Here is a 115343-nt window from a genome sequence, read left to right as displayed (position 1 = left end):
CGGATCAGGTAGTAGAGCCCGAACATCCCCGCCCGGTTCTGCTCCGGGCAAAGATCCATGATGAGCGACTTGCGCGTGGGGTCGCCGAACTCCTTCAAGCCCCGCACCACGAACGCCACCACCAGCCATTCAAACGAGTGGCAGTAGAAGAGCACCAGCGGGAATATCGTGAAGAAGACGAATGTGATGAGCACGTAGCGCTTCTTGGCACCGCGATCGGCCAGGCGAGCGACAGGTATATAGATGAGCATCGCCACCACCATTTCGATGGTGGTCAGAAGGCCGAACTGCACCGCCGTCACCGGCGCCGCGATGGTCTTCATGCACCACACCACCACGAACGCGTAGGGAATCTGCTCGCAGAAGCGGATGAGGATGTCGCTCACCAGCAGGCGCTTCATGGCGGGGTTCATGAGGCGGTAGAGTTTGCGCGGGTCGCGCTCGGCTGGCGACGCAAGGGCCCCGGCCGTACCCGGCGAATCATCCGCGATGAGGCGCTGTTGCAGGAACAGCGCCACCACCGCCATGGCCATTGCGGCCACGAACGCCAACCGCACGCCGTCGCGCTCGCCCCACAGCGCAATGAACACGCCGCCCAGCAGCGGGCCGATGGCCTTGGGGACCCGTCGCACCAGCGAGAGCATGCTCACACCCATGGTGCGCTTGTGCTGGGGCAGCACCTTGTACAGAAGACTGATGGTGGCGGGAAGAGAAAGCGCCGACCAGGAGAGGAACAACACCGCGCCCGCCAGCACCGCCTGCCACGCCGGAATCAGAATGACCAGCGCGAAGCCCGCAATGGCCACCAGGTTGAAGACCAGCAGCGCGCGCTTGACGCCCATGCGATCCGCCAGGTAACCGCCGGGAAACGAGTAGAGCGCGGAGAGCAGGTTGTCCATGGCCTGCAGGAGGCCGATGGCCATGGCCCCGCCGCCGAGTGCCAGGATGTAGATGGGCAGGAAGCGCTCGGCCATGTTCTCGCCCATGCCGACGAGCACCACCATGGCGAGCACACCCACGGTGCTCCGCCGCAGGGCGAGAAAAGAGACGATGCGGTGGGTGCGGGAGGCCATGGCGCGGCCAATTGTAACCGCGCCGCAGAAAAGATGGGATGGACTATCGGGCCGGGGTCGCTAGTCTTCGAGCTCGGCGGAAACGTCCAGCGCGCTGGCGCCCTGGATGCGGACGTGGCGGCGCAGGATCTCCCACTGGCGGCGGATGCCTACCTCGAGATCCTCCACCGACACCTTCGACTTGGTGAAGCGTCCCTGCCCCTTGATGAAGGCGCGCAGCGCTTCCACCGAGAAGGAGGGCTCCACGTTGATGGTGTACTCGTCGCCGTCAACGATCTCCACCACCGGATACAGCCCCGACTCCACCGCCTGGCGGATCAATTCGATACCGTCGGCCGGTTCGGACTTCCAGCCCGTGGGACACGGGGAGAGGATGTGCAGAAAGCGGAAACCGCGCGCGTCCAGCGCGTGACGGAACTTGCGCATCATGTCCTCGGTGTGCGCGATGGATACCGACGCGGTGTAGGGAACGCGGTGCGCTGCCATGATGGACAGAATGTCCTTCTTGGCGTGGTGTTTGCCGCCCGGCGTGGTGGTGGTGGATGCACCCACCGGCGTGGCCGAGGAACGCTGGCCGCCGGTGTTGCCGTAGATCTCGTTGTCGTAGCAGACGTAGAGGATGTCCTCGTCGCGCTCCGCTGCCGCACTCACCGTGGCCATGCCGATGTCGTAGGTGCCGCCATCACCGGCAAAGCACATCACTCGCGTCTTCTCGCCGTTGAGTTCGGCCACGCGCGCCAGCCCGCTTGCAACCGCCGCGGCGCCCGCAAACGTCGACGCCACCACCGGGGCACCGTAGGCGCTGTACGGGAAGGAGCCCGCGGTGACGATGCCGCAGCAGGCGGGAATCACCATCTGCACGGGACGGTCGGCGATGGCGCGGCTGATCATGTTGAGCGTGATCGACATGCCGCAGCCGCCGCAGTTGGTGTTGCCAGCGCGCAGCAACGGCTCGCAGCGATCGGCCTCGGTCTGTGCAACGCCTCCCAGCACCGGTTCGTTCTTCATCACTCACCCGCCTCCATGAATATCGGGTCGCCGCTGGTTTCGCGCGTGGTGACATCGTTGATGATCCACGTGATGTGCTCCGGTCGGATGTCACCGCCACCCAGCCCCACCAGGTAGTTCTGGATCAGCGCCTGCGGATCCGCGAGGGAGCGGATCTCACCCCACAGAATGCCGCCCAGCCCCGGGGACAGGTTGCGGTCGATCACGGCGACGCGCGTGCGGCCGCGCAGCGCGGTCGTCAGGGCATCCTCCGGCAGCGGGCGGTGCATGCGCACGCGCAGCCCCCCCGCCTTGATTCCGCGCGCGCGCGCGTCATCCACTGCCGCGCGAACCGTGCTCGCGGTGGTACCCATGCTGACCAGCACGACATCCGCGTCGTCCATCTGGTAGGGAACGATGGCGTCGGGGGGGCGGCGCCCGAACACCCGCTCGAACTCGTCCTGCACGTCCGCGTACGCGGCGTGCACCTGCTTCATGACTTCGATGTGTTGCTGCTTGTGCATCTCGGTCTGGTGCGGGAAGTCGAGCCCGCCCACCAGCCGCGGCTTGTCCTCTACCCGGAAGGGCAGGTCCAGCGTCGGGAGGAACTCGTCCACCTTTTCCTGCTCGACGATGTCGGTCATCATCATGGTGTGCGAGAGCACGAAGGCATCCTGGCACACCATCACCGGGAGGTACACGCGCGCATCCTCCGCGAGGCGGAAGGCGAGCAACGTGGTGTCGAACACCTCCTGGTTGTCCTCGCAGTAGAACTGAATCCAACCCGCGTCGCGCAGCATCATGGTGTCGCCGTGGTCCACCCAGATGTTCCACGGGGGACCCAACGTGCGATTGACCGCCATCATCACGATGGGCAGCCGAAAAAAGCCGGCCGCGAACACGTTTTCCGCCATGTAGGCGAGCCCGTTGGACGACGACGCGGTGAAGGTGCGCGCGCCCGACAGCGCTCCGCCGATGCAAACACCCATCGCACTGTGTTCGCTCTCCACGCGCACCACGGACCCTTTTTCGATGGTCGCGGCGCACAGCCGCTCGATGCACTCGGTCTGCGGGGTGATGGGATACACGCCGCTGCAGAATCCGCGCCCGTTGCGGTTGGCGCGCGCGGCCAGGATGGTGGCCTCGGCCGAGGCGTGGTTGGCACTGATCAGTTGCATGCTCATTGTGGGAACATCTCCATCGCGCCGCGCGGGCACTCGGCCACGCAGATGCCGCAGCCCTTGCAGTACTCCAGGTCGATGTCGTACCCACCGCCGTCCCTGGCAACCACGCGGTCGATGATGCCCTCGGGGCAGTACACCAGGCACGTGTCGCAGCGGGTGCAATGGCCGCACGAGAAGCAGCGTTCGGCTTCGCGCGGGTCGGGAATGCCGTGGTTGGTTTCGTTGAACGTCTTGATACGCGTGGGCACCGGCTCGTGACGCTCCACCGCCGCGGGTCGGGGCGCGAAGTACTCCAGGCGGATGCTCTCGAGCGGAACCGCCTGCACCTTGTTGGGCCGCACGAAGAGCTTCACCTCTTCGCCGAGGCTGGCGAGCGCGCGGCCCGCCGCGCGGCGGCCGTCGCCGATGGCGTGCGCGACTGTGCCCTCACTGGTGGCGTAGTCGCCGGACACGTAGATGTTGGTGGGCTGTCCGTCCCGGTGCACGCGGCCGTCGGTGATGGTTGCGTCAGCCGGAAGCAGTCCTTTGTCGGCGGACTGTCCCAGTGCCAGCAGCACGTGGTCGCATTCCATCAGCGCCGTGCGGTTGCTCACCACGGGACGGCGGCGTCCGCTCTCGTCGGGCGGACCCATCTCCACCTCGGCCAGTTCGAGGGCATTCACGCGGCCGTTGCCGTGCACGGCCGTGGGCGCGCGCTGGAAACGGAACACGACGCCCTCGTGCTCGCTCTCCTCGATTTCCTCCAGGATGGCGGGCATCTCACTGCGCGTGCGGCGGTAGGCCACGGTGACGCGGTTTGCACCCGAGCGGAGCGCGCTGCGCGCGCAGTCCATGGCCGTGTTGCCACCACCCAGCACCACCACGTGGCCGGACACCGCTTCGCCGCCGTCCATGTTGACGCGATGCAGGAAGCGGGTACCGTCTTCCACGCCGTCCAGGGTGACGCCGGGCACGTCGAGTTTTGCCGGCCGGCCGAAACCGGCCGCCAGGATCACGGCGTCGTATTGCCCGCCGAGCGCGAGGATGGAATCGCGGTCGAGAAACACGCCGGTGTGTGCCTCGACGCCGAGCGCCATGATGGCGTCGATCTCGCGGTCGAGGACCTCGCGGGGCAGACGGTAGGTGGGGATCCCGGTGCGAAGCACGCCGCCGAGTTCCTTTTCGCCCTCGTAGATGGTGACCTTGTGACCGCCACGCGCCAGGTCGTACGCGGCGGACAGGCCCGCCGGGCCGCTGCCGATGATGGCGATGCGGCGCTGTTCCTTCGGGGGGAGTTCCTTCTTCTGCACCAGTGGCGCACGGTCGCCGATCCAGCGCTCGAGCGCGCGGATGTTCACCGCACCGTCGTAGTTGGCGCGGCTGCAGCCCACCATGCACGGCGCGGGGCATACGCGCCCGCACACCGACGCGAGCGGCTGGGTGCGTCCCAGCACCTTCGCCGCGGCTTCTTCGCCCTCGTTCATCAAAGTCTGCACGAAGGTGACCACGTCGTTGCCGGCCGGGCAGAAGGCGTTGCAGGGCGCAAAGTGCTCCACGTAGCGCGGCAGTTGCGTGCGCCAGCTGCCGGTCTTCAGGCCGGTGGGCGCGCTCTGCTTGTGCTCGGTGAGCGGCATGACCGGTGTGCCGTGCTTGAACGACGCTGCTTCGGTTGGCGGCGCCGTGCTCGCCGAACGGGCCGCCTGGCCCGTGGGGGTATCTGCGACGAGCACGGCGTCGAACGCCTCTCTTGCCGCGGGGAGGTTGCCATGCAGATGAAGGTCACGATACGCAAACTCGAGCGCGTCGTAGGGCAGCCCCACGATCTTGCAGTACGCGCCCGCGATGGTCGTGTTGACGATGACCACCGACCGGGTTCCGATGCCGTGCTTGCGCGCAATGCTGGTGGCGTCCACGGTGGCCACCTTGAATCCACCGAAGCGCTCGGTGAACGCCGAGGGCGGTTCCGGTGTGTTCATCAGGAGGAGGCCGCCGGGCGCGAGGCCGGACACGACATCGTCGCTGAGCAAGGTCGGGTCGAGAATCAGGAGGTGGTCGGGATGATAGACCTTGTTGCGGTTGGAAATCGGTTCGTCGCTGACGCGTGTGTAGGCGCGAACCGGGGCGCCGGAACGCTCGCCGGCGTAATCACCGAAAGTCTGGACGCTCTTTCCAAGGCGGGCGTAGATGGCGGCAAGTATCTTGGCGCACGTCACACCACCCTGTCCGCCCCGCCCGTGAAGCCGGATTTCAAGTGTCATAACGAATGCGGCCCTCCGATGCCGTGCTTCTCAAGGGAGTATAGCTATTTAAGAGTGTGTTGTCTTGTATTTTATTTAACTGTAATATTTATAATGCATTAGCGTGAATATCGACCTTGGGGCCCCGGACACCGACGGGGGGTGATATAGTGGTAGCCGTGAAACGATCGAAGGAAGCAGTGGTGGCCTCCATCGGCGAGGCCCAGCGCCAGTTGGAGACAGCCCTGGCCACGCTGGAGCACATGCCGGTGCTGAGCCCCGACGCCATCGCCTATACCGCGCACGCCCTGGACAACTACCTCACCGTGGCCGGCGGCACCATCGAACTGCTCGCGCGGGCGCTCAAGGACAACCGTGACCCCGACGTGGTGCGCTGGCTGGAGGGCCTCAAGCGCATGACCGAGTCCATGAGCCACAGCATCAACCAGCTCATGGGCACCACGGCGCACACCGACTTCGACCTGCGCCGCGAGCGCATGGATATGGCGCAACTGGTGGGACGGTGCTGCAGCTTCTACGAGCGCGTCGCCGCCCGCAAGCAGATCCGGATGATCTTCGAAGCACCCGCGGAATTGCCCGATGCGGCCGGAGATCGCGTGGCGGTTGCGTCGGTGATGGACAACCTGCTCTCGAATGCGGTCAAGTTTTCCCCGCCGGGAAGCACGGTAACGGTGTCGCTGCGCTATGAGCCGCCCGGTATCGTGTGCGGCGTGCGCGACCAGGGGCCTGGCATTACCGACGAAGACCGCAGGCGGCTGTTTCAGCGCGGCGCAACCCTCTCCGCGAAGCCGACGGCGGGAGAGCCGACCAGCGGCTACGGGCTGGCGGTTGCGAAGGACCTGGTCACCCGCCAGGAGGGCGAGATCTGGTGCCAGAGCGAACCGGGCCGGGGCGCGGAGTTCCTCTTCAAGCTGCCGATTTTCCGTTAGCTGCGCATCGCGCCGCGCTCGGGAATTGATGCAATTGCATCATGGACCCTCACGCGCGATGCACGCATACTGCTTAGTGGCAAGTGTCCTAGCGAAGTGGCCGACATCGCCTTCAGACGTCCCCTTCTCGGACGTCTGGCGATCAAAGCGGCCAACAGAATGACGGCACCGGTAACGAAGCCACCCTACGTCCCACCGGTGTCGTCTTTCTTTTCTCGCATAATCCCGCTTCAGCGCTGAATCACAAACTTGTGCGTGGCCGTCTGACCCGCCGCGCGCACGCGCACGATGTACACGCCGCTCGCGAGCCGGCGGCCGTCGTCGTCGCGGCCGTCGAAGTCGATGGTATTCCAGCCCGCGTTGAGGCCGTCCACGCGCCGAGCCGCCACCCGCCGCCCGGCCACGTCGAAGACGTCAACGTTGGCGGTCCCGGCAACCGGCAGACCGACGCGCAGCGCGGTGCTGGCGCCGAACGGATTGGGGACGTTGGCGCCCAGGGTGAGGCGTGAGAGCGCGGGCGGGGTGATGCCCGACGCCACCGGTGCGCTGGACGCGGCCGTGACGACCTCGGATTCCCAGAATACATTCAGATTCGAGGTGAGCGCACGCACGCGCCAGTCATACGGCGTGTTGTCCTCGGGCGTCGTGAGGAGCAGGCTGTAACTCGGCGAGTAGCGCGCCGGCTGCGACCCGGCCGGCACCCACGACCCGGTTCCCGCGGGCGCCCGGTACACGGTGTAGGAGGTGATGCGCGTGTTGGGGCGCGCGTCGAGCTGGCTGGCGTTCCACTGCACGAGCACGGCGCCGCCCTGGTCCTGGGGGTTGTCCGCCGCCACCACACCGTCCGGCTCCGGCCGTCCGGGCTCGCCGTGTGTGAGTTCCACGCGTTGCACGACGCCGCCCACGCCGGGTGCGCACGCGAAGACGTGGTTGCCGTCCACCAGGCCCACGCCGGTGGCGGAGACGGAACTCACCACCTGGCTCACCACTGTCTTGTCCGCGCCCCACACCGAGGTGCCGTACTGGTTGAAACGTTGCATGCGCAACTCCACCTTGCCCGCCACCGAGACCTTGGCGGCAAACAGCGAGCCACCGCTTTCGTCGAGCACGACGTCGAAGAACGACGCAGCCGAGATCATGCGCACCCCGCCCGCCGGCCACACACCACCGCCGTTAATATTGATGCGCTGGGCGTAGGTTCCTCCGCCCGGGACGCGAATGTCCCGCCACGCCACCAGCCAGGTGGGGTTGCTGGTTTCGCGCAGGACGCGTGGTACCCGCTGGTTCCCGGACACGGGTGCGATTCCGACTCCGTTCGTGGCCCACATGCGGTTGCCGGAGGCGTCGATGCGTTGGGCGTAGATGTTCAGGTACGGGTTGCGTCCGTCGCTCCATACCGCGACGAAGCCGCCGGTGCCATCGGGCGCAATGTCCGGGTCTTCCTTCAGCACCGGATAGTCGTTCACGACCACACCGTTCGGTCCCCACAACGCGTTGCCGTTCGCATCCACGCGCTGCGCGTGCCAGTCGTCGATGCCGTCGTTCGCGTCCTGGTACTTCCACATCACGATGTATCCGCCCATGGCGTCGCCGATGGCGCGGAGGTCCGGGGTGAACTGGTTGACGGTGGTGGCGGCCACCGGGTGCCCGCTCTGCGGGTACAGGGGTGCGCCGGCCGGCCCGATGCGCTGGAAGCCGATGAAGGACGCGAACTGGAAAAACGCCACCGCGCCGCCGTCCCCCGTTGCAACCAGGGCCGGCCCCGCGCAGCACGCGTCGTACATCTTGATGCCGTTGGCCCACAGCTTCTGACCGCCGGCGCTCACCCGCTGGGCGTAGCCGTCGTTGTTGGTGATGGTGTATCCCACGATGACGCCGCCAGCACCGTCGGCGACCACGTCCGAGATGTACTTGCCGTAGTCCGCCGTACCCACCACGGCGCCGGCCCACGCGGGCGTTCCGTCGCCGTTGATGCGTTGCACGATGACTGCGTCGCCCGGGTTGTTTCCCACCAGGAAGGCGCCACCGTTTCCATCCGGCACCACGAACGGCATGAGGTCATCGCCGCTGCCCAGCGGATGCGCGCCGTAGAGGGGCCAGTCGGCGGAGGCCGATGCGGCGTTGAGCGAAATCAGTGCGATGAGGATCAAGATCGATCGTTTCATGCGTGTCACCTTGTTCCCGTCAGCGTTGCAGGACGATCTTGCGGACCCGGCTTTCGGATCCGGCCGTCACGCGCCAGAAGTAGACGCCGCTGGGGAGCGGCCGCCCGTTGTCGCCGCGGCCGTCGAAGCTGATTTCGTTCCACCCCGCGTCGAACTGCGCCACGCGCTGCAGTGAGACGCGCTGCCCGGCCACGTCGAACACCTCGATGGTGGCGGCGCTACGCCCGGGCAGCCCCACGCTGAAACGCGTCGATGCATTGAACGGATTGGGCGTGTTGGGGCGCACCGTCAAGGCACCGATGGCCGGCGTATTTATGCCGGTGGGGGTGGCGGTCATGGCCTCGTTGCTCGGTACACTCTCGTTGTCGTGCACATCGCGCGCGACCACCACATAGTAGAGCGCGCTGAGCGGCACGCCGGTATCGGTGAAGGTCAGGTTGGTGGTGGACCCCACGAAGTTGAGCGGGTCCACGGCCACACCGGGCAGGTCCGAACGATAGATCGCGTAGTCCTCCAGGTCCGGCTCGTTCTGTCCCGATGGCGACCACTGCAGGTCCACATTGCTGCCGTCGCGCACGGCGGTCAGCGACAGCGGCGCCGCGGGCGCGAGATCGTCGGTGGAGCTGCCGGTGACCACGTCGGACTCCCAGAAGACGAAGGCATTGGTTGTGTGCGCAAGCACCTGGAAGTAGTGCAGCGCGGGATCGCCCGCGGTGGCATCCTGACGCGTGGGGGCATTGGCCGAGTAGGAAGGCCACTGAAACGCGGTGGTGTTTCCCACCCATTCCCAGTAGTAGGTGCCCGCGGGAGTGGTTTCAATGTAGCGCGCAACACCTTGAAAGTCCGCCGCTACATCTCCCCGGGACTTCACGCGCGCGTTATCGAACCCGGCCGGCACCTGCCACGCCGCACCGGCTGGGACGAAGTCGGTGGCGCGCCACAGTGAGTAGTAGGTGACGAGGTTCATGGGGATGTTGTCGCGGTCGCTCGCGTCCCAGTCCACCTGCACAAAGCCGCCCTCGTCTCCCGGAACATCGGTCACGCCGGCAAGGAGCGCGTCCGGCGCACCGTACGCGCCGGTGAGCGAGTGGAAGCGTTGTGCGGAGACGTCGCCGTCGTCCCACAGGGAAATCATGCCCGCCCCGTCGGCCACCAGCAGCGCTCTGACCGTCCGCAACGAGGGCGTCAGGGACACGGGGACACCGTTGGTGGCCCAGGAGGGCTGGGCCGTCTGGATGTCCACGCGCTGTGCAAACAACTGCGGAAAGCCGCCGTTGCGCGTGTCGCTCCACGTGGCCACCACGCCGCCGATGCCATCCAACGCCACCAGCGGCGTATTCTGGCTGCCGGTTGTCGCGGCGAGCACGATGCCGTTCGGTACCCACACGATGTCGCCCGCGGCGGTGAAACGCTGCGCGTGTACGTCGGCATCCGCGGTCGGGCCGCTGTCCCACACGACGAACGCACCCCCGGCACCATCTCCGGCGACCGCGGGTGCATTCAGCGCCGAGATCGGGATGCCCGTCGTCTGCCACTGCGGAACGCCGCCGGCGGAAGCGCGCTGCACCCCGGCACCGCCACCCGTCTTCCATCCCACGATCATGCCGCCGGTGCCGTCGCGGTCGACATTGAGCGTGGGCAGGGTGGCGCTCACCGTACCACCGCTCAACGGAGTGCCGTTCAGCATCCACAACTGACTGCCGCCGGCATTCACGTGACCACCGTAGATGCGCCAGGTGCCGTCGCGATTGTCACCCCAGGCCAGCACGACGCCGCCGGCGTCGTCGCTGGCCAGGCGCGGGTTGTACTGGTAGTTCGCCTCGGCCGATACCACCACGCCGTTGGTCGTCCACAGGTCGTTGCCGCCGGAATCGATACGCTGCATGTAGATGTCGGTGGAACCGCCGAAGCCGAAGTTCCAGGTGATGAACGCACCGCCGGCGCCGTCGGAAAGAATCTGGTTGCCGGCGTGGTACCCGGGCGCGGTGCAGACGGCGTTGCCGTCCGGCGTCCACAGCGGTGTTCCACTTGCGTCCACGCGGCGCGCGTATATGTGGCTGTCGATGATACGCAGGTCGTCCCAGGTGACGATGGCGCCGCCCGCGCCATCCGGCGCCACGTGCGGCCTGGACTGGTTGCCGGTCGCGCCGCACACCAGAACGCCATCCGGCGTCCACAACGCGTTGCCGTTGCGGTCGAGGTGCTGGATGTAGATGTCGGCATCGACACCGCGCGCATCCTGCCAGACGATGAAGGCGCCGCCGGACCCGTCGGAAACCGCGTGCGACGCCGACTGGTCACCGGCAAGGGCGACCACCGGGATGCCGTTGGCAAGCCAACCCGCGTTGCCCGCGGAGGGAATCAGAAGGAGGGCGCAGATGAGCGCGGCGTGGGTCCACCGCGAACGGCGATTCGACATGGGACACCTCCGTGCAGCCGGGAACGGGTTTCTACGGAGGGACGGGGACCGTGGTGAGGCGGTCCGCGACGCGAGCCGATTGAATACCCCGTAATTGTAACTCAATACGTCAGTTGCGTCAATGGGCCCGTGAACAGTCTTGCCCCTCACCACTATGTGCGCCGTTTCGACCCGCGGGGGATCAAAAAAGGACCCGCTAAGTCTATTTCGGACAAAACTATCCGAAAAATAGATTGCCCGCGGGTAACTATTAACCTAAACTGCAGACGGCGGAATATCTCCGCCCATGCCGACAGGCATACACAGCAATAGAGAAGGATTCGCATATGCCGCAGGCCACGCAGCGGCGCGCGAAGGGGCGCGCCACAGGAGAGAAACACCCCGCCAACCAGGCCGACCGGCCCGTCACACCAAAGGGAACCCGGCCCCTGCGTTGTCTCGACGGCAATGACGCCGCCGCGCATGTTGCGTATCGCGCGAGCGAGGTCATTGCCATCTATCCCATCACGCCGTCATCCACCATGGGTGAACTGGCCGACGAATGGGCATCGCGCGAGATCCCCAACGTGTTCGGCGGCATCCCCCGCGTAATCCAGATGCAGAGCGAGGGCGGTGCGGCGGGAGCCGTGCACGGTGCCCTGCAGGCAGGCGCGCTGACCACCACCTTCACCGCCAGCCAGGGCCTGCTGCTCATGATCCCCAACATGTACAAGATCGCCGGCGAGCTCACGTGCACCGTGTTCCACATTGCCGCGCGATCGGTGGCCACCCACGCCCTCTCCATCTTTGGCGATCACAGCGACGTGATGGCGGCGCGGCAGACGGGCTTTGCCATGCTGTTCTCGGCCAATGTACAGGAAGTGATGGACCTGGCGCTGGTGGCGCACGCGGCCACGCTGGAATCGCGCGTGCCATTCCTGCATGCGTTCGACGGGTTCCGTACCTCGCACGAGATCCAGAAGGTCGACGTGCTCTCCGACGATGACATCCGCGCCCTGCTTTCGCCCGTGGCAATCCATGCCCATCGCGGACGGGCGCTCTCGCCGGATCACCCCGTGATCCGCGGCACCGCGCACAATCCGGACACGTTCTTCCAGGCGCGCGAGGCGGCCAATCCTTTCTACGCCGCCGTGCCGGAGGCGGTGCAGCGCGCGATGGACGCGCTGGCCGCGCGCACCGGACGCCCCTACCACCTGTTCGACTATGTGGGTGCGCCCGACGCGGATCGCGTGGTCATCGCCATGGGTTCAGGGGTAGAGACCATCGGGGAAACCGTGGAGCACCTGGCTGCAACGGGCGAGAAGGTGGGTGCCATCAAGGTGCGCCTGTTCAGGCCCTTCTCCGCCGCGCATCTGATGGGCGCGTTGCCCGCCACCGTGAAAACCATCGCCGTGCTGGACCGCACCAAGGAACCGGGGGGTGCGGGTGAACCGCTGTATCAGGATGTCATAACCGCGGTGTGCGAGGATACGCAGTCGCAGTCTCCACACTTCAAGCATCAGCCGCGCGTGGTGGGCGGGCGCTATGGACTCTCCTCCAAGGAGTTCACGCCCGCCATGGTGAAGGCGGTGCTCGACAATCTGGCGCAGAAGCAGCCCAGGAACCACTTCACCGTTGGCATCAGCGACGATGTCAGTCACACCAGCCTCGAATGGGACCCATCGTTCTGGATCGAGCCGCAGGGTGTGGTGCGCGCGGTGTTCTGGGGACTCGGTTCCGACGGCACCGTCGGCGCCAACAAGAACTCCATCAAGATCATCGGCGAGGAAACCGACCGCTTCGTGCAGGGGTACTTCGTCTACGACTCCAAGAAGGCGGGTGCGCGCACGGTGTCGCACCTGCGCTTCGGGCCCAACCCCATCCGCAGTCCGTATCTCATCGAGAAGGCGGACTTCGTGGCCGTGCACCAGTATGGTTTCCTGGATCGCTACGACGTGCTGGATCTGGCGCGTGACGGTGCCGTGCTGCTGCTCAACGCGCCGTACCCGACCGAACAGGTGTGGGAGCACATTCCGGAACAGGTGCGCAGGGAGATCATCGAGAAGAAGCTCAAGGTGTACGCCATCGACGCCTATGCGCTTGCGCGTGAGAACAACATGGGCGTGCGCATCAACACCATCATGCAGACGGCGTTCTTTGCGCTCTCCGGCGTGCTGGAACGCGACGACGCGATTGCGCGCATCAAGGACGCCATCACCAAGACCTACGGCAAGCGCGGCGAAGCAGTGGTGCGCGCCAACCACGCCATGGTGGACGCCTCCATTGCGCACCTGCACGAACTGAAGGTGCCGGCCGGGGCGCCCGCGCCCGCCGGTGGTACCCGGCGAAGCGCGGAGGGTTTCGTGCAGCGCCTGCTCGCGGGCGACGGGGACTCGTTGCCGGTGAGCGCGTTCCCGGCCGATGGGACCTACCCCACCGGGACCACCGCCATCGAGAAGCGCAACATCGCGCTGGAGGTGCCGGTGTGGGAGCCCGACCTGTGCATCCAGTGCGGCAAGTGCGTCATGGTGTGCCCGCATTCGGTGATCCGCGGCAAGGTGGCGCCGGAAGCCGCGTACGCCGGGGCGCCGCAGGGCTTCCAGCATGAAGCCGCGCGCTGGCGTGAACTCTCCGGACAGCACTACACGCTGCAGGTGTCCGCGGACGACTGCACCGGCTGCCGGCTCTGCGTGGAGATATGCCCCGCGCGCGACAAGAGCAACGTGGCGCGCAAGGCCATCAACATGCACCCGCGCGAATCCATCGGCGCCGATCATACGGCGCACTGGGACTTCTTCCTTGCGCTGCCCGAGGTGTTCAGCGCCGGAAGTGCGGAGGCTCAGAGCCTGGGCTACTCCAAGGTCAAGGACGTACAACTCAAGACCCCGCTGTTCGAGTTTTCGAGCGCGTGCGCCGGTTGCGGCGAGACCCCGTATCTGCGCCTGATGACGCAGCTCTTCGGGGATCGCGTGCTGGTGGCCAACGCCACTGGATGCTCGTCCATCTACGGCGGCAACCTGCCCACCACGCCCTGGACCGCCAACGGCGACGGGCGCGGGCCCGCGTGGAGCAACTCGCTGTTCGAAGACAACGCCGAGTTCGGCCTGGGGATGCGGGAGGCGCTCGACGCGCAGCAGGCGCTGGCGCAATCGCTGCTGCGCGCGCACCGCGGCGACGTGGCCCCCGAGCTGGCCGGCGCCATCCTCGAGGCCGAGCAGGTCAACGAGGACGCGATTGCGGCACAGCGCCACCGCGTGGCCGAACTCAAGGCGCAGTTGCGCCCCCTGGGTACTGCGTGGTCAAAAGACCTGCTCGCGGTGGCGGACGCGCTGGTGCGCAAGAGCGTATGGATCGTGGGTGGTGACGGCTGGGCGTATGACATCGGCTTCGGCGGGCTGGACCACGTGCTCGCCGGCGGGCGCAACGTGAACCTGCTGGTGCTCGACACCGAGGTGTACTCGAACACCGGCGGCCAGTCATCCAAGGCAACACCCATGGGTGCGGTGGCGAAGTTCGCCAGCGGTGGCAAGGCCACCCCCAAGAAGGACATCGGTGCCATCGCTATGTCGTACGGCCACGTGTACGTGGCGCAGATCGCCATGGGCGCGTCCGACCAGCAGACGCTGCGCGCGCTGGTGGAGGCGGAGAGCTACCCGGGGCCGTCGCTCATCATTGCATACAGCCACTGCATCGCCCACGGCATCGACATGGCCAACGGGCTCACCCAGCAGAAGCTGGCCAGCGAGAGCGGCTACTGGCCGCTGTACCGCTTCGATCCGCGGCTGGCGGCGCAGGGCAGGAACCCGCTGCAACTGGACAGCGCGCCGCCCAAGATCAAGCTGAAGGACTACATCTACAATGAGAGCCGCTACCGCATGTTGCTGCGCTCCAACCCGGAGCACGCCGCACTCCTGCTGAAGGGCGCGCAGGCGAACGTGGACGAGCGATGGAAACGTCTGCAGCGCGCCGCCTTCAACAAACCCGGCACTGATGAAACCCCGGAGGCCGCAAAATGATCGATCTCACCACGCACTGGCTCGGTCTGGAACTCAAGAACCCGCTGGTCCATTCGGCCTCCCCGCTTTCCAATTCGCTCGAATCCATGAAAGAGCTGGAAGACGCGGGGGTGTCGGCCATCGTGATGTACTCGCTGTTCGAGGAGCAGATCCAGCACGAGAGCCACGAGATCGACCACTACCTCAACACCGGTGCGCACAGTTTCACCGAGGCGTCGTCGTACTTTCCGGAGATGTCGTCTTATCGTGTCGGTCCGGACGAATACCTGGAGAAGATCCACCGCGCCCGCCGCGAACTCGACATCCCCATCATCGGCAGCCTCAACGGCGTTTCGCGCGGCGGCTGGGTTGAGTACGCGCGCCTCATGCAGGATGCGGGCGCGCACGCCATCGAATTGAACATCTACATGATTGCCACCGACCCGGCCATGGGCGGCGGCGAGGTTGAGCAGATGGTGATCGATACGGTGAAGGCGGTGCGCGCCGAGGTCACCGTACCCCTCGCGGTCAAGGTGGGGCCGTTCTTCAGCGCCATGGCCAACATGGCGCGCCGGCTGGAAGGGGCGGGCGCCGACGGCCTGGTGCTGTTCAATCGCTTCTATCAGCCCGATTTCGACCTGGAGGCGCTGGCGGTGACACCACACCTGGTGCTTTCCAACTCCAATGAGCTGCGACTTCCGCTTCGCTGGGTGGCCATTCTGTATGGTAGGGTGGAATTGGATCTGGGGATCACGAGCGGCGTACATACCGCCGAAGACGTGATCAAGGGCGTCATGGCCGGCGCCAATGTCACCATGGTGACATCGGCGCTGCTGCGCAACGGCGTGGGCGCCGCCCGCGACCTGCTGGTGGAGACGGCGCAGTGGATGGAAGACCACGCGTACGAATCCGTCCGCCAGATGCGGGGTAGCATGAGCCAGAAGAACTGCGCGGAACCGGCCGCCTTTGAGCGCGCCAACTACATGCGCATGCTTCATTCTTGGCGCCCTGATCCAACGGGAAAGTTGACCGGGTAACTTACGGAAAGGATGCTCGACGTATGGCCGCACCCCTCACGAGCAGCGTGATCGACACATGGAAGACGAGGTTCCGGGGCGACCTCATTCAGCCCGGAGATCCACAGTACAACGACGCGCGCAGCATCTGGAACGGCATGATCGACCGGCGTCCCGCGCTGATCGCCCGCTGCGTCGGGATCCACGACGTCATCCTGGCCATCAACCTGGCCCGCGAACACGGCGCGCCGGTGGCGGTGAAGGGCGGCGGCCACAATGTGGCCGGCAACGCGGTGTGCGATGGCGGCGTGGTGATCGACCTCACTCCCATGCGCTGGGTGCACGTGGATGTAAAGAAGAAGACCGCACGCGTGGGCGCGGGATGCCTGTTCGGCGACCTCGACCACGAGACGCAGCGCTACGGCCTGGCGGTTCCGGGGGGTATCGTCTCCCACACCGGGGTGTCGGGCCTGACCCTGGGTGGCGGTTTCGGCTGGATCTCGCGCAAGTACGGCCTCACGGTCGACAACCTGCTCTCGGCGGAAGTGGTGCTGGCCGACGGCAGCGCGGTGACCGCGAGCGCAAAGGAAAACCCCGACCTGTTCTGGGCCATTCGCGGGGGCGGGGGAAACTTCGGCGTGGTGACGTCGTTCCTGTTCAAATGCGCGCGCGTGGGTCCGGAAGTGTTCACCGGACTGCTGGTGCACCCCATGGACACCGCCCGGGAATACCTGCAGTTCCACCGCGACTACCTGGCCACGCTTCCCGACGAAACCACGGTTTGGGCGGTGCTGCGCCGCGCGCCGGCGCTTCCGTTCCTGCCCGCCAAGGTGCACGGCCGGCTGGTGGTGGTGGTGCCCTTCGTCCACCTCGGGAGTCAGGCTGCGGGCAAGCGCCTGCTCAAGGACCTGCGCTGGAAGGAAACCGCCTACGGAGAACACGCGGGCATGACGCCGTGGGTGGAATGGCAGGCCGCCTTCGACGCGCTCAACGCACACGGTGCGCGCAATTACTGGAAGTCGCACCACATCGAGGATCTTGCGGACGGGTGCATCGACGTGGTCCTGGAACAGATGCAGCGCGCCCCCACGCCCAGTTGCGAGGTGCTGCTGACGCATATGGGCGGGGCGCCGTCGCGCGTGCCCGCCGCGGCCACCCCGTACGCGTTCCGCACGCCCAGGTTCATCATGAACGTGCACGGACGCTGGGCCGATGCAAGCGATGACGCCAAGTGCACGAGCTGGGCGCGTGACATCTGGGAGGTCACCAAGCCTTTCGCGCATGGCGTGTATGTGAATTTCATCAGCGACGAGGGTGAGGCGCGGGTACGCGATGCGTACCCGAAGGACGTGTGGGACAAGCTGGTGAAGTTGAAGAGAAAGTACGATCCAGAAAACTTCTTCAGAATGAATCAGAACATCCGGCCGCAATAGGAGCCAGTATCATGACTAAGCGATCGACCAGCGCACGGACGCGGACGCACAACTTTCCGCACGGCGCCGATCTTCTGCACAACCCACTGCTCAACAAGGGCACGGCGTTCACCGAAGAGGAGCGCGACGCGCTCGGCCTGCACGGCCTGTTGCCGCCCCGGCCCACCACCATGGATGAGCAGGTCATCCGGGTGACGTCCAACTACCGCGAAAAGCCCAACGATCTCGAGCGCCACATCTTTCTTGCCAGCCTGCTCGATCGCAACGAGACCCTGTTCTACCGCGTGGTCGTGGACAACATGGAGGAATTGATGCCCATCATCTACACGCCCATCGTGGGGCTGGCGTGCCAGAAGTACGGGCATATCTTCCGCCGGGCGCGCGGGCTGTACGTGGGTATCGAGGACCACGGGCGCGTGCGTGACGTGCTCGCCAACTGGCCGCAGGCCGATGTGCGTGCCATCGTGGTTACCGACGGCGAGCGCATCCTGGGACTGGGCGACCTGGGCGCCAACGGCATGGGCATTCCCATCGGCAAGCTTTCACTGTATACCGCGTGCGCGGGCGTGCACCCGGCGCTGACGCTGCCGGTGACGCTGGACGTGGGCACCGAGAACACCAGCCTGCTGGAAGACGCGCTGTACATGGGCCTGCGCCGGCGGCGCGTGCGGGGAGCGGATTACGATGCCCTCGTCGAGGAATTCGTGACCGCCGCCAACGAACGCTGGCCAGGGGTGCTGATCCAGTTCGAGGATTTCGGCAACCAGAACGCCTTCAGGATACTGGAGAAGTACCGTGACCGCGTGTGCACGTTCAATGACGACATCCAGGGCACGTCGGCGGTGACGCTGGCCGGCATCTACTCGGCGCTGCGCATCAACAAGGGTGAGCTGAAGAAACAGCGGTTCCTCTTCCTGGGTGCCGGCGAGGCGGGCGTGGGTATCGCGGACCTCATCGTGTCGGCGCTGGTGGATCAGGGAGTGCCGCAGGACGAGGCGCGCAGGCAGTGCTGGCTGGTGGACTCCAAGGGGTTGGTGGTGAAGAGCCGCAACGACCTGGTATCGCACAAGCTCCCCTACGCGCACGATGCCACCGGCGCACCGGACTTGCTGAGCGCGATTCGCGCGCTCAAGCCCACCGCGCTCATCGGTGTGAGCGGACGGGCGGCGACGTTCACGCGCGACGTGCTGGAGGCCATGGCCGCGCTCAACGAGCGCCCCATCATCTTCGCGCTGTCCAATCCGACCGCCAACTCGGAGTGCACGGCGGAAGAGGCCTACCGTTGGACGGGCGGGCGCGCGCTGTTCGCGAGCGGCAGTCCGTTCCGACCGGTGCTGATGAACGGCAACCATTTCGTCCCCGGGCAGGCCAACAACGCCTACGTGTTCCCGGGGATCGCTCTGGGTATCATCGCCAGCCGCACGTCACGGGTGACCAACGAGATGTTCGCGGTGGCGGCGCGTACGCTGGCGAAACAGGTCTCGGATCAGGCGCTTGCCGACGGACTGCTCTTCCCGCCACTGTCGGCGATCCGCGGCGTGTCGGTGAAGATCGCGGCGGCCGTGGCCGGCGTGGCCTTCGAGCGAAAGTTGGCCACGGTGTCGCTGCCGCGCGACATGGAGGCGTTCATCCGCGAGCACGTGTTCGAACCGGTTTACCAGAGCTACGTGTAGCGCACTCTCATCGAGCGGAGGGGCGTGTGCGACACCGCTCCTCCGCTCAGGTCCTACTTGAGAAGGACGATTTCCCTGTACTCGGGGATCTCCGCGTCCCAGCCGAAGTTCTGATCCAGGTGGGAACGAAACGCGTCCGCCGCGTTTACTTCGCCATGCGTGATGAAGACGCGTTTGGGCGCGGCCTTCACCGATTTCAGCCACTCGATCAATTCCACGTAGTCCGCGTGCGCGGACATGGCGTGTAGTTCCACGACTTCCGCCCGCACGGGAATGTACTCCCCGAAGATCTTCACCGAATCGACGCGCTGGCGCAGCGCTTCTCCGCGCGTGCCCGGGGCCTGGAAACCGGCCAGCAGCACCGTGTTGATGGGATCGGGCAGCAGCATGCGCAGGTGGTGCACCACGCGTCCGCCGGTGGCCATGCCGCTGCCGGCGATGATGATGGCGGGGCCGTCGTTGGTGTTGAGCGCCCGCGACCCCTCTTCGCTGCGAACGAACTCCGCAACGCGCGACATCTCGCCACATTGCTTGTCGTTTAGCCGGTGCTCGCCGGCGTGGTCGCAGTAGATCTCGGTGGCGTCGATGGCCATCGGGCTGTTCAGGTAGATGGGCACGTCCGGAATCTCGCCGGCCTTGTCCAGTTCCGATATCAGATACAACAGGGATTGCGTGCGTCCCACCGCGAAGGCGGGGATAACCAGCGTGCCGCCGCGCTTAACCGTGCGCCGGATCACATCGCGCAGCTCGATGCCGGGGTTGGTGTCCGGGTGGCGGCGGTTGCCATAGGTGGACTCGCAGATGAGCACGTCCGCGTGTTCGATCCCGATGGGCGGCTTCATCAGCACGTCGTGTTGGCGGCCGACGTCGCCGGAGAACACCACCCGGTAGCCATCCTGCATGAACGTCACCCACGCCGACCCGAGGATGTGTCCGGCGCGGGTGTAACGGAAGGTCAGCCCGTGACCGAGATCGAAGTCGGTGTCGAAGTCGACCACGTGCAGCTGCTTCAGGCATTGCTCGGCGTCCTCGCGTGTGTAGAGCGGGAGCGCGGGGTCGTGGCGCGAGTACTTGTGCTTGGTGAGGAAGCGGGCTTCCTCTTCCTGCAGGTGTCCCGAGTCCGGCAGCAGGATACTGCACAGGTCGCGAGTACCCGAGGTGCAGTACACCGGGCCCTTATATCCCTTCTTCATCAATACTGGCAGATAGCCGCTGTGATCAATATGGGCGTGGGTCAGGACCACGGCGTCGATTTCAGCCACGTCGAAGGGTGGTTCGTCCCAGTTGCGCAGGCGCAGCTTCTTGAGTCCCTGGAACAGGCCGCAGTCCACCAGGATCTTCTTGCTTCCGTTCTCGAACAGGTACTTGGACCCGGTGACGGTTTCGGCGGCTCCGTAGAACGAGAGTTTCACGGGTTTTCCTCCGGCAAGGGGGTGGTGTGGTGTGCGCATTCGGACGCAATCAGGAACGCGACGAATGCCTCGGCGAAGGCTTCGTGCCCCTCGCGTGTGAAATGATCGTAGTACATCTCGTGGCCGGCGCGCTCCCGTTCGGCCAGGTAGGGCGTGGGATCCACCAGCGGAATGTGTTCGCGCGCACAGAAGGCGTGCAGTGCGGGCGCCCACGAATCCTGCCCCTCCAATGGTTCCAGCAGGACTTCCTCGCGCGGCACGCGCAGCACCACGAAGCGACGGCCACCACGCCCCACATCCCGTGCCCAGCGGCCGAGGACGCGCTCCAGCAGCAGCTCTCCCTCCGTAACCAGCGAATCCGGCCACGTGGACGGCGCCATGCCCGCGGCGCCGCCGTGCCCCACCGCGCCCACGCGCTCGGCCTCGGTTACCCGGCGTTTGATCCCGAAGCGCTTCAGCAGCTTCAAACGGCCCTCCAGCGTGCTGATCACGAGCGAGTGGGCCTTGAGGTACTGCCCCGCGCGGTGAACGGCACTTTCCTTGTACCCATACCGCTCGTGGAAGGAGCGGTCCACCACGAACGTATCCGCGGAGAGCACCGGGTAAGGAACGATGTCACTCTCCTTGAGCGCCTGGATCTGATCCATGGGATCGTTCTCCACGAAGACATAGACCACATAGTCGAGCTCGGCCCGGTCCATCCACTGCTGGCATTCGAGCCACGACTGCAGCGTGCCGCGGCCGGACATTCCGAAACAGATCGTCTCGACCCGTTCGACCGGCTCGTCGTGACGGTTGGTTGCGCCCGCCATTTCGTCGAGGCGCGCGTTCAGCTCCCGGCCGACGACGCGAAAGAACGTGTCCTCCAGCGGGACCTGCATGGCCTCGGTGTATGAATCGCCAAAGAAGCCGATGCGCAGGACGCCCGGCTCACGCGCCAGGGCGTGCTCCACGTCCGGGAACCCCCACGCGTTGGCGCGGCGGCGAACTTCCTCGCCACGATCATTGCGGTACATGAGGGTCGCGCCGGGGTAGTTGCGTCCGCCGGTGACGGAATCGTAGTAGAACGCGTGGTAGGAAATACCGGGGATCGAGACCACGCGCAGGATGACCTCCGCGGCCAGCAGGGCGCCGAGGCCGGCAAGGCAGACCATGATTGCATAGAACACCGCCTGGCGTGCACGGGACGGAGGCGTCGAGGCCGGGGCTGGGGTCGCTCTTTTGCTCATTCTGCGCCCATTGTAGGATGGGTGCACCCATGCACTCAACCTGCATTGATCAACCGGCGAACTCGGTTTAGAATGTCGGCTCGGTGTCCGGCCGTTCTGGAAAGGAGCATCTCCGTCATCATGTTGAAACATTGCCTGACCGCCGCGCTCGTGACAGTGGGCTGCCTGGGGGCGCATTCCGCCCGGGCCACGTCCTTTGGCGCCATTCCATCCTATTATGAACAGCTCAATTTCAACCTGACCGGGCCCACCGCGTTCACCGAGGCGGTGGGCGGGTACGCGAACCCTTCTGTTTATCCGATGATGCCGGGCGGGGAATTCGAGTTCTACTGGTCGAGCTTCGACGCGGATGCCCTCTCCGAGGCAAGCCGCTGGGGAACCTTCATCGGCTTGGAGAACCTCGGGTTTGGTTTCGTGCACACCAAGGATCAGATGCCGCAGGGCGAGCGCAGCGTGACCGACTACCGTATCGGGTTGGGTGGAGGCACGCGCATGTTCACCGCCGGTATCGGCTATGCGTGGTCGGGCGGGGACACCGATTCCTACGGGCGTGAGAAGTTTTTCCAGCTCGCCCTGGCCGCGCGCATCGGGCGCTTCTTCTCGGTGGGCGGCAACGCCAGCCTGAGCACGGAATCCACCGCGAACCAGTGGTTGCTCGACGCGGCCGTCCGCCCGCTCGGCAACGACCGGCTCACCGTCTTCGGTGACATGGAGCTTGCCTACCGCGACGGAGATCGCACCGACACCCGTCCGTGGAGCGCGGGCGCCATGCTCGAGATCCCGGCCGGGCTCAAGATCGTGGGCCGCTACTTCGACGACGACGCCGAGGGAGACCGCGGCTTCACCATCGGGCTCGCGTACACCTTCGGGGCCGGTTTCGGCCAGGGCGTGACGCGTGGCTCATGGATGCCGCGTTGGGACCAGAACAGCGACCTCGCCCTCACCAACTGGGGCATCCGGCTGGGCTATCCGGAGCGCTCGACGCTGCTGAGCCCGATATTCGAAGAGAGCGGCTACCTCAACATGCGCATCAAGGGCTCGCCGCCGTACACGCGTTACCGCTTCTTCGATTCGCGGCAGACGTTTCACGACGTCCTGACGGCGCTGGACGGCGCGCGTAGCGACGATCGCGTTGCGGGCGTCGCCCTCAACCTGTCGGGCGCGCGGCTCTCGCGGGGGCAGGCGTGGGAGATCCGGCATCGCCTCGAGGAACTGCGCGCGGTCGGAAAGCGCGTGGTGGTGTTCGTCGACGAGTTCGGCATGTCCACCTACTACGTGGCCAGCGTGGCGGACCACATCGTGATGGACCCGGAGGGACTGGCGCTGTTGCCGGGTTATGTGCTGGGCCGCACCTTTGTGGCCAACATGGCGGAGAAACTCGGTATCGGCATCGAGGAGTGGCGTTTCCTCAAGTACAAGAGCGCCATGGAATCGCTGGTGCGCCACGAGATGAGCGAGGCCGACCGCGAGCAGCGCCAGGCGCTGGTGGACCAGTACTACGCCACCATGCGCGAAGGCCTCGCCGCCGGCAGGGGTGTGAGCGAGGAGACGGTGGATCGCTGGATCAACGACGAGGTGTTGTTCACCGGGCAGAGCGCGCTCGCCGAGAACCTGGTGGACGAGCTGGGTCGCTGGGACGAGCTAAAAGAATCAGTGAACAAGACCGAGCGCCGCAAGATGGCGTTTGTCGGACCCGACAAGCTCGCAGACGAGTACTACCCGAGCAAGCAGTGGGGCGGAATTCCCGAGATCGCCGTGGTGTACGCCATCGGGGAGTGCGCCATGGACACCGGCATCCGCGCGCGCGAACTGGAAAAGACGCTGCGCAGGCTGCGCCAGGACGACGGGGTGAAGGCGGTGGTGCTGCGCGTGGACTCGCCGGGCGGCAGCCCGGTGGCGTCGGATGTCGTGGCGGGCCAGCTGCGGCGTTTGAAGGAGAAGAAGCCGGTTATTGTTTCCCAGGGTGACGTGGCGGCGTCGGGCGGCTACTGGCTGTCGATGTGCGCCGACCAGATTTTTGCGCAGCCCACCACCATCACCGGGTCCATCGGCGTGATCTCCGGCTGGGTGTGGGACAAGGGCATCGGCGAGAAAGTGGGCATGGAGGGCGACTTCGTGGAAGCGGGCAAACACGCCGATCTGTTCTATTCGCTGCGCCCGCCGCTGTTCCCGGTGGCGATTCCGCACCGCGCCGTTACCGACGAGGAGCGGGACAAGGTACTGACGGGGATGAAGTCGATGTACAGTGGGTTCGTGGGTGCGGTGGCAAAGAACCGCGGCATGCCCGTCGAGCGGGTGGAGGAACTGGCGCAGGGCCGCGTGTGGACCGGCGTCGAGGCCAAGTCCAACGGGCTCATCGACCGCATCGGTGGCCTGCAAGACGCCATCGCGTACGCGCGCGAGCAGATCGGCCTCGACGAGGGCGAGGAGGTTGCCATTCGCGAGTACGGTCCGCGTGGTTTCATCCGGTGGGATATACCGGAACCGTCGATGTCACTGGCATCGATGCTGGCGATGCCGGGCGCGGCGGATGTCGTGCTCGCGCGCTGGCTGCTCGGCGCCGACGAGGGGGAGGTGACGCCGCCGGACGGGAACTACATGAGCGACTACGATATGATCTACCTGCGCCGGCTGGTGCAGAATGTCGGACGGGCGCAGTGCATGATAGCCCCCGGCACGATCCCGCAGGACGGGAGCCAGAACGAAGAGTGAGCCGGCCGGTAGTCCGGCCGTTTACCCAGAGAGTCGGCGCGCACCATCGGTGCGCGCCGCTTCTTGTTTACCGAGAGGGAAGGGCAACACGCATGGAAACACATAAGCGATCGATGGTGAAATCGCTCACCTGGCGCATCATTGGCATCTTTCTGCTGGGTGGGATCGCCTACGCGGTCACGCGGGACTGGAAGGAGATGACCGTCATCACCATCATTTTCCACAGCGTGCGTATGGTGCTTTACTACTTCCACGAGCGAATCTGGCTGCGCATCGACTGGGGGCGGATCCGCCACCCGCTGGACAGTCTCAACGTAAGCGGCAAGCTGGCGCCGGAAGACCTGGACGAGATTCGCGCCAAGCTGCGCGCCATGGGCTACATTGAATGACACGCGCACGCAGAAAAAAGGCCACCGAAAGCGGTGACCCTTCTTCTCCCACACCATGGCGATTGATGCCTGCCTGATGCGCGCCGGCCGTCCGGCCCGGGTGCCCGCACAGTCCTCATCCGGACTCGAATGGGCCGCGGCAGCCGGCGCGCGAATCTGATTCCCAGAAGTAGACCCCTCCCCCAAGAGGAACCCACGGTACCGTCCCGCCGTACCGCGGACCCAACACGTTCGGTCCTCCATGACCCACGACCGCCCGCGCGCATCCGCTTGACTCCAGCGGTTCGATGATCGCCTGCGGAGGTTCTGACTTCCTCCTTTCGCCAAGCCTGCGCTGCGACGCGAGGTCCAGGCGCGATTCCGGGTGGTTTCACACCGGACACTCGCGCCGAAGCGCACACCCTTGCCCCCACGATCCCGAAGGATCGCGGCACGCGTAACGCCTCGAAAGTTGTCAGTTGTGTTGCGCCTACTGCTCGAAGCGACTCTTCATCGGTCCCGAAACATAAACTAACCAGTAAACGGCGGTTGTCAAGGGGGGATCTTGCACAATCTGCGCGAACAGCAAAAAACGGCCGCCGGGGTCCCCGGCGGCCGTCATCGCTGTGCGCCACACAGCCGCGGATCAGCCGCGGCTGGTAAAGCGGATTTCCTGCATGCGGGACGGGGTGATGTACTTGTGAACGATGGCACGAAACTCGTCCGCGCTGATCGAGTTCACCTCCGCAACGAATTCGTCCACGCTGCGCCCCTCGCGCAGCAGGTGCTTCATGCCCACGTTGAGCGCTTCCTGCCCGATGACCTGGTGATGCAGCATCGGGTAATCAGGAACGTTGGCCTTGAGTCCGGTGGACGTGACGAAGCTGACCATGCTGGCTGTGATCGAAAGCACGTGCGAATCGTCCAGGTTGGCGACGGCGCCTTCGATGTAGTGCCGCATCACCGGCTGTACGTCGTCGATGGTGTGTCCCTGCGCCGGCTCCGCGAACACGAAGAAGGGAATGTCGTCCACGCGGTAGATCTGGTTGGACGCGTAGACCGAGCGGCACGGCTGGTAGACTTCCTCTGTTGTCATCAGTACCTGGTGAAGATAGGAACCGAACATGGTCAGGACCAGGCGATCCCGGTAACTATCGTAGGGGCCCGCAGCCACAAAGTACAGCGCCTGTCCGTCGATGTCCCACTGGGCGCGTACGTTCCCCGTCACAGGTTTGCGCGGCAACTCCGGCTGCGGCCGGCCCGGTATGCCCTCGAAGTACTTGCGCACCAGGGCCTCGGCGTCCGCTTTTTTCATGTTTCCGATGATGACGATGACCATGTCGTCGGGGCGGAAGTAGTCGAGGACGAACGCCTCCGCCTCCCGGGCGCTGATCTGCTTTGCGCCCTCGCGGATGGGGACGAAGGTCTGGCCGTAGTAGAGGGCCTGGTTGAGCGCCATCATCCCGTACTTGGCCAGCGACCCCTTGGGGTTGGAGATCACGTTGTCGAGTTCGCGCATGGCCTTCTCCATCTCTCTCGAGCGGGTGGCTTCGTCGCACGAGATGCCGGCGATGCGCTGCGATTCGATCTGCATCGGAAGTTCCAGGTTATCCGCCTCCACGATGTAGTCGATGTGTGAGAAGTCAGAGACCGCCTCGGCACTGAGCATGCCACCGCGGAGGGTGGTGACCGCTTCGTAGGACTGGTTGGCCCCGAAGCTGCCGCTGGCGCAGTAGACGGCGAGGTGCTCGGCCACGTGGGACAGCTGTGCCTTGCCCCTGGGCTCGTCCATGAAACCAGCCTGGTAGAGAAACTCTACCGCCACCTGGTCCGCGGTTCGTTCCTCCTGCAGATACACGACGACGCCGTTTTTCAGCGTAAAGGACGACATCTCCGACATGTCGCGCACGAAGGTCTCGTGGTCGGCGCGTTCGAATTTGGCGGCCTCCTGTTCGTCCTTTCCACAGGCGGCGAGGCTGGCGAGCAGCGCGGCGGCGGCGATGACCGCGCCGATACGGCGAATCTGCATGGAAACGTTTCCTTTCTAGGGCCGAGACTACCGGGAGAATCAAGGTCGCTGATTATATCGCAAACCGGCCGGATGACGAACCCCGGGTTGTACCCCGGGGGTAAACGCCCGTTTCGCCCCAATTTACCCTCTCCGAGGGGCGGAAACACACGCCTGACTGTAAACAGAGTTCACAGTTTGTCAAAAGTCCTTCCACCGTCCCGGCGCGACCCAATCTCGAAACAACATTTATGCAACAAGTTACAGCGTCGGTCGTAGTGGCATACAGGATGCAATGGTGCATCCTGGCCGGCGAGCCGGGTTCTGGTACTTCCCGTCCGCCGGACCCTTTGGAACAGGGGCAAACAGGCATCCAAAACGGTAGTGGAGGTTTCTTTTAAAAATCACGCGGACGTATTCCCCGGGTCCTTGCGGGGGCCTTTCACTGGTTCCGAGTAACCGCGTGAGTCGTTGCTGAGAGGGAATCGATACCAACCACTTGGATGTTTTGGAAAGCCCGGCCGATCATGCAAACGGCCGGGCTTTTCCGTTTTCACTCCCGCGCGCGTCCGCGCTCCGCTCACGGAACCTGCGTTGCGCTCTCCCCGGCCATCCCCTTCAGATTCCGGTCGAAGAAGAGCGTCATCTTGCGGTACAGGTGCAGGCGGTCGGCGGTCCCCGCGATGGAATGTTCCCGCTGCGGGTAGAGCATGAACTCAAACTCCTTGCCGGCGTCGATCAACGCGCGCAGCAGCACAATGGAGTTCTGCATGTGGACATTGTCGTCCGCGTCGCCGTGCATCAGCAGCAGCGGATCCTCCAGCTTGTCGGCGTGGGTCAGCGGCGCCGACGCGTCGTAGCCCGCCGCGTTGTCCCCGGGGAGTTTCATGTAGCGCTCGGTGTAAATGGAGTCGTACAGGCGCCAGTCCGTCACCGGCGCCACCGAAACGCCGGCGCGGAACACATCGGGGGCGTTGAAGAGCGACAGCAGCGTCATGTACCCCCCGTAGCTCCACCCCCATACCCCGATGCGCTCCGGGTCAACAAACGAGAGCGACTTGAGATAGTCGACTCCCGCCAGCTGGTCCTCCAGCTCGACGACGCCCATCTGTTTCAGCAGGGGCTCTTCCCATGCCTTACCGCGCCCGGCGGAGCCGCGGTTGTCCAGGCTGAAGACGATGTAGCCGTTCTCCGCCATGTACGCGTGCCACAGGTCCTGGCGCGACCACGCATCGCGCACCACCTGCGACCCGGGGCCGCCGTACACGAAGACGATCACCGGGTACCTCTTCCCCGGCTCCATCTGCGGCGGTCTGCGCATGGCGCAGTGGTAGGTGCGCCCCTCGTGCTGGATGGTGAGGAACTGCTGGGGCGGGATGTTCGCGGCGGTCAGCGCGTCGGTGAGCTGGTCGCCGATCACGAACAGCAGTTTGCCGTCGCTGTTGTGGACGGCGTAGCGCGTCGGGCGCTCGTGCGATGAGTACGCGTCGATGTAGTTGCGGTTGTCCGGCGCCATGGTCACGCGGTGGGTGCCTGCTTCGGTCGAGACCCGCTTGAGATCCTTTCCGTTCTCGTTCACCCGGTACAGGTGGTTCTCGATCACGCTGCCGTGGTTGCCGGTGAACCAGATGCGGCCCTTCTTCTCGTCCACCCCCACCAGGCTCGCCACCTCCCAGTCACCGGACGTGACCTGCCGAATGAGGCTGCCGTCGACGTTGTGCAGGTACAGGTGCATGTGGCCGTCCTGCTCCGAGCCCCACAGGAACTGGCGCTTCTTCTCGTAGTAGTGCTTCAGGTAGGTGACATTGATCCACGTGGAGGAGGACTCCTCCAGCACCACGTCGGTGCGGCCGCTGCCGGCTTCGGCAAAGAGCAGCCGCAGGTGATCCTGGGCGCGGTTGAGCTTCTCGATGGCAACCGCGCTCCCGTCGCCCACCCAGTACACGCGCGCAATGTAAGAGTCGTCGCCGGTATCGACGTCGGCCCAGGTGGTGGCGCCACCGCGGGCCGGCACGATGCCGACGCGCACCACCGGGTTGGGATCACCCGGTTTGGGGTAGTGCTGCAGCGTGTAGGTGGCCTGGGTGGGGATCTGGTCGACGATGGGGTACACCGGCGGGCTGCCGTCGCGAATCTCCAGGAACGCCAGGCGGGACCCGTCCGGCGACCACCAGAACGCGCGTACGTCGCCGCGCGTGAACAACTCCTCCATGTAGACCCAGTTGAGTATGCCGTTGTAGATGGTGTCGCAGCCGGTGGTGGTGTGGCGGATCTCGGTGCGCGTGTCGACGTCCATCGCGTAGAGATCGTTGCCGCGCGCGTAGGCGATCATCGTTCCGTCGGGGGAGAAGACGGCGTCCTGCTCATCTCCTTCGCTCTCGGTCAGCCGGTCGATGTGCCCGTTGCCGGCGTCGAGCAGGAAGAGGTCGCCCCGAAACGTGAACACCACGCGGTCGCCGGCCGGATTCCACTCGTGGGAGGATATCGAGAAGCGGTCGTCGTCGCCCTCGCGCAGGTCGGCGGGAATGCCGACGGTGTCGGCGATGCACAGCACGTGTTCACGGCCCGAGGGGACATCGCGTACCATCAACGCCTTCTGCCGGGTGTCGTCCTCGCCCGCGGGGAGGGTCTGGATGAACGACACCCCCTTGCCGTTTCCGCGCCATTTGATCTGTGTGGGCAGCGGCGCCAGCAGGGTGTGGCCGCCCGTTACCTGCTCGAGCGTGAGTTTTGCGGCGGTGGCGGACCGCGGCGCGGCTGCCAGCGCGGCGATCAGCAAAATGGCGACGGGACCCATCGCCCGTGCGTTCTTCATGGGCTCTCCTTGTCGAGTGATGGACGGGCCGCCAGCGTAGCATATTGTGCGGTCGCATGCACCGCCCTTGCGCGCCCGCGTGCGGTGCGTTACCGTCCCGGTATCGGCCCTGGTTGTTGCCCCCGTTCGAGTACAATGGAGATCCCATGAGTTCAATCGCCGTTCTGCGCCGCCCGCTCCTCTTTCTTTCGCTCGCGCTCGTCATGGTGGTGCCGCAGGCACGTGCCCAGGACACGGAGACCACCTGGCCGCGAGAGATCAACGCGCCCGAGGGGAAGATCGTCATCTACCAGCCGCAGCTGGAGGCGTTCGACGAGGTCACCCTCAAGGCGAGATCGGCGGTTTCCGTCACCCTGCCCGATGCGAAAGAGCCCGTGTTTGGCGCGACGTGGTTCACCGGGCGGGTTTCCATCGATCGCGATGCCAACTTGGTGACGCTGCTCGACGTGGCGGTAACCAACGCCCGTTTTCCCAATGCAAGCGAAGCGCACCTCGACAGATTCAAGAGAATCGTGGAGGCGGAGATTCCAAAGTGGGAGCTGGAACTCTCTTACGATCAACTGCTGGCCAGCATGGCCGCCGTCGAGGATCAGATGGAGAAGAGCGCCAAACTCGACAACTCACCGCCGGAGATCATCTTCTCCAGGAAGCCCACCGTGCTGGTGCTGATAGACGGCGAGCCCGTGCTGCGCGATGTCGAGAACACCAAGCTCAAGTACGTGCTCAATACGCCGTTCTTCATCGTGCAGGACACGGTGACCGGATTGTTTTACCTGAAGGGTGCGGAGGCGTGGTACTCGGCGCGCGAGATCATGGGCCCGTGGACGGCCATGCGCAGCGATCCACCCGCGGAGGTCACCTCACTCGCCGCCCAGCAGGTGCCGGCGCCGCCGGCGGAAGAGGCGGCCGCTGAGGCCGCGGACGATTCCGCCCGGGTGGCGCGCGGCGAGCCCGTCATCCCGGAGGTGATCATGCGCACCGCGCCGGCCGAGGTCATCCAGACCAACGGCGAGCCGGACTTTGCCGCCATCGAAGGCACTTCGCTGCTCTATCTGAAGAACAGCGAGGACGACGTCGTAATGGACATCGACTCGCAGACCTACTACGCGCTGATCGCGGGCCGCTGGTACGCGTCGAAATCCCTCTCCTCGAACAAATGGGAATTCGTGCCGGGATCGAAACTCCCGGCAGACTTCGCGCAGATCCCGGCGGGGTCGGACATGGGAAACGTCCGCTCCAGTGTGCCCGGGACGGTGGAGGCGGAAGAGGCGGTGCTCGACAACCAGATCCCGCAGACCGCCACGGTGGACCGCAAGACGGCCACGGTTGAAGTCGCCTACGACGGCGAACCGAAATTCGAGACCATCTCGGGAACGAAGATGTCGTACGCGGTGAACACCGACAAGTCGGTGCTGCTCATCGACGGCAAGTATTACTGTTGCGACGCCGCCGTCTGGTTCGTTTCGTCCAGTGCGACCGGTCCGTGGTCCGTGTGCGCTTCCGTGCCTGCTTCCGTGCAGGACATTCCGCCCGAGTCGCCGGTCTACAACGTGAAGTACGTGTATGTCTACGATTCGACGCCGGATGTCGTGTACGTGGGATACACACCGGCGTACTACGGTTCCTACGTGTACGGCGGTTGTGTGGTGTACGGCACCGGCTACTACTACCAGCCGTGGTACGGCTACTACTACTACCCGCGGCCGGTGACGTATGGTTTCAGCGCACACTACAATCCGTACACGGGATGGGGATTCTCCTACGGGGTGAGTTACGGGTGGTTCAACGTCCGGGTGAGTACCTACGGCGGTTACTGGGGACCGGGCGGATATCACTACGGGTACAACCACGGCTATCACCACGGGTACCACCATGGCTACAACCAGGGCTACGGGCACGGTTATAACAACGGCTGGTCCGCCGGTTACCGCGCGGGACAGGCGGCGGGTGGCGGCAAACCGACACCCTACACGCGCGATGCCTACCGGACCCACCAGGCGGGCGTGCAGCCGGCCAAGGGCAGCGCCGCTCAACGGCCCGCCACGCAGCCGGCGAAAAACCCCAACAACGTCTACGCGGACAAGAGCGGCAACGTGTACCGGCAGACCGACCAGGGCTGGCAGAAGAATACGAAGAATGGATGGCAGTCGACCGGCGGCGCGAAGCCCTCGACGCAGCCGGCCACCAAGCCCGCCACCAGGCCCTCGACGCAGCCGGCCACCAAACCCGCCACCAGGCCCTCGACGCAGCCCGCCGCGAGGCCAGCGCAGCAACCGGCCAAGGCCCCGTCGCAGGACCTGCAGCGCTCCTCGCAATCGCGCGACCGCTCCGCGCAGCGGTCGCAGTCGCGCCCGGCGAGATCGGGCGGTGGTGGCCGGGGCCGCTAGTGAGGCTGGCGCTGTCCAGGGAGATCGCGACGCGCTCGAGGCGGGCCCGTGGAACAAGGTCTCAATGGCCGGCATTCGGGGATTGAAACCGCTCCTCCGCCTCTCTATTATCGGCCCGGGTGAGTCGCGCCCGGTCCCTTGCCTCTGCCCGGCCGGTCGCGCGAGGCAGGCCGGCCGTCCTGGCCGGTCCCGGTGAGAAAGTCCGCACGAGATTTTGGGCCCCGCGCTGGAACGATTGTGGTCCCCGGCCCGTATAGCTCTGTTGAACCCACCCAGGTGCCTTTCAATTCAGGAGGTTAGAGAAGCATGTTTCGGAAATTCGGGCTGCTCGCGGCTTTCTGTTTCCTGGTCGTAATGGCCGGAAACGCGCAGGCGAGTGACCTTTCGCAGCCCTCGACGGTATCCCTCGATGCGGCCATCGCAGCGGAGGACTCCGGCGATACGGGTGAAGTCAAGAAGAAGAGGAAGGAACGCCCGTACGAGGCGTACCTGAATAGCAAACTGGACAAGCCGACGCCGAAGGGCCCGGAGCCGAAGTACAAGCCCTGGAACAAGGTCATCACCAAGGAGCACAAGAAGCAAGACGGCCTGCTTACCATCTACACCAAGCAGGAAGAGATGCTTCTCACCCTCTCCAAGGATCAACTCGACAAGCCGTACCTGGCGCTGCTGACCCTGTCGCAGGGTATCGGCGCCGACTTCGTGTACGGTGGCCTGCCGGTGGACGACATCATGTTCGACTTCCACCGCAGCGAGGACCACATCCAGATGCGCCGTCTGAGCACGAACTTCCGCGCCGGCGACAACGAGCCGCTGGAGCGGGCGATGGCCCTGACCTTTTCGAACTCGATCCTGGAGAGTTTCCCGATCAAGGCCGAGAAGGACGACGTGGTGGTTATCGATGTGCGCGATTACTTCCTGTCCGACGCGGCTGGCATGAGCATCTGGCTCGGCGCCGCGTTGAACCAGCCGGTGCGGCCGGACGCGAAGAAGAACTTCATCGAGAGCCTCAAGAACTATCCGACCAACACGGAGATCGACACGCGCCTGACCTATTCGCCCGGCCGCGTGGAACAGCTGAATCTCCCCAGCGTACCGGATGCGCGCAACATCCAGATCGGCATCGCCTGGAGCATTCGCCAGCTTCCGGAAGAGCCGATGATGCCGCGTATCGCAGATGACCGCGTGGGGTATTTCACCACCACGTTCAAGGATTTCACCAAGGAGAAGCAGGAGACCTTCTTCACGCACTACGCCAACCGCTGGAGGCTGGAGAAGAAGGATCCCGCCGCGGCGCTTTCCGAGCCGGTACAGCCGATCGTGTTCTACATCGATCGCACCGTACCCGACGAGTACGTTCCGTTCATGATCGCCGGCGTGGAGTTCTGGAACCGGGCCTTCGAAGCGGCCGGTTTCAAGAACGCCATCGTGGGCAAACGCGCGCCGACACCGGAGGAAGACCCCGAGTACGATCCGGCCGATGCGCGCTACAACACCATCCGCTGGAACACGTCGGACCAGGTGTCCTACGGAGCCATCGGACCCTCGCGTGTCGACCCACGCACCGGTGAGATCATCGACGCCGACATTCTCTTCGAGCACAACATCGTTCACAACTTCGGCAAGGCGTACCGCCGTTACGCGGGTCCGCAGGCCGCGCTGATGCAGGTGGATCCGAACCTCAAGCAGTTGTGGATGACGCCCGAGGAGCGGCAGAAGGAAGAGGCGTTCCGTTCGCTGCCGTATTTCCAGAACCGTCCCTACCAGCTCTGCTCGATGAACGACTGCATGGAACTCGGCGGTCAGTTCATGCGCGTGGCTCTGCTGGGTTCGGGCATGGTGGATCCGGCCGACGGCGTGCCCCAGGAGTACATCGGCGAGGCGCTGACCTTCGTGGCGGCCCACGAGGTGGGTCACACGCTCGGTTTCCGCCACAACTTCAAGAGCTCCGGCTCAACGCCGTACGACAAGCTCAACGACAAGGCCACCATCGAACAGATCGGCATGACCGGATCGGTCATGGACTATCCCACGCCCAACGTGGCCCGGGATTCGTCCAAGCAGGGCTACTACTACACGCCCGGCGTCGGTACCTACGACGAGTGGGCGGCCAAGTGGGGCTACATGCCGGTGGATGGTGACACGCCGGAGGAGCAGCAGAAGAACCTGGAGGCCATCGCGGCGGAGTGCACCCAGAAGTCCTATCTCTACGGTACCGATGAAGACACGTACCCGATGGGGGCGCTGGATCCGCGCAGCAACATCAACGACCTCTCGGACAACCCGATGATGTGGGCCGCCGAGCGGATGGCGATCTGCGACGATCTGCTCCAGAACGGAAAGCTGGAGGAGCGCGTGGTGGTCGAGGGTGGAGACTATGTTCCGCTGCGCGCCGCCGTGCAGACGCTGCTCATCCAGAAGTACGTTTGTGCCAACGTGGCCACCAAGAACATCGGTGGTGCCCTGACCGAACGTGCCCACAAGGGAGGCGGCAAACTGCCGTTCGACCCGATTGCGGCGACCGATCAGCGCGCGGCGCTCAACTTCGTGGTGGGCAATGCGCTGCAGGCGGATGACTGGGCCCTGTCGCCCGAGCTTCTCAACAAGATGCAGGACGACAAGATGTGGAGCTGGGAGAACAACCTCTTCCAGCCGGGCCGTCGTTTCGATTTCCCGCTCACCATGTGGGTGGAGGCGCTGCAGACCGGCGTTCTGTTCAACCTCATGAATCCGTTCCGTCAGGCACGGGTGGTCGAGGCGCAGTACCAGTCGGACGATGCGTTCAAGCTGTCGGAGCTGTACGGCACGCTCACCAAGTCCATCTGGACCGATCGGGCGGCGCCCCAGGGCCGCACGGCCACCTGGGACCGGAACCTGCAGCGGACGTACACCGACATGCTGATCCAGCAGGTGGTGGAGCCGTCACCGCTGACCCCGCAGGACGCGGTGGCGCTGTCGCGGCTCAATCTCACCCGCATCCGCGGAGCGGCGCAGTCGACCCTGGCCAGGCCGGGTCTCGACGATGCCACCAACGCACACATGATGGAGACGATCGCGCGAATCGATCGCGCGCTCGACGCCAACCGTCAGACGAACTTCTAGTTCGTACCGGTCAGCGGAAAAGAGAAAACTCCCCCGGTCGAGTCAATCGGCCGGGGGAGTTTCTTTTGGGACCGGGTGGGGTTCAGTCGGTCCGCTATTTTTCTTTCTCTTTCTTTTCTTTCTTTTCCTTCTTTTCCTTCTTCTGGTGCATGCTCACGTCCATCTTGCGCAGGCCGGGCGGCACGTCGCTCATGAGTTCCACCTGACGCCACGGTCCGGCGACCTCCACGCTCCACTCCCAACCCTTCTTACCCGGACGGAAGTACTGGCCTGCCGAGTAGTAGCAGTTATCGTGATTCTCGACCACGTACACCTGCAGGTCGGAGCTGTATATCAGGACCACCTTGTCGTTGTTCCTGCGATGACCGTGTGCAGGCGCGTGGTCCGGCGGTCCGGGCTGCTTCTCCTTGACCACAACCACGTCGGGTCCGCCGTCCTTGTGGACCACGGTGCGCGAGCACCCGAGGAGCGCGAAACCCGCGATCAACAGGGTGCATGAAATGAAGCAAGTCGTTCTCATGTCCGACCTCCAGGGAAGAACATGGCCTACAGAGCAAGGTTCGCGCCGGAATGGAACAGGGAAGCATGCGCCCCCACGCGGCCCTACCGGGCGTCATGGGGCAGTGTCAGGGGAGCGCGGGAGGGGGCAGAGGAGCGCGCGCAAGGTAGAGCAGCGCGAGGGTGACGATGTAAACCACCAGGATGCCGGCCGTGTCCCAGGCCAGTACGAGACGCTTGCGCAGGGCCTGGTAGGTGAGCCCCACCAGCAGCATGGCGTACATGGCAACCACCGCGAACACCGACAGCAGGTGGCTTGGGTCCGCCGCCGCCAGGATGGGGCCGGGCGCGAAGAAGATGTCGTCCAGGGCGAGGATGCACATGTTGAAGATGTTACTGCCGAGCACATTGCCGAAGGCGAGGTCCACCGCACCCAGACGTACCGCGGCCAGCGAGACGACGATTTCCGGCAGCGAGGTGGTGATGGCGATGAACAGGTTGCCGACGAAGGCCTGCCCGAGGCCGGTTTCAACCGCGATGCGCTCACCCAGCCTGGGGAGGAACGACGCGGCCACCACCACGACGAGCGCGTTGACGGCGTAGCGTGATAGCGCGGTGCGCAGCGATACCAGGTCATAGCGGCGCTCTTCCGCCAGCTCCGCGGCCTGCTGTTCCGTGCGCCGCCGCTCGAAGATGAAGGAGATGCGCACGGTGAACAGATAGACCGCGAGCAACACGGGTGTGCCGAGGCCGATCCAGCCCAGCACCGGCAGGGCCCATCCCGCCGCCATGCTGAAGCCCACGATGGTCATGAGCAGCAGCCCCAGGCCGATGGTGAGCGCGTGGCCCTGGTGCGCGCGAGCCGAGATGGGTGTCTTTCCGCCCACGATGTCCATGATCGACAGGATGACGAGGTTGAACATGCAGCTGCCGAGGATATCGCCCACGGCGATGTCCGGGAGCTTGAAGACGAGAGTGGACGAGATGCCGGTGAAGAGCTCGGGAAGCGAGGTGGTGGCGGCAATGAGCACCAGGCCGATCCAGGTGCGGCCCAGCCCGGACTTCTCCGCGATGATATCGCCATAGTACGCCAGGCGCGTTCCCGCGAAGATGGTCACGCCGGCGGTAGCAATGAACATGATCCATGTCATGGGTGCCTGCGATCATCCGCGCGCGGCGGTGAGGCTGTCAATCGGGGATTGCCGGGTTGCTGCCACTGCCATCGGCTCACCAGTTCCGCCATGCCCCATGTGGCAAGGGCGCATACGATGACCGTCGCCCACAGCGGCCATGTCATGGGCACCGTTCCCAGTGCGCGCGCGGCGGCGGGCAGCGTTCCCATCACGACCTGTACGGCGATGCCAAAGAAGATGGCCGCGTGCAATGCCGGGTTCGGCATGGGCTTCAGCCATGTGCGGCGTCCGGGGTAGGCGAAGAACAGCTGTCCGATACACAGGAAGTGAAAGCTCACCGTGCGCGCGGTGTCCACCGACATGCCGAGCAGTGGAATCACACCCAGGATGGACAGAGCCACCATCGCCTTGGCCGATCCGCTCACCAGCACGAAACGGCGCGACGCGGTATCCAGCAGGGGCGCGGTGGGTGGCAGCGGCGGCCGGCGCATCACCCCGGGATTGCGGTCGAGGGCGAGCGCGAGTGCGGGCAACCCGTCCGTGGCCAGATTGATCCACAGGATCTGCACGGCCGTCAGCGGGAGCAGGACGGTGCCGGTGGCCTCGCGCAGGCCAAGAACAGCCGCCAGAAACCAGCCCAGCGAAACCACGATGACTTCGGAGAGGTTGGTCGAGAACAGGAAGCGGATGAACTTGCGGATGTTCTCGTAGATGCTGCGTCCTTCCTCGATGGCCGCCACGATGGTCGCAAAGTTGTCGTCCATCAGCACCAGGTCGGCGACATCGCGGGCAACATCCGATCCCCGTACCCCCATGGCGACACCCACGTCCGCGCGCTTAAGCGCCGGTGCGTCGTTGAGGCCGTCACCGGTCACGGCCACGATCTCTCCCGACGACTGCAGCGACTCGATTATCCGCACCTTGTGCTCGGGGCGCACGCGGGCAAAGACGGTGACCTCGCGCAGCGCGTGCGCGAGCGCATCGGTGGACATGCCCGTGACATCGTCTCCGGTTAGACACCGGTCGCCCGGGATCCCCACCTGCCGCGCAATGGCGCGCGCCGTCTCCGGGTGGTCGCCGGTGATCATGATGACGCGCACGCCGGCGTCGAGTGCACGGCGGATTGAGTCGGGCACCTCGCCGCGGGGCGGATCCCACATCAGCACCAGGCCCAGGAACTCGAGCGCGTCGTCGCGCGCGCCGGCGCCGCGCGCAACGCCCAGGACGCGATGGCCGTCGCGCGCGTACCGGCTCGCCTTCTCGCTCCACTGCCGTCTCCCGGTGGTGTCCACCGTGGAGCGTTCCAGCAGCACCTCGGGCGCGCCCTTGAGGTAGCTCACCACGCCCGCTTCTTCCTGCACGGTTGCGCGCATGTACTTGTGACCGCTGTCAAACGGGCGCGCGGAAATGCGGGGGCAGGAGGCGTGGATGGCGTCAACGTCGATGCCTTCCTGGCGCGCAAAGCGCAGCAGGGCCACGTCGATGGGGTCGCCCGCGCTCTCCTGCGCGTCGTTGGCGAGAACCGCCGCGCGCAGCGCCAGCTCCCGCGACGGCGAGTCGACGGAGCGGACGTGCATCTGGTTCTCGGTGATGGTACCGGTCTTGTCCGTGGCGATCACCGTCACCGAGCCCAGTGCTTCGACGGCGGCAAGCTTGCGTACCACGGCGCGGCGGCGCGCCATGCGCTCGACACCGAGCGTAAGCGTCAGTGTCATCACCGCAGGCAGTCCCTCCGGCACCGCGGCGACCGCGAGCGCAACCGCGAAAAGGAACACGTGCCCGATCGATCCAACTCCCTCCACGGCGACACCGCCCACCACCAGCGCCACCGCCAGCACGCTGATCCAGACCGCGACCTGGTTGCCGAAATGCCGGATGCGCCGTTCGAGGGGCGTCTGCTCCGCTTCGATGCCGCCGAGCATGGCGGCGAGGCGGCCCAGGGCGCTCGCGGCCCCGGTCGCGGTGACTTCCAGCAAGGCCCTGCCGCGCACCACGATGGTCCCGCTGGAGAGGAGATCGCCGTCGGTGCGGTCCACGGGGACGCTCTCGCCGGTGAGCATCGATTCGTCCACCGCCACTTCCGCCCCGCGCAGCAGCCCGTCGGCGGGCACGCGGTCCCCGGACTCGACGCGCACGATGTCACCCGGGACGATGTGCGCGGCGGCGATGTGGTGCCACGCGCCGTCGCGCCGCACCCACGCCAGGGGCGCGGACAGCGTCTTGAGGTGCGCGAGCGCCGCCTCCGCCTTGCGCTCCTGCCACACGCCGAGCGAGGCGTTCAGCAACAGGATGACGCCGATGGCGAGCGACTCGATGGGGAAGCCGTGGCTGCCGTCGATCCACCACACGGCGAGGTCGACGATCAGCGCGGCGAGAAGAACGTAGATCAGCGGGCTCTTGAACTGGGCGGCGAGGCGCCTCCACGCGGGCAGTTTCTCCTGCGCGGGAAGCGCGTTGGGCCCGTGGCGGGCAAGGCGCGCGCGGGCCTCGGCATGGGTCAGGCCATGGGTGTGACTGCCAACGGACATCGTCACCCTTTCCTGCCGGGTGAGCGGCGTTGCGCGGCCCTACTTGAGTGTTCCCCGGTACAGAACCGTTCCTGTGCCACAGGTGTACACGGTGGACTCCGACACCGCCCACACCCCGGAGAGGTGGACGTAGCTCTGCGTGGACGACCGCCGCCACGTGGCGCCGTCGAAATGGAAGAAGCTGTCCTTGAACGTGCCGATGCCGCCCCCGCCGATGCCGACGGCAAAGATATCGCCCGCGGACACGCCGTGCACCGCTTCCAGGGCGGCGCTGGTTCCGATGGTCTCCTTCTTCCACGCCACGCCGTCGAAGCGAAACGCGTTGCCCTGGCCGGCCGCGCCCGTTCCCACCGCGATTACGTTGGACGCCGACGAACCCCACACCGCGCGCAGCGCCACCGCATCCAGCATGGCTTCCGGGCCCCATGAAGTTCCGTCGTAGCGTAGCACCAGACCATCGTTGCCGACCGCGAGGACATGAGTGGCCGATGTGCCCCAGACGTCGTGCAGCACGCGTGAACTCCCGCTGTTCTGCGGCGACCACGCCGCGCCGTCCCAGTGCAGAATGGCGCCGTTGTTTCCAACCGCAAAAGCGTCGCCGGGGCTCGCAACCCACACGCCGTTGAGGCCTTCGCTGCTTCCGGTGTCCATCACCACCCAGCCGCTCCGGTCCCGGTGCATCGCGAGGCCCGCGTCACCCACCACGATGATCTCGCCGCCCGCACCCCACACGTCGTTGAGCGACTGCGGCCGGCCACCGGCGATGAAGCGCCACTCGCCGCCGCGGCGGTGGAAGATCTCGCCGTAGGTTCCCACCAGGTAGAGGTCGTCGTTGCCCGTGCCCCACAGGCCGCGCCGCACGATGGCGCCCACGTCGCTCAATTCCTTCTTCCACTCCGCACCGTCGTAGCGCACCAGCGTGCCCAGCGTGCCCACCGCCACCACGTTGTCATTCGCGGTTCCGTCCATCCCCTCGAAGTACTGGGTGGTGAAGATGTTGGAAGTGAAGCGCGTCCACGCGCTGCCGTCGTAGTGCAACACCGTCCCGCCCTCGCCGCTCGCGAACATGTCGGCGGAGGAAACGCCCCACAGCCCCTGCAGCCAGCGTGTGACCCCGCTGCTCTGCGGGGTCCACGACACGCCGTCGTAGTGGAGAATAGCCCCGTTGTTGCCCGCCGCGAACACGTCGCTGTCCGAGAAACCAAACACGCCGCGCAGGTGTTCGGAGGTGGCCGGCGCGATGGTTGACCAGCCACCGCCGGAATACGAGAGAACGGTGCCGTCGTTGCCAACCGCGTACGCCACCGACGGTGAGTACGCCCATACGCCGCGCAGGTTCGCCGTCACCGTGCCGGTCTGCTGTGGTGTCCACGCGTTGCCGTTGTAGTGGATGACGGTGCCACGGTTGCCCACCGCGAAGATATTGTCGGGCGCGGTGCCGGAGATGGCGTTGAGGCCCTCCGCGGTGGGAGAGGTGATGGGAAGCCAGGCGGTGCCGTCGAAACGAAGCAGCAGGCCGTTGTTGCCCACCGCGTACACGGCGCCGGTGCCGTCGCCCCACACGCCGTTGATCTCCTCGCTGACACCGCTCTCCACACGCTGCCAGAGTGCGCCGTCGTAGTGGAGAATCAGGCCGCGTCCGCCCACCGCCCACATGTCGTCCGCCGCACCCGCCCACACGTCGTGAAACGACCCGATCTCGGCGACCTCCGGTCTGAACGCGTACCCGGGTGGTGGTGGGGGAAGCACGACGGTGTCCGTGCACGCGGAGAACGCGAGCGTGGCCAGCAGGCCGGCCACTGGCGCCAGTCGTCTGATGGGAGGGAACTTCAAGTGATAGAGGATAGTCGCGTCGCGCGCTCAGATCAAGGCGTGGCGTAGCGCAGGACCACGGTGCCGCTGGTTTGTTCGCCGCCGGTGACGAACAGCCGCTTGCCGTCCGACCACGCGCCGCGCAGCGTTTTGAGTGTGGGGGAGGGCACCACCGACCACGCCGTGCCGTCGTACGCGATCACCACGCCGCTCTGTCCCACTGCATACAGGCGGCCCTGGGGACCGCGCGCCAGCGCCAGAAGTGATTTCGGGGTGGGACTGGGCATGGCCTCCCATCCCCGCCCCTTCACCGGGCTCAAGCCGATGATGGTCCCCTGTCCGCCCCGGCTCGTCTCTCCGACCGCCGCCGCGCGAACCGAGCTGCCGGGCACCGAACCGGTGACGTCGTTGAGTTGTGTGGTGATTCTCGAATCGGATACGACCCAGGCGGCACCGTTGAACGCGAGCAGCCGGCCGTCCGAGCCGACGATGTACGCCTCGTCCCCGGCGAGGCTGGTGTAGGCGCGCAGGTCGTTGAAGACCGGCGTGGTGGGCCGCACGGAGGTCCACACGCCAAAGTTACGGCGCAGGATCGCCCCGCCGGTGCCGACCGCATACACGCCCGACGGTCCACCGGCGACGTCGAGCAGTTCCACCGGGGAGTTGTACTCCTCCACCCAGGCGATTCCATCGTGGTGCACGATGCGGTTGCTGCCCACCGCGAACACGTCGCCACCCGGCTCGCACCAGATTGCGTTGAAGGTGCGAGCGTTGCCCGCATCTTCCCAGTGCCATGCGTCGCCAAGCTGCCGGGCGACGTAACCGCCGCCACCCACCACGCGCAGGGGTGTATGCGGCGGGCCCGTGATGCCACTCAGTTGCGGCACCGCGCCGCGCGTCTCCGGCGCCCAACCTGCGCCGCCGTCGTGGAGGATGGCGCGTGCCCCCACCACCCATGTGCTCGCCCCCGATTGCGCCGCGCCGTAGAGCCATTCTCCCGTGATGGCGGGCTCGGTGTTCCACGACCCGCCCGCGAGCGATATCACGGTGCCGTTGGCGCCAACCGCCACGGTTCGATTGCCGGCGGTAACCCCCTGCAGCGTTTCCTGCGTGCCGCTCACCATGGGCGACCAGGCCGCGCCGTCGTAGTGCAGCACCGTTCCCGCCTCGCCCACCGCGTACACGTCGTCGGACGCGCTGCCGGCAACCGCCGCCAGCAGCGCGTTGCTGCCGCTGGCCATCGGTGTCCATGCGGTACCGTCGAAGTGAATGATGACGCCGTTCAATCCCACCGCGAAGACGTCGTTCACACCCGATCCCCACACGCCGAACAGCGGCGTGACGACGGGACTCGTATCCAGGCTCCACGCGTTTCCGTCCCCGCGCAGAATCACACCACCACTGCCGACGGCGGTGAACGCGCTGCCGCCCGGCGTCCACAGGCCGCGCAGGTTCTCGGTGGTGGCCCCGGTGGTCTTCACAAACTGCGTGGTTTCGAAACGCACGATCTCGCCGCCGTCGCCCACCGCCACCGTTTCGCCCCCGGTGACGCCGGCGATTGCGTACAGGTTGCGCGTCCCGTCGTTGGCGATCGTCGCCCACTCCTGCCCGTCCCAGCGCATCACCGTGCCACCCGGGCCCACGCCGATCACGTAGTCGTCGCGCGGAACCCACAGGGCGTAGAGCGTGGTGGCGGGTGGGAGCCCGTGGAGTTCGGTCCACACGGCGGGTTTCACGATGGGTGGCGGTTCTTCGGGCGCGGCGGGGTCGTCGCCGCACGCGGCGAGGAGGCCGGCGAGGGCGAACAAGAGGATCGGGTATGCAGGCGTGGTACGCATTCTGGAAACCCGTGGCGTGCTGGCGAGAGGGGGGGTGGTTCAATTGTATGGCGCGGCCGCGCGGGGGGCAACCCGCGAATCGCGCTTCAGAGCGAGTAGTGAAAGCCGGACAAGCGCTCGCTCTCGGACCACAGGCGCTCCTGGACCACCGGGTCGTTGGACGCCGCGGTGGTTCCCATGGGCTCGCAGCGGCGGAAATACTTCCCGCTCACGCCCGCCACCTCCTGCGATGAGGCCAGGTACACCGGCGTCTCGGCGCCGTCGTCGGGCTGCTTGAAGAAGCGCTGCAGCGCGTGAAACATCAGGTTCAGCACCGATGAGAAGTTGCGCAGGAGGCCGGTGTGGATGACGCCGGGATGGAGACAGTTGGCGGTCACGTGGGAGCCCTGCAGGCGTCGCGCCAGCGCATAGGTGAACACCATGCTCATGAGCTTGGTGTTGGCGTACTGCTGCCAGCCCCGGTAGCGGCGTTCCATCTGCAGGTCGTCGAAGTCGAGAATGCCGCTCGAGTGGGACGACGACGTCATGTTGATGATGCGCGACGCCGCACCCGCGCGCAGCCGGTCGAGGAGCAGGCCGGTGAGCAGGTAGTACGACAGGTAGTTCACGAAGAACTGCTCCTCGAAGCCGTCCGCGGTGACGCGGCGCCGACTGGTGAGGATGCCGGCGTTGTTGAAGAGCACGTCGAGGCGCTGGTACTTTGCGTTGAATGTATCTGCAAGGTCCCGCACCGCGGCCATGGTGGAGAGATCCGCCACCAGCAGGTCCAGCGACGGCGACGTGCAGGCGCGCGCCATCTCGTCCAGGGCCTTGCGCCCGCGCTTTGCGGTGCGGCTCACCAGCACGGTGTGCGCGCCGAGCGCGGCGATGCCGGCCGCGGATGCCTTGCCGATGCCGGAGCTGGCGCCGGTGACGACGACGATCTTGTCGCGCATGGGTGCGTTGCTCACGCCGCGCATCATACCCGTATGCCGCGCAACCGTGAAGGGGCTTGCTGGCGGGCGCGGCGCGCGGTACAATGCCTCCAGCCGATCCCGCCTGCGCGTTTCAGCGCCGAGAATCACTATGCCCGATCACGCCCATCGCGCCATCCTCCACGTCGACATGGATGCATTCTACGCATCCGTGGAGGTCATGGACAACCCGGCGCTGGCCGGCAAGCCCGTCATCGTCGGTGGCGCGGCCGAGTCGCGCGGGGTGGTGTCGGCGGCGTCGTACGAGGCGCGCACGTTCGGCGTGCACAGCGCCATGAGTTCGGCGCGTGCCCACAAGCTCTGCCCGCACGGCATCTTCATCACGCCGCGCATGTCGCGCTACGTCGAGTTGTCGCATGAGATCCGCAGGATCTTCGAAACCTACACCCCGCTCATCGAACCCCTCTCCATCGACGAAGCCTTCCTGGACGTCACCGCCAGCCGCGCGCTGTTCGGCAGCGGGGAGGAGATCGGCCGTTTGATCAAGCGGCGCATCCGCGACGAGGTGGGGCTGGTGGCGTCGGTGGGGGTGGCGCCCAACAAGTACCTGGCCAAGCTCGCCAGCGACCTCGAGAAGCCCGACGGCTTCGTGGTCATCACCCGGGAGGAGGCGGAGGCGCGCCTGGCGCCGTTGCCGGTGTGGCGGCTGTGGGGGGTGGGCAAGGTGACGGAGAAGGCGCTGGCCGGGGCGGGCATCCTTACCGTGGGCGATCTCGTGAAGATGCCCGACGCGCAGCTGGAGGCGATTGCGGGTTCGTACGCGCCGCGTTTGAAGCAGCTCGCGCGCGGCATCGACGAGCGCCCGGTGGTGCCGGACACGGAGGCCAAGTCGATCGGCGCGGAGAACACGTTCGCAAAGGACATCGCCGATGCCGACGCGCTGCGCGTTGAGCTGGACCTGCTGTGCGAGCGCGTGGCCGGCCGCGCGCGTGCCGACGGCATGCCCGGCCACACCGTCAACCTCAAGGCGCGTTACGCGGACTTCACCACCGTCACCCGCGCCATGACACTGCCCGATGCCACCTACGACTCGGTGCTGATCCGCGACGCCGCGCGCCACCTGCTGGAAGAGAAACTCGGCCGGCGCGGGCGCGCGCTGCGCCTGCTGGGGGTGTCGCTCTCCAACCTGGTGCACGCGGAAGAACTCACCCGCGACCTGTTCTCGGACACGCCGGCCGCGAAGCGCGAGACCACCTCGCGCAACCGCGCGCTGGATGCGGTGATGGATCGCCTGAAGGAAAAATTCGGGAGTGGTGCGGTGGCGCGGGGAAGCCGTGCCGCGAAGAAGCGCGACGATCAGCGCCGGCGGTAGCTGATGATCTTGTCGCTCCCGGAGACGAACACGTCGCCGTTGGGCGTACCGGCCACCCCGCTGACACCCTGGGAGATGACGTGCGGTAGTTCCGACCAGCTCCCGCCGGCGAAACGCTGGATTGTCCCCGCATACTGCGCGACGTAGAAATCCCTCGACGAGCGTCCCCAGATGGCTTCGCTTGGGTTACCACGGCCGGTCGCCCGGTACGACTCGATGGGTCGCGTCATCCACGTGCGTCCGTCGTAGACCACGATCTCCCAGGCGTTCTCACCCACGGCGATGATGTCGTGGGGGCCGAACGCAACCACGTCGAAGAGCCACCAGGAGACCGGGCTCTCTTCGAGGCGCCACGCGGTGCCATCGTGACGGGTGATCCCGCCCTCCACGCCCACCGCGATGGCGCCGCCCTCCCACGCATCCACGGCGATCATCCGGGCGCCCGGGATCTCGGTCCTCTCCCACGCACGGCCGTCGAACTGAACAATGCCGCCGTAGTCACCCACGGCAAAAACGCGGACCCCCGCCACCGCCACGTCTCTGAGGCTCTCCTGGAAGGCGCCGCTCACCCAGTCCCACACCGCGCCGTCGTAGTGGAGGATCATGCCGGAACCGACGGCGTAGAGGTCGCGGTTGCTGGTGCCGTCGATTCCGTACACCCAGTTGGACGTGATGGACTCCTTGTCCAGGTCGATCCAGTTCTCTCCGTCAAAGCGGTACGCGCTCACGCCGGCGACGAAGATGTCACCCTCGGGAGACGCCCACATGGTGCTGATGTTTTCAATTCCGCCGCCCAGGATACGTTCGCTCGCGGCGGCATCTGTCTTATAGAGGCCATTGCGCGAGTGCGTCGTGAATACCTCGCCGGTGGGCGCGGTCCATCCGGATCCCGGCTGGCTGCTGGCGGCAATGCGCTGCGGAACCCAGCTTGCGCCGTCGTTGTGATAGACGACCGCCCCCACGTCGTCCCTCCCGCCGACATAGACGTCGGCTCCGGTCCCCCACAGGGTCGCCGGGATGAACCGATCGCCGCCCGGAACCACCGGAGCCAGCGGGAGCCCGTTCACGTAACGAAACAATCCCGTTTCCCAGTTGTAGTCCGAGCCCAGAACAAAAGCCGAACCGTCCTGCAGGCCAAGGACGCTGTAGAACGATCGCATGCTGTCGATGGACGCGCAGTGCCACTCATTGCCATCGTATTGCGCGATTGTCGAAGGCCCGGTGCTCGAGTAGAAATCGGGTTCGCCCACGGCGAACACATTCGTCGTCGACGTGGCGTGAATGTCGCGGAAGTAGACGCCCGTGGTCACGGAGTCCTCCGACCAGGTGGCGCCGTCGTAGCGGTACACGTACCCCTCGTCGGCTGCCACGAGAATCTCGCCGCTGGGGAGTCCGCACACGGCGCGGGCGTAGAAGGGCATGGCAACGTAGTCCCAGGTGCCGCCGCTGGACCGGTAGATGCGATCATAGCCCGGCAACAGCAGTTCGCCGCTGGCGGTTCCCCACACTTCGGTATACCCGGACATCTCGCGCGGCAAGGGGGTGGGCGTCCAGCGCCGGCCGTCGAAATGGAGCAGCATGTCGGCGCCGGCATACACGTCGTTGGCGCTTCGGCCCCACACGGAACTGACGCGTTCCCCGAACGACTCCAGGCGGATGTCGTACGCGCCGGTGGCGGTGCCGGGGCCGCCGGGCGCGACGGGGTCGCTGGAGCACGACAGCAGCGAAGCGCCCGCGAACAGAATGATCAAGGCGAGGCGCGGGGGGTTCACCCTCCCATGATACGGCATGGGTGGGTGAACCGGAAGGGGCCCTATCGGCGCGCCGAGGCCCCCACGAACACGCGCCAATCCTCGGTGTCCGGGGTGATGCCCACGTTGATGCCGGCGTCGAACGCCCAGTTCCGCCCCGGGTCGAGCACCGCGCCCGCGTCCAGCGTGACGATCTGGGTGTCCGCGTCGTCGAGCCCGCCGGCGATTCCGTACAGCTCCAGGTAGCCGCTCCAGGCGTCGACCACCGGCGTGCTGAACACCACCGACGCAAAGACCGACGTGTCGCCGTCGCCGATTGCCTCCGCGCCCGCCGCCGCGCCGAGCGTGCGCCCGTTCGCCAGCGTGAAGGCAAACGGCACCGACAGGCCGTACACCGTGTTGTCGAGCTTTTCGATGCCGCGCGTGGGTGCGACGAAATAGGGAATCACCGCCACCGCCGTTCCCTCGCCGTCGTTGCCGGTGAGGTTGACCTTGATGCGCATGCCCGCCGGCCCGAAGCCATCTTCGGTTTCCTCGCTTCCGCCGGTGGTGGTTGTCGTGCTGAGGTAGGGCGTAATCAGAAACTGCACGTCCACCGCGTCGGTGAAGCCGTACTTGAGATTGAAGGGCGCAATGCTGAATCCGTCGATGTCGGTGTCGCCGTAGCCCAGATGGCCGACGGTCACGAAGTCCATCTCCAGTTGGAAGTGCTCCGCCGGCACCGAATAGGGCGTGTCGGTGCGGGTGGGCCGGTCGGTGGCCATGGGCCGGATGGCTCGCGCCGCCGGGGCGGCCGCGGCGAGCCACGCGGTGGCCGCGCAGACAACGGCGAGGGTGAATCCGGTGGCGCGCATCACATGGCCTCCTTCCACTTGCCTTCGAATGACTTTGACTCCCGTTCGAACGCCAGCGTCGCCTTCTCCAGGTCCTCGTAGGCGGACTCGATGCGCGACTCCAGCTCGCGGCTCTTCTTCGACAGCTCGGCGATGACCGTCGCGTCGCCGCTGGCGGACGCATTGGCCAGGGCGGCGAAGGTGTTCTCGCGGTCGCGCTCCAGCGTCATGATGCGTTTCTCCGCCTCGGCCACGCGCTTTTCCAGCGGACCCAGCAGCCTGGCGCGTTCCTGCACCATCTTTGCACGCGTCTGGCGCGTCGCCTTGCGGTCCGCCGCCGCCGTGACCACCGGGGTGGGCGGGGCTTTGGGCGCGGGCGCGTCGGGGGTGCGCGTGCGCGCCATGCTGTCGTCCATCTCCCAGCCGATGGTGTCGAGGAAGTCCTGGTAGCTGCCGTCGAATACGCGCACGCCACCGCGGTCGAAGATGATGAACTTGGTGGCCAGTGCGTGCAGGAACATCTCGTTGTGGGTCACGATCACCGCCGCACCATCGAACGCGTCGATGGCGGCGAGCAGCGAGTCGCACGAATCCATGTCCAGGTGGTTGGTGGGCTCGTCGAGGAACAGCAGGTTGCTCGGCGTCACCACCAGCTTGGCCAGCATCACCCGGCTCTTCTCGCCGCCGGAGAGCACCGATATCTTCTTGAGCCCGTCGTCGCCCTCGAACATCATCACACCGGCCACGTCGCGCGCCTTCTGCGGCAGACACGATGGGTCGGCGGACTGCACTTCCTCGATGACGGTGAGCTTGGGGTGCAGCGTGTTGACGTTGGTCTGGGCGAAGTACCCGGGCACGGTGCGCGGGTGCGAGGTAATTCTTCCTTTGCGCGGCTCCAGCTCGCCGGCCAGCACGCGCAGCAGCGTCGACTTGCCCTTGCCGTTGGGACCGATGACGCAGATGCGTTCGTGGTCGTGGATCTCGAAGTTCAGATTCTCGAACAGGGCGGCGCCGTCACCGTACCCGAACGACACCCCGTCCACGCGCATCAGCGACTTGGCCGGAAAGGGTGCGGCGTTGAACTCGAAGTCCAGGGTCTGGATGCGTTCCAGTTTCTCCAGGCGCTCGTGCTTGGCCAGCTGTTTCACGCGCGACTGCACGCGCGTGGCCAGCGAGTTCTTGGCGCGGAAGCGCTCGATGAAACGTTCGATCTCGCGGCGCTTGCGCTCGTCGTTCATGCGCGTTTTCTCGTAGATTTCCTCTTCCTGCAGGATCTGCGCGTACATCTTCTCGGTGTTGCCGGCGATTTTCTTGGCGCGGCGGCGGTGGATGGCCACGGTGTGCGTCACCACGCTGTCCATAAAGGAACGGTCGTGGGTGATGAGCATCAGTTCGGTCTTCCACTCGTTGAGAAAGCGCTCCAGCCAGCGGATGGAGACGACGTCGAGGTAGTTGGTGGGCTCGTCGAGCAGCAGCAGATCCGGCTCGGACACCAGCACCTTGGCCAGGTTCAAGCGCACCTGGAAGCCGCCCGAGAAGAGGTCCGGCGAGCGTTCCATGTCGGCGGCGCCGAAGCCGAGGCCGAAGAGGATTGCCTCCGCGCGCCAGGTCTCGTCGCGATGACCCTCCGGGAGTCCGAGCGCCGCCTCGCCCAGCACCGTGGGCTGGGTGAAGCGGATGTGCTGGTCGAGGTGACCGATGCGGTAGCGCCGCGGAATGACGATGTCGCCGCCGTCGGGTGAGAGCTCGCCCAGCACCATGCGGAACAGGGTGGTCTTGCCGTGGCCGTTGCGGCCCACCAGCCCCACCCGCTCGCGGCGGTTGAGCCCGAAGCTCATGTCCTCGAAGAGGAGCTGGCTCCCGAAGGATTTGCTGACACGGTTGAACTGGATCATGGTTTCTGCCGGTATCAATTCCGCTTCAGAAAGAACACCGCGGCGTCGCTCGCCTGGTAAGCGGACTGGATAAGATACCCGTTTGCGACCAGATCCGCCACCAGATCACGATCGTCGTTGGGCTGCATGTGCGAGAACACGACCCAGAACGATTCCGGCGCTCCACCGAAGGAGCGGAACACGTCCGCGACGCGCTGCGTCTGGTTGAGACCGCGCAGCCAGCGCCCGAAGTGAACCCCCCCGCGCCCGCAGGCATCCCCGCCCTCGTGCCAGCAGTCGAGGTACCAGGTTGCTCGCAGGTCGCGCGCCCAAGGGTCCGTGCGCGTGTAGTAAGCAAAGGCGGGGACGGCCCCGTAGTACACGTAGGTCGGCTCGGCCGCGGTACGGTTAGCGCGCCAGTAGGAAAGCACCGCGCGCAGGTCCTCGGTCTCCGGCCACGGCCAGTGCGCTTCCTTATACAGGGTGTCGCGCAGCGAACGGTTGGGGAGTGACACCGCGCTGCCGAGCAGCAGGCAGGCCAGCGCGACCCGCGCGGCGGTGCGCCCGGCAGCCCCCGATGCCGACGCAACCCCGCAGGCGATACACGTCACCAGCAGCGGCATCAGGAACAGCCCCCAGCGGAAGCCGTAGGGAAACACGCCGGCCGCGTCGGCGATGGCGTGGACGGCCCAGGTTGCGCCCAGCCAGACCAGCAGCCGGGGTCTGGCGCGCGCGGCGAATGCCAGCAGCAGCAACGCGGCTCCAACCGGTACCAGCGCGGGGACGCGGGTGTACGGCCAGCCGGTGAACTGGAAGGCGACAATCTGGCTGAAGAAGGTGGCAACGGCGCGCAGGCCCGGCTCGGCCATGTTGCCGGGAGCAGCGCTGGAAACGTCGCTGGCGGCCACGCGCGAGAGCTGCGCCGGGAGAATGAACAGGGCCAGCGGCAGAATGCACAGCACATAAGCGGCGACCCCGGCCAGACCGGCGCGGACGCGCGCACGATCGCCGCGCGCCAGCGCCTGCACACCCGCGCAGGCAAAGGGAACTCCCACCGCAATCACCGCGCCATAGTACGCGTAGGACGCGACCGTCGCGGTGAGCGCCCACACCACGCCCGCACGGATGGACGGCGTGCGCCACAGCCCCAGCAGTGCCACCAGGTTCCAGGCCACCGCGCCCAGCATGAGCGCGTACTGGCCCACCTCCTGCGCGTAGCGCACGTCCGCCGGCATCAGCGCCATCAGGATTCCGGCCGCGAGTGCGGCGCGGGGGCCCGCCAGACGGTGCGACAGTGTCATCACACCCGCGACGCCGGCGAGGCTTGCCATCACCGACAGCGAGCGCATCCACATGGCGCTCGATCCCAGCGCGAGCCACGCGTGCAGCAGGAATGAATACAGCGGGGGATCGCCGGTGCCGGTGCGCACGCTCTGTGCCAGCGCGGAGAAGGGAGCCGTGGCCACCCAGTATTCGCCGGCTTCGTCGAACCACAGCGAGCGCGCGTTGATGTCCCAGCAGCGCACGGCCAGCGCCAGCAGCAACACGGCGGCAACCGGAAGCCAGTTGCGCCGGGCGTGGGAGTACCGCGGCTTCATGGCGCGCGCCTTCTCACCAGAAAGCCGACGGCGTCGCTGCCGGTCACGTGGTCGAGCAGCACGTAGTCGCGCTGGATCATCTGAGTGATGGGAATGCTCTCCTGTCCCTGCACGTGCGCGATGATCATCCAGAATTCAGTGGGCATCCCCGACATGGTCTCGAAGATCGACGCCATCTTCTGGTCGGGCGGGAGCGCGCGCAGCCAGCGGCCGTAGAAGATGTCTCCGGTGCGGCACCACGGCGTGTCGGCGTTGCGCCAGCAGTCCAGATACCAGAGATCGGGACGTTCGGGTTTCTCGCCGGAGAGGTGGTCCGCGTAGTAGGCAAAGCTGGGAACGGCGCCGTAGTAGACGTACGTCCGCTGCCCCGGTTGTCGCTGCGCGTGCCAGTAACGCGTCACCTTGCCGATGTCCTCGGTTTCCGGCCACACGCACCTGTCATTGCCGAACACGCGGTTGTAGATGCTGCGGTTTGGCAGCGACACCACGCACGTCGCGCACAGCACGCCGAACGCGAGACCGGTGGTGAGACGCCGCAACCAGTTCACATCGCCGCGGATGGCGCACGCCACCAGCGGTACGATGAGCGGCGCGAGAATGATGGAGTAGCGAAACGCAAACGGGAACAACCGCAGCCGGCCCATCACGCCGTACAGGATCCACGCCGCCACGAGCCACACTGCAAAGCGCCGTTGCGTACGCACCACCATGGCGATGAACAGAATCACCAGGGTCACCGGCAGCCACGCGGGCATGTTGCTGCACGGCCAGCCGGTAAACTGGAACGCCAGCGTCTCCTTGAGCGTGATCCAGGTGCGCATGGCCTCCACGTTGAACGATCCGATGCCGATGGGGTCGAACGCCTCCGCGGTGGGACCGCGCCGCAGCTGGTGCGGCAGGTAGTAGAGAATCAGCGGCAGGATGGAGACGGCATAGGCAGCCAGCGTGACACCGCCGCTCAGCAGGCGCCGCCGGTCGCGGCGCCACGCCGCTTCGATCATGAAGCAGGCGAAGGGGGCGAGCAGTGTCACCACCGTGCCGTAGTACGTGTAGGTGGCCGCCATAGCCAGCAGGCCCCAGCGCACGAACCCGCCGCGCGTGGGTGTACGCACCAGTCCCAGCAGGACCACGATGCTCCACACCAGGAAGCACTGCATGGGCGCGTACTGGCCCACCTCCTGGGAGTAGCGCACCGCCGTCGGAACGATGCCCATGATGAGCCCGGCCACCAGCGCCGTGGTCCAGCCCCGCAAGCGGTAGCCGATCACCATCACGCCGGCCACGCTGGCCACGCCGAAGAACACCGAGAGCAGGCGCATCCATGTCTCGTTGTCCGCGGGAGTCATCCATGCGTGGAGCAGAAACGAGTACAGCGGCGGATCCTGGATACCGTCGCGCACCACCGTCGCCAGGCGCGAGAGCGGTGCGGATGCCACCCAGTACTCCATGGCCTCGTCCAGCCACAACGAGCGCGCGTTGAGATCCCACAGCCGGATCAGCAGCGCGAGGCCGAGAATCGCAGCGGCAATCTTGCGTGGGCGCGTGAACCAGGCGGGGTCGACTTTCGGCATGCGCATGGATCAGTGCGACTGGATGCGCCGTACCATGGCGGTGACGAAATTGCGCGGAAAGAAACGCAGCAGGAACACGAGGACCTTGTTGAGCGTGCCTGGGATCACCACGGACCGCCCCCGGATCATGCCGTCGAAGCCCTCGCGCACCACCTGCTCGGGCGTTGTGCGCATGATGAGCCGCAGCCCGCGCACGTCACCCACGTTGGCGCGCTCCTGAAAGCCGGTGGGCACGGGGCCGGGGCACAGCGCCGTCGCGGTGACGCCGGTGCCCTTGAGTTCGTTGGCGATCGCCTCGGTGAAGGACAGCACGAAGGCCTTGGACGCGTAGTAGACCGGTTGCAGCGGGCCGGGCTGAAAGGCCGCGGTGGAGGCCACGTTGAGGATGCGCCCGCGCCCGCGCGCCACCATGCCGTCGATGAACAGGCGTGTGAGCAGCACCAGCGCGTTCACGTTCACCTGGATCATGCCCATGACCCCGTCGCGGTCCGCCTGGTGAAAGAAGCCGTACATGCCGTAGCCGGCATTGTTGACCAGCACGTCGATCTCGACGCCCGCGGCCGCGAGTTCGTCGCGGATGGCGTGCGGGGCGCCGGGATCGGTGAGGTCGGCCACGATGATACGCACCGACGCGCCGTGCAGGTTCTCGACCTCGCGCTTCACCGATGCCAGCCGGTCCGCGCTGCGCGCGGTGAGCACCAGGTCGTGACCGTTGGCTGCGAACAGCCGCGCGAACTCCGCACCCAGGCCCATGGACGCGCCGGTGATCAGTGCGACGGGGCGAGACGCCATCAGTCCTCGAGCGCGCGATTGAGATCGTCGATCAGGTCTTCGCTCGCCTCGATGCCCACCGACATGCGCACCAGCGCGTCGCTCAGGCCCAGGCGGGCGCGCTCCGCCGGCGTGAGTCCCTTGTGCGATGTCGTCACCGGACGGGTGAGCAGCGTGTCCACGCCGCCCAGGCTGGGTGCAATCACCGGCAGCTCCACGCGGTCCATCAGGCGTTCCGCGGCTTCAACGCCGTCCTTGAGCTCGAAGCTCAGCATGCCGCCGAATCCGTCGAAGAACTCCGCCGCGCGCTCGTGGCTCGCGTTGGCGGTCAGGCCGGGGTAGTTCACCGTCGCCACCGCGGGGTGCTCCTCGAGGAACCGCGCCAGCGCCAGCGCGCTCACGTTCTGGTGACGCACGCGCAGCGCCAGCGTCTTCATGCCGCGGTGCAGCAGGAAACACGCGTGCGGATCCAGCGATCCACCCAGGTGGTTGAGCTTCAGGCGCACCTCTTCCACCAGGTCCGAACGTCCTATGACCGCGCCCGCCACGATGTCGTTGTGGCCGTTGAGGTACTTGGTGCAGCTGTGCAGAGAGAGGTCGAATCCCCACTCCGCGGGACGGAAGTTGACCGGGCTCGCGAAGGTATTGTCGATCATGGATACCAGTCCGTGCTCCCGCGCAAACGCCGTGACACCCGCCAGGTCGCTCACGCTCATCATGGGATTGGCGATGGACTCCACGTAGATGGCGCGCGTGTTGGAACGCAGCTTCGCCTTCCACGAGGAGGGATCGGCGCCGTCGATGACGTCGTACTCGATGCCGAAGCGTGCGAAGTCGTGCGTGATGAACGTGTGCGTGCCGCCGTAGAGACAATCCTGCACCAGCAAGTGGTCGCCCTGCTGCAGCACCGTCAGCAATGCGGTCGAGATGGCGGCCATGCCGCTGGAGGTGACCAGCGCCGCCTCGGCATTCTCCAGTGCCGCCAGCTTGTCGTGCAGCACGAGGTGGTTGGGTGTGTTGTTGAGGCGGATGTAGCGCACGTCGTGATACGTGCCCTCCTCGCCCCGCGTCTCGTACATGGCGGTCTGAAAGATGGGCAGTGCCACCGCGCCGCCCAGGCGGGGGCGAGGTTCTCCGGAGTGGACGACCTTGGTCTCGATATGGGTGATCTCCATGACTGGGCTCCTGACGGCGCTTTTGCACGTTCTCGGCTGGAGGGAGTGGTTTGAAAGCTATACAATAAGGGTGACCCGTTGGGTTTACAAGCCGCACACACCGATGCCCGTCCCCTTCAACACGCTCCACCTCGAGCCCGCGGAGTACCGCGCAAAGGACGGCCGTGCCGTCACGGCGCAGCGCGGGCGCCTCAGGCTGCCCGTGCGGCGGGACCGCCCCGCGGCCGGCGCCGTGGAACTGGTATTCGTCCGCTTGCCCGCGCTGGATCCGATCCGGGCCGGCGACCCCACCGTGTTCCTGACCGGTGGTCCGGGCCTGTCCGCCATTGCGTCCGGGCGGGGCCGGCTCTTTGCTCTGTTTCAACTATTGCGTTCCAACGGGGACGTCATCCTGCTCGACCAACGCGGCAGTGGATTGAGCACGCCGTCGCCTGTCTGTGACCATCCGCTGGAGATTCCGCTCGAGCAGCCGGTGACACGCGAGGGCTTCACGGCCGCCGCCATCGATGCCATGCGACGCTGCGTGTCCGGCCTGGCCGGACGCGGTATCGACATCGCCGGTTTCAACGCGCAGGAGAGTGCCGACGACGTGGCCGACCTGGCGCGCGCCCTCGGCTACCCGCGCGTGAACCTGCTGGGTTGGAGTTACGGCACGCACCTCGCGGTGTCGGTGATGCGGCGGCACCCGGGTCTGCCCGGCCGGGTGGTGCTGACGGGACCCGAGGGACCGGACCAGACCTACAAGCTTCCGTCGCGGGTGCACCTGCAGCTCGCACGGCTCTCGGCGCGCGCCGGTTTCGATGCCGCAGCGGCGGTGCGCGCCGCCCTCTGCGAGATCGAGGCCAGGCCCGCGCGGGTCGCGTGGCCGGACGGGCGCGCCGCGGCCATCGGGCGCTTCGACGTGGAGTGGGTGCTCGCGCAGGCCATCGCGGATACCCGCACGCTCAAACGCCTGCCAGCGGTGCTGTCCAACATGACGGCGGGCGACTTCTCGGACCTGGGCGGCGACCCGCTGTTTCGAGCGCTGGTGGAGGAGTTTCGTGGCGGGCTGTTCCGCTCGCCGCTGCGCTACTGCGTGGACTGCGCCTCCGGCGTGTCCGCGCCGCGGTGGGAGAGAATCGAGAACGAGGCACGCGACGCACCACTGGGGCGCACCATCGACTGGCCCTTCCCCGAGATCTGCGAGGCGCTCGGCAGCCCGGACCTCGGCGACGGGTTTCGTTCCTCGCTCCGTTCCAACATCAAGACGCTGTTTGTAACCGGGCGGCTCGATTGCCGCACGCCGGACGAGAACGTGCCCGAGCTGGCGCCCGGCTTCCTCAGCCCGCGCCACCTGGTGGTGGAAGACGCCGGCCACGCCGACCTGCTGGTGCCGCCCGCGGTGCATGAGGCGGTGCGCGAATTCCTGCACAGCGGGAATCTCGACGTGGCGCACGTGGTGTCGACCCCGCCGTTCCAGCCCGACCCGCCGCGGGCCACGCTGGTCTACGACGGCGAGTGTGCGTTCTGCCGGGCACAGGTGGACCGGCTCCGGCGGCGGGGAACGGAGCGCATCCAATTCGTTCCGTACCAGTCCATCGGCAATCGCTTCCCGGGCGTCCCGCGCGACCACTTCGCGCGCAAGGTGCACCTGATCGGGCCGGACGGCTCGGTAGCCACCGGTGCCCGCGCCATCCTCGCCGCCTCGGCCTCCCATTCCCGGGTTGCCCGCGCGGCCCTCGCGGCCTGCCGGATCCCCGGGGTCGCGATCCTGCCCGAAGCGGTCTACCGCTGGGTCGCGCGCAACCGGCATCGCCTGCCCCGCTGACCGGGATATTAACTAAATGATATTAAACTAGTTACGCCGAAAAGGCGAATATCTGTCCATTATTTGTACATCATTTGTCAAAAAAGATTTGCGTCGGTGTCCATGTTTGTGGATCTTCCCTCCCGTCGCCGGGGACCAACCCGGCCAACCGATTTGGAACCGTCAGGACAAACCCGTTTCAGGAGGGAAGAACCATGAAGAAGCTCCTCATGCTGACCGTCGCGCTGGCGCTGCCGCTGGCCGTGATTGGGTGCAGCGACGACGATGAGAACCCCGTTACCCCGCAGCCGGCCGCGCAGGCCTCGGTCAACGTCATCCATGCATCGCCGGACGCCCCGGCGGTCGACCTGCTGGTCGACGACAAGACCGCGGGCACGGGTCTGGCATTCCCGAATGCCACCGGCTACCTCAAGGTCAACGCCGGTACGCGCAACGTGAAGGTCAACGTGGCCAACACCTCGACCACGGTCATCGAGGGCGACTTGCCCCTCGCCGCCAACAAGAACTACTCGGTGTTCGCGGTGAACGAAGTGGCGAGCATTGAGCCGCTCGTCCTCGAGGACGACCTGAGCGCCCCGGCGATGGGCAAGGCGCACGTGCGCTTCGTCCACCTCTCGCCGGACGCGCCCGCGGTTGACATCACGACCACCACCGGCGCCATCGTGTTCGGCGACTACTCGTTCAAAGATGCGTCGGCCTTTACGCCGCTGGATGCCGGAACCTATGACCTCGAGGTCCGCCTGCAGGGAACGTCAACGACGGTTCTCGCGCTGAACGGTATCACGCTCGAGAACGGCAAGATCTACACGGTGTTCGCGAAGGGCTTCGTGGCGGGCATGGGCGACCAGGCGCTCGGCGCCCAGATCATCGTCAACAAGTAGTGCAGGGAACGTAGCGGCGTGGCCGGGCGGTGAGGCAGGGGGCGCCTCGACCAGGAGTCCAGTCCGCCGCTACACAAAAAAGGAATCGCCACCTCGCGCGACGGTGCGGGGTGGCGATTGCCTTTTATTTGACGTCGTCGGGTTCGTCGCGTTTTCGGGCACGGTGCCCGTTACATCACACCCGTCCCGCGGCGGCAACCCGGCCGACGTCAGTCGTTCGATGGCGCTTTTCGCTACGCCATCGGACTCCTGTGACCGGTGTCCATGCCACGCTCGTGTTCCCATTCCTTCTTGTCCAGGTGCGCGGCGATCAACAGGCCGATCCCGATAAACAATGGAATCAGACCCCACACACCGGTGCTGCCACCGTCCTCCACCCACATGGCGATGGTGAGTGCGATGCCGATGCCGGTGAGCACCAGGCCGTTGGCGCGCCGGCTGGAGTAGCGGGGGCGCTCCGTCTTGGCCGGCGCCTCGGCGGGCAGCGGGAGCCCCTTCTCCATGGCGAGGATGCGCTCGCGGTGCTCGAGATCCTTGCGGCGGGCCTGCATCACGATTGCCGTAATCGCAATCAGGATACCGCCCATGACGAAGAGGATGGGGATGGCCAGGGCGATGGTTTCTGCTTCGATTCGACCAAACAGCATGATGCGCTTCCTTTCCAGAGATCGTTCTTCTATCGTGGGTCCCGCGAGGGGCCCGCGTGGTCCCGCAGGATGTGGGGCCGGTTGCCTCCCGCCTGCGAATTCACCCGGTAGGACAGGCCCCGCCCCGGCCGCGTTTCAAGTTTCGGGTTGTGGCCGGGAAATTGGGTCTCCGGCCACGTAACGTGTTTATTTAAATGGTGTTGTGTCAGCGGGGCCCGAAGCAGGGGCCAATTCATTTGCCGGCCACCGGTTGGAGACCGCCGGGGACAATTTCGTGGCCACAACATAAGTGAAACCACCGCGCCCCTCGGGCGGTCCCATAGCATGGAGACGCACGGTGCCCAACCTGGACTCTGAACTCGTTGCGCGGTCGCTCCGCGGTGACGAGCGGGCGTTCCGGGAGCTGTTGACCCGACATCACGGGGTGGCCTACGCCGTGGTGAGGGCGATCCTGGGGGACCGCGACGACGTGGACGATGTCATGCAAGTTGTCTATTTGAAGGCATATCAGGGCTTGAAGAGTTTCCGTGGCGACGCGAAGTTCTCCACCTGGCTCTACCAGATCGCCCGCCGCGAGGCCATCGACGCCTCCAGGCGGCGCCGGCGCGACGTCACCGATATCGAGGACGTCCCCCTGCCCGCCGACCCGGCCGATGCCGCCGACGCCCCGCTGCGCGAGCGCGACACCCGGGAGTGGCTGGACCGGGCCATGGGGGAGATCGAGGCACACTATCGCACGGCCATCGAGCTGCGCTACATGGCCGAGAAGTCCTATGAAGAGATTGCCGCCATCATGGACTTGCCCGAGGGAACCGTGAAAACCTATGTTCACCGTGGTAAGATTGAACTGAAGCGGATCCTGTCCCGCCCCGACTGGCGGGCACGTACCGCGGAGAATCAATGAACGACGCCTGCACGCATATCGAATCGCTTCTGCCCGGGTTTGTCGAAGACGGCCTGGGTGCGGACGACACGTTGCGTGTGCGCGCGCACCTGGAGTCGTGCGAGACGTGCCGCGCGTCGCTGGTGGCGTTCCAGACGCTGGAAGATTCGCTCCTTATGCGCCGCGCCGAACTGCCACCGGTGGAGCGTTTCCTGCCCGCGTTTGCCGCCGCACCCGCGCCGGCCTACCGGCGGCCGGTACTGATGCGCGCGTTTCGCGCCGTCATCAGTGTGCCGGGCATCTCCATCCTGCTCGCGGTGTGGGCGGGCACGCTGGCGTTCAACTTCCGCGAGCCCATCGGCCGCGCGCTTTCGTTTTCAACGCCGAACAACCTGGTGGGGGGCATCGACCGCCTCGCCGACCAGATGGTCTTCCTGACCGACGGCAATGTGTGGTTGCTGCTCGCCGCGCTCACGATGGTGTCGCTCTTCGTCGCCGCGTCCATGGGCGCCATGACGCTGCGCTTCGTCCGCCACTAGTTCTACTTCTTCCTCGTGTAATTCCTGAGATACGCCGGCAGGCCGATGCCGGGGGTGAGTTTCTCGTCGGGGATCGGTGCGCCGGTGCGGTTCTCGAAGGGAAGCACGCCCGCCCAGTACCTCGTGGCGTAGTCCTCGTCGTCGTCGATGGGACCGCCGGTGCGGACTTTGGCCGACGCCTCGTCGATGGGCAGCTCGAGAATGAGTGTGGCCTTCATCTCCGTGTCGTTGGGGAGCCGGCAGTCGTCCCAGCGCCCCGGAATGAGGTGCTCCACCAGCGCGCGCAGCGCCTCCATTTTGGCGGCCGGCTCCTCCACGACGCGCGCGCGCCCGAAGAGCATCACCGAGCGGTAGTTCATGGAACTGTGGAACGCCGAGCGCGCCACCACCAGCCCGTCCGCCAGCGTCACGCTGAGGCACACGTCCACGCCCGTCTCCAGTGTGGTGAGCATGCGGCTCGCGGCGGAACCGTGGATCAGCACGCGGTCGCCGTCGCGCGCGTGCAGGGTGGGAATCACAAAGGGCTGCCCTTCCACCACGAAGCCCGCGTGGCACACGAGGGCCTCGTCGAGGATGGCGTCGATGGTGGGCCGGTCGTAGCGGCCGCGCTTGGGGATCCTGCGCACGCGCGTGCGGTCGCCGGGCTTGTTCTGGTTCATGCGGATCAGTCTATCAGTTTGGGGCAGTCATCCGCCACCGGGCACGCGTCGCACATGGGTTTGCGCGCGGTGCAGCAGCGTCGGCCGTGCCATGGCATGAGGTGCGAGAGTGAGATCCAGGTGTCGTCGGGGAACACCGCCATCATGTCGCGTTCCACCTTGTCCGCGTCGTGGTGGGACGAAAAGCCCATGCGGTTGGAGTTGCGCAGCATGTGGGTGTCCACCACGATACCCGGCACCCGGTAGATATTGGTGAGGATGACGTTGGCGGTCTTGCGCCCGACCCCGGGCAGCTTGACCAGGTCGTCCATGGTGGTGGGCATCTTTCCGCCGAATTCGTCCACCATGACGCGGCAGGCGTTCTTGATGGCCCTGGTCTTGTTGTTGAAGAAGCCCGTGCTGCGAATTTCTTCCTGCAGCACGGCATCGGGCGTTTCCAGGTAGTCCTGCGGCTTGCGGTACTTCCTGAACAGCGCGGGTGTCACCATGTTGACGCGCGCGTCGGTGCACTGCGCGGCGAGAATGCTGGCCACCAGCGCCTCGAGCGCGCTGGTGAAGTCCAGCTCGCAGCGGGCGTCGGGGTAGGCGTCCTTGAGACCGTCCAGCAGGCGCAGGGCGCGCCGCTTGAGGTCTGCGGTGACCTGCAGTGAGGGAGCCTTTGCCGCCTTCCTCCTGGGCGGTGCGGGTTGGCTCTTCTTCTTCGGCGCCTGTTTCGCGGAGGCGAGCGGGCGTGGCAGGGCCGGAGCCCTGCGTCGTTGCGTTCGTGCGGTGGATCGTTTCATGGCGTCATTATAGCTGTTTGTCGCGGCGCGCCTTCAGGATTTTCTGTGTGGCCGCGAGGCCGCGCGTGTTGAGCACGTCGTCTCTGGTGAGCCAGCCCTTGCGCGCCACACCCACGCCAAAACGATAGTAGTCGATCTCGCTGGTGTGGTGCGCGTCCGGATTGATGACGAACTTCACCCCCATCTCCTTGGCGGTCTTCATGTGTCGCCAGTCCAGATCCAGCCGCACCGGGTGGGCGTTGATCTCGATGAACACGCCGTGCGCGGCGCAGGCTTCGAAGACGGCGGTGAGGTTGAGGGGATAGCCGTCGCGCGAAAGCAGCAGACGCCCGGTGGGGTGGCCGAGCATGGTGGTGAACGGATTCGACACCGCCGCGACGATGCGTTTCGTCATCTGCGCTTCGGAGCCGCTGAACTGGCCGTGCACCGACGCCACCACGTAGTCGAAGGTGGCGAGGACGTCCTCTTTGTAGTCCAGCGATCCGTCCTGGAGGATGTCGCTCTCGATGCCCGCGAACACCACGAACGGCGCCAGTTCCTCATTGAGCGCTTCGATCTCGAGCCGCTGCTTCGCCACCCGCTCGGGTGTCAGCCCGTTGGCGTAGATGGCGGTGGGGCTGTGGTCGCCGATCCCGAAGTACTCATGGCCCAGCGCTCTTGCCGCCTCCGCCATTTCGCGCAGCGTCGAACGGCCGTCGCTGTACGTCGTGTGGCAGTGGAACACGCCGCGCACGTCCGCCATCTCGATCAATTCCGGCAGGGTGTGCTCTTCCGCGGCTTCGATTTCCCCCGTGTTTTCGCGCAGCTCGGGGGGGATGTAATCCAGGCCGAGCTTCTTGAACAGGGCCGGTTCGTCGGGCAGCCGGATCGCCTTCTCGCCCTTGAAGAGGCCGTACTCGTTGAGCTTGTAGCCCCTCTTCTTGGCGCGGGTGCGGATCTCGGTGTTGTGTTCCTTGCTGCCGGTGAAGTAGTGCAGCGCGGCGGGAAACTCGTCGTCCTTGACCACGCGCAGGTCCACGTGGATGCCGCTGTCCAGAATGACGCTCGACTTGGTGGGTCCCTTGCCGACGATGGTCGCCACCCGCGGCATGGCGGTGAACGCGTCCATCACCGGCCCGGCGTCCGCGGCGGTGGCGAGGATGTCGACGTCGCCGATGGTCTCCTTGTGCCGGCGCAGGCTGCCGCCGACGAGCGACTGCGTCACGCCGGGAACCGCGCGCACCACCGCGAGCACATCGGTCGCGTCGGCGAGCGCGGTGCTGTACAGGAAGCGCTGCGAGTACTTGCGGAAGCGCGCGATGCCCGCGAGGATGTTGGTCTGGGTCTTCTCGCCGAAGCCGGGCAGCACGGCGAGTTTCCCGTCGCGGCCTGCCTGCTCCAGTTCCTCCAGCGACTTCACGCCCAGCTTGTCGTACACCGCCTTGACCTTCTTGGGCCCCATGCCGGAGATGCGCAGCATCTCCAGCACGCCGGCGGGCACGCGCGCGCGCAGCTTCTCGTACTCGTCGAAGGTGCCGGTGGTCAGCGCGGACTTGATGTCGGCAAAAATCGACTTGCCGATGCCGCGCACCTCGAGGAGTTCTTCGCTCTCCACCATGGCGGCGAGGTCGCCGGAGAGATCCTCGACGGCGCGCGCCGCGTTGTAGAACGCGCGGATGCGGAAGGGGTTGTCACCCAGGATTTCCAGCATGGCGGCAACGTCGTCGAGCTTCTCCGCGACGTCGGCCTTGCTGAGAGGCGTGCGAGGAGGCGTTGATTTTCGCGCGCCGGCCATGGGAGTGCCTTTCTAGGGGGCGGGTGGTGACGCGTTCTCGGCGTCGCTGGACGGCGCGGGTGTGAGCGCACGCTCACGCGAGAGCAGTTTGTCGAAGTCGACATGGTCCGCGTCAAGTTCGGGAGCCCGCGCAAATGCAAACGCGTTTTGTTCGGTGGCGTCGAAGATGCCCGGCGAGCCCACGGGGTAGCGGACGGCGTCGAAGTTCACCCGCGTGTCAATCTTGTTGTCCGATGCGATCTTTGCCCCGCGTTTCATGTGCTTGAGCCGGGCGATCATGACCAGACGCTCGATGTCCTTGTGCGTCTCGCACACCGCTTGCAGCACCCCGGTGATGCGCCCGGAAACGCCGAAGGAGCCGTCGGCGGTGTTGATGTAGAGTTCGTCCGATGCCTGTGCGAACTCGTCGTGCCAGAACACCCGGTCGCGCGATGCAAACCCGAGGATGGTGACGACGTGGGCGCCCCGGGCCTTGAACTCGCGCGCCCGCCACAGCAGGGAGGCCACGCCGAGGTCCTCGCCCATGAGCACGACCTTCCCGTCGGCGTCGAAGGTGCACGGCGAACCCAGCGGGCCGCGGATCTGGAAGACCTCGTCGCCCAGGTTGAGCACCATCAATTGTTCGGTGGGGAGGTCGCGTCCCTGTTCGACCACCGTGAAGGTGCCGGCTTCCGGGTCCGCGCCCGCGATGGGAAGCGTGACGGTGGGACCGTCGACGTTGACGTGGATGTCCACATACTGACCCGGCCGCGCCGCTGCGGCAACAGCGGGCAGTGAGAAATCCATGAGGAACGTGTCCGCATTGAACGACTGCTTGCGCGTAATGGTGAACATTTCGTTGGTGTCCTCAACGCGACACAGTACCCCACGTGCACGCGGAAAGGCAAGCACTCACTGGCATGAGAAAGTGCCGTCCCCACAACGTGTTCGGCGTTCAAGCGCCGGCCCGGACGCCGCCGCGCGGCCGGGAATCCGGTTGACGCGACGCCCGCCGAGAGGGTAGATTCTAGGGTGTCTCGTCCAAAGTGCCGCGCGATCATTTCCTAACTCCAGGAAGTGCCTCTATGAAGGAGACCATGCAAAAGGCAGATCTCAAGTGGGGTGAACTGCCGTTTGACTATGTGCGAACGGATTGCCATCTCGTTTATTCATATCGCGATGGCAAGTGGGATGCGGGCGAAGTGGTGGAAGGCGACGAGATCACGCTTTCCATCGCCGCCACGTGCCTCCACTACGGTCAGGAGTGCTTCGAGGGTCTCAAGGTTCACGAGACACAGGACGGTCGCGCCTGCGCCTTTCGGCCGGATGCAAACGCCGCGCGCATGGTGTATACCGCCACCAAGCTCCTCATGGCGCCGCCGCCGCCAGAGCTCTTCGTGAGCGCCGTGGAGCGCGTGGTGGCACTGAACCGGCGCTTCATCCCACCCTACGGTAGCGGCGCGTCGCTCTATGTGCGCCCGCTGCTCATTGGAACCACGGGAACCGTCGGCATCAAGCCGTCGCGCGAATACAAATTGCTCGTTTTCGTGAGTCCGGTGGGCCCGTACTTCAAGACGGGCCTCAAGCCGGTGCGCCTGTGGGTGGAGACGGAAGTCGATCGCGCGTCGCCCGGTGGCGTTGGTGACGCCAAGACGGGCGGCAACTATTCGGCCGGACTTCGTGCCACCTGGGGTGCGCGCGACCGCGGTTTCGCGGAGGTTCTCTTCCTCGATGCCCCGGAAAAGAAATACGTCAACGAGTCGGGCAGTTCGAACTTCTTTGCCATCACCAAGGACGGCAGGTACGTGACACCCAAGTCACCGTCGATCCTCGCCAGCATCACCAACAAGAGCCTCATGCAGCTGGCGAAGGACATGGGCATGCCGGTCGAGCAGCGCGTGGTGCCGGTGACGGAGTTGCCTTCGTTCACGGAAGCGGGCCTGTGTGGCACCGCGACCATCATCGCGCCGGTCTATGCGATTCAGCATGGCAACAAGCTCATTCAGTACTGCGGACCCGACCAGGTCGGACCCGTGAGTGAGAAGTTGCGCGCGTCACTGGTGGCGATTCAGAACGGCGACGCACCGGATCCACACGGCTGGTTGCACGAGATCAATCTGGACTAGCAGAATACGCCTTTTCGTTCCGTGGAGAGGGCCCCGCCACAAAGGGGCCTTCTTCATTCCCGCGCATGAACACGTTCCCCAAACAGCAACTCACGCTCACCTGCCAGGTCGATCCCTACCGCTCCGGCTGGACGGTGGTTCAGTTCCTCGCCCACCGCTTCAAGTACCACACCGCCGAGGGATGGGAGCAGCGCGTGCGCGACCGCTGGGTGCACGTGAACCAGAGCGAGGTGGAGCCGGAGCACGTGGTGAACCGCGGCGACGTCATCCATTACACAATCTGGCATGCGGAACCGCCGGTGGACGACGACTACACGGTGCTCTTCGAGGACGAGCACTACCTGGCGGTGGCCAAGTCCGGGAACTGTCCGGTGCACGCGTGCGGGATCTACATCGTCAACACGCTCATCGCGCGGCTGCGTGGCGACTTCGGCCCCAGGGTCACGCTGGCGCACCGGCTCGATCGCGAGACCAGCGGCGTGGTGATGCTGGCCCGCAACCGCGAGGCCAATCGCCGTCTGGCGCGCATGTTCGAGCGCGGTGAGGTGGCCAAGACCTACCGCGCGGTGGTGTTCGGGAACGTGGTGCAGACCGACTTCGTCATCGACGCGCCCATCGGCAAAGTGGACGCACGCATTCAGTACCCGGTGGAGTACGCATGGGGGAAGGAGAACGACCTCGCCACCTACCTCCCCAAGCGCCGCGTAGACCCCGCCGGCAAACCCGCGCGCACGCGGGTGGAGGTGACCGCTCGCGCGGAGCGCTTCACATCGCTGCGGCTCACGCCGGAGCAGGGGCGCACCAACCAGATCCGCGTCCACCTGGCCCACATCGGGCACCCGCTGGTGGGCGACAAGATCTACGGCCTGGCCGGGGAAATTCGCGACGAGCAGATGCGCGAGGGGCTTACCGAGCGCGTTCGGGCGGCCCTGGTGCTGGAGCGTCACGCGCTGCACGGCGAGACGCTCGACTTTGTTCATCCCATGACCGGGGAACGGTTGACGATTTCGGCACCCGTGCCGGATGATATGCGGGAGCTCCTGACGCCTTCGATCTCCTGAACCGGAAGGACGCCATGAAGGCCAGCCCGTCCCTATTCGTGCTCGCCGGCCTCGTCCTGGTCGCGTGCGCAAGCGAGTCCCATGACAACCCGCCCCGGGCCGCCGGCGGCGGCGTGAGATCGGACATTCCCTCGCAGGCAGTGATGGTGGGTCTGTACGCGTACATGGCGGACGCGGCTTCGTTTACGCGCTGCAGCACGGGCACGCGGTATCCCGTCGCCATGGAGGGCGATCACGCCGCGCTGGAACGGGCCTACCTCGCCACTCCCCACGAACCCGGCGCCCCCGTCCTGGTGACGGTGCAGGGGCGATATGAATCGCGCCCGGCCATGGAAGGCGGGCCGCGCGAGCACCTCATTGTGGATCGCTTCGACGGTATCTGGCCGGACGAGACGTGCGAGAAGTCCGGTATCGACACCCCGATACGCAACACGTACTGGAAACTGGTGGAGTTGAGCGGCAAGACGGTGAGGACGCAGCCGGATCAGCGCGAAGTCCACATCCTCCTGCGCACCGACACGGCGGAAGCGCGCGGATTCGCGGGCTGCAATTCGTTCAACGGCGGTTTCGTCCTGGAAGGAACGACGCTCCGGTTCACGGAATTCGCGGCCACACAGGCAGCCTGCCCCTATCTCGAAGAAGAGACCGCCTTCTTCGCCGCACTCGGCGCCGTTACCAGCTACCGTATTCTCGGCGAAACGCTGTTGTTGATGTCCGATTCCACACCTGTGGCGCGCCTGCGCGCGGTCTATTTCTGATTTCGAGGGAGGCAGCGATCATGATTCGACGGATACTTGGTGCGGGAGCGCTCGTCGTACTGACAGGTTGTGGTGGCAACGACAGCGGCGGTGGCGCCGCAAGAACAGCGCACGTCACCGGCACGGTGACGTATCTGCAGAGCACGCCACTCCCGCCGGACGCCGAGGTGCACGCGGTACTCCAGGACATTTCGGTACCGGGCGCACCCGCGCGCACCATCGCCGCCACCAGCATTGTCACCGACGGCCAGCAGGTGCCGATTCCGTTCTCCATCGCCTACGACCCGGCGGAGGTCGACGAGTCGCGCACCTACTCGGTGCACGCCGAGATCCACATTGGCGGACAGACGCGCTTCATCACCACGCAGGCCTACCCGGTGATCACGCGCGAGGCACCGAGCAAAGTCGATGTCACCGTCATGGCGCTGGCGCCCCCGCCGCCGGCACCGGCCCTGGTGGGGACGTACTGGAAGCTGGTGTCGGTGGCTGGCAAGGGCGTCATCCCGGTGCAGGACGCGCGCCGCGAGCCCCACCTCACGCTGCTTCCGGAAGAGAATCGCGCCATCGCCACCGGCGGCTGCAACCAGATGACGGGGACGTACACCATGATGGAAAGCGGTGTGACCTTTTCGCCGTTCATGTCCACGAAGATGGCGTGCCCGGATGTGATGGACCAGGAGCGCGCGCTCGGCGAGGCGCTGGCTGCCACGCGCGGCTACCGCATCGATGGGATGACGCTCGAACTCACGGATGCGAAGCATGCGGTGCTCGCGCGCTTCGAGGCCGCACAACACGAGGAGTAGGCGTGACGCTCGTCACCGATTCGCCGCCGGCCGTCCTGAAGCGGCGGCGCCTTTCCGGCCGCACCGAACCGCGGGGCAGCCAGACGGGATTCTCCGTGTGGGGCGCGGTGTTGTTCGGCTTCGTGTTTGTCGCCGTGGGAAGCCTGATCGTGCTGGTCGGCCGGCGCATCATTCCCGTGGATCCGTCCGGCGTGCACGCGCCGTGGTGGGTGCTCACGGTTGCCGGCATCTCCTTTGCGGGCGGTGGGCTCGCGGTGTGGGGAATGGCGGCCCGGCAACAGCGCGCCGAGCACTACCGCCGCGGGGCGCTGCGCCGCTACGCGGGTTCCAGCGCCCACGCCGACCATCCTTGGAATCCGGCCGGCGAGCGTTCCCGTCCGTGGCCGCGGGCGGGCAAGGCGATCCTGGGCGCGGCGTTTCTGACTGTGTTCCTCTCCATGTTCAACTGGTGGGCGTGGGGACCGGAGGGCCCCGGGATGGTGAAGGTCGTCGTGACCATCTTCGATCTCATCCTGGTGCTGGTGTGGTGGCAGGCGGTGGTCCGGGTGGGACAGGCGCTGAAGTTCGCGTCGTCGCGGGTGGTGTTCGATCGCTTTCCGTATTCCCTGGACAAGCCGGTCGCGATTCGCTGGATTCCTCCCCGGGGCGTGGGACCGTCCACGAAGGGCGAGTTCACGCTGCGTTGCGTGGAGGAGTTCTACGAAGAGCGGGGATCGGGCAAGGACCGCAGCAAGCATCTCGTCCACGAGGAGATCTGCGCGGAGACGCAGGCATTCGACCATACCCAGAGCTTCGCACCCGGGCGTCCGGTTGAGTTTCGTTTCACCCTGCCCGAGGGCGCGCCATCCACCGCGCTCTCTGCACTCAAACCGGTGTTCTGGGAATTCGAGGTGAAGCTCGGGATGCCGGGCTTTGATTTCGAAGAGCAGTATTTGATTCCAATTTACAGTTCGGGGGCCTGAGCGCACGCCGTGGTCTCGGCGCCCGGGAGGCAAGCATGGAAAAGGTTAACCTGGCAGAGAAGCTCAGCGCGTTTTCCGAGCACTGGAGCCCCAAGATCGTGGGCGAGCTGAACGGACAGCAGGTGAAGCTGGCCAAGCTCAAGGGCGAATTCGTGTGGCATCACCACGACGCCGAGGACGAACTGTTCCTGGTGCTGAAGGGGAAGCTCGACATGCACCTGGACGACCGCGTGGTTCCAATTCACGAGGGGGAGTTCTTCATCGTGCCGCGCGGCGTGGAGCACAAGCCGGTGGCGGTGGCGGAGACGCACATCCTGCTCTTCGAGCCCGCGGGAACGCTCAATACCGGCAATGTCCGCAACGAACGAACGCGCGACGATCTCGACCGGTTGTAGGAATCAGCGGGCCAGTTCGAAGTCCGCGAATTCGGCGTGGTGGTAGATGATAGCCTCGGGGCTGCGTCGCACGAACTCGCCTTCCTTGGAGTGCACCGCGATGATGTGCATCACCTCGTAGGGCATCCCGTGCTTGAACGCGAGCGCCACACCCGTGAACGGGTGACGCAGCATTTCGCCCCTGTGTCCCTTGCGATAGGTTCCGTCGGGACGCTTTTCAAACTCGATCATCTTGCCGATGTCGGCAAGCAGGGCACCCGCCACCAGCACGTCACGGTCGATGGGGATGCGCTTGCCGTACGATCCCGACACCACGCCCGCCATGGCCACGCACATCTGACACACCGCGCGCACGTGCTCCAGGAACGTCACGCTCACCTGGTCCGAGAGCAGGGTGAACGGCACCTTGTTCAGTTCGTCGATGGTGTAGCCCCCCGTCTCGAGCGCCTCCGCCCACACCGCAACGACCTTGTCGCGCAGCGGCGTGTCCTCGATCATGGATAGCTCGGGAATGGCGGCCGCGATTTCCTTCTTCATGCGATCAGGCCCCCTTGATGGGTAGGTCGACGACGGCCAGCGTGACCGGCTTGCCGCCGAGGGTGGTCTGCAGGGTGTTCCCGGTGGCGGCGTCGGTTGCACGCACCATGGCCAGGAACAGCGGCTTCTTGAGACGCGGCGACAACGCCGCGGACGTAATGCGGCCGGCGGCCTTGTCCCCGGCGAACAATTCGGTGCCTATGGCGTGCTGCGGCGCGCTCATGGCGCGCAGATCGGCAAGGGTGGCGTCGGCCCTTCCCGCCAGCGTGGGAAGCTCTTCGAGATTCTCCCACCGCTCGTGGTAGGCGGGCGTACACGGCGTGTCTCCCGGCACGGAAAGTCCCACCAGCTGCCAGTTGGGGTGGCCGCGGTAGTGCATGCGCGCAATCGTCTCCTGGCCCAGGAAGCAGCCCTTTTCGTAATCGATGTGATGCTCCAGACGGGTTTCCCTGGGGAAGTTGTCCGTGGTGACGTCCCCTCCGAACCACGGGAGACCGTTTTCCACGCGCCGGATATTCCAGGCGATGCGGCCAACCGGGCCACAATCGATGCCCACGCCACCCTGCACCAGGTAGTCGCGCATGCGCGCGAGGTCATCGCGCGCAACGATGACGTGGAGACCCTTGTCGCCAACCACCGAATGGCGCACCACCAGCGCGCGCATTCCCTGGTATTCGTTCTCGGTGAACTCGCCGGGTCTCAGCGGCAGCGGCTCCCGCGGAAACACGCGCCACACCAGTTCGCGGCATTTCGGTCCTTCCGACGACAGGACGCCGAACTCCGCGGATACATCGCTCAGGGTGACGTCATCCGCGACGATGTGCGACTCAAGCGCAGCGGCGACCTGCGCGGTCGAGCCCTGCATCACCAGCACCAGCAGTTCCTCCGCCCGCGCCAGCACCAGCAGTTCGGCCACGATCTTGCCCTTGGTGGTTGTCATGAGTGCGGTGCACGACGTCCCGGTGACCAGCGACGCGACGTCGTTGGTGACCATGGCGTTCAGGAACCGCGCGCGGTCGGTGCCGGTCAGGCGCAGAACCCCCCAGTGCGACAGGTCGATCAACCCGGCGGTGTGGGTGAGCATTTCGTACTCCAGCCGCGGGTGGGTGAACGCGTCGGGGTAGGGACCGCCGAAGGCGTCGGAAAGCGGGATCTGGGCCGACTTGTAAGTATCCGTGAGCATGGGGGCGGTGCCGGCCTCTTCAGACATCGGCCAGGGTGACCGTTTCGAAGAATTCGTAGAACTTCTGCTCGAGGCTGGTGAGGCCGTTCTTGACCGTGCAGCGTTCCTCGATGGAACAGCAGCCGTCGTTGCTGGTGCACATGACCATGTGCACCGGGCCCTCGATGGACTCGAACACATCCGCCAGGGTGATGTCGGCCGGAAGCCGGGCCATGCGGTAGCCACCTCCGCTGCCCTTCTGTGCCTCGATGATCCCGCTCTGCGAGAGATTCTGCAGAATCTTGGCGAGCAGGTTGGGCGGAAGGTTGAAATGCGACGCAATCTCGCGCGCGTTGGCGAGATTGCCGTCGGGCAGCGACGCGATGTGCTTGAGCGCGATCAACCCGTAGTCGGTTCTCATGGAAATGCGGATCATGGTTGTGGGCGATCGGGGTCCCGGCGTGGGACGGCCCGGCGGCATTCCTATAATAATGAGTAACGGGCGTGGATTCAACAGGTGAGGCGGGACCCCCGGGCGCCGGCCGCGATTTCAGGCCCGGGTTTGCCAACGGCTCGATGTGATACCATTGCCGCCCCGCGACCCCGCGCAGGGGAGAATGAGCGACGGAGGGAAAAGAATGACCCCAGCTTCACGGCCCCGCCAGGGGATCGATGAGTACATCGCCGGCTACCGGAATCACGTGTCGGTCTATCCCGCGCCCCGCGGCGTGGAGCAGTTCAAGAAGGCGCTCGCGCCCTACAAGGGGGGCAAGGGCACCGTGCAGTTTCCGTTGGACGAACCGGTGCCCTGGGCGCTGATTACGCGTATTGTGAAATTCCGTCTGCAGGAGAAACGGGCGAAAGCGAAGACGAAGTCAAAGGCAAAGACCCGCAGGGGAAAGTAGCAAGGACCCGCTCACGGCGCTTGGAAGTCCTCCGCGAGCAGCCGGTGGAAATGGTGCTCGCCCTGTTCGAGCTTGGCCGAGTACCGCCCCTGGTCGTACGACGACGACCCCAGCCCCTTCTGCACCGACTCGCAGATCTCCACGTCCTCCAGTTGCACCACATCACTGGCCGCGAGACTCCTGGCCACGAAGTCCCCGTCCGACGCGGTCTCGGGGGTGAAGTAGTAGTCGAAGATCACCTCGGTCTCGTCGTGGCCGCGCGGGATCACCCAGTTGGTGTCCATCATGGGTCCGTAGCGGTTGATCATCAGGTTGGGATAGATCCACGCGTAGAGAACCTTGTCGCCGATGCGCTCGGAGAAGTCGCTGCCTGGCATGCCTTCCTTCTTGCCAGCCGCACCCGCGCCGGACTGGATCGAATAGCGATCGAAGATCTCGGTGCGGTACGAGTCCAGATCCAGCTGCCCGGCGAGTCCCTTGTGCAGGTAGGAAACGTGGTAGCCACCGTCGAGGTAGTTGTCCACGTACACCTTCCAGTTGCACGCCAGGGTGTATTTACGCCGCGCCACGAAGCGCAGCGCGTCGATGCCCATGGCCCCCAGGCGCGCGCCAACCTCGGTGAGATCATTTGCTAGCGCACGGGGCTGCAGCCCCATGCACACGAACACCAGTCCGCACCACTCCTTGACGTGCATGGGCACCAGCCCGAAGCGCTCGCGGTCGAAGTTTTTCACCGCACCCAGCTCGGGCGCGCGCAGCAGGCGGCCGTCCAGCGCGTACGTCCAGCCGTGATACGGGCACACCAGCGAGTCCGCACAGCCCGCGCCTACCGCCACCTGCGCGGCATGGTGGCGACACACATTATAGAAGGCGCGCAGAACGCCGTCTTCGCCGCGCGCCACCACGTACGGTTCGCCGGCGATGGCGCCGGCCACGAAGTCGCCGGCCTTCGCGAATTGTTCGCTGCGCGCCGCTATCAGCCAGTTGTTCTTGAAGACCGTATCGCGTTCGAGGTCATGGAAGCGCGCGTCGTTGTACCACGACTTGGGCGGCAGCCACGCCGCCTCCAGCGGAACGGACGGATCGAAGCGCGCGACCTCGTCTCGAATCCAGGCGCCATGCTTGTTGGGGATCCTGATGTTCATGCGATATAGAATATCATGGCCGGTCTGCAAACTGAAGCCATCGCTGAGCCCGTCACAACGGTTCGTTCGCGGCGGTTGCGGAGGTGGCGGTCGACAGAAGCGCGGCCCCTGTGCTACATTGAGAACACACTCGCGGGGCAAATCATCATCGAGCCCACTTTGCAGGCCACCCAGCCTCAAGCCGCATGCCCGTGACCCGAGAGGTCATCACACCTCGATCGTATCCGGTTGGAACGGGTCGTTCATTCCGTTGCACAGGTGTCCTGCGAAGCGGCAGGCATTGGGTTTTTGCTTTTCACTGGAGCAAGTCATGAAAGTTGCCGTCATTTATAACAAGAAGGCCATCAATCCGGCCGATGTCATCAATATCTTCGGTGCTCCCAACAAGGAGACCTACAACCCCAAGACCGTCGAGCGCGTGGCTGCGGCCCTCGAACAGGGCGGGCACAACGTGCGCGTTATCGAGGGCAAGATCGACGTCGCGGAGGAACTGCAAAACTTCATGCCGCGCGTCATCGCCGGAGAGAGGCCGGGCATGGTGTTCAACATGGCCTACGGCATCCAGGGGCAGAGCCGCTACACGCACCTGCCGGCCATGCTGGAGATGCTCGGCGTCCCCTACGTCGGGTCCGGCCCGCAGGCACACGCGGTGGCGCTGGACAAGATCATGACCAAGATCGTGCTGCGGCAGAACGGTTTGCCCACGCCCGATTTCTGGTTCTTCTCCAATGCCGACGAAGACATGGCCGGCGTCACCTACCCCGTCATCGTGAAGCCCAAAATGGAGGCGGTTTCCATGGGCATGCGAGTGGTCGACAATATCGATGATCTGCGCGACGCGGTGAGGGAGGTGGTGGAAAACTTCCACCAGCAGGCGCTGGTGGAGCGGTTCATCTCCGGGCGCGAGTTTGCGGTGGGTCTGCTGGGGAACGGCGCGGACCTGGAAGTGTTTCCCATTGTGGAATTCGATCTGGGCGATCCGGACGCCATCCAGAGCCACGCGGACAAGATGAAGAAGCCGGTGGAGAAGCTGTGCCCGGCACGGGTGCCCGGCAACCTTGCCCAGGAGATGACGCGGCTGGCGCGCGATTCGTTCCGCGTGCTGGGCGTCCACGATTTTGCGCGCATCGACCTGCGCATGGACGACGACGGAAGGCTCTACATCCTGGAACTGAACTCGATGGCCAGCCTGGGGCAGACCGGTTCCTACGTGCATGCCGCGCATGTTGCCGGGTACACCTACGAAACGCTGGTCAACCGCATGCTGGACGTCGCGGCGGTGAGGTACTTCGGGAAGAACGTTGCTGACCAGGCGGACGACACGGCGGCGGTGACGCAGCCCGAAGAGGCACAGCCGCTGCGCGTGCGGCTGCGAAGCTACCTGCGCAGCAATCTCACCACCATGATCGACTACCTCGACGAAATGGTTCGTACCAACAGCTACGTGTACAACACCGAGGGTGTGAACTCGCTGGGGAACTGGATTTCAGCGCGACTCACCCGCCTGGGCCTGAGCCGCCAGGTATTTCCGCAGACCGAGGTTGGCAACATTCTCTACTTCACCAATCACACCGACGACGAAAACGATATCCTCGTTCTTGGCCACCTGGACACGTTCTACAACTACCAGGACCACGTGCCCTTCCGCGAGCAGCGCGGTTGTTGTTACGGCTCGGGCGTGGCCGAGAGCAAGGGCGGGCTGGCGGTCATGGTTTGTGCGTTGCAGGCCTTGCGCTTCGCACGGCGTCTGCGCGGCGTGCGGTGCGGTGTCCTGCTCATCACCGACGACACGCTCGGCGGCCGCTATTCACGCAAACTCGTGGCCGAGCTCTCCGGTCAGTCGAAGTGTGTGGTGGGCCTCAAGTACGGCGGCAAGGCGGGCGGCATCGTGACATCGTGCGGCGGCCGCATGGATTTTCACGTGGAGATGGCGAACATCAAGGATCCGGAGACCATGGCCGCGCAGAACATCATCACCGCAGTGGCGCAGAAGGTTCTTGCCTGGCAGAAGCTGACATCCGAAGAAAAGGGCACCATCGTCAATCCCACCCGTCTCGAAGCGCGTTCCCTGTACGGAATTGCACCGGATGTAGCCACCGTACTGCTCGACGCACACTTCAAAGAGAAGGAGCACGGCGAGGAACTGGAAGCGGAGATTCGCAAGATCGCCCGCAAGGGATCCTCCGGAAAACTGCAGGTACGCTTGCGCCGTGGTGTATATCGTCCGCCACTGCCCCGTCGCGAGGCGAACGACGATTTCCTCGCGCGGGTGGAATCGATCGCGCAGCGCCTGGAGACGCGCGTGGCCCCGATCTACCGCACCATCTCGTCGGCAGCCTGTTACGTGCCGGACAATGTGCCGGTGCTGGAGGGGCTGGGGCCGGCGGGCGGAAACTCGCGGTCGCCCAATGAATTCGTATATCGCGACAGCCTGATCGACCGAGCCACGCTCCTCGCGCTCCTCATCCGCGAGTGCGGGAAGGCGGAGCGAAAGAAGAATCGCGACGTGCCCCGCGCGGAGGCGTCGTAACCAACCCATGAGCGACACCCTCGAGACGAAACCGGTGAAGGTTGCCACCTCCCGGGGCGGGATGGTGGCGACTGCCTTCAGTCACGCCACCGAGGCCGGCGCCGAGATGCTGCGGAACGCGGGCAACGCTGTTGATGCTGCGGTGGCCGCTGCGTTTGCGCTCGGCGTGTGCGAACCACAGGCCAGCGGCATCGGCGGACAGACCATGATGCTCATCAGCACCGGGGAGCGTACCGTTGCTCTCGACGGCTCCTCGCGGGCGCCGTCGCTCGCGAGCAACGACTCCATCAGCGGCGATGGCCGCCTGGTGGGTTACCGTGCCACCACGGTTCCGTCCACACCGGCCACGCTCGCCTATGCCCAGAAGCGTTGGGGTTCGCTGCCACTGGCGCGCGTGCTCGAACCCGCCATCCGCATCGCCACCGAAGGCTACCGCATCACCGATCTGCAGAACCGCCTGCAGGAGCGCGAGCTGGAGAGTTTCTCCAGGGTGCCGTCGGGTTCCGGCGCCCGCTATTTCCTCAGCGGCGGCAGCCCGTGGCCGGTTGGAGCGCTGTTCAAACAGCCCGACCTCGCAGAAACGTTGCGGCGGCTTGCCGAACACGGTGTGGAAGATTTCTACCAGGGGGAGATCGCACGCCGGATCGACGCCGACATGCGCGCCAACGACGGGCTGCTTCGCCTGGACGACCTTGCGCTGATTCCGTGGCCGGTGTTGCGCAGGACCATTCGCAGCCACTTCCGGGGATTCCGCGTCCACACCATGCCGCCACCGGGCGCAGGCCGGGCGCTCGCGCTTGCGCTCAACATGATCGACCAGCTCGAGCCGAATTTCTTCCGGCACCTCGACCCGGCGCGATACCAGGTGCTGGCCGAGGTGTTCAGAAAGGCGATGCGGGTTCGCAACGACAGCCCCTTCGATCCCAATTTGTACGCGCAGGTCGATTTCAAGCAGATGCTCAGCCGGAAGTTCGCGCGCGGCTCGCTGAGGCGCATCCTCAAGGGAGTGGACAGGGGCTTGCTTGAGGAGATGCAGCCCGCGCGGGAACGCAGTGGTGAAACCACGCATCTGTCCACCATCGACCGCAACGGCATGGCGGTGAGCCTCACCCAGTCCATCGAACGGGTTTACGGCAGCAAGGCCGCCGCGGCCGGGCTGGGTTTTCTCTATAACAACTACGTAATGGATTTTCAGTTCAGCGATCCGGCGCATCCCTTCTATCTGCGGCCCAACAGCGTGCCCTGGGCCACCGTTGCGCCCACCATCCTCACGCGCGATGAGAAGGTTTGGATGGCGGTGGGCAGCCCGGGAAGCGAGCGCATCTTCTCCACCATCACCCAGTTCCTGACCCACGTGATCGACGGTGGGATGAACCTGGAGGACGCCATGCGCGCCCCGCGCATGCACTGTTCGTCGGGCGGGAAGATCAGCATGGAGGCGAACCGGTTCGACCCGAGAATCGTGGAGCATCTGGAGGCGCAGGGGTACAAGCTGGATCGCCTGGAGGACTACGCGTTCTACCTGGGCGCCATCCATGCCGTGACGCGGGCTGACGACGGAACCTGCCATGGGGTCGCGGAAGCGCGTCGCGATGGCAGCGCGGGCGGGCCGGCGTAGCCTCCATGCCGGTACTTCCACTGCTTCTCTCGGTGCCGCACGGCGGCTTGAACATTCCCGCTGAGGTCGCGGAGCGCAGCGCGCTGTCGTCCACAGACATCATGGACGACATCGACCTGTTCACGCCGGAACTCTACGACATGGGTGACCTGGTACAGCACACCATGGTTGCCGATATCGCCCGGCCCTTCGTGGATCTGAATCGCGCACCGGAGCAGGTACCCCCCCATTTTCCCGACGGCGTGATCAAGAGCCACACCTGCTTCAACGTCACCGTGTACAAGTCCGGGTCGCAGCCGGATGAAGCAATGGTGGCGCACCTGTTGCAGACGTATCACGCACCCTATCACGCGGAGATCGAGCGCCGGCTGCGTGAACCGGGCGTCGAACTCATGCTCGACTGCCACAGCATGTCCGAGTTTCCACCTCCGATCGCGCCCGACCGCGATGAACGCCGGCCCCAGGTGAACCTGGGAGACTTCGGCGCACGGTCGTGTCCGCGACCCACCACGGAAACGCTCGCGAGTTGCGTGGCCGAGGCATTCGCGCTCGACGCACGCGACGTCACCATCAATTCGCCCTTCCAGGGCGGGTACATCACGCGCCGTCACGGAGGACATCCGCGTCCCGTCATCCAGCTGGAAGTCAACCGGGCGCTCTACTTCGACCCTGAGGATCCCCACCGCCGCGACGCGGCCCGCATAGAGCGTGTCCGCGCGCAGCTCGCGGCGGCGCTGAGCGACTTCTGCGCACGCCTGTTTCGCTGAGGGCCTTTGCCGTCACGCCCCCGGTGGGCTACAATGCCCGCGCCCATGACCACGGAGTTCGAACTCATCGCATCCATCCGAAGAGACCTCGGCACCAGCCGTGTGAGCGGCGTCGTTGCCGGCGTCGGTGACGACGCGGCCGTGCTGCGCACGTCTCGCGGCCAGGACCTGGTGGTGACCGTCGATGCCATGGTCGAGGGGCGCCACTTCAAACGCGCCTGGCTCACGTGGACACAGCTCGGTGCGCGGCTGGCCGCCATCAACCTCAGTGACATCGCCGCGATGGGCGCGATGCCGCGTTTCGCGCTGGTCTCGCTGGCCGTTCCGAAGAATGTCTCCGTGCGGGCGGTGCGCGAAATCGAGCGCGGGGCATCGCGCCACCTGGCGCGGTACGGCGCCGTGGTGGTGGGGGGAAACCTCTCCGGTACGCGTGGCCCGCTGGTGTGCGATTTGACGCTGATCGGAACCTGCCGGCGAGGTGCCGCGTGGACGCGGCGTGCGCGCGCGGGCGATGCCGTCGTCGTGGCTGGCGAACTGGGCGCGGCCGCCGCCGGGGCACGGCTGTTGAAATCGCGGGCGCGTGCGAGCGGCGGCGAGCCGCTCATCCGTGCCTGGAAGCGGCCGGTTCCACGCCTGGACGTGGGTGCGGCGCTGCGCGGCGTGCGCAGCATCCACGGCGCCATCGACGTGAGCGACGGGTTTTCCAGCGATCTTATCCACATGTGCATTGCCGGAGGTACCGGCTGCGACGTCACCGGTCCGGCGATCCCGGTGTCGCGTGCCGTGGCGGCGTTCTGCCGCCGTCGCGGCCTGGACCCGGTGCGCTGGGCGATGGACGCGGGCGAGGACTACGCGCTGGTGCTTTCCGTGGCACCGCAACGCGCGCGCGAGGTTTGCCGTAGAATCGAGCGCGCCGGGGTACGGGCCTCCCTGGTGGGCCGCTTTACGCGTGCGCGGGGTGTCCACCGCGTCATTGACGGCGAGGGACGCGCGCGGCGTTTTCGTCCCGGCGGCTGGGACCACATGAGGAGGTAGCACGTTGACCGAAACCACGACCCCACGAACCCCGTTCCACCTGACCACCATCGGCGTCATCGCGATTTCGATGGGGCTCATGGTGGTCGCCGGGCTCGAGAACGGCCCCGCGCCGTGGTCGCCGTACTACGTGGTATACGCGGCACTTGCCACGCTGCTTCCCCTGCGCTGGAAGACGGTCCGCTTCGGCCCCATCCGCGCGGTACCGTGGTGGATGTGGGTGTTCGTGCCCGTCGTCGCCATCATTCTGCAGGCCACCGCGAGCGTGATCGTGAATGTGGTCTACGCGCAGATCGTGGTGAAGCTGGGTGGCGCCAACCGCCTGGACGACCCCGTGCTCGGCGTGCAGGCCATGTTCCAGGCCATGTACGCCGCCGCGTCGATGAAGTTGGGTCTCGACATCAACCTGGTGCGCGTGACCTACCTGGGATTCCTGGTGGCGTGGGCGGGATTCGGAGAAGAGGTGTACTTCCGCGGATACGTGCAGGGGGTCCTGCGCGTGCGCAAGGGCGCGCGCTACGCCATTCTGGTGGGGGCGCTTCTGTTTGCCGTCCGGCACTACATGCAGATGGGGCTGCTGTTCCCCAAGTACCCGGTCTTCGCCGCCACCGCCTGGGTGGCCATGGCGTTTCCGGTTGGAATCGTGCTCGGAATCGTATACGAGAAGACAAAATCGTTGTGGATTCCGGTGGCGATTCACTATGTCTTCAATATCATTCCCTTCCTTCTGGGCTGAGTGAAAGGAAACCAATGACCGGCCGCACGCCACTGCTCCTCATGATTGCTGCCACGCTGGCCTGCTCGCGCCAGCCAACGCTCCCCGCGCCGACGGTGGAGAACTTTTCGTACGCGCGCCCGCAGGAAGTGGGCGTCACGCACATGGACCTCGACCTGAAGGTCGATTTCGACCAGCAGGTCATCACCGGCCGTGCCGCGTACGACCTCGACAAGCAGACCGATGCCCGCGCGGTGGTCTTCGACACCTGGGCGCTGCGCATCACCGACGTCACCCTGGAGGGCGGCAAACCGACGCACTGGACGCTGGGCGATTCGCTGCCCTTGATCGGGCGGCCGCTGTCGGTTGCCATCGGTCCCGAGGACGCGCGTGTCATCGTTCACTACCGGACCACGTCCGAGGCGCGCGGCCTGCAGTGGCTTTCGCCCGCGCAGACGGCGGGCAAGCAGCTGCCGTACATGTACTCGCAGTCACAGTCCGTCCACGCCCGCTCGTGGGTGCCGTGCCAGGACACACCCTCGGAGCGCTTCACCTATAACGCGCGCGTGGAGGTGCCGCCCGGGTTGATGGCGCTGATGAGCGCGCGCAATCCAAAGAACAAGACCGCGGACGGCGTCTACAACTTCGAGATGAATCAGCCGCTGCCGTCGTACCTGCTGGCGCTGGCGGTGGGCGACATCGAGTACCGCGCCGTTGGCGAGCGCTGCGGCGTCTACTCCGAGCCCGGCGTGGTGGAGAAGGCGGCGTGGGAGTTTGCCGACATGGAGCGCATGATCACCACCGCGGAGCAGATGTACGGTCCCTACCGCTGGGAGCAGTTCGACGTGCTGGTGCTGCCGCCCAGTTTCCCCTTCGGTGGCATGGAGAATCCGCGGCTCACGTTTCTGACCCCGGTGCTGGTGGCGGGCGACCGCTCGCTGGTGTCGGTGGTGTGCCACGAGCTGGCGCATTCGTGGTCGGGCAACCTGGTCACCAACCGCACCTGGGACGACTTCTGGCTCAACGAGGGATTCACCACCTACTTCGAACGCCGCCTCGACGAGGTGCTGTACGGCCGCGAGTACATGGAGATGCAGGCGTTGCTGGGCGTGCGCGACCTCGACCTCGAATTCGAGGAAGTGGGCGCGGACAACCCGCACACCGCGCTGTACTTCGACCTCGCCGGGGCCGACCCGGACGAGGCCACCAACAACGTGCCCTACGAAAAGGGCTACCTGTTCCTGCGTCTGCTCGAGGAGTCGTTCGGCCGGGAGACGTTCGACGGGTTCCTGCGCCAGTACTTCGAGTCACACGCGTTTCAGACCATGACCACGCAGGAGTTTCTGGCCTACATGAAGCGGGAACTCTTCAAGGGTGACGAAGAGTTGTACGCCTCGCTGCAGGTGGACACCTGGGTATACGGCGCCGGGCTGCCCGACAACGCCCCACAGCCGCGCTCGACGCGTTTCGACGATGTGGACGCGCAGATGGCCGCGTTCGTCAACGGGACACCCGCGGCGAAACTCAACACCGACGGCTGGACCACCAACGAGTGGCAGCGCTTTCTGGACAACCTGCCGCAGCCGTTGCCGGCCGCGCGCCTCGCCGACCTCGAGAACACCTATCACATGAACACGGCCAACGCCGTGGTGCAGCGCTCGTGGTTTCCCAACGTGATCGCCGCGGGTTGGCAGCCCGGTTATCCCGCAATTGAGAAGTTCCTGATGACGATCGGCCGCCGTTACCTGCTGCGTCCCGTGTACATGAAGCTCGCCGAAACCCCGGACGGAATGACGTTCGCGCGCGGCGTGTATACCAATGCGCGGCCCGGCTACCACTCGATAACGGCGAATGGGATCGACGAAGTGCTCGGCTGGAGCGAGACCGGGGGCGGGGCGGGCAAGTGAGCGGCGAGGTCGTCACCATCGGCGTGATCTCCGACACGCACGGGATGCTGCGGCCGGAGGCGCTCACCGCGCTCGCCGGCAGCCAGTTCATCGTGCACGGCGGTGACGTGGGGCCGGAGAACATCCTGATTGCGCTGGAGCGCGTTGCCCCGGTCACGGTGGTGCGCGGCAACACCGACACCGACGCCTGGGCGCGGCGGTTGCCGCCGACCAACATGCTGGAAGCCGGAGGCGCGCGCGTGTACGTTGTGCACGATATCGAACACCTCGACATCGACCCGGCCGCGGCCGGCGTTGCTGCGGTGGTCTACGGCCACTCGCACCGCCCCGCCGTGGAACGGCGCGACGGGGTGCTGTTCCTCAACCCGGGTGCCGCCGGCGCGCGCCGCTTCACGCTACCGGTGACGGTGGCGAAACTCACCATCACCGCGGGAAGAGCCGAGGCCGAGATCATCGAAATCGTGCCGCCGGATGAGCCCTAGGCACTCTGAGACACACCGGGAACGAGGGGACGCGGCAAGAGAGAGAGAAGGAGGATGTCATGCAGGAAGCCCTCAAGCGTCTCGTGGCGCACATGCGCTGGGCCGACCAACGGGTACTCGATGAACTGAAGCGCGCCGAGGAGCCGGACGAACCGCTGAAGTTCTACGCGCACGTCCTCGCCGCCGAGCGCCTGTGGTACCTGCGCCTGCACGAGGAGAACTGGACGGTGATTCCGGTGTGGCCCGACTATACCCTGCAGCAGTGCGAAACGATGGCCGCGGAGAACGCCGCCCTGCTCGAGAAATTCATATCCGGACTCACGGATACGGACTGCGGGCGCAGGATCACCTACACCAACACCCAGAACGTGCGCTACACCAATGCGGTGGGGGACATGCTGCTGCACGTCATGATGCACGGCTCACACCACCGCGGCCAGATTGCGCACGCCATGCGCCGCCACGGGGACACGCCGCCCATGGTGGACTACATCGCCTTCGTCAGGGACTAGCGCCCCACCGTCCCGGGGAGTGGCCCCCGCCTGCGGACCCTCGGGCTCCCGCGGCGATGTGCTACACTGCTCCCATGACCGGGCGAGCCGCCAACACACTTACCCGCCGTCAGTTCCTGCGAACGTGCGGTGTGGTGACGGTGGGTTTTGTGGCCTATCAGAAGGCCTTTTCGGCGGGGGTGGATGCCATGGCTGCCGCCGCCAGCCAGGCCGAAGGCTACGGCCCGCTGGTCGAGGATCCCCGGGGGCTCATCGACCTGCCGCAGGGCTTCATCTGCCGGATCGTCTCGCGCGCCGGTGAGGAAATGGACGACGGCCTGCTGGTGCCGGGGCGCCCCGACGCCATGGCCGCTTTTCCGGGCCCCAACGGCACCACCCTCATCGTCTGCAACCACGAGTGCGTGCGGATGAGCGATGGTCCTTTCGGCCGCAACAACACCCGCCTCGGCAGGATCCCCGCCGACAAACTCTACGACATGGGCGCGGGCATGACACCCAACCCCGGCGGCACCACCACCATCGTGTGGGATACGCGCGTGAACATCCGCGCCCGCCAGTTCATGAGCCTTGCCGGCACCCTGATCAACTGCGCGGGGGGGCCCACGCCGTGGGGGTCGTGGATCAGCTGCGAAGAAACAGCGCTCACCGCGGGCTACCACGAGGAAGAGAAGATCCATTGTCTCAAGGATCACGGCTGGTGCTTCGAGGTTCCCGCCAGCCACGAGGTCGGCCTCGCGGACCCGGTACCGCTCACCGGCATGGGACGTTTCATGCACGAAGCGGTAGGCGTGGACCCGCGCACGGGCATCGTATATCTCACCGAGGATCGAGACGACGGCCTCATTTACCGGTTCATTCCCCGCCAGCCCGGCAACCTGGGCGCGGGCGGACGCCTGCAGGCGCTGGTACTGCTGAGCGGCGTACGCGACGCGAGCAACTGGCCCACGCTCAAGGAGACCGTCGCCATCGGCGAACGCATGAACGTGCGCTGGATCGATCTCCAGGACACCGATTCACCAAAGGACGACCTGCGCCACCGCGGCCACGCCGCCGGGGCGTGCCGCTTTGCGCGCGGCGAGGGAATGTGGGTGGGAGACGGCGAGGTCTTCTGGGTATGCACCTCGGGCGGCCGCTCGCAGATCGGACAGATATTCCGCTACGTTCCGTCGGCGGCGGAGGGAAGCGAGCGTGAGAAGGCGGCGCCGGGCCGCCTGGAACTGTTCATCGAGCCCAACGATGCGCGCCGCATGGTCAATCCCGACAACATCACCATATCGCCGTGGGGCGATGTGATCGCGTGCGAGGACACGGGTGGAAGCGACTGCCGCCTGGTGGGCATAACCCGTGCGGGTACGCTCTACACGCTGGCGCACTCGCGCCGCCACGGAGAATTCGCCGGCGCGGTGTTTTCGCCCGACGCGAGCACGCTCTTCGTCAACATGCTGGAGCAGGGTCTGACGCTCGCCATCACCGGCCCGTGGAAGAAGTCATGAACGCACGCATTGCAGTGGTGGTGGCACTCGGTCTGTTGACCACATCAGTTCCGTCACAGGCGTGCACCACGTTCTGTTTCGAGCAGGACGGTGCGCTCGTCTTCGGCAAGAATTACGACTGGAACGTGGACGTCGGCATGGTGGTGGTGAACAAGCGCGGCGTGGTCAAGCAGGCCCTGGTGGACGAATCGCCCTTCACGTGGACGTCGCGTTTCGGAAGCGTCACCTTCAACCAGTACGGGCGCGAGTTTCCCAGCGGGGGCGTCAACGAGAAGGGCCTGGTGATAGAGCTGATGTGGCTCGACGACACCGAATACCCGGCCGCGGACGCGCGCGCGCCGCTTCCCACCCTGCAGTGGATCCAGTACCAGCTCGACAACGCAGCCACCGTGGGGGACGTAATTGCATCGGACAAGACGGTGCGCGTTGCAGCGGGCACCGCCATGATCCATTTCCTGGTGGCGGATGCGCAGGGTAGCACGGCCGCGGTGGAGTACCTGGACGGCGAGATGGTGGTGCACCGCGGAGGCGACCTGCCCTACCGCGCGCTCACCAACGACACCTATGCCCGCTCGGCGGAGTACGCGCGCACCTTCAACGACGTAACCCGCGAACTGTCGAAGTCGTCGCTGGATCGTTTCGCCATCGCGGCGCTCATCACGGCCACGGGCCCCCCGCCGGGAAGCGACCCGGTGCAGGCGGCGTTCGACCTGCTGGCGCGGGTCTCCCAGGGCGAGTACACGCAGTGGAGCATCGTGTACGATATCGCCGCCATGCGCGTCCATTTCCGCACGCGGGCCAATCCGATGGTGCGCCGTATAGACCTGGCGGGCCTGGACTTCGCCTGCGATTCGCCGGTCAGGGTGCTGGACATGAACACGCAGTTTACAGGTGACGTAACCGGGAAACTGCGAGACTATACCCTCGATGCCAACCGTGCACTGATCGGGACGGCGTTTGCGCGCACGGATTTTCTGCGCGATATTCCCGGGGACGCGCTCGACGCGCTTGCGCGTTTCCCGCAGACACTGCACTGCGCGCCGTAGGCCCCCAACCAAAGGCAAACTTTGTTCGATTTCATCCACGCCATCGATCTCCACACCCCCGCGATGACGGTCGCCATCGCCCTGGCCGTGGGCATGGCGGCGCAGTCGCTGGCCTATCACCTGAGGCTGCCGGGCATCGTCATCCTCTTGCTGGCCGGGGTGGCGCTGGGACCGGACGGGCTTAACATCATCCACCCGTGGGTGCTGGGGAAGAGCCTCTACATCATCATCGGCTTTGCCATCGCCGTCATTCTGTTCGAAGGCGGGATGAACATAGACTGGGTGCGCCTGCGCCGCCAGGCGCCCACCATCCGGCGGCTGGTAACGATTGGCGCGCTGATTACATGGATCGGTTCGGCGCTGGTGGCGCGATTCGTCATGCAGTGGGACTGGCGCCTGTCGATTCTGTTCGGTTCGCTGGTCATCGTCACCGGGCCCACCGTGGTGGGGCCGCTGCTGCGCCGCATCCGGGTGAACCGCAACCTGCAGACCATCCTCGAGGCGGAGGGCGTGTTCATCGACGCCATCGGCGCCGTCCTGGCGGTGGTTGCCTTCGAGGTGGCGCTGCAGTTCAGCGGCGCCAACGTGGCCGCGGGCGTGCTCCATGTGTCCAGTCGCCTTGCCATCGGGGTGGTGGTGGGTCTGATCGGCGGCAGTTTTGCGGTGTTGATGCTGCGCTGGCGGCGTGTCATCCCCGCTGGCATGGAGAAGGTGTTCACGCTGACCGTGGCGTGGGTGACGTTTCAGGCGAGCAACATGCTGCAGCCGGAGTCCGGCATCATGGCGGCCATCGTGGCGGGCCTGGTGGTGGGGAACGTGTGGACCGGCAGCATGCAGGACGTGAAGGAGTTCAAGGAACAGCTCACCGTCATGCTCATCGGCATGCTGTTCGTCCTGCTGGCCGCCACTGTGGGGCTGAGTGAGGTCACTGCTCTCGGGATGCGCGGGCTGGTGGCGGTGGCTGCCATTGCGCTTATCGTGCGCCCGGTGGAGGTGTTCATCTGCACCTTCCGGTCGGGGCTGAACTGGCGCGAAAAAACCTTCCTGTCCTGGATTGCGCCGCGCGGAATCGTGGCCGCGGCAATCGCGACGCTCTTTCACACCCGCATGCAGGAGCTGGGCATCCCCGGCGGCGACGAGATGCGCGGACTGGTGTTCCTGGTGATCACCGGCACGGTGCTGGTGCAGGGCCTGACCGGCTCACTGCTGGCCTCCGTCCTCAAGGTGCGCCGCCCGCGCGGGCAGGGGTTCGTCATTCTCGGCGCCAACGACCTTGCCATCTCTCTGGGTGAGATTCTGCGCACGGGAGGAGACGAGGTCATCCTCATCGACGCCAATCCGGAACTATGTTCGGCGGCCGAGAAGCGCGGTTTCCGCGTGCTGCACGGCAACGCGCTCGACGACCGCATCCTGCAGCAGGCCGACCTCGACACGCGCAAGGCGGTGGTGGCGCTGCTTCCCAACGGCGGCGTGAACCTGCTCTTCGCGGAGAGTTCGCTCGACGAGCACCGCGTGCCGCGGGCGTACGTCGCCATGCACCGCGGCGCCATTACCGCGAGCCGCGTGGAGGAGTCGCACGCGCGCGTGCTGTTCGGTTCGGAAGTGGACGTGGACCTGTGGGCGAGCCGCCTGCGGCGCGACTCCGCCAGCGTGGACGCGTGGCGCTTCCTGGGCACGTCGTCGGAGGAAGCGCCGGAGACGTTCCCGGTTCCCCGCGACGCGCGCAACCTGGTGCTCCCGGCGGTGGTGCTGCGGGGCGAGGCGCGCTTCCTGGTGGACGAGAAGTACGAGCCGCGCAAGAACGACGTGGTGCGGTGGGTTACCTTCGGGCGGCGCAACACCGACGTCCAGAGCTGGCTCGAGGCGCGCGGCTGGGAGCGGGAGGACGATGACGAGGCCAGCGCCTGATCCGTGCTACAATCCGGCCCTGGTCGCGGACGGAAACTGCTCCAATCCGCCGCTTTACTTCGTATAACTCATGGTGAAGCCGAAGACAGAGGCCGCCGGCCGCATGGACCCCAGCCGGGATGCGGCGTTGCTGCGCCGCGTGCGGGACCGGGACCAGACGGCCCTGTCGGAGTTGTATGACGCTTATGCCAGCTTCGTTTACAGCCTGGCGCGCAGCGTTGTCCGCGACGACGGCGACGCCGAGGACATCACCCAGGAAGTCTTCTTCCGCGTCTGGGAACGGGCCGGCACCTTCGACCCGTCGCGCGGGAGCCCGGCCGCATGGATCACCACCATGACACGCCGCCTCGCCATCGACAAAACCCGGTCCCGAACCTTCAAGGCGCGCGGACGCGAGGCGTCCATCGACGTGCTGCCATCGGTTGCGTCCGTCGACGGCGGAGCGGCGGTGCTGTCTGCGGAGGCCAACCAGGTGCTGGAGGCGCTCAACCGCCTGGACGAGCAGTACCGCGAGGTGATCCGCCTGTCGTACTACGAAGGATTGTCGCACTCCGGTATCGCCAGCCGGCTGGGGACGCCGTTGGGAACGGTGAAGAGCCGCCTGCGCGAAGGCGTGGTGCAGTTGCGCAAACTACTGGATATCAAAACCTGATGGATCACAAGATCGCATACGAGATGCTCGACTCCTACGCCTTCGGCATTCTGGACGAAGGCGAACGCGCCGCGGTGGAAGTACACCTCGGCACCGGGTGCGCCGCGTGTTCCGCGCGCCTGCGTGAGGTGTCGGACCTCTCCGTGCGCCTGGCGTCCACCGTGCCGCAGGTGGAGGTGCCGCCACACGTCAAGGAGCAGCTCATGTCGCGCATCGGCATGACCCACCATCCGGTACGGTCCCACCGGCAGAAGGAACCGGCCCCGCTGGCAGCGTGGCTGCGGGTGGCGTGGGGGACGGCGGTGGTGTCGCTGGCCGTGGCGGGTTTCTTGCTGTGGCAGACCAACGCGCTGCGCACTCAACTGGAGACCACCAACCGGCTACTCGCCGAGACCACGCGCAACACTGAGCAGATGCAGACCGAACTGGCGTCGGTGCGCGGCGAGTTGAGCAAGTACCAGCACGCCCCGGTGCTGGGCGAGCCCGGCGTGCGCTTCGTGAGCCTGGCCGGGCTGGATCCCAACCCGCAGGCGTTCGGCAACGTGGTCACGCGCCCCGACAAGAGCGCGGGCATGCTGTACGTGTACCGTTTCCCGATGGCGCCGGAGGACAAGGAGTACCAGCTGTGGGGGCTGCGCGACGGCAAGCCCCCCATCAGCGTGGGCATGTTCACGGTGAACACCGACGGCACCGCCATGCTCAACCTCGAGACCATTCCGGCTGGCGAAGAGATCGTGGGCTTCTCCATCACCATCGAGCCCAGGGGCGGCATGCCCGAGCCCACCGGCATGATGTACGTCAAGGGCATGGACCCCATGGAGGAAGACGGCGGGTAGACGTTATGAACCGTGTTCCTGGCTGGCTCACCACCATTCCCATTGCGCACCGCGGGTTGCACGACGTGTCCCGCGGCGTTCCTGAGAACTCGCTGCCCGCGTTCTGGGCCGCCGCGCGCGCAGGATACCCCATCGAGCTGGACGTGCGTCTGTTGCGCGACGGCGAAGTGGTCGTCATGCACGACCGCGACCTCGACCGCGTCACCCACGCCAGCGGCCCGGTGTCTGCGATGGATACCAGCGCGCTGCGCGCGGTGGTGTTGAAGGGGGTTGCGTCCTCGGGCGATGCGCGCCTCGGCGACGCGCGTGTCCCGCTGCTGCGCGATGTGCTCGACCTCATAGCGGGGTCGACGCCGCTGCTCATCGAAATCAAGAACGAAGGAAGTGCTCGCGCCATCGAGCCCGCCGTCGCCGCAGTGCTCGACAGCTACGCGGGGCCGTATGCGGTGCAGTCGTTCAACCCGGAAACCGTGGCGTGGTGGCGCGATCACCAGCCCGCGGCGGCGCGCGGTCTGCTGGCCGGGGACTTCCGCAGCGAGTCCATCGACGAAGGTACGCGCGAGCGCCTGCGGAATCTCGAATCGGCCGCCGCGTGTGCGCCCGACTTCATCGGCTACGACATCCGGCTCCTCCCCTTCGAACCGGTGACGCGCCTGCGCGCCTCCGGACACCCCGTGCTGGGCTGGACCGCGCGATCCCTCGACGACGCCCGCCGCGCGCGCGAGCACTGCGACAACGTGATCTTCGAGGGGTTCGACGCGGCCGCGCTCCGGAGCCGCGCGTGAACCGCTTGCTGCGCGGGTTCGCTGCCATCGCCGTGATGCTCGTTGTGTTCTCCGGCGGATGCGCACGCGAGAAGCGTCCGCCCAACCTGGTGCTCATCACCGTGGATACGCTGCGCCCCGACCATCTGGGCTACGGCGGATCGCCGCGCGCCACCAGCCCGCACCTCGACCGTCTCTCGCAGGAGGGCGTGGTGTTCGACAACGCGCACAGCGTCAGTGGCTGGACGCTGCCGTCGGTGGCCACCATCTTCACCGGCCGCTATCCCAAGGATCACGGTGCGACGGACTTTCACTGGTCGCTGGACCCGTCGCTGCCCACGCTCACCGACATTCTGCGCCGCAACGGCTACGACACGCACGGTTTCGTGAGCCACATCATGCTCACGCCCACCTACGGCATGGGCGACGGCTTCGCGCACTTCGACTACTCGGTGCTCAACGTGGGCAACCCCCACGAGATCTCCAGCTCGCAGCAGCTCACGGAACTCGCGCTCAAGGGAATGCGCGGGGTGAAGGAGCCGTACTTTTTGTGGGTGCACTACTTCGACCCGCACTTCCAGTACCTTGCGCACAGCCAGTTTCCGTTCGGGAACGCGGAGACGGACCGCTACGACGGCGAGATCGCGTTCACCGACTATCACATCGACGATTTGCTCAAGGCGGTCGATCGCGGCAACACGGTGGTGGTGTTCACCGCGGATCACGGCGAAGAATTCGGCGAGCACCAGGGGCAGTATCACTACACGCTGCACGGCGAGGTGATGCGCGTGCCCATGGTCATCAAGGCGCCGGGACTCGCGCCGCGCGTGGAGCGCGGGCCCGCCGAGCAGACCGACCTGCTGCCCACAATTCTCGCCCTGCTGGGTATCGAGGCGCCGGGCGGGCTGCCCGGCAAAGATCTGCTCGGCGCGGCGAAGCCCGCGGACAGTGCCGTGTACATGGAGCGCGACCGGCCGCCGCAGTGGCGTCAGCGCGGCGTGGTGCGCGGGAACCACAAGCTGGTCGTCATCGAAGAGGCGGACACCTCGCTGGTGCCGCCCACCAGCCGCAACGAAGAGATCCCCGTCACCAACGTGCACCCCGGTATCTATTTGTATGATCTTGCGCGCGATCCTGGCGAACTCACCAACCTCTTCTCGCGCGACGATCCCACCTCGCTGGAACTGCTCGGCCTGGTGACCACGCATTTTGCCGCTGCCGCCGCACGCCCCCAGCCGGTGGAAGTGGATCCGGAACTGCTCGAGAAACTGCGGAGCCTCGGCTACGTCAACTGACCCGGGCACTCCTGCGCGGTGTGCTATCATTGCGGAAAGGAGGAGCACGATGCGCTACGCGTTCTGGACAGTCGACGTCTTCACCGATCGCGCCTTCGGGGGCAATCCGCTGGCGGTGTTTCCCTACGCCACCGGACTCAGCACGGAGCAGATGCAACGCATCGCGCGCGAGTTCAACCTCTCCGAGACCGCCTTCGTGCTTCCCCCCGAGACCCCGCAGCAGAACTTCCGCGTGCGCATCTTCACGCCCGCGCGCGAGCTCCCTTTCGCGGGCCACCCGACCGTCGGCACCGCCTACGTGCTCGCCGCGTGCGGGCGGGTGACGCTGGAGGGCGAACGCACGCGCATCGTGCTGGGTGAGGACGTGGGTGACATTCAAGTGGATATCGACGCGCGCAAGGGCATACCGCACTACGCGCGCCTCACCGTGGCGCAGCTTCCCGAGTGGGGACCCGAGGCCCCGGCCATCGAGGACCTCGCGGCCATGCTCTCAATTTCGCCCCAGGATCTTCTCGATGACGAGACGGACCACCCGCAGACGATCTCCTGCGGCGTGCCGTTCCTGTTCGTCCCGCTCGCCTCGCGCGAGGCGGTGTCCCGCGTGCGCCTGGACTGGGAGTGGTCCAACCAGTACCTGCGCACGGGCTGGGCCAAACTGGTTTACGCCTTCTCCCACGACGCGGAGTCGCCGGGGTGCTCGGTGCATGCGCGCGCGCTCACCCGCGCGGCCGGCATCGAGGAAGACCCCGCCACGGGTGCGGCGTGCAGCGCGCTGGCGGGCTATCTCGCGCGCCGTGAAGGACTTAAGGACGGGGTCGCGCGCTGGCGGGTGGAACAGGGCATCGAAATGGGCCGGCCCAGCTTCCTCGATGTCGAAGCCGAAGCGCGCGATGGCGCGCTCACCGGCGTGCGGGTGGGTGGCCAGTCGGTGATCGTCTCCGAGGGACACCTCATCGTGTCGTAGTTCCAGTGCGGACAAAGCTATCCGAATTTGCGCCGCATCTTCCTGTCGCATATCACGATAGACCTTCATTTTGGCCCGCCGATACGCTATAATCGACGCTACTCAATCCCGAATGAGACCCCGGCGTCGCGAGCACCATCCCGGCCGTGACGCCGCTGTAATGCAAGCATCCCATCAGTAGTACAGACGGATGCCCCCAAACCGCCACGTATCCCCGGCACCGGTTCGTGCAATGCGCACCGGCGTGGCGAAAGGAATCGCACGGTGTTGCGCATTCTCCGTACTGGCCTGCTGGCCCCATGGTCTGCTATTGCCACCCCCGCAGCCGCCGCGTTTCCGGCGACGGCGCAGTCCGTAGATTTCATTTCAGAGTTCATGAAGGTGTCCTGCGAACGGACATTCGCGCAGGACCATCTCCGGGTAAGCGTTTCCCCGACGTGTCCGTTGCTATGGAGAGAGAGGATCGTATGAAAAAGACAATCGTGATTTCGCTGGTGTGCGCGCTGGTGGGCTTCGCCGTGACCGCGGCGGTCGCGACGCAGGTCATCCAGCGCACCCCGCAGGAACTGGCGCAGGAGTCGGCGTTGATCGTCGACGGCACCGTGACCGGTGTGCGCTCCTACTGGAACGCCGATCACAGCAAGATCTTCACGGAGGCGACGGTGTCCGTGGGGTCTACCTACAAGGGCAACGGCGGCGGCACGGTTCGTGTCGTGCAGCCGGGCGGTGTGGTGGGCAACGTGCGCATGACCGCGCACGGCGCACTTTCCTGGAACCGTGGCGAGCAGGTGCTGCTGTTCCTGGAGCCGTCCGTGCCGGGCGCGTTCCAGGTTGCGGGTTTCTCGCAGGGCAAGTACGAGGTGGAGCGCGATCCCCGCACGGGCCGCACCTTCGTGCAGCAGACGCTTCCCGCCGATCTGGAAGGCACCGCGCCCGCGCGCGCGCAGCGCGTGACGGTCGAGCAGTTCATTAATCAGGTCTTGCCGCAGGAATAATCGGATCAATAGAAGGACACTGAGCATGACAACCCGATTCCGCTGGATGATCGCGATGGCTGCGCTGCTCGTGGTGGGCGCGCTCAACGTGCAGGGCACGATTCCCGACGATGCCGACGGTGACGGCGTTCCCGACTCCGTCGACGTATGCCCGGCAGAGGACGCGTCGTACTTCGACCGCAACGGCGATGGCTGCATCGATGACGCCATCGGACCGCGCCACGTCGAGTACTGGGGCTGGGTGGACTCGGTGATCACCTACGTGATCAACGCGTCCGGCGCACCCGGCATTGGCGGAACCGCGGACAACGACGCGATCATTGCGGCGTTCGATTCGTGGACGGCAATCCCCGGCACCGGGCTAACCGCCACCTACGGCGGAACCGTTGCCCAGGGCGTTGCCGACGGGCTCGACCGGGTCAACCTGGTGACGTTCGTCGACAACACGTACCCGTTCGGTCTGTCCACGCTGGCCGTGGGCCTCTCGACCAGCTTCGAGAGCGATACGCTCATCGCCGGGCGCGTGTGGCGCAAGGGCGAGATCTTCGACGCGGACATGCTCTTCAGCCCCACCAAGACCTTCAAGGTGGGCGGGGCCGGCCCCGGCAGCGACATCCGCAGCACCGCGGCGCACGAAGCCGGGCACCTGTTCGGCATCGCGCACACGCCCACTCGCTCCGCCACCATGCACTACGTGCTGCCGGGTGGATTCGCCGCCCGCACGCTCGAGACCGACGACCAGCAGGTCTACTACCGCGCCTACGCGACCAGCGCCTCTCTCTCCGCTGCGAGCCGCCTGCGCGGTATGGTCACCAGCGGCCAGAGCAGCAGCCCGGTGCCGGGTGCGCTGGTGTTTGCCATCGACGCGTCCAACCCGTCCGACACTGCCGCGTGCGTGATCACCATGCCCGACGGTTCCTATGACTTCGCGGGCCTCGCGGACGGCACCTACTTCGTTGCCATCCACCCGCTGGACGGCACGTCGGCCATCAACTATATCGGCGCAGGAAACGTCAACGACTTCACCGCGTCCATTGTGGACGAGGATTTCCTCCCCGAGTACTACGACGCGGCCGAGTCCAACATGGACGACGCCGCCGACAAGACCGCGGTGACGGTGACGTCCGGCGCCACCACCACGGTGGACATCATTACCAACATCGACGGCACGCCGCCCGAGGTGGTCTCGATCACCCCCGCGGCGGGCAGCGAGGATGTCGCCATCGACGGCGCCTACCTGGTGCGCTTCTCCGAGCGCGTTGACGTGGGCACCATCGGCGCGTCGTTCTCGTTCAAGCAGGGAACCACCGGCATCGGCGGCAACATCGGCGTCATCAAGGACGACTCGGTCATCGTGTTCACGCCGTCCTCGCCGCTCGATTTCTCCGCGCTGCACACGCTGCGCATCGACACCGACCTCAAGGACCGCGCCGGCAACGCGCTGGCAACCGACTACGTGGCCACCTTCACCACCGAGGCGGAGCCGCCGCTCAGCATCTCCAGCCTCGCGCCCAACAAGGGTGTTCCGGGGACCACGCTGGTCATCAACGGGCGCGGATTCTCCGTCGATCCAGCGCCCACGGTCGATTTCAACGGCACGCCGGCCACCGTCAGCAGTGCCGCGCCCGGACGGCTCGTCGTAACCGTCCCCGACGGCGTCATCTCCGGCAACGTGGTGGTCACCAACCCCGATATGCAGGTCAGCAACTCGCTGGTGTTCACCGCGCTGTCCGACGCGGAGATTGCGCGCGGCTACGAGAGCGGAACCGTGAACCTGTCCAACACGCCCAACGCCATCGCCGTCACGCCCGATGGCGCCTACGCCTACATCGCGTCGGTGGGCGGCGTGGACGCGGTGGTGGTGGACGCCGCCGCGGGCGCGTATCTCACCCGCGAACTCATCGCCGACCCCGCCGAGTACGCGGACATCGCCATTGCGCCGGACGGAACCCGCGCCTACGCGGTGAGCCCGTCGACCAGCAAGATGATCGAGATCATGACGGATCCGACCACCGGCCTGCTCTTCAAGACCATTCTCTCCACGCGCATTCTCAACGCGCAGCCGCGCAGCATCGTGGTGGATCCATTCGGATACCGGGCGTACATCGCCACCGACGCGGCCGAGGTGCAGGTGTGGGACATCCGTCTCGGCAGCCCCAGCTACCGTGAGCAGGTGGGCGTGCTTCCGTCGCCGGACGGCATCTCGCTGCCCGGCGGCATGGCCATCACCCCCGACGGTTCGCGCCTGCTCGCGCTGGGCGCGTCGGGCGAGGTGTTCTTCTACGCACTCGGCGAGGACAGCCTCACCGACCGCGTGCCGGTGTCGTTGTCTCCCCGCGCGATCAGCATCGACCCGCAGGGACAGCGCGCCTATGTCACCCACGACGACGGAACCCTCTCGGTGGTCAACGTCGGCGGGATTTCCGCGCCGCCGTTCTTCGTGCAGAGCATTTCCACCGGCGGGTTGCTGCGCGGTCTCGACACCACGCCGGCCGGGCTCTACCTCTACGTCACCGATCGCGGCGCCGACGAACTCAAGATCGTCGACCTGGACGAGACCCACACCACCTTCCGCAGCGTCATCGCCACCGCGCCCATGCCGACCAACCCGGTCGACATCGTCATGTCGGGCGACGGCATCTTTGCCTACTCCGTGCTGCAGGGTGATGGCGCCGCGCCACGCATGGTGGTCACCACCATCGGCGACGGACCCGCCATTGTGAGTATGGTTCCGCAGGCGGGGCAGCCGGGGACCCAGATTGTCATCACCGGTTCGAGCCTGAACGACGAGGGCGCGTCTGCGACCTACGTCGACTTCGACGGCGTCATCGCCACGCCGTCGCGCGTTCTTCCGGATCAAATTATTGTGACGGTCCCGGTGGGCGTGTCGAGCGGGCCGGTGACGGTTCGGTCCGAGCGCTACAGCAACCCCACCCAGGTGTCCAACGCGTTCTACTTCGAGGCCATCGGGCCCTTGTACCTGGACAACGGCCTGCGCCCGGCCGGCAGCCTCACATTCCCGAACAACGCCTCGTTGTTCTGCGACTACCTCATCAAGACGCTCGCGTTTTCGCCGGACGGCAGCTACCTGTACACGCTGTGTGGCGGCGGCGAGTTCTGTTTCGTGTTCGACATTCGTCCCGGCAGCCCCAACTATAACCAGATGGTGGGGTCGTTCGGTGTTGCCGGTGGCACCCTGGGTGACATTGCCATCACCGCCGACGGCAAGGTGGCGATCATCACCTCGGGTGGTCTGCCCCGCCCTTACTATTGCGACCCCAACGACCCGCGCTTTGGCACGGCGGGGCCGGCCTTCGACTTCACCACCAACATGATCGCGGGCGGCGCTGACTTCGTGGGCACCAGCCCGGACAACCGCAGCATCATGCTCATCGGCGGCGGGGCGCACATGTTCGTCGACGCCACCGGGTTGTCCGATGGCGTGGCACCGGTGGTTATCGATCAGAATTACCCGCCCGCACTGGACGACGACATCGTCTTCCACCCCAGCGGGCGCGCCGTCTTCATGCTCAACCCGATGTCGTCGGGCGCGGTGCTCATTTATAACACCGACCCGCAGAGCCCGAACTTCGGCACCATATCGGCGGTTCCCACCGCGCCGGCGCCGACTTCCATCGATGTCTCGCGCGACGGCAAACACGTGTTCGCGTATTCCGGCAATCCATCGCCGAACTTCGAGATGTACGTGACGCGAATCAACTGCGAGAACCCGGATAGCTGCTACTTTGAAGCGAACTGCGTGGTTGGTTCCGGCGACGCCAGTGCTATCAGCGGCGACAACACCTTCCGCATCAACCCGCAGGGGACCTTTGCCATCCGCACGCAGATGAATACCGGGTTCATCGAGTACGACCCGACCTGCCCGGTGGAGCCGTTCTACCGCTCGCTGACCTCTGGCGTTGCCCTCGACTACGGATTCACGCCCGACGGGCGGCGCATCTATGCGGCCAACGCCGGCGGCGCCACCCTGCAGATGTTCGACTTCCTGGCGGCGCAGAAGATCATTGTGGCGTCGGGGAACAACCAGACCGGCGTTACCAACGCGCTGCTGCCGGCGCCCATCCGCGTGCTGGTGCAGTCGTCGTCGTCCGCGCCGCTCGACGGCGTGCCGGTGACGTTCGAGGCGATGAACAACGGCATGCTGCTCACCGCCGACGGTCTGAAGACCAAGACCATCGTCGCGACCGACGCGCAGGGTTACGCGGAGATCCAGTGGAAGCTGGGCGACGTGGGAGCCAACACGGTGCTGGTCTCGGCGACGGCGCTTTCCGGCTCGCCGTTCAACTTCAGCGCCACCGCCAACGTGGACCCGAGCACGTTGCCGCTCTCGCTCGCGGAAGTGGTTCCGCTTGCCGGCAGCACGGATGTGAGTCCCACCACCGCGCTGCTGGCCACCTTCAGCCGCGCCATCGACACGGCGTCGATTTCGACCGGGACGCTCTACCTGCGCGACACCGCCACCGCGGCCACCGTGGCGGCGACCTACGGCTTCACCGATTCCAACCGCAAGGTGTCGCTGACGCCTTCCGCCGCACTCAGCCTGGGCACCGCCTATGAGCTGGTGCTCAGCGGCGCCATCCAGGCCGACGCCGGCGGTGGCGGGCTCACCAATCCGGGCAGCTCCGCGTTCACCACCCTCACTTCGGTGCCGCTGCGTCTCGCGGCCATCTCGCCGCCGAGCGCGCTGGTGGGTGTAAACGTGGTTCTCTCGGGAAGCGGTTTCGACGCGACGCCGTCCGCCAACACGGTGCTGTTCAACGGTGCGACCGCAACGCCCTCCTCGGGCGGCCCCGGTTCGCTGGTGGTGCGGGTGCCGACGGGTGCCATCCCCGGCCTGGTCCGCGTGGTGGCCCACGGAGACACATCCAACGCGCGCTCGTTCACGGTGCTTCAGCCCAGCACGTCGCATATCGATGAGGTGCTGGCCACCGTGCCCGCCGGTGCCGGCGCCAAGAGTTGCGCGGTGTCGCCGGACGGCGCGTTGATCTACGCGGTAAGCACCGACGGTGACGTCATCATCCCCGTCGACGTCGAGGGGCTGACCAGCTACCCGGCGATTCCCGTCGGCGACCAGCCGGTGGCGATCGTCATCCATCCCGACGGGCGCGTCGCCTACGTGGCGAACTTCAATTCTGGCTCGGTATCGGTCATCGATACCGACCCCGATTCGCCCACCTTCAACACCGTCATCCATACCATCGGTGTGGGCAGGAACCCTGCCGACCTGGCCGTCGACCCCGACGGCAGCCGCCTGGTGGTGGCCAACGCCGGGTCGTCCGACGTGAGCATCGTCGACAGCGACGGTTCGAGCACCACCAACAACGCCGTCCTGGCCACGGTTCCTTCCGGGACCGGCGCCAAGAGTGTCGCGGTGTCACCCGACGGCACCATCTATATCGGCACCAACACGGGCTTCACGGTGCTCAACGCGGCCTATGAAGTGCTCACCAGCGTTCCCTCCGGATCCGGATCCAAGAGTCTCGCGGTGTCGCCCGACGGCACGCTGCTGTTCGTCCTCACCGACGACGGCGACGTGCTCGTGGTCGACATCCAGGACGGCAGCCCGTCCGAGAACGAGGTGCTGGTGACGGTGCCGGCCGGTTCCGGTGGTAAGAGCCTCGCCGTGTCCGCGGACGGCACGCTGCTTTACCTCATCCCGGAGATCGGCGACGAGGTGCTGGTGTACGAAATCGAAGTGATCGCGGGCGTTTCGGCCATCGACCCCGACGCCGCGACGCCGTCGTTCATGGTGACCGCGACCGTCATCGATACGCTCAGCGTCGGCCCCGATCCCAGCGACGTGGCCATCGACCCCAGCGGAACGGGTTCGCTCTTCGTGGTCAACGCGGGCAACTCCACCATCTCCATCTTCGGCCCCCCGGCCGGGCCGGTGGCGGCGGAGATACGCGTGACGCCGCGCACGTTGAACCTGCAGTCCAATGGCAAGTACGTGACCGGCAGCATCGAACTCCCAGCGATGTACTTCCCGCAGGAGATCGTGGTGTCGTCCATCCGCCTGCAGGGCGCTGTTCCCGCGGTGCCCGGGACGGCGTCGTTCCAGGACGACGACGGTGACGGTCTCCAGGAGCTGCACGTGAAGTTCGACCGGGCCGCGTTCCAGGCGGTGATGCCGCAGGGCGAGTTCGTCCCGGTGACCATCGAGGGTGACGTGCGCGCAACCACCTTCGTCGGCGAGGACACCATCCGCACCATCCGCCCCACCGTGACCCACCCGCACGCGGGTGCGCCGGTTGCGCCGGGGCAGAGCACCTACATCGCCTGGACCAACCCGCAGGGCCCGTCGGCGCCGCTGGCCGATGTGCACTTCTCCGCGGATAACGGACAGACGTGGAGCCCAGTGGCGTTGCAGGTGAGCAACACCGGGCAGGTGGCGTGGATGGTGCCGGACGCTTTCTACGAGCATTGCCGGGTGCTGGTGACGCTGTGGCGCAACGGCGAGGTGTACGGGCAGGGCATGAGCCAGGATCCGTTCATGATCTCGGCGCCGGTGCCGACGCTTCTGAAGACTTTCGATATCGTGCTTGAGGACGGCGCGGCGGTGCTGCGCTGGGAAACCGGTGTCGAGATCGGGATGGAGGGCTTCGCCGTGGTTCGTTCCGAGAGCGAGCTGGGCGTGTACCGGGAGATGACGACGGAGACGATTCGCGCCAGCGGACAGGCCACCGGCGGCCGCTACGAGTTCCGCGACGAGAGTGTCACCGCCAACCGCACCTACTGGTACAAGCTGCAGGAAGTGGCGTCCGACGGGCTGGGCATGGAGTTCGGACCGTACTCGGTGGTCTACAAGCTCAGCAACGGGCTCGAGGCCAACGTTCCCAACCCGTTCAATCCCACCACCACCATCAAGTACGCGTTGGCGCAGGACGGACCGGTGAGTCTCACCATCTACGACGTCCGCGGCGCGCGGGTGCGCGAGCTGGTGAGCGAGCGCCAGCGCGCGGACGTGTACAAGGTGGTATGGGACGGCAGCAATGACAACGGGGAGCGCGTGGCCAGCGGCATGTATTTCTACCGGCTGGTCGCGGGTTCGTTCACCCAGACGAGAAAGATGATGCTGTTGAAGTAGAGAAAACCGAACCACGCGGGACCGGATCCCGCCGGAGCCCCGGGGGAGCGGGGCTCCGATTGAGGAATCGCCATGAAAAACACGCTGATCCGATCGATGCTTGTGCTGTTTCTGCTGGCCGCGGCCTCGATGAACGTGCAGGGGTTCATCCCCGACGACGCGGACGGTGACGGGGTTCCGGACTCGGTGGATGCGTGCAAGGGTGAGGACGCATCCGGCTTCGATCGCGACGGCGACGGGTGCATCGATGCGTTCATCGGCGCCCGCCACGTCGAGTACTGGGGAACCGCCGACACGCTGATCACCTACCTGATCAACGACACCGGTGCCCCCGGTATCTCGGATGGCTCCGATTTCGCGGCAATTCAAAGTGCGTTCGACACGTGGGCGGCCATCTCCGGCACGGAGCTGAACGTCGCCTACGGCGGAACCACCACCCAGACCAACTCAAACGGTCTCGACGGCGTCAACATGGTGACCTTCGTCGACGGGGCCTATCCCTTCTCCAGCCTCGTGCTGGCGGTGGGGCTGTCCACCAGCTTCGAGAGCGACACGCTCATCGCAGGCCGCGTCTATCGCAAGGGCGAGATCTTCGACGCGGACATGGTGTTTAACCCCAGCAAGACCTACAAGGTGGGCGGCAGCGGTCCGGGCAGCGACATCCAGGGTATCGCCGTACACGAGGTCGGGCACATGCTCGGTATCTCGCACACCGTCAAGCGGTCGGCGACGATGCACTACGTGCTGCCGGGCGGCCTCGCGGCGCGAAGCCTCGATACCGACGATGAGCTGGTCTACTTCAAGGCCTACGGCGACTCGCTGACCCTCGCGGAGTCCAACCGCATCAGCGGAATCGTCACCAACGGCAGCACGTCTCTGCCCGTCGGCGGCGCCATCGTCTTCCTGATCGACGCGGCCACCAGCGACACCACCGGCTGCGAGTTCACCCTGGGTGACGGCAGCTTCACCTTCCCGGGCATCGCGGACGGCGACTACTACGTCTCCATCCACCCGCTCAACGGCACCGCGCCCATCAACTATATAGAGGCGGGGAACATCAACACGCTCGTCGAGGACATCGTCGACGACAACTTCAACCCCGAGTGGTACGACGCGGCCGAATCCAACAGCGACGATCCCAACGACCGCGTGGCCATCACCGTGGGCATCTCCAGCCCGGCCACCGACATTGCCATCGTCACCAACATCGACGCCACCGGACCTGCCGTGCTGTCCACGGCACCCGGCGCGGGTGCCAGCGGTGTCGCCATTGACGGTGCCTACGTGGTGGAGTTCTCCGAGCCGGTTGCCATCGGCACCATCGTGCCGTCGTTCTCATTCCGCGACGACGCCACCATGACCGCGCGGGCCGGTAACATCGCCGTCATTCGCGACGACTCGGTGCTGGTCTTCACGCCGTCGCCGGCGCTGGAGTATTCCACCGCCTACACGCTCACCATCGACACCGACCTCACCGACAAGTTCGGCAACCACCTCGAGAGCGACTTCACGCTCTCCATCACCACCGAACCCGAGCCGCCGCTGGCGCTCACCAGCCTTGCGCCCACCAAGGGCGTTATCGGGACCACGCTGGTCATCAACGGCCGCGGTTTCAAACGGGTTCCGGCCGACCCGACGGTCACCGTGGGTGGCGCTGCCGCCACCATCAAGTCGGTCAAGCCCAACCAGGTGGTGGTGACGGTGCCGGCCGGCGCGGCGACGGGACCGGTGCTGGTGGTCAACGCAGATCTGACGACCAGCAACCCGCTCACCTTCACCGTCCTCACCGCCAACGAAGTGGCGCGCGGCTACGAGTCCGGCCAGGTGCTCTTCTCGCACGCGCCAACCTCGGTAGCACTGACACCGGGTGGGGAGTACGCATACGTCGGCACGTCGCTGGGTGCGGAGGCCGTCATCGTGAGCCCGAGTGTTTCCGGCTACCTGACCAGTACGTTCATTCCGTACCCGTCGGGCCTGGATGACATCGCGGTCAACGCGGAGGGCACGCGCGCCTACGCCATCAGCAAGGCATCGGGCGAGCTGGTGGAGATCATGGCCGATCCCAGCACCGGCCCCGTGTTCAACACGGTGCTGGCGTCGCACGCACTCGGCGCCGGTCCGCGCGGGCTGGTCGCCGAGCCCAGCGGTGACCGCGCCTACGTGGCCACCGACGAGTCCGAGATCCAGGTGTGGGACACGCGCCTGGGAAGTCCCACCTACCAGCAGCAGGTGGGTGTGCTGCCCGCACCCGGCGGTGCATCGGTGGGCGGCGCCATGGCGGTAACGCCCGCCGGCGATCGGCTGCTGGCGGCCACCGACGCCGGTGATCTGCTCTTCTTCGACCTCGACGGCGACTCGTTGCTCACGCAGATCCCGGTGGGCGCGGACCCGCGCGGGATCAGCGTCGACCCGCAGGGCGAGCGCGCGTACGTCAGCCATCTGGGCGGCGACATTTCCATCGTCAACATCCAGGGCACGCCGTTCCAGGTGCAGGACGTGGCCACCGGCGGATCCCTGCGCGGACTGGCCATCACGCCGGCGGCGCAGTACCTGTACGTGACCGACCGCGAGCTCGACAACGTGAAGATCGTCGACCTGGTGGAGTCGAGCAGCACGTTCCGCACCGTGGTCGAAGACATCGAAACCCCCATCAACCCGGTCGATATCGCGATTTCTCCGGAGGGCCTGTACGCGTTTTCCGCGTTGCAGGGTGGCGGCGCGCTGTCACCGCGCCTGCTGGTCACCACCATCGGCGTGGGTCCGGTGCTGCAGAGTGTCTATCCCACCGCCGCTCCCGCGGGCGGTCAGGTGGTGTTTTCGGGTCTCGAGTTCGGCGACCCGCAGGACTTCGATGAGGCGTCGGTCAGTTTCAATGGCACCATCGTCGCGGCAGAGCACCACGAGTTCGACAAGATCATCGCGCGGGTTCCGGTTGGCGCCAGCAGCGGTCCGGTGCAGGTGATCGTCCGGCTGTCGGGCACCACGGTGGACCAGACCTCGAATTCGCGTTCGTTCCAGGTGCTGCTTGCCAACGCGGGCTCCGGTACGCCGCGCTTCGCGGGCGCCATGGCGGGCCCGCCCCCGGGTACCAACGATGCGCTGGCCATGAGTCCCAACGGCGAGTACCTGCTGGTGGGCAGCGACGACGGGAGCATTTCACAGTACGACGTCCGTCCCGGCAGCCCGTCCTACAACCAGGAGATCAACCGCTACCGTCCGCTGGGTGACGCGGTGGATGACATGGCGATCACCGCCGACGGCAAGACGACCTTCGCGCTCACGCAGAACGACGGGCCGCTGGGGCGCTTCGTTCCCATCATCGACACGGACCCCAGCAGCCCCGGCTGGGGCAAGCTGCGCGGGTACGTGGGCTCGCCGGGGATATTTGCGTTCAGCTATATCTCCCACGTGGAGACGAGTCCGGACAACCGCTGGGTGCTGGTGGCGGACGGCGGGCGCGACCAGGTCTACATCCTCGACGCGGCCGGTGTCAGCGACGGCGCGGGTGTCACCGTGGTCGATTCCATATCGACGGCTCCCGGTTTGATCTTCGACCTTGAGTTCCATCCCTCGGGGCTGGTGGCCTACATTGCGTTGCGCAATCCCAACAACATCTTCGTCGTCGACATGGACAAGCAGAGCCAGACGTTCGGTGTCGTCGCCTCGCTGATCAGCGTTCCCGGTACGCCTCCGCAGGAGACGCCCTTCTGCATCGACCTTACCCCGGACGGTAACCGCCTGCAGATCCTGACCTATCAACTGGACGGCGCGCCGGTCACGCGCTCGATCTTCGACTACACGGTGACGAACAACGGACTCACCAACACGTTGCAGAGTCAGTTCGTGCTGGAGACGGGCGCGGGTGGTCCCGGAGGCGCCTACCAGGAACGGATGCGCATCTCGCCGCAGGGCAACCGCGCCATCCGCGTATCCAAGGGGCTGGCGGCGTTACAGTACTACGATCCGGCCACGGCCGACGTATACACCAGCCACGGCGGCGTCTTTGAGACGTTGACCCCGAACGAATTCGAGTACACGCCGGACGGCACCCGCCTCTACTACGCGAGCACGTTCCACGACAGCGTGCGCGTGTACGACTTCTACGGCGGCTTCACCAGCGTCTACTACCTGGCGGTGGCTTCGGGGAACAGCCAGACCGGCGTCATCAACCGGGTGCTGCCCGCGCCGATCCGCGCGACGACGTACGGAGAGGGCCCGTCGCTGCCCGGCCTCACCATCACCTTCCGCGCCGGACCCGGTAACGGCCTGTTCGTTACGCCCGACGGGCTGGTGGACGAGATCAACGTTGCCACCGATGCGGCCGGCCTGGCCGAGGTGCAGTGGCAACTGGGGCCCAACGTGGGCACGCAGACCATCCAGGTGATTGCCGAGGGCATCGATCAATCGCCGCGTACGGTGAGCGCAACCGCAACAGTGGATCCGGCAACCCTGCCGCTGGCGCTGGCTGAGGTGTTGCCGCTCAACCTGTCCAGCAACGTCAGCACCACCACCGCGGTGCTCGCCACCTTCAGCCGCGCGGTCGATCCGGCGACGATCGGCGCATCCTCGCTGTTCGTGCGCCTCGCGGCCGACGCCACCCTCATTCCGGTGACCTACGGCTTCACCGACGGCAACCGCAAGGTTTCGCTCACACCCGGCGCGCCGCTCGGGTATTCGACGCAGTACGAGGTGGTCTACACGAGTGACATCGAGGATTCGGCCACCGATCCGCTTACCAACCCGGGGCAGTCGGCGTTCACCACCCGGGCCAGGCCCCCGGTGGCGCTGGCGTCGGTTTCTCCGCCCAGCGCGCTGCGCGGCGTGACCCTGGTGCTTTCGGGAACCAGCTTCGACCCGGTGCCCGCCAACAACACGGTGCTCTTCAACGGTGTGGCGGCAACGCCGACCAGCGCCACCACATCGCGCCTGACGGTGGTGGTCCCGCTTGCCGCCACGACCGGCACCATCCAGGTGCAGGTGGGTGCGGAAACCTCCAACAGCAAACCCTTCACGGTGCTGCAGCCCAACACCTCGCCCATCGACGAGGTGATCGCCAACATCGGCACGGGTGCGGGTGCCAAGAGCTGCGCGGTGACGCCCGACGGCCTGCTGGTCTACACGGTGAGCCCGGAGGGTGACGTCGTCATCCCGGTGGACGTCAACGGGCTCTCGACCTACCCGTCGATCCCGGTGGGCGACCAGCCGATTGCGATCATCATTCACCCGGAGGGGACGTTTGCCTACGTGGCGAACTTCAACTCGGGGACGGTGTCGGTCATCGGCGTCGATCCGTCGAATGTATCCACGTTCAATACAGTGGTGGCCACCATCGCCGTCGGCACCAACCCCATCGACCTTGCCATCTTCCCGGACGGCGACCGCCTGCTGGTGGCCAACGCCGGTTCGAGCAGCGTGAGCGTCATCGATACTGACGACTCGAGTTCGCTGCACCACCAGGTGCTGTCCACGGTTCCGGCCGGAGCGGGCGCCAAGAGCCTCGCCGTGTCGCCGGACGGTGCGCGCATCTACGTGGGCAACGACACCGGTTTCGTGGTGCTCGATGCCAGCGGCTATACCGTGTTGACCTCGGTTCCGGCCGGTGCCGGTGCCAAGAGCATGGCGGTGTCGCCGGACGGCGCGCTCTTGTTCATCCTGACCGACAGCGGTTCCATCCTGGTGGTGGATGTGTTTCCGGGCAGCACCTCCGAAAACGAGGTGCTCGCCACCGTGCCCGCGGGTACGGGTGGAAAGAGCCTCGCCATCTCCGCGGATGGAACGCTGCTGTACGTGATCCAGGAGAACAGCGACGAGGTGCTGGTCTTCACCATCGAGTCGGTGGGAGGTGTCTCGGCCATCGAGCCGGGCAGCGCCGCCCCGGGCTTCAGCGTGACGCTCTCGCTGGTGGATACCATCGATACCGGTTCGGGTCCCGCGGACATCGCGGTCGACCCCACCGGCAGCGGACTGCTGTTCATCACCAACCCCGGCGCCAAGACGCTGTCCATCGTGAACGGCTCGGACGTCCCGCTGGGACAGGTGGCGGCCGAGGTGCACGTGGACAACCTGGCGGAGGACGTGGCCGCGGACGGGTTCTACGTGACCGGCCGCGTGGAGCTGCCGGCGCCGTTCCTGGCGCAGAACATCGACCTGGCGTCGGTGCGGTTGGCGACGACGGTGCCGTACGTGCCGGGCAGCGAATCGATCGTCGACGAGGACAACGACGGGATCGACGAGCTGCGGGTGAAGTTCCTGCGTCACCAGTACCAGGCGGCGGTTCCGCAGAGTTACCACACCGCGGTGGAGATTTCGGGCGAGGTGCCGCCGCGGACCTTTGCCGGTGATGACACCATCCGCACGATACGCCCGGTGATTCTGCGCCCGGAGGCGGGTGACTTCCTGCCGTCGAACGACTGGCGCCTGATTGTGTGGGCGAGTCCGCTGGAGACGATCCTGCACCGCGCCGACGTGCACGTCTCCGTGGACGACGGCCAGACGTGGAAAGAAGTGGCGCACCAGATTCCCAACATCGGCCTGGCACTGTGGAAGACGCCGGCGGACTACCACGAGAAGTGCTGGATCCTGGTGAGCCTGTACAAGCACCACCATTGGCCGCACGCGCCGGGTGACCGGTTTGTGAACGGTGACGACGGTGACGGTCACGACCACTTCTGCGGGGACGAGGAGCTGTACGTGCAGGGGATCAATGACGCGCCCTTCACCGTTGGCAGCACCGTTCCCACACGCCTGAAGACCTTCGACATTACCATGGAGGACGGCGCGGCGGTGCTGCGCTGGGAGACGGGTGTTGAGATCGGGATGGATGGCTTCGCCGTGGTTCGTTCCGAGAGCGAGCTGGGCGTGTACCGGGAAATGACGACGGAGACGATTCGCGCCAGCGGGCAGGCCACCGGCGGCCGCTACGAGTTCCGCGACGAGAGCGTCACCGCCAACCGCACCTACTGGTACAAGCTGCAGGAGATCACGCCCGATGGCATGGGCGCGGAGTTTGGACCGTACTCGGTGGTGTACAAGCTGAGCTACGGACTGGAGCAGAACATGCCCAATCCGTTCAACCCCACCACGACCATCAAGTACGCGTTGGCGCAGGATGGCCCGGTGAGTCTCACCATCTACGACGTCCGCGGCGCGCGGGTGCGCGAGCTGGTGAACGAGCGCCAGCGTGCGGACGTGTACAAGGTGGTGTGGGACGGGACGAATGACCGCGGGCAGCACGTTTCGAGCGGCATGTACTTCTACCGTCTCTCCGCGGGCAAGTTCACGCAGACGAGGAAAATGCTGTTACTCAAATAGTACGCGCTGCCACCGTCGCCGGATCATGATACAATCCCGGGGTCATGACTCGGGGCCGGCGAGCAACTGACGGTGGGGTGCGACAGCGTTTCCAATGGACGCTCCGGTTGGTTGTCACCACCGGAGCGTTCCTGCTCTGGGGTGCACCCGCGCCGGCGAGCAACGCCACCGCTCCCCCCACCACCTTTCCACCGCCGTCGCAGCCCGCGGCGGAGATCCTGCGCCTCGCGCCGCTTGTGCCGTTCGCGGGAGATGACGTGCGCGTGAACGCGCTGCCCGAACAGGCGCTCGCGGAAGTCATCATCGACGTCAATCCCACCAACCCGGCCAACCTGGTCATCTGCGGCTACTCGCGCTCGCTCAAGACCATGAGCACCTTCCACTCCTTCGACGCGGGGAACACGTGGACGCACGTGGCGGTGGGCGATGCCCACGACGGCCTGGGTGCAGATGTCGATCGCTTCGACCCCACGCTGGTGTTCGACGCCGGCGGGCGGGTCTACGTGGGCTACGGCGCGCGTGTACCGGTGCCGGAGGGCACCAGCGACCACATCGTGGTGTGCCGCAGCGACGACGGCGGGATCACATTCAACCCCGGTGTGTTCGTGTGGATTGCGCCCGACGTACTGGGCACCGCGGGCAACGACAAGTTTCACCTGGCCGCGGGCCCCGAGCGCTTCAACCGCGAGCAGCAGGTGATCATGATGGCGTGGACGTGGAACGTGCCGCCCGCGTTCGGCCGCGTCGACCAGCAGATCGCGTTCTCGCGCTCGGTCGATGCGGGCGCCACATTCTCGACGCCGGTGGTGATCAACGACGACTCCATCTCCGACCGCGGCTACTCTCTCTTCGCCGATCCCGCCATCGGGCCCGACGGTGTGATGTACGTGGCCTGGAACGACATCAACGTCAACGAACTCCGCGTGGATCACTCGTTCGACAACGGCAGCACCTGGGGGGTCGACGTGGTGGTGGAGACGGGTGCGCTTCCGTTTCGCACCCGCGTTCCGCCGCAGCCCAACCGCGGCGTCTTCGCGGGTCCGGTGCTGGACGTCGACTGCAGCGGCGGATTGCACAACGGGCGCGTGTACCTGGTGTACTGCCACGGCAGCGACCAAGACACCGACGTGCTGGTGCGCCACTCCGACGACCGCGCGAACACCTTCTCGCCGCCGGTGCGCGTGAACGACGACGCGCCCGGGAGCTTCCAGTTCCTGCCCTGGCTGGATGTGAACCAGAGCAACGGCCGCGTGAACGTGGTGTTCTACGACACGCGCGAGGACAGCATCAACCATCTCGCACGGGTGAACCTGGCGGCCAGCGACGACGGGGGCGAGAGCTTCCTCATCAATGCGCCGGTGGCGGACGTGCCCTCCAACAACGGCACCAGCAACCCCAGGCGCTACCCCGGCAACTACCTGGAGTACATCGGTGTGACCGGGTGGGGAGAGGATGCGTTCGTGGCCTGGACGGACACGCGCAACTCGCCCGAGCCGCTGACGGATTACTACTTCGACCGCGTGCCGCCCGATCCCACCCCACCGGCCATTGTGGTCACGCTCGACCCGGATGAGCTGTGGCCGCCAAACCACAAGTGGGTGGAGGTGAGCGCCACGGTGACGGTGTCCGACCAGCAGGACCCGGCGCCGGTGTTCGTGCTGGAATCGATCACCAGCAACGAACCCGGCGGCGCGGAGGACGTCAAGGACGCGGCGTGGGGCACGCCCGATGTCGCGTTCAAACTGCGCGCGGAGCGCAACGGGAAGGGCCGGGGACGGGAGTACGCGGTTGTCTACGCAGCCAGCGATGCCACCGGCAATGTGGCGCGCGACACCGCGTACGTAGTGGTTCCGCACGATCGTGGCGGACAACCGCAGGACAGCGTGGCCGTCTCCCGCCGCGTCACCCGCATTCGCACCATCGAGCCCAACCCGGCCAACCCGTCGGCCGCGGTCCACTTTGAGACGGCGGTGGCGGGGCACGTGCGCGTGAGTATCTTCGATGTCCGCGGGCGGCACGTTGCGGTGCTGGCCGATGCGCCGTATCCGGCCGGCGCACACGTGGTCCGCTGGAACGGTGTGGGCGTGAACGGCGCTCCCGCGGCCTCTGGCGTGTACTTCGTCCTCATGGAAGCGGGGACAATCCGCGCCACGCGCAGGCTGGTTCTGCTGCGCTGACAGGCCTTGCGCCCACCCGGTTTTGTGCTACAATGGGTGCCAGCCGCGACTTCGGGGGCGCCATGCACGAACCGCCTGGCCGCGACGAAAGCCAATCGCTCCCCTCCTGGGTTTCCCTGCTGGCGATGCCGGTGTGGATCACATCGCCCGAGGGGACCGTCGCCTATCTCAATCCCCGCGCCGAATCCCTGCTGGGCCTCAATCTGGCCGACTGCGCCGGCCACGCCTGCTTCCTTGTCATTGCCGGCCGCACGCCCGAGGGCGCCCCGCTGTGCGGTCCCCGCTGCTTTGTGCGCCGCTCGGTGGAAGAGTCCCGGGAGATCGAGCCGATTCGCGTGAGCGTTCCCACCCCGGGCGGCAAACGCCAGGAGGTGAAGGTGGTGGTGATTGCGCTGGATGACGGCCGGCTGGTGCACTGCGTGGTGGACGGTGCGCGTGAACTGCGCGTGCGCAAGTTCATCGACCGCGTGGCGCTGCGCTCGCCCGAGACGATCCAGCCCGAGCAGACCGACCTTTCCGCGGAACTCACCCAGCGCGAGCGGGAGATCCTCTCCCTGCTGGCCGAAGATGCCACCCTGCACGAGATCGCCGAGCGGCTGGGCGTGAGCTATGCCACCGTGCGCAACCACGTACAGCACATCCTGCGCAAGCTGGGCGTGCACTCCATTCTGGAAGCGGTGGCGGTGTTTCTGTTGAACGCAGACTAACGGCCGGGTTCCGGCAGCAACTCGCGCAGCTCGGGGATGTTGGGATACACCGCGCGCGCCTCCAGCCAGCGTTCGCGTGCTGCGGTGCTGTCGCCCCCGGCGGCGAGCGCCTTGCCGAGGTTCATGAGTTGATAGCCGCGCACCATGGCGCGCGGCTCCTCCAAAGGAATGACCGCCTCCAGCACACCGCGCGCATCCTCGGGGCGTCCGATGCGCAGGTACACAGCGGCCAGCTGGTTGGCCACGATGGCGGAGTCGGGCGCCTCGCCGCGCAGGGCGCGCTCGAAGTACACCGCCGCGCTGTCATACTGGCTCTGGTCGAAAAAGCGATTGCCGATGTTCAGCAGCGCCGGCCCGAAGTGCGGGTTGCGCTTGAGGCACTCGCGATACATCGAATCCGCAATCACCGGATAGCCGGCCTCCAGCGCCATGAACCCCAGCTCGTTGTAGGGCGGGGCATAGGTGGGGTCCTTCTGCAGCGCCTGGCGCAGCAAGTCTTCCTTGGCCGCGTCGTCCGCGGCCAGCAACGCGCGCTCGTTGAGGTTCTGCGCCTCGGCGCGATGCGCGGCCGCGCGCTTTCCCTGCACGAAGTTCCACCCCAGGAGTCCCACCCCGAACACCACCGCCGACACGATCCCCACCGTGAGCGCCATGCGCACCGGGGAGGACTTGCGCTCGATCACCGTGGTGCCGGTGAGTTCCGGCGCCACCGCAAGGATGGCGTCGCGGAAGGCGCCCGCGTCCGCGTAGCGCTTGTCGAGTTCCTTCTCGAAGGCGCGGTCCAGCACGCCCTGCAGGCCCACCGGGTAGTCGCTCGACTCCAGCTTGAGCGGCTTGGGCGTCTCGTTGCGGATGGAGTACATCACTGCCATGGGATGGTCGCCGCGGAACGGGTGCATGCCGGTGATCATCTCGTGGTAGATGGTGGCAATGGAGAAGAGGTCGCTGCGCGCATCCAGGCGCCTTCCCAGCACCTGCTCGGGCGACATGTACGGCACCGTGCCCAGAGTGGTGCCTTCCTGGGTGATGGCGGTCTGCGTGGTGAGGTGCGCGAGGCCGAAGTCCATCAGCTTGATGATGCCGTCGCGCGTCACCATGATGTTTTCGGGCTTGAGATCGCGGTGCACGATGCCCTCGGCGTGGAGCCGCTGCAGCGCGTCGAGCAGCGCGATGATCCAGCGCGTGGCCGTGCGCCAGTCGATGGGGCCCTTGTCGATGACGTCGCGCAGGGTCTCGCCGTCGATCAGCTCCATCGCCATGTACGGCTCACCGTTCTCCTCGCCGGCCGCGTACACGGTGATGATGTTGGGATGGTTGATCCTGGAGCAGGCGCGCGCCTCGCGCAGGAAGCGTTCCTTGCCCTCCTTGCTCAGCGACTTGGCCCGGATGACCTTGACGGCCGCGGGACGGTCCAGCGTGAGGTCCTGGGCCCGGTACACCGTGCCCATTCCGCCCTCGCCGAGTATCTCGCGAAGCTCGTAGCCGCCAAGCTCTCTACGCTCCATGACCGGAGACTAACAGGGTAAAAGCAGGGTGGCAAGGAAGGCCGCGGGGGCTGGAGAGGGCGGGGAAGCGGTCAGGGCGTGGCCGCGCTTATCTGCTCGCGCATGGCTTTGATTCTGGCGCGGACGTCATCGTCGGGGGCGGCGGCAGCGACACGCTCCAGTACGAGGAGCGCGGTTTCGGTCTGTCCCGTCGACAGCAGGGCGCCGACCGCTCCAATGGCACATTGCATGAACAGCCTCGGGTCGCCTGGCCTGCGATCCAGCGCACGGATATAGGAGACGTACGCCTCGCGGTGAAACCCGAAGAAGGCGTAGTTGGCGCCGAGGTCGTAGTAGAACGATGCCTGCCGGTCCGGGCTCCCCGCGTCGGGTGGCAGAATGGGCGGGGGCGGGATGGAATCCCGGAGGGAGAAGGGCGTGGACCGGGACGGACGCTGGTAGACCGTCAGGCGGATCCCGTCGCCGGACGGAGGGGCAAACTCCCGGACCATCCGCGTCTCGGTAGCGAGGCGCTCATAAAAGCGAATTTGCTCCGGGAAGCGGGCAGGTTCGCGTTCGTAGCGGCCGCGCACAGCACTGCTTGTGACCACGTAGTCGGCGCAGGGGTAGAGCGCCAGCGCGTAGAAGGGGGCGGATTCCTCCGGCTGCGTCTGGAACATGGGGAGTCGCTGCACCGCGTGCACCGGCCGCGCGCCCATTCGTTTGAGCACCTGCACGCGCAGGGACGGGTCGAACTGCATGAGCAACGGCGGCGCGATGAAATCGGGACCATAGTGCTCGGTCAGTATGAACGCGCCGTGCGGGATGTTGGCGTCGATCCAGTTGGCTGCTTCGGTGCGTGCGTCGGCGTGCATGGCCGCCACCGCCCGCCCATGCCGGCCGAGATCAACGGCTCCAACCGCCAGTATCAGCAGCACCGCCGTCACCCGCCGCAGCCGCGTTTTTGAATGGAGCAGCGCCGCCATCGGCGCGGCCGCAAAGACCAGCAGCACCGGCAGCACCGGGAGGAGGTAGCGGTCGGCACGCATTTTCCAGCTCGAAATGATCACCAGGTAGAACAGGGCAAACACCAGCAGCACAATCGCAGCGCGGTCCCGTCTGCGAAACGCCAGCCATCCCATGCCGGCCATGGCGGCCAGCACCACCGGAATGCTGACCACGCGACCCGCGAGCGCCTTGCCATAGGCGATCCAGGACGATGTTTGTGCCACGCCGAAGTGCCCCTCCGCCATGTGCGAGCGCTCATACGACAGTGCGCTCCAGAACTCCCGGAAGTCGAGGAGCACGAAAGGCGACGTGAACGCAAACGTGACGCACGCGATCCCCGCGGCGATGAACAGCGCGTGGTGCCGGTGCCGGCCTGCGCCCAGCACGTGCGCCACCACCAGCGGCAGCAATAGAAAGAATCCCGTGTACTTGCTGGACGCAGCCAGCCCGATGGCGATGCCCGCAACAACGTAGTCTCTGCGCACGGGCCCCCGGGAAATCCTGACAACGGCCCACAATGCCACAATCACAAAGAACGTGAGCGGCACGTCCACGTCGATGCGTTGCGAGCTGCCAATGTGAAACGCGTTCAGCGCGAGAAACAGGGCCGCAAGCAGTCCCGCTGTGCGGCCGGCCACGAGGGTGCCGAGGCGGGCGATGGCCCAGACGCTGGCGATGCCAAACAGGGCCGTCACCGCGCGCTCGGTAAGGTAGATGACCGACGGGTCGGTGAGGAAGAGGACCTGCCAGTCGACGATCGATTCTATCCGCCCCGCGAGTTGCAGCCCGAGGTACGTCAACCCCTGGGTGACAAAGTGAACGTAGAACAGGAGGCTCGGATAGTTGAAGAAGTGCGGGTTGAGCGTTGCATCGCCGCCGCGGTCCCATCCCCACATCTGGAAGGCCACGTGCAGGGGGCGAGCCTCTTCGTACGTGTACGGCAGCGCCCAGCCCAGGCCCCGCAGGCGAAGGACGAGAGCAACCAGGACGATCACCCCAAGGAGAATCATCGAGGCGCGCTTGTCAAGGCGGTCAGTCACGTGAGCAGTTTAGCATCATATTGGTGCTGGCGTCCGAAGACCCGGAATGCTCTGTAGCGGGGTAATGGGCGGGCGCTGACGAGGTCCGCCGCACCCTTAAGCGGGGGGTAGACAAAAGAGGCTACGGTGCGATATACTCGCCGCGTTAGTCCTTCCTTATTGCTCTAGCCAACGGGGGTGCTATTTTGGCAAGAGTTCCGGGATGCTCGGCTTCTTCTTGCGCAGAACGCTGCGCGACGTCCCCGCCAGATCATCTCCTTGCAGTTCTTCGGCCAAGCAAGGTAATGCTGTGATTCCTGCCGTGATGTGTGTTTCTCATTCGTCTGTCCGTTCGCTCGCTGTTCAGTCGCATGGATGCTCTGAGTCCCGTTCTCAGAAGTGGGCGAATCACCCGCGGGCGCCTCTTGTTCTAAGAAACGTGCTGCTCGCCATCATGATGGCGATTTGCTCAGCGGCGCCGGCGTCCGCTGGCGTGATTCATGGCTATGCATGGTTCGCGTTCGGTTCATGGGACTTCAGTGATTCCTTACTGGTTGGGGAGTACGATGGAGACCTGTCGATTGTTTATGTAGTCGACCCGCCGCTTGGGTACGTGTATGGGTGTTGGAACGGAGCATCTGCGCGCATAGTATCAGGATCGTTTGAGGACGTTGTCGAGGCGCCGGCTGACCTGGCGACGTACGATGCTCATGGACCCGCGCTTCTCGGTCCCGTCTATGTTCTCCGCACCGCGGAGGGACACTACGTGAAGTACCATATGATTCAGGTATTGCCCGCGCCACTTATCGAGTATGTCTAGGCCCTGGTGGTGTCGCTGCGTAGCGACCACCCGCGGCTTCGGTTCATCGGCTGGGAACCCGATGCCGCCTACCCATCGACAACCATGGGCACCGAGGTGACGCGGGATGGCGTCCGCCAGGCGTTTGTGGGTGTCATTGGAGATAGCAAGCCGCTTGCGCCGGTGGTGGAGTTCGGGCGGGTGGAGTTTGAGGTGGTGGGTGAGGAGCCACTGGTGCTCTCGGAGGAAGACCTGAGCTTCATTATTGCCGATCTCGAGGTGGTGGGAGGCGGGCTGCGCGCGTTCTCGCCGATCCGGCTGGAGAAGAATGAGGTCCAGCCCACGTACCGCTTCGAGCTGGCCCAGAACGTCCCCAACCCGTTCAACCCGTCCACGACCATCGCCTACTCGCTGGCCAGCAACGCCGACGTCGCCCTGGCGATCTTTGACGTCACGGGTGCACGGGTGAAGACGCTGGTGAGCGGGCGTGAGAACACGGGGGTTCACCGGGTCGCGTGGGATGGAACCAACGACCGGGGAGCACGCGTGTCGAGCGGCGTGTACTTCTACCGGCTGATCGCGGGCTCGTTCAAGAGCACGAAGAAGATGGTGCTGCTTCGGTAGACGCTGCTGCCTTGCGCCGCGATGCGAAAACCGGCCCCGGAGAGTCTCCGGGGCCGGTCGGCTTGCGAAACGAGGTGGTTGTCCGGACAGTTACTTCTGGGAGCGCTGCATCTCCTGCATGGCTTCCTGCGTGCGGCCCGTCTCGGCGTAGAGCCGGCCCAGGATGGCGTGCAGCGACGCGTTGTCGGGGTCGCTGGCCAGCGCGGTCTCGGTCTCGTCGATGGCATCTTCCACCAGTCCGCGGTCGAAGAACAGGCTCGCCCGCATCAGGCGGTACGTCACTTCGCCCGGCTTCTCGGCGTCGATCTCGGCCAGTTCCTTGTCCAGCGATGCCACGTCGGCCGGTGCGATCACTTCAAAGAAGGCCGCGGTGGTGCGCAGCGGCGGCGACACCATGGGGTCGGTGGTCTCGAGCGTCCACGAGTACGACACGCCCGGTGAGAGCGCGGGGGCGCTGGCCGGATACGCCAGCGATGACGCGTCCGCGATGTCGGACTGCCACTGGACGCCCGACTCGTTGTACAGGGTGAAGCGCAGCTCGAGGGACTCGTCCTCGATGCGCCACGAGAATGTCGGGGTCGCGTTGCGCACCTTGGTCTGCACCGGCGACAGCGGCACCAGGGTGGAGGCCTTCTCGCCGGAACGCAGTCCGCTGATCGAACCGCTTCCCTCGGAACTCTTGAGCTTGAGGAAGTTGCTCACCACTTCGAAACTGCCGGAGTCCTTCACCGGCTCCTTCGCGCCGGGGTGACCCTTGATCTTCATGCTGCTGTTGGGGCCCACGGACACCCAGTTGCCGGCGGCGAACATGATTTCCGCCTCGGCTTCGGCGCCGGTGCGCACTTCGTCACCGTCGTTGAGCGAGAGTCCGAACGTCGCCACCGTGGCCTGGCCGCCGGCGCGCGTCACCATCACCGAGCCGCGGCACGACGTGAGCACGGCCGCCGGGGCGTCGGTGCCCGCCGGCGCGGGCGTGGGCGACTGGCCGACG

The 115343-nt window shown here is 66.0% G+C and carries 78 protein-coding genes (1 of these 78 running past the window's edge); 43 read left to right on the top strand and 35 right to left on the bottom strand.

All coding sequences use genetic code 11. The features are described from left to right. The 4 genes in view from OEX18_06415 to OEX18_06400 are tightly spaced (at most 60 nt apart) and all read right to left on the bottom strand, a layout consistent with a single transcriptional unit that may run on beyond the window. Positions 1–1073, bottom strand: partial view of an MFS transporter gene (locus tag OEX18_06415; GenBank protein MDH4336898.1) — the 5' portion only. 151 nt of this gene lie to the left of the window's left edge; 1073 of the gene's 1224 nt are visible here — the first part of the coding sequence; its start codon is at positions 1071–1073; its stop codon lies beyond the left edge, outside the window. Between the two features lie 60 nt (positions 1074–1133). Further along, complete coding sequence (locus tag OEX18_06410) at positions 1134–2081, bottom strand: thiamine pyrophosphate-dependent enzyme (GenBank protein ID MDH4336897.1); 948 nt, start codon at positions 2079–2081, stop codon at positions 1134–1136. Continuing rightward, positions 2081–3244, bottom strand: coding sequence for a pyruvate ferredoxin oxidoreductase (gene porA / locus OEX18_06405; protein MDH4336896.1), 1164 nt, complete (start codon positions 3242–3244; stop codon positions 2081–2083). The genes OEX18_06410 and porA overlap by 1 nt, the downstream gene beginning before the upstream one ends. After that, positions 3241–5481 (bottom strand): FAD-dependent oxidoreductase, encoded by a 2241-nt coding sequence (locus OEX18_06400; GenBank protein MDH4336895.1) that lies wholly within the window; start codon positions 5479–5481, stop codon positions 3241–3243. The genes porA and OEX18_06400 overlap by 4 nt, the downstream gene beginning before the upstream one ends. Before the next feature lie 158 nt (positions 5482–5639). Here OEX18_06400 and OEX18_06395 point away from each other — a divergent pair, with 158 nt between their 5' ends. After that, a complete protein-coding gene (locus OEX18_06395; GenBank protein MDH4336894.1) occupies positions 5640–6410 on the top strand; it encodes a HAMP domain-containing histidine kinase in 771 nt (256 codons plus the stop codon). 230 nt (positions 6411–6640) lie between these two features. Here OEX18_06395 and OEX18_06390 read toward each other — a convergent pair whose 3' ends face one another. Both OEX18_06390 and OEX18_06385 read right to left on the bottom strand, forming a co-directional pair. Further along, positions 6641–8575, bottom strand: coding sequence for a T9SS type A sorting domain-containing protein (locus tag OEX18_06390; protein MDH4336893.1), 1935 nt, complete (start codon positions 8573–8575; stop codon positions 6641–6643). A 19-nt stretch (positions 8576–8594) separates the two neighbouring features. Further along, entirely contained in the window at positions 8595–10994 is a 2400-nt protein-coding gene (locus tag OEX18_06385; GenBank protein ID MDH4336892.1) for a T9SS type A sorting domain-containing protein, read from the bottom strand. A 326-nt stretch (positions 10995–11320) separates the two neighbouring features. Here OEX18_06385 and nifJ point away from each other — a divergent pair, with 326 nt between their 5' ends. The 4 genes from nifJ to OEX18_06365 are packed head-to-tail and all read left to right on the top strand — an operon-like array spanning position 11321 to position 19090. After that, positions 11321–14989 (top strand): pyruvate:ferredoxin (flavodoxin) oxidoreductase, encoded by a 3669-nt coding sequence (gene nifJ / locus OEX18_06380; protein ID MDH4336891.1) that lies wholly within the window; start codon positions 11321–11323, stop codon positions 14987–14989. Continuing rightward, positions 14986–16005: a dihydroorotate dehydrogenase-like protein gene (locus tag OEX18_06375; GenBank protein MDH4336890.1), complete on the top strand. Its 1020-nt coding sequence runs from the start codon at positions 14986–14988 to the stop codon at positions 16003–16005. The genes nifJ and OEX18_06375 overlap by 4 nt, the downstream gene beginning before the upstream one ends. 23 nt (positions 16006–16028) lie before the next feature. After that, on the top strand, positions 16029–17417 hold the full coding sequence (locus OEX18_06370) for an FAD-binding oxidoreductase (protein MDH4336889.1): 1389 nt from the start codon (positions 16029–16031) through the stop codon (positions 17415–17417). Positions 17418–17428: 11 nt separating this feature from the next. Continuing rightward, on the top strand, positions 17429–19090 hold the full coding sequence (locus OEX18_06365) for an NAD-dependent malic enzyme (protein MDH4336888.1): 1662 nt from the start codon (positions 17429–17431) through the stop codon (positions 19088–19090). 53 nt (positions 19091–19143) lie between these two features. On the opposite strand, the gene OEX18_06360 is transcribed toward OEX18_06365, so the two are convergent. After that, a complete protein-coding gene (locus OEX18_06360; protein MDH4336887.1) occupies positions 19144–20502 on the bottom strand; it encodes an MBL fold metallo-hydrolase in 1359 nt (452 codons plus the stop codon). Beyond that, positions 20499–21656: a hypothetical protein gene (locus OEX18_06355; protein ID MDH4336886.1), complete on the bottom strand. Its 1158-nt coding sequence runs from the start codon at positions 21654–21656 to the stop codon at positions 20499–20501. Before OEX18_06355 ends, OEX18_06360 begins: the two co-directional genes overlap by 4 nt. Before the next feature lie 195 nt (positions 21657–21851). On the opposite strand from OEX18_06355, the gene sppA reads away from it, so the two are divergent. Further along, on the top strand, positions 21852–24443 hold the full coding sequence (gene sppA / locus OEX18_06350; protein MDH4336885.1) for a signal peptide peptidase SppA: 2592 nt from the start codon (positions 21852–21854) through the stop codon (positions 24441–24443). A 92-nt stretch (positions 24444–24535) separates the two neighbouring features. Further along, a complete protein-coding gene (locus OEX18_06345) occupies positions 24536–24832 on the top strand; it encodes a DUF2061 domain-containing protein (protein MDH4336884.1) in 297 nt (98 codons plus the stop codon). A gap of 625 nt (positions 24833–25457) precedes the next feature. Here OEX18_06345 and OEX18_06340 read toward each other — a convergent pair. Then, on the bottom strand, positions 25458–26840 hold the full coding sequence (locus OEX18_06340; GenBank protein MDH4336883.1) for an insulinase family protein: 1383 nt from the start codon (positions 26838–26840) through the stop codon (positions 25458–25460). Between the two features lie 559 nt (positions 26841–27399). Beyond that, positions 27400–29634, bottom strand: coding sequence for a S9 family peptidase (locus OEX18_06335; protein ID MDH4336882.1), 2235 nt, complete (start codon positions 29632–29634; stop codon positions 27400–27402). A 146-nt stretch (positions 29635–29780) separates the two neighbouring features. On the opposite strand from OEX18_06335, the gene OEX18_06330 reads away from it, so the two are divergent. Beyond that, positions 29781–32021, top strand: coding sequence for a carbohydrate-binding family V/XII (locus OEX18_06330; protein ID MDH4336881.1), 2241 nt, complete (start codon positions 29781–29783; stop codon positions 32019–32021). Between the two features lie 306 nt (positions 32022–32327). Continuing rightward, positions 32328–35123, top strand: a complete 2796-nt coding sequence (locus tag OEX18_06325) for a zinc-dependent metalloprotease (GenBank protein MDH4336880.1) — start codon at positions 32328–32330, stop codon at positions 35121–35123. A 94-nt stretch (positions 35124–35217) separates the two neighbouring features. Here the strand turns inward: OEX18_06325 and OEX18_06320 are convergent, their stop codons facing one another. The 6 genes from OEX18_06320 to OEX18_06295 all read right to left on the bottom strand — a co-directional run bounded on the left by OEX18_06320 (position 35218) and on the right by OEX18_06295 (position 43882). Next, complete coding sequence (locus tag OEX18_06320) at positions 35218–35643, bottom strand: hypothetical protein (protein MDH4336879.1); 426 nt, start codon at positions 35641–35643, stop codon at positions 35218–35220. Between the two features lie 106 nt (positions 35644–35749). Next, positions 35750–36772 carry a sodium:calcium antiporter gene (locus OEX18_06315; protein MDH4336878.1) on the bottom strand — a complete coding sequence of 341 codons (1023 nt, stop codon included), beginning with the start codon at positions 36770–36772 and terminating at the stop codon, positions 35750–35752. After that, entirely contained in the window at positions 36769–39282 is a 2514-nt protein-coding gene (locus OEX18_06310; GenBank protein MDH4336877.1) for a cation-transporting P-type ATPase, read from the bottom strand. The genes OEX18_06315 and OEX18_06310 overlap by 4 nt, the downstream gene beginning before the upstream one ends. 39 nt (positions 39283–39321) lie before the next feature. Beyond that, complete coding sequence (locus OEX18_06305) at positions 39322–41082, bottom strand: glucosyltransferase-I (protein ID MDH4336876.1); 1761 nt, start codon at positions 41080–41082, stop codon at positions 39322–39324. Between the two features lie 65 nt (positions 41083–41147). Further along, positions 41148–42932, bottom strand: a complete 1785-nt coding sequence (locus OEX18_06300) for a hypothetical protein (protein ID MDH4336875.1) — start codon at positions 42930–42932, stop codon at positions 41148–41150. Between the two features lie 86 nt (positions 42933–43018). Next, positions 43019–43882, bottom strand: coding sequence for an SDR family oxidoreductase (locus OEX18_06295; GenBank protein MDH4336874.1), 864 nt, complete (start codon positions 43880–43882; stop codon positions 43019–43021). 115 nt (positions 43883–43997) lie between these two features. Between OEX18_06295 and dinB the strand changes: the two genes are divergently transcribed. Further along, complete coding sequence (gene dinB, locus OEX18_06290) at positions 43998–45218, top strand: DNA polymerase IV (GenBank protein ID MDH4336873.1); 1221 nt, start codon at positions 43998–44000, stop codon at positions 45216–45218. On the opposite strand, the gene OEX18_06285 is transcribed toward dinB, so the two are convergent. Genes OEX18_06285 through OEX18_06255 form a run of 7 tightly spaced genes read right to left on the bottom strand, consistent with a single transcriptional unit; the run spans position 45203 to position 54791 of the window. Then, positions 45203–46990, bottom strand: a complete 1788-nt coding sequence (locus OEX18_06285) for a hypothetical protein (GenBank protein MDH4336872.1) — start codon at positions 46988–46990, stop codon at positions 45203–45205. The genes dinB and OEX18_06285 overlap by 16 nt on opposite strands. A 41-nt stretch (positions 46991–47031) precedes the next feature. After that, entirely contained in the window at positions 47032–47823 is a 792-nt protein-coding gene (locus OEX18_06280; protein MDH4336871.1) for a transporter, read from the bottom strand. After that, positions 47823–49697, bottom strand: a complete 1875-nt coding sequence (locus OEX18_06275) for an ABC-F family ATP-binding cassette domain-containing protein (GenBank protein ID MDH4336870.1) — start codon at positions 49695–49697, stop codon at positions 47823–47825. Before OEX18_06275 ends, OEX18_06280 begins: the two co-directional genes overlap by 1 nt. A gap of 14 nt (positions 49698–49711) precedes the next feature. Then, complete coding sequence (locus OEX18_06270; GenBank protein ID MDH4336869.1) at positions 49712–51274, bottom strand: glycosyltransferase family 39 protein; 1563 nt, start codon at positions 51272–51274, stop codon at positions 49712–49714. After that, on the bottom strand, positions 51271–52845 hold the full coding sequence (locus tag OEX18_06265) for a glycosyltransferase family 39 protein (protein MDH4336868.1): 1575 nt from the start codon (positions 52843–52845) through the stop codon (positions 51271–51273). Before OEX18_06265 ends, OEX18_06270 begins: the two co-directional genes overlap by 4 nt. A gap of 9 nt (positions 52846–52854) precedes the next feature. Next, positions 52855–53637, bottom strand: coding sequence for an SDR family oxidoreductase (locus tag OEX18_06260; protein MDH4336867.1), 783 nt, complete (start codon positions 53635–53637; stop codon positions 52855–52857). Next, the gene (locus OEX18_06255) at positions 53637–54791 is read right to left on the bottom strand and encodes a PLP-dependent aspartate aminotransferase family protein (GenBank protein MDH4336866.1); all 1155 of its coding nucleotides are present in this window, start codon (positions 54789–54791) and stop codon (positions 53637–53639) included. Before OEX18_06255 ends, OEX18_06260 begins: the two co-directional genes overlap by 1 nt. A 103-nt stretch (positions 54792–54894) precedes the next feature. Here OEX18_06255 and OEX18_06250 point away from each other — a divergent pair, with 103 nt between their 5' ends. Beyond that, positions 54895–56598, top strand: a complete 1704-nt coding sequence (locus tag OEX18_06250; protein ID MDH4336865.1) for an alpha/beta fold hydrolase — start codon at positions 54895–54897, stop codon at positions 56596–56598. Positions 56599–56792: 194 nt separating this feature from the next. After that, positions 56793–57479 (top strand): DUF4397 domain-containing protein, encoded by a 687-nt coding sequence (locus OEX18_06245; GenBank protein ID MDH4336864.1) that lies wholly within the window; start codon positions 56793–56795, stop codon positions 57477–57479. 233 nt (positions 57480–57712) lie between these two features. Here OEX18_06245 and OEX18_06240 read toward each other — a convergent pair whose 3' ends face one another. Further along, positions 57713–58126, bottom strand: coding sequence for a DUF6249 domain-containing protein (locus OEX18_06240; GenBank protein MDH4336863.1), 414 nt, complete (start codon positions 58124–58126; stop codon positions 57713–57715). Positions 58127–58463: 337 nt separating this feature from the next. On the opposite strand from OEX18_06240, the gene OEX18_06235 reads away from it, so the two are divergent. Both OEX18_06235 and OEX18_06230 read left to right on the top strand, forming a co-directional pair. After that, on the top strand, positions 58464–59030 hold the full coding sequence (locus OEX18_06235) for an RNA polymerase sigma factor (protein ID MDH4336862.1): 567 nt from the start codon (positions 58464–58466) through the stop codon (positions 59028–59030). Then, a complete protein-coding gene (locus OEX18_06230; protein ID MDH4336861.1) occupies positions 59027–59548 on the top strand; it encodes a zf-HC2 domain-containing protein in 522 nt (173 codons plus the stop codon). Before OEX18_06235 ends, OEX18_06230 begins: the two co-directional genes overlap by 4 nt. A gap of 2 nt (positions 59549–59550) precedes the next feature. On the opposite strand, the gene OEX18_06225 is transcribed toward OEX18_06230, so the two are convergent. Genes OEX18_06225 through OEX18_06210 form a run of 4 tightly spaced genes read right to left on the bottom strand, consistent with a single transcriptional unit; the run spans position 59551 to position 63597 of the window. Then, positions 59551–60207, bottom strand: coding sequence for a pyridoxamine 5'-phosphate oxidase family protein (locus OEX18_06225; protein ID MDH4336860.1), 657 nt, complete (start codon positions 60205–60207; stop codon positions 59551–59553). 5 nt (positions 60208–60212) lie between these two features. Next, complete coding sequence (gene nth / locus OEX18_06220; GenBank protein ID MDH4336859.1) at positions 60213–60989, bottom strand: endonuclease III; 777 nt, start codon at positions 60987–60989, stop codon at positions 60213–60215. Positions 60990–60996: 7 nt separating this feature from the next. Then, positions 60997–62763 carry a DNA polymerase/3'-5' exonuclease PolX gene (gene polX / locus OEX18_06215; protein MDH4336858.1) on the bottom strand — a complete coding sequence of 589 codons (1767 nt, stop codon included), beginning with the start codon at positions 62761–62763 and terminating at the stop codon, positions 60997–60999. 12 nt (positions 62764–62775) lie between these two features. Next, complete coding sequence (locus tag OEX18_06210) at positions 62776–63597, bottom strand: hypothetical protein (protein ID MDH4336857.1); 822 nt, start codon at positions 63595–63597, stop codon at positions 62776–62778. A gap of 242 nt (positions 63598–63839) precedes the next feature. On the opposite strand from OEX18_06210, the gene OEX18_06205 reads away from it, so the two are divergent. The 6 genes from OEX18_06205 (at position 63840) to OEX18_06180 (ending at position 68847) form a co-directional block, all read left to right on the top strand. Further along, positions 63840–64868 carry a branched-chain amino acid aminotransferase gene (locus OEX18_06205; protein MDH4336856.1) on the top strand — a complete coding sequence of 343 codons (1029 nt, stop codon included), beginning with the start codon at positions 63840–63842 and terminating at the stop codon, positions 64866–64868. 65 nt (positions 64869–64933) lie between these two features. Next, positions 64934–65929 (top strand): RluA family pseudouridine synthase, encoded by a 996-nt coding sequence (locus tag OEX18_06200; protein ID MDH4336855.1) that lies wholly within the window; start codon positions 64934–64936, stop codon positions 65927–65929. 14 nt (positions 65930–65943) lie between these two features. Next, positions 65944–66687 (top strand): META domain-containing protein, encoded by a 744-nt coding sequence (locus tag OEX18_06195; protein MDH4336854.1) that lies wholly within the window; start codon positions 65944–65946, stop codon positions 66685–66687. A 20-nt stretch (positions 66688–66707) separates the two neighbouring features. Beyond that, positions 66708–67490 carry a YbaY family lipoprotein gene (locus tag OEX18_06190; GenBank protein MDH4336853.1) on the top strand — a complete coding sequence of 261 codons (783 nt, stop codon included), beginning with the start codon at positions 66708–66710 and terminating at the stop codon, positions 67488–67490. A 2-nt stretch (positions 67491–67492) separates the two neighbouring features. Then, complete coding sequence (locus tag OEX18_06185; protein ID MDH4336852.1) at positions 67493–68452, top strand: hypothetical protein; 960 nt, start codon at positions 67493–67495, stop codon at positions 68450–68452. A gap of 35 nt (positions 68453–68487) precedes the next feature. Further along, positions 68488–68847 (top strand): cupin domain-containing protein, encoded by a 360-nt coding sequence (locus OEX18_06180; protein ID MDH4336851.1) that lies wholly within the window; start codon positions 68488–68490, stop codon positions 68845–68847. A 3-nt stretch (positions 68848–68850) separates the two neighbouring features. Here OEX18_06180 and OEX18_06175 read toward each other — a convergent pair whose 3' ends face one another. From OEX18_06175 to OEX18_06165, 3 genes are read right to left on the bottom strand one after another with little or no spacing between them, the layout of a single operon-like run. Next, on the bottom strand, positions 68851–69384 hold the full coding sequence (locus OEX18_06175) for an HDIG domain-containing protein (GenBank protein MDH4336850.1): 534 nt from the start codon (positions 69382–69384) through the stop codon (positions 68851–68853). 4 nt (positions 69385–69388) lie between these two features. Next, a complete protein-coding gene (locus OEX18_06170; protein MDH4336849.1) occupies positions 69389–70594 on the bottom strand; it encodes a hypothetical protein in 1206 nt (401 codons plus the stop codon). Beyond that, entirely contained in the window at positions 70587–70967 is a 381-nt protein-coding gene (locus OEX18_06165; GenBank protein ID MDH4336848.1) for an Rrf2 family transcriptional regulator, read from the bottom strand. Before OEX18_06165 ends, OEX18_06170 begins: the two co-directional genes overlap by 8 nt. A 217-nt stretch (positions 70968–71184) precedes the next feature. Between OEX18_06165 and OEX18_06160 the strand changes: the two genes are divergently transcribed. Continuing rightward, on the top strand, positions 71185–71451 hold the full coding sequence (locus OEX18_06160; protein ID MDH4336847.1) for a hypothetical protein: 267 nt from the start codon (positions 71185–71187) through the stop codon (positions 71449–71451). 11 nt (positions 71452–71462) lie between these two features. Here OEX18_06160 and OEX18_06155 read toward each other — a convergent pair whose 3' ends face one another. Beyond that, entirely contained in the window at positions 71463–72596 is a 1134-nt protein-coding gene (locus tag OEX18_06155) for an aromatic ring-hydroxylating dioxygenase subunit alpha (protein MDH4336846.1), read from the bottom strand. Between the two features lie 310 nt (positions 72597–72906). Here OEX18_06155 and OEX18_06150 point away from each other — a divergent pair, with 310 nt between their 5' ends. The 21 genes from OEX18_06150 (at position 72907) to OEX18_06050 (ending at position 109418) form a co-directional block, all read left to right on the top strand. Beyond that, positions 72907–75126 (top strand): M20/M25/M40 family metallo-hydrolase, encoded by a 2220-nt coding sequence (locus OEX18_06150; GenBank protein ID MDH4336845.1) that lies wholly within the window; start codon positions 72907–72909, stop codon positions 75124–75126. A gap of 7 nt (positions 75127–75133) precedes the next feature. After that, on the top strand, positions 75134–76744 hold the full coding sequence (locus OEX18_06145) for a gamma-glutamyltransferase (GenBank protein MDH4336844.1): 1611 nt from the start codon (positions 75134–75136) through the stop codon (positions 76742–76744). A gap of 5 nt (positions 76745–76749) precedes the next feature. Then, complete coding sequence (locus tag OEX18_06140) at positions 76750–77511, top strand: N-formylglutamate amidohydrolase (GenBank protein MDH4336843.1); 762 nt, start codon at positions 76750–76752, stop codon at positions 77509–77511. Between the two features lie 33 nt (positions 77512–77544). Beyond that, positions 77545–78546, top strand: a complete 1002-nt coding sequence (gene thiL, locus OEX18_06135; GenBank protein ID MDH4336842.1) for a thiamine-phosphate kinase — start codon at positions 77545–77547, stop codon at positions 78544–78546. 4 nt (positions 78547–78550) lie between these two features. Then, positions 78551–79282: a CPBP family intramembrane metalloprotease gene (locus OEX18_06130; GenBank protein ID MDH4336841.1), complete on the top strand. Its 732-nt coding sequence runs from the start codon at positions 78551–78553 to the stop codon at positions 79280–79282. A gap of 14 nt (positions 79283–79296) precedes the next feature. After that, complete coding sequence (locus tag OEX18_06125; protein ID MDH4336840.1) at positions 79297–81168, top strand: M1 family metallopeptidase; 1872 nt, start codon at positions 79297–79299, stop codon at positions 81166–81168. After that, on the top strand, positions 81165–81650 hold the full coding sequence (locus OEX18_06120) for a metallophosphatase family protein (GenBank protein ID MDH4336839.1): 486 nt from the start codon (positions 81165–81167) through the stop codon (positions 81648–81650). Before OEX18_06125 ends, OEX18_06120 begins: the two co-directional genes overlap by 4 nt. A 59-nt stretch (positions 81651–81709) precedes the next feature. Next, positions 81710–82162: a DinB family protein gene (locus tag OEX18_06115; GenBank protein MDH4336838.1), complete on the top strand. Its 453-nt coding sequence runs from the start codon at positions 81710–81712 to the stop codon at positions 82160–82162. 74 nt (positions 82163–82236) lie between these two features. Beyond that, positions 82237–83655 carry a PhoX family protein gene (locus OEX18_06110; GenBank protein ID MDH4336837.1) on the top strand — a complete coding sequence of 473 codons (1419 nt, stop codon included), beginning with the start codon at positions 82237–82239 and terminating at the stop codon, positions 83653–83655. Continuing rightward, positions 83652–84701 (top strand): linear amide C-N hydrolase, encoded by a 1050-nt coding sequence (locus tag OEX18_06105; protein MDH4336836.1) that lies wholly within the window; start codon positions 83652–83654, stop codon positions 84699–84701. Before OEX18_06110 ends, OEX18_06105 begins: the two co-directional genes overlap by 4 nt. A gap of 21 nt (positions 84702–84722) precedes the next feature. Further along, a complete protein-coding gene (locus tag OEX18_06100; GenBank protein MDH4336835.1) occupies positions 84723–86609 on the top strand; it encodes a cation:proton antiporter in 1887 nt (628 codons plus the stop codon). Positions 86610–86682: 73 nt separating this feature from the next. Beyond that, positions 86683–87261: a sigma-70 family RNA polymerase sigma factor gene (locus tag OEX18_06095; protein MDH4336834.1), complete on the top strand. Its 579-nt coding sequence runs from the start codon at positions 86683–86685 to the stop codon at positions 87259–87261. Further along, entirely contained in the window at positions 87261–88097 is an 837-nt protein-coding gene (locus OEX18_06090; GenBank protein MDH4336833.1) for an anti-sigma factor, read from the top strand. Before OEX18_06095 ends, OEX18_06090 begins: the two co-directional genes overlap by 1 nt. 5 nt (positions 88098–88102) lie before the next feature. After that, entirely contained in the window at positions 88103–88882 is a 780-nt protein-coding gene (locus OEX18_06085; GenBank protein ID MDH4336832.1) for a glycerophosphodiester phosphodiesterase family protein, read from the top strand. Next, entirely contained in the window at positions 88879–90156 is a 1278-nt protein-coding gene (locus tag OEX18_06080) for a sulfatase (GenBank protein ID MDH4336831.1), read from the top strand. Before OEX18_06085 ends, OEX18_06080 begins: the two co-directional genes overlap by 4 nt. Positions 90157–90205: 49 nt before the next feature. Further along, positions 90206–91120, top strand: a complete 915-nt coding sequence (locus OEX18_06075; protein MDH4336830.1) for a PhzF family phenazine biosynthesis protein — start codon at positions 90206–90208, stop codon at positions 91118–91120. 467 nt (positions 91121–91587) lie between these two features. Beyond that, a complete protein-coding gene (locus OEX18_06070) occupies positions 91588–92115 on the top strand; it encodes a hypothetical protein (GenBank protein ID MDH4336829.1) in 528 nt (175 codons plus the stop codon). Positions 92116–92140: 25 nt separating this feature from the next. After that, entirely contained in the window at positions 92141–99223 is a 7083-nt protein-coding gene (locus OEX18_06065; GenBank protein ID MDH4336828.1) for an Ig-like domain-containing protein, read from the top strand. Between the two features lie 72 nt (positions 99224–99295). Further along, complete coding sequence (locus tag OEX18_06060) at positions 99296–106534, top strand: beta-propeller fold lactonase family protein (protein MDH4336827.1); 7239 nt, start codon at positions 99296–99298, stop codon at positions 106532–106534. A gap of 107 nt (positions 106535–106641) precedes the next feature. Then, positions 106642–108711, top strand: coding sequence for a hypothetical protein (locus tag OEX18_06055; GenBank protein MDH4336826.1), 2070 nt, complete (start codon positions 106642–106644; stop codon positions 108709–108711). A 491-nt stretch (positions 108712–109202) separates the two neighbouring features. After that, positions 109203–109418 (top strand): helix-turn-helix transcriptional regulator, encoded by a 216-nt coding sequence (locus OEX18_06050; protein ID MDH4336825.1) that lies wholly within the window; start codon positions 109203–109205, stop codon positions 109416–109418. Here the strand turns inward: OEX18_06050 and OEX18_06045 are convergent. Both OEX18_06045 and OEX18_06040 read right to left on the bottom strand, forming a co-directional pair. Continuing rightward, a complete protein-coding gene (locus OEX18_06045; GenBank protein ID MDH4336824.1) occupies positions 109415–110923 on the bottom strand; it encodes a protein kinase in 1509 nt (502 codons plus the stop codon). The two genes, OEX18_06050 and OEX18_06045, sit on opposite strands and share 4 nt — an antisense overlap. A 71-nt stretch (positions 110924–110994) precedes the next feature. Beyond that, positions 110995–112950, bottom strand: coding sequence for a glycosyltransferase family 39 protein (locus OEX18_06040; GenBank protein ID MDH4336823.1), 1956 nt, complete (start codon positions 112948–112950; stop codon positions 110995–110997). Between the two features lie 805 nt (positions 112951–113755). Between OEX18_06040 and OEX18_06035 the strand changes: the two genes are divergently transcribed. Then, complete coding sequence (locus tag OEX18_06035; GenBank protein MDH4336822.1) at positions 113756–114352, top strand: T9SS type A sorting domain-containing protein; 597 nt, start codon at positions 113756–113758, stop codon at positions 114350–114352. A 90-nt stretch (positions 114353–114442) separates the two neighbouring features. Here OEX18_06035 and OEX18_06030 read toward each other — a convergent pair. After that, positions 114443–115343: tetratricopeptide repeat protein (locus tag OEX18_06030; GenBank protein MDH4336821.1), on the bottom strand; the 901-nt coding region annotated here is incomplete at its 5' end.

Source organism: Candidatus Krumholzibacteriia bacterium (assembly GCA_029865265.1).
Classification (GTDB): Bacteria; Krumholzibacteriota; Krumholzibacteriia; order WVZY01; family JAKEHA01; genus JAKEHA01.
This window is presented reverse-complemented; position numbering and strand designations above follow the sequence as displayed.

Coding starts and splice junctions, on each gene's coding strand:
- OEX18_06410 (MDH4336897.1), bottom strand. CDS start 2,081: ATGAAGAACGAACCGGTGCTGGGAGGCGTTGCACAGACCGAGGCCGAT.
- porA (MDH4336896.1), bottom strand. CDS start 3,244: ATGAGCATGCAACTGATCAGTGCCAACCACGCCTCGGCCGAGGCCACC.
- OEX18_06400 (MDH4336895.1), bottom strand. CDS start 5,481: ATGACACTTGAAATCCGGCTTCACGGGCGGGGCGGACAGGGTGGTGTG.
- OEX18_06390 (MDH4336893.1), bottom strand. CDS start 8,575: ATGAAACGATCGATCTTGATCCTCATCGCACTGATTTCGCTCAACGCC.
- OEX18_06385 (MDH4336892.1), bottom strand. CDS start 10,994: ATGTCGAATCGCCGTTCGCGGTGGACCCACGCCGCGCTCATCTGCGCC.
- nifJ (MDH4336891.1), top strand. CDS start 11,321: ATGCCGCAGGCCACGCAGCGGCGCGCGAAGGGGCGCGCCACAGGAGAG.
- OEX18_06375 (MDH4336890.1), top strand. CDS start 14,986: ATGATCGATCTCACCACGCACTGGCTCGGTCTGGAACTCAAGAACCCG.
- OEX18_06370 (MDH4336889.1), top strand. CDS start 16,029: ATGGCCGCACCCCTCACGAGCAGCGTGATCGACACATGGAAGACGAGG.
- OEX18_06365 (MDH4336888.1), top strand. CDS start 17,429: ATGACTAAGCGATCGACCAGCGCACGGACGCGGACGCACAACTTTCCG.
- OEX18_06355 (MDH4336886.1), bottom strand. CDS start 21,656: ATGGTCTGCCTTGCCGGCCTCGGCGCCCTGCTGGCCGCGGAGGTCATC.
- sppA (MDH4336885.1), top strand. CDS start 21,852: ATGTTGAAACATTGCCTGACCGCCGCGCTCGTGACAGTGGGCTGCCTG.
- OEX18_06345 (MDH4336884.1), top strand. CDS start 24,536: ATGGAAACACATAAGCGATCGATGGTGAAATCGCTCACCTGGCGCATC.
- OEX18_06340 (MDH4336883.1), bottom strand. CDS start 26,840: ATGCAGATTCGCCGTATCGGCGCGGTCATCGCCGCCGCCGCGCTGCTC.
- OEX18_06335 (MDH4336882.1), bottom strand. CDS start 29,634: ATGAAGAACGCACGGGCGATGGGTCCCGTCGCCATTTTGCTGATCGCC.
- OEX18_06330 (MDH4336881.1), top strand. CDS start 29,781: ATGAGTTCAATCGCCGTTCTGCGCCGCCCGCTCCTCTTTCTTTCGCTC.
- OEX18_06325 (MDH4336880.1), top strand. CDS start 32,328: ATGTTTCGGAAATTCGGGCTGCTCGCGGCTTTCTGTTTCCTGGTCGTA.
- OEX18_06320 (MDH4336879.1), bottom strand. CDS start 35,643: ATGAGAACGACTTGCTTCATTTCATGCACCCTGTTGATCGCGGGTTTC.
- OEX18_06315 (MDH4336878.1), bottom strand. CDS start 36,772: ATGACATGGATCATGTTCATTGCTACCGCCGGCGTGACCATCTTCGCG.
- OEX18_06310 (MDH4336877.1), bottom strand. CDS start 39,282: ATGTCCGTTGGCAGTCACACCCATGGCCTGACCCATGCCGAGGCCCGC.
- OEX18_06300 (MDH4336875.1), bottom strand. CDS start 42,932: ATGCGTACCACGCCTGCATACCCGATCCTCTTGTTCGCCCTCGCCGGC.
- dinB (MDH4336873.1), top strand. CDS start 43,998: ATGCCCGATCACGCCCATCGCGCCATCCTCCACGTCGACATGGATGCA.
- OEX18_06280 (MDH4336871.1), bottom strand. CDS start 47,823: ATGCGCGCCACCGGATTCACCCTCGCCGTTGTCTGCGCGGCCACCGCG.
- OEX18_06275 (MDH4336870.1), bottom strand. CDS start 49,697: ATGATCCAGTTCAACCGTGTCAGCAAATCCTTCGGGAGCCAGCTCCTC.
- OEX18_06270 (MDH4336869.1), bottom strand. CDS start 51,274: ATGAAGCCGCGGTACTCCCACGCCCGGCGCAACTGGCTTCCGGTTGCC.
- OEX18_06265 (MDH4336868.1), bottom strand. CDS start 52,845: ATGCCGAAAGTCGACCCCGCCTGGTTCACGCGCCCACGCAAGATTGCC.
- OEX18_06260 (MDH4336867.1), bottom strand. CDS start 53,637: ATGGCGTCTCGCCCCGTCGCACTGATCACCGGCGCGTCCATGGGCCTG.
- OEX18_06255 (MDH4336866.1), bottom strand. CDS start 54,791: ATGGAGATCACCCATATCGAGACCAAGGTCGTCCACTCCGGAGAACCT.
- OEX18_06250 (MDH4336865.1), top strand. CDS start 54,895: ATGCCCGTCCCCTTCAACACGCTCCACCTCGAGCCCGCGGAGTACCGC.
- OEX18_06245 (MDH4336864.1), top strand. CDS start 56,793: ATGAAGAAGCTCCTCATGCTGACCGTCGCGCTGGCGCTGCCGCTGGCC.
- OEX18_06240 (MDH4336863.1), bottom strand. CDS start 58,126: ATGCTGTTTGGTCGAATCGAAGCAGAAACCATCGCCCTGGCCATCCCC.
- OEX18_06230 (MDH4336861.1), top strand. CDS start 59,027: ATGAACGACGCCTGCACGCATATCGAATCGCTTCTGCCCGGGTTTGTC.
- OEX18_06225 (MDH4336860.1), bottom strand. CDS start 60,207: ATGAACCAGAACAAGCCCGGCGACCGCACGCGCGTGCGCAGGATCCCC.
- nth (MDH4336859.1), bottom strand. CDS start 60,989: ATGAAACGATCCACCGCACGAACGCAACGACGCAGGGCTCCGGCCCTG.
- polX (MDH4336858.1), bottom strand. CDS start 62,763: ATGGCCGGCGCGCGAAAATCAACGCCTCCTCGCACGCCTCTCAGCAAG.
- OEX18_06210 (MDH4336857.1), bottom strand. CDS start 63,597: ATGTTCACCATTACGCGCAAGCAGTCGTTCAATGCGGACACGTTCCTC.
- OEX18_06205 (MDH4336856.1), top strand. CDS start 63,840: ATGCAAAAGGCAGATCTCAAGTGGGGTGAACTGCCGTTTGACTATGTG.
- OEX18_06200 (MDH4336855.1), top strand. CDS start 64,934: ATGAACACGTTCCCCAAACAGCAACTCACGCTCACCTGCCAGGTCGAT.
- OEX18_06195 (MDH4336854.1), top strand. CDS start 65,944: ATGAAGGCCAGCCCGTCCCTATTCGTGCTCGCCGGCCTCGTCCTGGTC.
- OEX18_06190 (MDH4336853.1), top strand. CDS start 66,708: ATGATTCGACGGATACTTGGTGCGGGAGCGCTCGTCGTACTGACAGGT.
- OEX18_06180 (MDH4336851.1), top strand. CDS start 68,488: ATGGAAAAGGTTAACCTGGCAGAGAAGCTCAGCGCGTTTTCCGAGCAC.
- OEX18_06175 (MDH4336850.1), bottom strand. CDS start 69,384: ATGAAGAAGGAAATCGCGGCCGCCATTCCCGAGCTATCCATGATCGAG.
- OEX18_06170 (MDH4336849.1), bottom strand. CDS start 70,594: ATGTCTGAAGAGGCCGGCACCGCCCCCATGCTCACGGATACTTACAAG.
- OEX18_06165 (MDH4336848.1), bottom strand. CDS start 70,967: ATGAGAACCGACTACGGGTTGATCGCGCTCAAGCACATCGCGTCGCTG.
- OEX18_06160 (MDH4336847.1), top strand. CDS start 71,185: ATGACCCCAGCTTCACGGCCCCGCCAGGGGATCGATGAGTACATCGCC.
- OEX18_06155 (MDH4336846.1), bottom strand. CDS start 72,596: ATGAACATCAGGATCCCCAACAAGCATGGCGCCTGGATTCGAGACGAG.
- OEX18_06150 (MDH4336845.1), top strand. CDS start 72,907: ATGAAAGTTGCCGTCATTTATAACAAGAAGGCCATCAATCCGGCCGAT.
- OEX18_06145 (MDH4336844.1), top strand. CDS start 75,134: ATGAGCGACACCCTCGAGACGAAACCGGTGAAGGTTGCCACCTCCCGG.
- OEX18_06140 (MDH4336843.1), top strand. CDS start 76,750: ATGCCGGTACTTCCACTGCTTCTCTCGGTGCCGCACGGCGGCTTGAAC.
- thiL (MDH4336842.1), top strand. CDS start 77,545: ATGCCCGCGCCCATGACCACGGAGTTCGAACTCATCGCATCCATCCGA.
- OEX18_06125 (MDH4336840.1), top strand. CDS start 79,297: ATGACCGGCCGCACGCCACTGCTCCTCATGATTGCTGCCACGCTGGCC.
- OEX18_06115 (MDH4336838.1), top strand. CDS start 81,710: ATGCAGGAAGCCCTCAAGCGTCTCGTGGCGCACATGCGCTGGGCCGAC.
- OEX18_06110 (MDH4336837.1), top strand. CDS start 82,237: ATGACCGGGCGAGCCGCCAACACACTTACCCGCCGTCAGTTCCTGCGA.
- OEX18_06105 (MDH4336836.1), top strand. CDS start 83,652: ATGAACGCACGCATTGCAGTGGTGGTGGCACTCGGTCTGTTGACCACA.
- OEX18_06090 (MDH4336833.1), top strand. CDS start 87,261: ATGGATCACAAGATCGCATACGAGATGCTCGACTCCTACGCCTTCGGC.
- OEX18_06085 (MDH4336832.1), top strand. CDS start 88,103: ATGAACCGTGTTCCTGGCTGGCTCACCACCATTCCCATTGCGCACCGC.
- OEX18_06075 (MDH4336830.1), top strand. CDS start 90,206: ATGCGCTACGCGTTCTGGACAGTCGACGTCTTCACCGATCGCGCCTTC.
- OEX18_06070 (MDH4336829.1), top strand. CDS start 91,588: ATGAAAAAGACAATCGTGATTTCGCTGGTGTGCGCGCTGGTGGGCTTC.
- OEX18_06065 (MDH4336828.1), top strand. CDS start 92,141: ATGACAACCCGATTCCGCTGGATGATCGCGATGGCTGCGCTGCTCGTG.
- OEX18_06060 (MDH4336827.1), top strand. CDS start 99,296: ATGAAAAACACGCTGATCCGATCGATGCTTGTGCTGTTTCTGCTGGCC.
- OEX18_06045 (MDH4336824.1), bottom strand. CDS start 110,923: ATGGAGCGTAGAGAGCTTGGCGGCTACGAGCTTCGCGAGATACTCGGC.